Below are 104,114 nucleotides of genomic sequence, written 5' to 3'. Positions count from 1 at the left end.
GCTTCGACGTAAAGGACTGATCCATGAGCACCTTTCCTTCGACCGAGACCGTGGTGAAGACCGCGGGCACCTACGGCCGAGACCTCCTGGAGCGCGTCCTCACGACGTTCCTCCAGGCGGGCATCGCGGGCATCGTCGTCACACAGCCGCTCGACGGCTCGATGTGGTACGCCGCGGGGGCCGGCGGAGTCGGTGCGGTCCTCGCGCTGGCGAAGGGCCTCGTCGCGCGGTGGCGGGACGTGACGAACTCGGCGTCGCTGGCCAAGGGGGTTTGATGGCGACGCCGGACGCCGGCGTCTACATCAGCTCTGCGCAGATGTATCAGGAGATGAGATCCCTGCACGACGCTGTGACCCGTATGGACTCGAAGATCGATGGTCTGGCCTCCCAAGGGCAGACGATCACGGATCACGAGTCCCGTATCCGGGCCTTGGAACGAGGCCGCTGGCCCCTGCCGACGATTGCAGCGCTCGCCGGAACGATCGGCGCTGGTACGGGGTTGTTCGCTCTGTTGGCTCGCTGAATCGGTTGTGCCCCCTCTCGGCCCTTCGGGGCCGGGAGGGGGCCTTTCGTCATGCCCAATTGCGCGCAATCATCAATCACGCGCCCATCTTGGCAATCGGCGGCAATCCTCCAGCGAAGTCGCTCGACGCGTCGCATCCTGGATCTCCAACCACCGTAGATGGAGGGCACCGTGACGCTCAGGTTCCTTGGAACGACCAGCGAGGAAGGCGACTGCCCCACCCTGTACGAGGTCGAAGGCACAGACGAGATCCTCGTACAGGGCAAGCGCGAGACCGACCCCCAGCACCTCGTCCAACTGCGGGACGTCAAGGAGTCGGAGACCTTCGTCCGCGTGCCGCGTAGCCTGCTCAGCCGCTACGCCCCGAGGGAGCAGGCCTCGCAGCTTCAACCGTTCTCCTCGATCTCTCACCTGTTCCGAGAGTTCCGCCACACGGCCTGGCGGTTGGAGACGCGCAGCGGCTACGCGTCCGACCTCAGTAGCGCCAACTGGCCGCGGTTCGAGAACGGGGAGCCGTTCGGCTTCAACCCTGACAGCCCGTGGCATGCCAACGTCCGCGCACAGACAGAGGCGGGCAGGCGGTTCGAGCGCGTGCGGCTCGTCGATGAGCCGCCGACCGACGGGCAGCGATTCCTCCTCGCGACGGGTCTCGGCAACGTCGCTGCGGGGGAAGACATCCGTCACCTCACGCGCACACAGGCGCAGGAACTGCGGCTGCCGGACTACGACTTCTGGCTGTTCGACTCCCGGATCATCGCCCGATTCGCTTTCGACGAGGACAACGCGACGCTCGGCGTGTACGTCACGGAGGACCCGGCCGAGGTCCTCGCCGCCTGCCAGGCTCGGGATGCCGCCTGGCACTACGCCGTGCGTACCGAAGAGTTCCAGCGAGGGGTACGTTCCACCGTGTGACGACCGACTACCAGACCGCCAGAGAGGCCCTCGGCGCGCGGCTGCGTGAGCTGCGCGTCGAGGCCGGCATAGAGGGCAAGGATTTGGCGGCTCTGCTCGGCTGGCAGCCGTCGAAGGTCTCACGGTTGCAGACCGGCAAGCAGAGCCCGACCCTCGCGGATGTGACGGCGTGGGCCGAGGGCGTCGGTCGTCCGGAGGTGGCGGCCGAGCTGCGCGGCCGAGTGTCTGGGATGGAGCAGAAGTACCGGTCGTGGCGGCGGACACTCTCGGCGGGGCACCAGGCCCGGCAGGAGATCGCAATCTCGGAGACCGCAGCCACTCGGGAGATCCGTGCCCTGGACGTGGCCCGGGTCCCGGGGCTGTTGCAGACGGCCGAGTACGCGCGGTACGTCTTCAAGGGCGCCGCAGAGTTCAGGGAGAGCCCTCGGGACACAGAGGATGCGGTGCGTTCTCGCGTCCGGCGGCAGGAAGCCTTGTACGAGCCGGGCCGGCGCTTCCGGTTCCTCGTGTGGGAGGCGGCTCTGTACGTGCAGACGTGCCCGCCCGATGTGCTGGCCGGGCAACTGGACCGGCTGTCCTCGGTGATCGGCTTGGACACGGTGGAGCTCGGGGTCCTCCCTCTGTCGGCGCCACTGCGGCGCGCTCCGTCGCACAGCTTCTGGATCTACGACCGCCGCCTCGTGATCGTCGAGACGATCAGCACGGAGATGTGGCTCGACGACTCGGACTCCATCGCCTTGTACGAGCGGGCGTGGGAATGGCTCTCAGAGTCTGCCGCCTACGACACCCGGGCCCGCCATCTGATCGCCCGGGCAAGGGCCGCTCTCGACCTCACGTGAGCAATCCGTGGCAAGCCGTGGAGCCACGTGCGCAATCGCGCGCAATCGATCACTGAGGGCGCAATCGTGTTGCCTAGCGTGCTGGTCATGGCCACACAGCCCGCCCTCTCGCTCAGGCAGGCAGGACAGGAATGGCTCCTCTCCTGCGCCGAACACCCCGCCCTCGCGCAGGAAGCGTGGGACGCGGACGACCTCGCATCGATCCCGACCGGTACTCACTGGCGGGTCGCCGAGGCGCCGCTCGCCGGGTCGATGGACGCGGTGAAGCGCATCGGCCACCACTGCGTCGGACCGGTCCTCGCGGACGTCACCCAGTCGACGGCCTGGTGGCTCCTGCCGCCCGATCTCGAAGACGAGCTCGACGACGTCCCCCAGCTGACCGTGTACCCGGTCGGCTGGGCGCTGAGGTGCCCGCCTGCGCTGTTCCCGGTACGAGGCCGCGTGTGGATGGAGCGCCCCGACGGGTCCGGCCGGTTGACCGATCCCACCCTGCTCGGCGCGGCGTTCGGCCCGGGCGGGTTTCGACCCTATGCGGAGGCATTCGGATGACGACGACCAAAGAGACCGACGTTCACACCATCGACGAGGAGGACGCGCCATCGCTCGGGGCACTGCTGCTGGCTTCGGCCGCCAACCCGCGTGACAAGGCTGCCGTGCGCGCGCTCGTCGATGAGGAAATCATCCTGAGGCGGGAACGCGTCCGTATGGCGCTGGTCGTGAAGACCCCTAAGGGTCGGATGGGCTGCGACTGGGAGCGGTTCGGGAAGCGCCTGTACACCCTGGGTCTCGACGAGGGGGAGCGTGCGTTCCTCGACCTCGTGCTGTCGATCGCAGGCCCGCACCAGACGAGTCTCGCCCGGGTGCTGGAGATCGACGACCGGCGCCTTGCGATCGTCCTGCGGGCGGTGGTCCAGCTGTCCGGCTGCGACACCCTCGCGGTGGGCACGCGCACCTGAAAGCTCTCGCCGTCGGCCCGTCCGCAGCTGGCAGCGAGAAGGGTGGCCGCCCTAGCCCACGAGTGGGGCGGCCACCCGTCACCTCACGAGGTCGGCGAGGGGCACGCCGATGGCGGAGGCGATCGCCAACAGGGTGTCGAGCGTCGGGTTGCCATCGCCGGCCTCAATGTCCTGGTAGTAGCTGCGGTTCATCGGGATGGCGAGGAAGACGACCTCTTGGGTGAGGTTTTGGGACATTCGCGCGTCTCGGATTGCCCTGCCGATGCGCTGCCGGTCGTGGAGCCATGGGTCTTCGGTCAGGTCGCTGGACACTCGACAAACGCTCTGACCTGCGCGATTATTAGTCAGCCTGGTGTCACCAGGCTTTATGTGATCATGGATATGTCACCGCAAGCGTGAGCGATCGCCGGACTCGTCTGTGTGGTCCCCGCCGTGCCGCGTTGAAGCCGCGGTGCCCGCCTAAGCAAGCTGGGGGCCCATGCTCCAGGCACATGCCACCCCCCAGCTCGAACGCCCGCTCCGGTTCGACCGGTTGCGGGCAGGATGATGCGCGTGGTGTACCTGTGTCCGCCGCGATGTGTCATCCATCGCTCTGACTTGGTCAGAGCAAGCCGCCCCACCCCCTTGCCGGGGTGGGGCGGTCTACGTTTGCCTCAGACGACCCCCGCCGATCCTTTCGGCGGGGGTCGTCGCCCGCAGGCCGGGCCTCCCCGCCCGGACACCGCAGGTGACGACGAGCCTGTGTCTGGCGCGCATTGGGGAGCTGCGCCGTCCTCGTCCTGCTGGGAACTCTAAGTGGCTTGTATGGGCAGTTCAGTCACCCATTCGAGTGATCGGAAGTGCAAGATCGCTGGGGGTTGTGGACTTTTTGTGGACTCTGATCACGCGGACGGCCCCTCGGAGATCACTCCGGGGGGCCGTTTTAAGCCGTTGACCTGCTACTTAGGCCTGGTGGGCGCGGACGGTTTCGAACCGCCGACATCCGCCTTGTAAGTGCAGACTCAGGGCTTGCGGGGTGCCTGGTGGGGGTGGGTGCAGTGCGTTGACCTGCGGGGGGACTTGACGGTCCGGGACCCCTGGCGCCCGTTCAGGTCGGTTGACGTCGCTTCAATGCTTGTGATCCACTCCCATCCCGCTCCCATCCGGCACGCCCATCGATGCAGGCCACACCCCAGATTGAGCACGCCCCCGGTCGCCGAAGCGACCGAGGGGCGCTCAGTGCCGGGTCCTGCGAGGGGGGCCACCCGACCAGGAGCCCGGCACGTAATGGGTGCGGGGGGTCTCATCAAGTTCAACGGATGAAGCGTGTAGGTGTCACTCACCCGTTCGGGTGAACGAATGTTCGATCGGGCCACGCTATCCCAGCCCTGCGGCATATGTCTCGAAGCCGCAGGGCTGGAGATCAATATTGACCGACCGGCGACCACTTGGGTACTGACACAAGATCGCCAACATCGAAGCGTGTGGGGAGTGCCAGCCCGCCGCAATCCCAGACCCGACTGGGTCAACGACCGACGAGTGGCCCTAGGTCACCGCATCGCCGACCTGAGACGACAGGCAGAGCTCTCACAGGAACAGCTCGCACACCTCGCCGGTATGGAGCGCCGCTCCATCCAGCGCTACGAGAACGCCCGAAGGGACCCGCAGTTCTCGGATCTTCTGCTCATCGCCCATGCCTTGCATGTGCATGTGACAGACCTCTTCCATGGGTGAAACCTGGAGCGGGGCGGGGTCTGGGCCGCGCAACTGAACATGAGTCAACAGGGGAACGGGCCGGAGCGAAAGCATGCCCGCTGCATATATCTGCGCGGGTCCAGTGTGCCCTGTGTGAATTTCTCGCCCTCCGTCGAGGCTCTGGCCATCGAACCAGCGGTAACGAAGGCGACCCTCAGCCCGGATACCGGCGCCCCGCTCGCAGACCTCGTACGGTGACGAGCGGCCGCCCCACTCGTGGCAGGGCGGCCGCTCCTTCCCGCACCGGCTCGGGGGAACGAAACACCGGCACCGGGAGCCTCAATGGCGTATCGACGGGCCGCCGGTCCCCGCATACTGCAGCTTCCGGGCCTCCGTATGCGCGGCCTCCAACACGGCCCCCACCGGGCACTCGCCGGTGCGCCCGGCCCGGCACAGCGTGCAGCCGACGCCGTGGTCGAGGAACTCTCCCAGCGTGGCCCAGAAGCGGGTGACGGCCTCAGTGCGCGGGCGTGGGTGGGGTCGCAGTATCAGCAGGCTCATCGGCTGTGCTCCAGGACCAGGCGGCGCAGCACACGAGCGGTGTCGCAGACGGCGGTGTCGGAGGGGGCATCAACGTCGTCGACGCACTGCTCGCACGTGCCCGCGTGCTGGGCCGCGGCATCTGTGATCTGCCCGCCCACGCACGGGTGGCATGCCCGCGGGAACATGCTGATCGCCCCGTCCAGCAGCCGGATACGCCGCTCCCCGAGATCCACCGCCGTAGCCGTACTGACCGGGGTGTTGCACCACACGCAGGCCGTACCACGCACCTGCTCCTCGGAAAGGTCCGCGAGGCCGGGCAAGGGGAGTAACGCGAGCGGGTTCTCCGTGCTGCTCGGTGCCATACCCAACGCCTCCGCGGTCGTGGTGATCCGTCTCACACCCGCGACGCTACGGAGCAGCAGCACCCCCTCAACAGTCATGCCCCGTAGCCGTTCACGAACCCCCAACACGCGGACAGCTACGGAACGTATCCCCTACGCCACGCCGAAGAACTGCGCCAACTCCCGCTGCTGACCAGTCAGGCGGCGACGGCCCGACACCCGAAGCGACTGCTCGAACGTCCCAGCCGCCATCCGCTGATGCCGCAGCCACTCAGGCGCCTGAGCATGCATCTCCGCAAGCACCGCCGTCGCCTCATCCCCCTGACGCAACGCCACATGAGCCTGCGCCACATCCAGCCGGTGCCGGTTCCACGTGTTCGCCGTCGCCGTAGCACCCGAGCCGGACAGCCGCTCCGACAGGCCAAGCACCCGCCTGGGCTGCCCGGCCACCACCTGGTTCTCCACCGCCTGGAACGCGACCGTCGACCAGTCGAAGCGACCCCACCCGTACGGGTACGCGGCCACCCCACCGCCGAGCGCAGCCCCCGCGGTCCGGGCCAGGCGCAGCATCTCCCGCGCCTCACGCGGCTTGTTGTTGCGGGCGGCAGCCGACGAGGCGCGGATCAGCAGACGGCCCCACACCCCCAGCTCCCCGCGTGACGCCCGAGAGATCCGCGGCTCGACATCGTCGGCGGTCGCGAGCGCGATCCGCTCCGCCTCGTCGAGGCGCCCCTGCCGCATCAGCAGCCAGCCCTGAAGGTAGACGGCGGCACTCGCCCGTTCCCGGTCGCCGGCCGCCGCAGCATCCAGCAGCGCATCCCGAAGGGCGGCGTGCGCAAGGTCGTACGCGCGGACCTGCGTGAGGTACCGGCCGGCGGTCTGGAGAACATCCGACCGGAGTTGCAGTGCCTCGGTGTGGTGGGGGCCGTGGTCGTAGTGGTCGACGGCGAAGCGGGCTGAGGTGACGAGAGCGGGCAGGAACTGGGAGATGCGCCCGTAGTCGTCGCCGTAGTAGGAGGTGGCCAATGCCTTCGCGGTGGTGCGAAGGTTCTTCAGGTCGGGCTCGGGCTCGACCATGTCGCCCGAAAGGAGACGCCCGCCCACGGTCATGGGTGGGGTGATGGCCTGCCGGAGCGGCATCAGGTCGACCTTGTCCGTGTCGCCTCGGGTGGTGGCGTGCGGGGCGCCCGGCTCGAACAGGGCGGAGGTCTTCACGCGGAGGGCGCGAGCGAGTGCGTGGTACGTGTCGAGCTGGCCTTTCCCGCCGCGCTCCAGTTTCTTCACGACTGCGAGGCTGAGGGCTGCACGGTCGGCGAGTTGTTCTTGGGTGAGTCCTCGTGCGAGCCGGTAGTCCTTGATGCGGCTACCGGGGAGGTCTCCTGTTGTGTCGGTGGGGTGGGGCATACTGGTCTCCGTTCCTGACTCGTCATCTGGAACGGTACGCCGTCCGGCCGGTGGGTGTGCTTGGGAAGACCCTTACGGATTGCGGTCCGTGGGGGTCTTTTCCGTGCGGGGCCCATGAGTGATGCGGGGTCCTGCTCGATAGACTCAGAGCATGTCCCCCTCCTCTTCGCCTTGCGGCAGCGTGCGGTCTGCTGCCGTCGTGAACGAGGAAATCCGTGCGCTGTGGGGAGACCGCGGAGACCCGCGCGTGCAGCTCGTCGGCGAGGCGCGGGAGCGGCTGGACCGGCTGTACGCGGAGTGGGCTGCGGCGGTACGGGCCGAGCTCAGCGAAGCGGCCTGACCTACGGCAGCCACTCCTCCTCGCGCCGCCACCCATCCCCCGACGACACCACCATGATCGGCGCCGGAGTGGTGAAACGGTGCCCGCACGGATCAACGTCCATCTCGAACCGCTCGTCGTACAGCGACGACATCACGTTCTCCGCCGGACCGCCGCACTCGGGGCAGCCGGGCAGCGGCACCAACTCGCCGCCGTCAGGCTGGAGGTGGAGGTCCTCTGCGCGGATGTATTCGTCGCGCTTCTCGAACGCGGCGTGCAACGCGATGACCCGGTCGGCGTCGAGGACGATACGGTCGCTGCTCACAGTGCGAGCGTACGCGCCCGGACATAAGAAAACGGCCCCCGCCGCCTGCTCCGAAGAGCAGACGACGGGGGCAGCTCACACTCCAGTTCGGTTGTACTCCTCCACCAAAGGATGCGGCGGATCCGGCTCAATCCCCGCCTGATGCATCTGCCGCGCCCACCGATCCGCCGTCCACGCAAACGCCCGCACCACCGCCTCCAACCGCGACTGCCGATCGCGCAACTTCCCGTTCTCCTCGTCCACCCGGTTCACCGTCGCCTGCAACACCGCAAACTCCTGAGCCTTCGCCGCAGGAGCCGCCTGAATCGCAGCCGCAGCCTTACCACCCCGGTACGTAAACCACCCCGTCGTGACCGTCCCCAGCACCGCAACCACAGCCCCAGCCACACCCAGCCAACCGTTCACCCGGGTCTCCCCTCAACCACCCGGCCATGCAGATCAAGTGACCCGTCCTCCGGCGGCACACGAGACGCACACCAGATCACCCCGCAGTGACTCGTGATGTACCAACCGAAAATCCACAGCCCACGCGCATAGCCGTCCACCAGCCCCGCCCACCCATACGCGAACGCCCACAAGGCGGGCGGCACCGACGCGGCCACAAAACCCCACCGGTCCCGGCCGAACCGCAGCCACGCCGACGCGAACGCCGTCGACCCCGCCGCGATCCACACCAGCGCCCAGCAGTGCAACGGCGCGAACTGGGTCAGCAGGCGAAGCCCGTCGGTGGCGGGCGGTTCGACGATGAGGCCGACCCCCCAGCAGACTTTGCCGACGCCCATGAAGACGAGGAAGCTGCCGCGGCGGCCGGGGTGCCCGCTGAACCAGCGGGCCACCCGCCCGCGCACCTAGGCCGCCTTGACGACGCTGGACTGCTCCAGCTTCATCGCGGCGATCGGAGCCGTCACCTGCGGACGGATCACGAACAGAGCCAGACCGCCCTCGATGACGAGCATCCACAGGGCCTGCGTCTCCGCGTTCATGTCCAGCCCGAACCCGAGGAACAGGGCGAGGCCGCCGTGGCCGAGGTTCACGAGCGCGGCGAACGCGGCACCGGTCTTGAGGATGAACGCCTCGGCGACCGCGACGATGCAGGCCAGGAACGCCATGATGAGGGCCTGCTGTTCGGCGTTGACGTCGAGGCCGTAGGCGGAGCTGAGCTTGAGGGTGAGAGCGAGGAACGCGAGGATTGTCGCGGGCTCTCTGCCGAAGATGCGCATGATGATTCCGTTCTTCCTGAGGGGTCAGACGTTGGGGACCTGGAGCTTGTCCCAGGAGGTTTTGCCGGGCGGCCACTTGGCATCCGCACCCGAGTAGCCGAGCGACCGCTGGAACGCCTCATACGCGCGCACGTCGGCCTGGCCGAGCGTCGGGCCCGGGCCGACCGTGTAGTACTCGTCGAAGCCCTTCGCGACCAGCCGCTTGCCCATCTGCGTGAACACCGCGCTCCTCTTGCCGAGCGCGGGCTGCGTCCCGGCCATGAAGAAGCTGACACCCGGGAACGGCTCGAACTTCGGCGGCGGGGTGGTTGCGCCAGGCTTCGGCTCGGTGCCGCCCGGCCGAGGGGCGCCCTTCTGCACCCACGCATACAGCGGGCCGCCCGGGCAGGCGGTGGCGTACCCGTCGCGGTGCCCCTTGATCTCCGACCCGGCGCCGTTCGCGCGCAGCAGGTCGATACCGTCCCGGATCGCCCCGAGCATCGCCGCGTTCGGCTCCGTCAGCCCCTTCGAGCCGAGCAGCCCGAGGATCGCGTAATGGCCCACGTTCAGCGCCGCGTTGCCGTTCGCCCCCGTACGCCGGCCGATACCGCGGCCCTCCAACAGGTACCCGTGGGGGCAGGCAGCGTAGTTGTAGGCGACGTCGGAGTAGTTCTCCTTCGTGTTGGCCAGGTGTGCCTTGCGTATCGCCTTCCACAGGGCGAGGCATGAGTTGTGGTCGGTGAGCAGGCTGGTGCTGACGGTGGTGCCCTCGTAGTGGACCTTCACGCCCTTCGCGGTCGCCTGCTTCGGGGCGGCCGACGTGGGCCAGCCGAGCGTGGCTCTGGTGACGAGCTTCATCACACACGCTCCGGCTGCGCGTCGAGGGCGGCCCGGACCATGCAGTCCTTCGCCTCCAGCAGCTTCCGCAGCCCGGCCGTCAGCTCCGGCCCGTCCGGCAGCGCCTGGATCATCACGTCGGCCAGCTCCTGGAACGGGCGCGACACCTCCTGCAAATGCGCGGGCAGGTGCGCGTAGCTGAAGTACTTCGCGACATGCGAGGTACCGGGGTGCCGTCCGCTGTACGGATCACTCATGGTCAAGTCCTCTCAGTAGTCCCAGGTCATGCCAGCGAACTGGGCATGCTCGACAGCCCAGGGCTCGGTGTGGTCGTGCCACACCTCGACGCCGACCGGTTCGTTGGCCTCGCCGGAGAACAGCCAGCTGGTGGTTTCCCAGCTGCGGCCTGGGGTTGCGATGTGGTCGGCGGCTCCGGTGTCGTCGCGGTCGCCGTGCGGGTCGCGGATGAAGCGGCTCATGAACTGCCGCTGCCGGGTGTCGCCGTCCGGTATGGCGATGGCCGCCCATCGGATGTTGCGGGACCAGATGTAGTCCCCTCCGAACGGCGGCATGATCAGGGAGAGGGCGCGCTGCATTCCGCGGTCGTTGCGGATGGTCTTCTCGAAGGTGAGCAGCGTCCACGTGTTCGGCGGGACCAGTTGCGGCGCGTTGCCGCGGTAGAGCTTGCACTGCGTCGCCATCACGCCCCTCCCGCAGGGATCTCGTGGAAGGTCTGCGCATAGTTGTCCGGGGCATACACAGAGCCGGACCGCGCACCCGGCCGGGACCTGATCACGTAGTGGTGCAGCGGAACCCGGACCTGCTCCCCGTCACCGGACAGGAACACCATCTCCGTGCCGTCATCGGAGGTGAGCGTGCAGCTCAGGAACTCTTCAGCGACGTGCGCGCCGTTGGTCCCGTCGTACTGGACCGACTCCCTGTTATCGACAACGAGTGCCATGTGTGCTCCCTTATGCGCCCTGGTAGGTGAACGTTCCGCGGATCGCGTAGCCGGACGCCCACGTCGTCGATCCGGCGCCCGCAGACCACGGGCCGAGGCTGTCGACCAGGCCCTTTCCGCCGCCGACCGCCCCGTCCGCGGTCGTGTTGAGGCCGTCCGGTGCGCCCGCTGAAAGCTCCAGCTCGAAGACGCCCGTGGTCGTCATGCGCACACGCGCGGTGTGTCGCTTGTCTGTGGACTTGAGGAGTTCCGCAGTCCCGATCGACGTCTGGATGGAGGCGCCTGTCACGGGGAGGGAGAACCGCCAGTTGTCGGACGAGGTCGGCGCGGCACCGAAGTTCGTCGTCGACCCGAAGATGATTTCGAAGCGGCCCACCACCAGATCCCCGGTCCGGCAGTACGAACAGTCCAACGTGGCGTTACCGAACGACGGCGTGTTCAATCCGGTCGACGTCGTCCACACCGGGGTCCACGCAGCCCACTGCGGTGTGATCGCCCCGAGCCGCGCGGCCGTGATCCTCATCCCGGCGCGCCATGTCTCAACAGCCACGAGTCCTCCTTACAGCGGCGGGTACGCCGGGTACGCCAGCCGCAGGTCCGCGCCGGCCGAATGGGTTTTCGTGACCCCGTTGATGGAGCGGATCACTGTGAACGTCTGCGGGGACAGCAGCTCGAAGTTGTCCCACGACACGATCAAGTTCGCGTTGGTGTTCGCGGTCTGCCGCACCGACCGGCAGCCCACATTCGAGCCGGAGACCAGCGCGCCCTCCGACACTTCGATCTGCCAGTCCGGCGCTAGCCCAGCCACCGGCCACACCCGCGCCTTGTGATCCGAGCCGATCGCCTGGAACTGCAGCCGGAAGAAGGCGAACGCCGAGTGGGTGAGCCTGGTCGTGTACGAGCCGAGCTCCGACTCCACGCCGGCCGCCCGCTTACGGATGGACAGTGTGATGACCTGCGCCGTGCTGATGGACAGTTGCGCCATGTAGCAGTTGTCGCCGTCCACCGCCCGCGCCACCAGCGACACAAGCTGCGGGCCGCCCGTCGCCAGAGCCGCCGTTGCAATATCCGCCTGCAGCAGCGCATCCGTGCCGGAGATCGCCGTCAGATCCAGGCGGGCCACATCCACAGCGGTGAGCCGGTGAGCTCCCTCAGTACCCGTCGTGTAGTGATCGGCAGCGACACCGCCCGTGTTGACCCACGCGCTACCCCTCGTGGGAGTGCCCCACGTGGACGCGCTAGCGGTACGGGTGAACGTATCCAGGGCGGCGGACTCGACACCGATGACCCGCTGCACCTCGCCGCCGACACGGATGTCGAAGGGGAACTCCTCCGGGCTGCCGCCTTCCGGGCGGATCATGGCGTGGGTCACCCACAGCACGTCGGTGGACGGAGGGAAATCGGGCACGGTGGGTGCAGGGTTCGCTGTCACCGCGCCCACCGGCGCCGTCGCCGTGACCTCGAAGTATGTCCACTCGTGCTTGATGACGTGCTCATCATTCGACGACGTGGCCAAGTAGCCCGCCCCGTCGAACCAGTTGATGTTCAACGCCACCGTCCGAGAGGTGGCGCAGCGCAGCCAGCCCGACAGCGTGTACTGCTGGCCTACCGTGACCGGGACTTGGTCGCCGCCCGCGTTGGGGTACTGCTCCACCCCGTCCGGGGTGATCTCCAGCGCCCACTTGCCGATGAACTTCGGGTTGCCTGGGATCGGCACGCGCTCGATCGTCGACCCGAACCCGGACCAGCCTGTCGTGTCCGTCTCGAAGCTGGTGTTGGAGTTGAGCGGTGCCGGGGCCGTCACCCACACCGGGCCCTCGGTCACCATCACATCGACGGGCGTCTCCGTCGACGTGAGATCCTCCGCCAACTCTGAGCCGTCCGTATCCGCCCGGTCATAGATCCCGTCACCCTCGAACGCCACCGAGTACGGTCCGGCCGGCGTGCAGTTGAACGCGAGCGACCACGACGTCTGGTCGAAGACTTCCGTGTAGCCCTGCACCATCAGGTCGAGGGTGTCCGGCGGCAGCCAGACCGGCGGGTTCGTGATCTGCATCCGGGAGCCGATGTCGACGGACGCCGCATCATCAATCAGCTCGGGGGCCGCGGCCAGGTTCACCGACACCACCGGGAAGCGGAGTTCGTCCCACGTCCCGAGGTGGAGTTTCCAGCCCGCATGGAACGGCGGCTGAGTGTCGTCGTACAGGGACAGTGTGTGCGACGTGTCGTACAACCCCACGCCGCTTGGTGGCGCCTGCGTCGACAGCGGTCCCTCGTCGAGGGTCAGCCGCGCGGAGCTGCCGCCGGAGCGTTGCACGGTGACGTCGTTGGTGAGGCTCTGATCGTCCTCTTCCGGGTCCAACGGGGTGACGAGACCCTTGCCGGTGTAGTCGAGGACCAAGTCGGGGAGCTGGTTGTACAGCGACCGGCGCTGCACGTAGCGCAGGCCGAGGAGGTCACGCTGCTCGCACAGGATGCCCTCGTCGACGCCCTCCGCCTGCCGCAGCAGATCGAGGATCGCGGCCCGGGTCTGGACGCCCATGCGTTCGTCGCCGATGCGGGTGGCGTACGAGTGGAAGCCCTCCTCGAAGCCGAGACGGTGGATTCTGCTGGCGGCGATCTCGCCGTCCCAGCCGATCAGCGGACCCAGCGTGCTACCGAACGCCGTGCTCGCGTTGGCCACCGCCAGATGCCCGACAGCCGTCCCGTTCATCGCGCCGTCTTCGCCCAACCTGATCTGTGTGACCGTGCCGAACGTGTAGCCGCTCAGGGTCGCCCCGGTCGACACCCCGGACGCCGAGTCCAGGGTGCTGTCGTCCAAGTCCAGGCTGAACACGTCCCATTCGATGTCGGCGCCGGACTGGGTGAGCTCGATACCAAGGCTCTTCTTCTCCTCGTTGACGGCGAACGCGACGGGGCCCGGGTTGAGGACGGTTGTCCCGTCGGCGTCGTAGGCCTCCAGCTCCAGGCCGCCGGACGTTGTCACATACAGGGACCATGTGCGGGCCGTGCCCGTCGTGGTGAAGGAGATCAGCCGCTGCGTGGACACCACCCCGGCAGCGGGCACCGCGACGAAGAACCGCATGAACATGGCCGTCGTCGCGCTGTACGACGGCATGTTGACCCGCAGCGATCCCGTACCGATCTCCGGCAGGGGCGCCGATGCCACCCAGTCTGAGTAGGCGGCCGGCGTCACTGTGCCCGTGATCCGCAGCCCCGGATGGCCGGAGATCGCGGAGGCGAGTTCGGTTGCTTCTGCCTCGTCCTCCATCGGCCAGTAGCCGACGATGCTGGTCCGTGACGGGGCGGTGAACTCTCTGACCACGGGGGACTTGGCGGGGACCGCGCCCTTGCCGAGGCGCCGGAGCAGCCCGGATGCTTCGACCTCGGCGACGACGTCGAAGCCGCCGGTCTCCCACCGGGACGGCCAGGAGGTGATCTCTCCGACGAAGCGGATTTTCCTGCTGCTGATTTCCGTCTGGCCCGCGACGGTCCAGGTGCGTCCCGCGTCATCGGCGAAGCTCGTGGTCCCCGACGCCTGCTCGCTGAAGCGCGGGTCGGCCACAACCGTGCCCACATCGCCGATCCCGGTGCGGATCTCGGCGGCGTGGACGTAGCCGATCGCCTCGGTGTACACCGTGGACGTCGAGTCGGCGATGCGTACCGGTGCCGACCCGGAGAAGATGCTCGTGGCGCCTGCGCCGGTGACGGTCTCGCCGAGCTTCGCCCACACGCCGTCGATGGAGTCCGACGTGAAGAACTCGACGTCGTAGCCGCCGAACCCGTTGTTCACATCCAGCGTCGCCCGCACGGCGAGCCGCCCGGACGCCGGGACCGGGAGGGGCTCGGTGGATTCCTGGGTGATCTGCGTGGAACCGTCTGTCGACCACTCCAACATCAGGTTGCCTTCGTGGACGTACAGGCTCCACGACCGTTGCCCCAATGCCGACTTGCCGATCAGCTCGGTGCGGCTGGATACGACGAACCCGCCCTCGATGATCGAGTAGTCGGCCAGCACCCAGTTCGCGAGCGTCCCGTCGAAGCGGACATCAAGATCCCCGGTGATGTCCAGGACGCCGGTGTCGGGGGTGGAGATGAAGTCGCCCGTCGCGCCCGGCACCAGAGCTGCGACCGACCCCGACAGGACCGAGATCCGGACCGGGGTATTGCGCCCGATCTGCCCGTAGTACGGCGACTCAGGGCGCCGTGGCGTGTACTTGCCGCCCGTGTTGGTCAGCGCGAAGCTGCAGCGGCCGAAGTCGACTTGCTGCCCCCATTCGGAGCGGCCGCGCGTGATGCGGACCCGCTGCTCGCGGCGCACGTCGGAGGTGATGTCCGTCCACGTGGCGCCGTCCAGGCTGATGTCGACCTGGATCGGGAGGATCGTCTCGGGGAACGCCATCAGTCCACGCCTCCGAACGATGCCCGCAGCCCGCCGCGCTTGCTCACTTCGCCCCGGAATGGGTCAAAGATCTGCTGCGCGACAACCCGGCCGTCCAGAGTGATCGTCTGGTGTACGACCACCGGCTGCATCCCACCCGCCACGGCGTCGGACCTCTTGGCGGCCATCGTCCCGCCGCGCGGCGCGTTGAGCATCGACGCCCACGCAGGCTGCACGGAGCGGTTCTTCTCGATGCCCACCGCGAAGCCCTCCGCGGTGTAGTCGCCGACCTCCTCCATCACCGTCGACGGCGACTTGATACCGAGCGCCTTCTTGATCGCCTTCTCCATGCTCTTGGCGATCTTCATCATCTGCTTCTCGATCGAGTCCTGCTTCTTCTGCAGACCCGACACCAAACCCTCGGCCGCCTTGATGCCCGCCCCGTACATGGCGTCGGCGGTGGTCTTGCCTGCCGCGGTGGCGTACGAACCGATCTGCTTCTGCAGCTCGTTCAGCTTCTTGATCTCGCTGGAGCCGCCGCCCAGGATCGCGGCCGCGGTCTCCATGCCCCCGCCGTCGATACCGGCCTCGCCGATCTGCGCGATCAGATCCCCGGACAGGCCCTTCTTCTTCAGGCTGGTGAGCATCCCGGAGAACTGCTTCGCGTGGCCCGCGCTGCCCTGCATCTGCGACATCAGGGTGTTGATGGTGACCTGGCCCTCGGCGCCCGCACCCTTGGTGATGTTCGCGCCGGAGAGGATCCCCGACTTCACCGAACTCGACAGCGACGCCGCCGAGTCCTTCAGCTTGTCGAGCTTGTCCTTGGCCTTCTCCAAGCTCTTGTTGACCGACTCAAGATTCCGCTGGTACCTGAACAGCGGGTTGCCGCTGCCGTCCGCGCCGATCGCGCGCAGCGCCTTCGCTTCCGCACCCCCGTGGCTGGAGCGCTTGATCAGGCTGGACATCTGATTCATCGTGCTGACCAAGGCGCTGACGCTGTCAGCCTGGGTCGCGCCCTTGATGAACTCGTTGTTCTTGAAGCCCGCGTTCCGGCCGAAGTAGGACAGCGAAGTGAACCCGGACAGATCCTTCCTGGCGTCCCGCTCCGACTTCGACACCGAGCCGCCCTTGGCGAAGCGGGGCAGCCGACCCTCGTTGATCGCCTCCAGCAGCGCGCGGTTCTGGCGGGAGGCCTTCGCGTTGACGATGAACTCATCGTTGGACGCCATGATCGGCACCGAGTCTGAAGTGTCCGTACCCGGCCCCCGCACCACGCCACCGGTCGCCATCCGGCCCGCGGACAGGCCCGCAATGTTCTTGCCCTTGTACGAGTAGTACGTGGTCACGTAGGTGCTGGCGGTCCTGCCGTTCAGCCGGGCCAGCGCCGACGACACGGCGCCGATACTCCCGAGGGACTGCCCGTTCGCGGTGAACACCTGCGTGCGGCCGTCGGGGAGCCGCTTGGTCTTCAGACCCACCGCTTCCAGCGCAGCGATCGCCGCACCGTTCAGCGCGTCGACCTTGATGGACTTCGAGCCCGGCGTCTTCTCGATCGCCGACTGCACATCGTGCAGCCCGGAGATCGCCTCTTCCTTCTCCGCCTTGATGAGCGTCTTGACCTCGGACGGCACCCCGAGCAGCGTGTTGACGTACTCCGTCGCCGCCTGCTTGTTTCCCCCGAAGGCTTCCGTCGCAAGCAGCATCATCTCGCCGCGGAGCTTCTCCGACTTGCCAGTCATCGAGGCGAGAGAGTCACCAGCCGCGATCCCCGACGAGAGCAACTCGTCCTGCGCCGCAGCGGCCGCCGACATCGCGTCACGGTTCGCGCGGCCCGCCTCGGTGTCGGCGTTCAGGGTGGCGCCGTGCTCCTTGAACGATTCCGTCAGACCGTCCAGCGCTCCCTCGAACTGGGTCTGCGCGTCGTGCGCGCTGCGGTTGACGTCGTTCAACGCGAGGATGCTCGCGCGCAGACCGTCCGCGGACTTCTGCTGCGCTTCCAGCTTCGCCGACGTATCCAGTGACGCCTGCCCGAAGATGCCCATCGACTGGGCTGTGAGCTCCTGCTCCGCCTTCAGCCCGGCCACCGCCGACTGGTATTCGGGGAAGGCGCTCTTGAAGTCCTTCAGCGACATGCCCGAGTCGAGCGCCGCCTTCTTGAACGTCTCGAACTGGTCGGCGGCCTGGTCCCCGTAGCCGGCCTTCGCCATGGAAGCGAAGGCCTCGTCGAAGCTCTTGAAGTCGTCCTTCGTCGCGCCGAGCGACTCGGACCCGCGCACCAGGTCATCGATCTTCGTCACGGCCGTGTCAGCGAACGCGCCCAACCCGGTGAACGCGAGGAAGGGCTTCGCCTTCTCCATGCCGTCCGACTCGGACTTCAGCTTGCCGAGCTTGTCGACGAACCCGTCCATGTCGCCGAACGTGTTCTTCAGCTCGCCCGACCACCTGCCTGACGCCGACAACTCCTTCAACGAGTCCGTCAGTTTGTCGACATCCGGGGGCGCGCCCCGAGCCTTCTTCGCCAGCTCGTTGATACCCAGCGCCACCGCACCCAGGACGCCGAGCGAACCGCCGACCTTCTGCAACGTCGACATCCGCTGCGTCACGCCCGCAATCGCCGGACCCACCCCGCCGAACTGGGCGGAACGCACGAACCCCGACAGATTCGCCGCGGCCCGAGACGATGTCACCGCAGCCACCGCGGCGCCGGCCATCGATACCGCCTTCAGCCCGACCGCGGTCTGCATCAGCACGGTCACCAGCTCCGGCGGCAGCGCAGCCACCAGACCGGCCGCCGCGTTCACCAGCGTCAGCATGCCCGGGCCCGCGTCCGCGGCTCCCTCGGCGAGGGTGGTCACCGCATCACCGACCGACGACAAGGTCTCCCGGAGCGCGGGCCCGTTCTGCTCGGCGTAGTCCATGAACGCCTTGATGGGGCCGTCCGCCTCGCCCGAGGCGAGAGCGTCCGAGAAGTTGATGATGCCGGTGACGGCTTTCGCCAACGACTCGTTCGCGAACGCCGACACCTTCTCCGACAGAGCATCGAACCCAGGGGACGCCACCGCGCCGCCCGCAACGTTCACCAGCCGGTTCAGCTGATCCGCCGCACCGGTGGCCATCGGCGTCAGCTGCGGGATCACCTGCCGCATCACAGCGAAGGACTTCTCGACCGGCTTCATCGTGAAGCCGGAGATCTCATCGGACCAGGCCTGGAAGTCACCCGTCAGCATCTGGAAGCCGACGGCGGCCTTCGCGGTGCCATACGGCATCGCCGCCAGCGACTGCGCCGTAGCAAGCTGTGCGTCGGCCGCCTGCTTCGAGCCGCGCCCCGACTTGACGACCGCGTCTTCGTACTTCTTCTGCGCCGAGACAGCCTCCGACAGGCTGGAGATCTGCCCGGCCACCGCGGCACCGAACACGCCCACAGCCAGGGCCGCCCCGCCGGCCTTCGCCGCGATCGGAGCGAACGACGCAGCCAGCGGTGCAGCGGCGGCGGCGAGAGGGATGATCGACCCTTTGAGTGCGGACATTGATGTCTTCGCGCCGTCGGTCGATCTGGAGACGCGGTTCATCGCCCCGGACATGGCGTTGCCCTCGGCGACGAACCGGCCCCGCATGTCCCGCAGTTGCCCGCTGGTGTCGCGAATCGCGCGGACGGCTTGGCCGTTGTTCGCTGTGATGACGATGGTTACGTCGTCTCCAGCCACGGGGTGTCACCTCCTTCCGCAGGTTCGGGTTCGTTGGGTGTGCCGAGGGCTTCGATGGCGAGCAGCCGCAGCAGGAGGGTGTCCTCTTGCATGAGGGTGGTGAGGGTGTAGCCGGGGAACCGTTCGAGGAGGCCGAGGATGCGGCGGGCTTGAGTTAGCTGGCTTGGCTCTCGGACAAGGGAGCCATCGGAATTACGGGCGCCGGGGAGCTCTCGCCAGAGGTGGAGCTGTCGGGCAAAGGGTCGGACTTGTGGACCCCCGTGAGCGCCTGGATCCACGCACTGTTGAGCGCCTTGATCAGACGCGTGTCGCGTCCGCGGGACTCACCGACGGGGATCGGCTGGTCCTGCTGGTCGGTGAGGTTCCAGCTGATGAGCGCCTTGTGGAAATGCTCGAAGGTCTCGTCGTCGCCCCAGCCTTCGTTGCCGTACCAGCCGAGGCCTGCCGCGTACGTGGCGAAGTCGAGGCTGCGGAGGGTGGCTTCGAGGCCGTGGTAGCGGTGGCCTACTTCGAAGCGGAGGGTGATGGTGCTTTCGGGCTCGCGGAATCCCACGGCCGCACCTCCAATCGTGTTGGGGGGGATGGTCAGGACCAGGCCGGGACGATGCCGGAAGCGAGTTGGAAGGGCACCGACCACGTGAACTCGCCGGACTGTGCACGCGTCATCGCGTAGTCCGTGAGGATGCACTCGGCTGCCAGCGTCTGGCCCGAGATGGTGGTGGTGATCGTCCGCTCGACCGAGGTAGAGGGGACAGTCTTGAGCACGTCGTGCGCCAGGTTTGATCCGTCGTCGAAGCCTCCGGCGGCGGTGCCGGAGTAGTCGGCGAGGAGGAGCAGCCGGGCCATCGCCGATTCGGCGAGGCTGGTGATGTCCTGGACGCCGCGCGGCATGGTCCAGTCCAGGTTGAAGGTGCTGCTGCGGATGTCTCGCGCGTTACCGCCCGAATCGTCCACGCTGAACGCCGACCACCCGAGTCCGGATTCGATCGCCATGTCCGTATTCCTTCCTAGTTACGCCGCGCTCTCCGGCGGTGTGGTTCAGCCCTTGTCCCGCTCGTCGAGCAGCAGCCCCATGTGCTGCTGCACGTGCTCCACCCAGTCGGCTGGGTTCTTATGCACCCGCACCTCGCCGACCTTCGCCCGGTAGTCGCCGCCCCGAACGAGGTACAGCTCCGGCATGGTCTGGTGATCGGCGAAGCAGCGTTGCCCGGACTCGAAGCGGAACGCAGTCAGCCCGGCCGCGGTCTTCTGCTCCTTGAAGGTCCGCCGAGATCCGCGGATGAACGCCGCCTGCGCCTTGCCCAGATGCGTGGACTCGTCGATGACGGACTCCCAGCCAGACCGCCACTGCGGACAGCCCACCCGCTCGCACACCGACTTCACCCGCTTGTCCGGGCGGGACTGCACACTCCACGTCCGGTACGCCTCCACCGGCATACGCGGATCCTGAGGCCGGAACGGGGCGCCCATCAGAACGTCACCGCCGTCACGTTGACGCAGACCGCAGCCGCGAACACCAGCGACGTGAAGCCGCCTGTCGTCACCGTCACCGCCCGCACATACCGTTTGATCTCCGTCCCCGCAGCGATCTCAATCCGCTGCACCGTCGGCCCGCTGGTGATCTGCGTGAACCCGCCGCCCGTGATGTCCGCGAACGCGTCATCGACCCCGTTGTCGGAGGAGTGCTGCAGCTTCACCGTCACGTCCGTGCCCGCGAAGCTGAACACCTGCAGATACGCCTGCGCCCCATGCGAGGTGTGCGAGGAGACGTAGGCGTCGCCGTTGACCGTCCACGTCCGCGGTGTCGCGTCCGTCACCGTGCCCGTTGCCGCTGCCGCGGCCGGAGCAGCCACCGAGGAGCCTGCGATCCCCGACAGGACCTGCGCCCGGAACACCTTCCCCGCCAGCCGGTTGACCGTGCCGAGGGTCTGCCCGCCCAGCTCCAGCACTGCGGTCGACGCGAAGATCGACGTGACCGCACCGACAGCCTGCGGGGTGCCGAGCGCAGTCCACGCCACCCCGTCGTCCGAGGTGTAGAAGGTGACCGTCGCGTCGGTGCCGCCGACGTCCGCGTCGAGCGTCGCCCGCACCCACGTCGTGGCGCCGGCCGCGAGCGCGCCGAGGTTGGCCGAGGAGGTCTCCGTCTTCTCGACGGTCCCGTCCTCGCTCCAGCGGAAGATCAGCGCGCCCGCCGTGGTCACCGCCAGCGCGTAGCTGCGCTGGTTGCCGGTGGCCGTGTACTTGGCGATCAGCGTCGACTCGGCCGCCGGAGTCCAGTCGTTCAACGCCACCCGCACCCGCAGGTCGATGTCGCCCGTGATGTCGAGCGCTGCGGCGTCGGGGGTCGAGACGTAGTCGCCGGACGCCCCGGGCAGGAGGACGAAGTCTTCGCCGTCGTACCCGAACTCGGCGGCAGTGCCGGACGTCGCCGCGGTGTCGGTGCGCTTCCCCGCGGTGAGGAGGTCGCACCACTCCAGGCCGAACGCGTTGCCCTGCGCATTGACCGCGATGGTGAGGGAGCCATCCTGAGGGCGGGTGAAGTCGTAGTTGATCTGCTTCCCGACAAGGCACGCCACGGGGTCGCCGATCGCCGCACCCGTCGCCCACATCAGCTGCCGGTCCGCCACCGGCAGCGCGCCGAGCCGCTCATGCGCCTGGCCGGCCGCCTTGTTGAAGAACGCACCCCAGGAGATCCGCCCGTCGCGGAGGAGGCCTTTGCGTCGGTAGGCGGACATGTTGATGGCGGTGGTGTCCTGGGTTCCGACGAGGCCGCCGCCGATGTCGTCGGCGCTCCCGGTGTCGCCGGAGAGGTCGTAGCCGCCGTAGTAGAAGGCCTGGCCGAGTCCGTCTGTGATTGCCATCTATGCCACCTGCGTCCACACGGAGTTGATCACGGTCGGGATGGACAGCGTCGCCATCCGGTAGGTCGTCGACCCGATGTCGAGGTAGCCGTAGCGGGCGCGCATGCGGTCTCCGAACTGGCCGAGGAGGTCGATGTTGCGGACGCTGCCGCCGAGGGTGAAGTCGCCCGTGTACGCGTTCATCAGGGCGTCCACCGCGCCGGTGAGCAGCAGGTCGATGTCGTCCATGGGCTCGGTGTCGGCGGGCAGGTAGAGACGCCCGTTGAAGGTGACGTACACGCCCGTCGTGTTGAGGCCCGAGTTGCCGGGCAGCGGTTCGATGCCGCCGACCCACACCGCGTAGGTGAGGCCGGAGCCGGGTGCGGACAGGGGTTCGTGGGAGAGGACCTGCCCGAAGTGGCCGAGGGCCTGCGCATGCGAGGTGAGCACGGCGCGGGGGGCAGCAATGTCCAGGGGCATGGCCGCTCACATCCTTCTCGTGTAGCGGGCCATGACGCTGCGTGCGATCCCCGGCGCCCGGGTCTGGATCAGGGCCCGCGCGCGGGAGAACGCCCGGTAGCCGCGGAATCGCGTCACCGGATAGTTCCGGCTGCCGGTCCCCTCCAGCCACGGCCCGTAGATGACGCCGTGGTCGGTGACCTCGTAGCCGCCGCGCGAGGAACGCTCCACCCCGACACGGGTTTCGTAGTAGGGGGTGCGCTTTCGGATCGACGTAGCGAGGTGGCCGAGGACCATGTTCTCCGCCTCGGTCGCCACCCGGTAGTTGGCCTGGTCGGTGCCGTCGTGCAGTGCACGCTGGGCTCGTCCGTCGACCATGGGGCCGCGGGAGTTGACGTTGACTCGGATATCGAAGCCAGGCATCACACGCTCCGAATCCGGGCTTTGCGGCCGTGGCTGACGTACACGCGCTTCCGCAGATCCCCGAGGCCCCGCCCGGACGCTTCCCGCTCGCCCTCACCTGAGCCTGCGGTCCGCGCGTAGCCGGAACGCCCCTGCAACAGGTCCGTGAGCGCCTCCGCCACACACAACTGCCGCACCGGGCCGGGCGGATCCCACCGGAACACGGCCGCCGCGGTGAGGTGCTCGGCGGCCGTCGTACCGAGCGCGCCGCGCGCCACCGTCAGAGTCCGCGGCGCGTAGATGGCCGCGCCCACACTGTGAGCGGCGATCGTCGACCCATCCCACGCCCGGGTCACCACCAGCGTGTTGCCCGCGATGTCGTCGACCCGCATGCGCTCGCCGTCGATGAGGACCGTCTCCCCAGCAGCGAACGCGGCACCGGACTGCACGGTCACGGTGACCGAGTTGTTGACGTTTGTCAGCCCCGCCCCGCCGAGGGTCTGCCCAGTGTCGAGCTGCGCCCGGCCGGTGACGATCATCCGCTCGGTGTCGACGCGCAGCAGCGAGCCGATACCGACGGCAGCCGAGGTGCCAGCGCTGACATCGACGCCCGTCTCGGACGCGTCCAGCGCCTCGGCCGTGACGCCGGCCGGAGTCTCGTCGTTGCGGTAGCCGAACAGGCCGGTGACGACGATGTCCTGTTGGTAGGTGTCGCCGCCGCCGAACGAAGCGCTCGACGACAGGTCGATTTCGAGGCGCGTGTACGGGGGCTCGTCGAGGTCGTCGGCGCGCCGCAGCAGGTAGTCGGATGCCGCAATCGCCGTGCCGCCGGAGGTGAGGGCGGTGACGGAGATGAGTTCGTTCTGGTCGAGGCGCAGGACCCACGGTGTGGCTCCGGCGCGGGGAGGCCAGTCGAACTTGCGGGTGTCCAGCTCGGGGTAGAAGCGCCGGTGCGTCAGCCCCTCCACCGCCTCGGTCGCATCGGCGAGCGCGCGGTCGATCCGGGCATTGGACCGGGCAGTCTCCTTCACATCAAGCTCGGCCTTGATCTCCTCGCGCGTCGCGTAGAACGGGACCGTCATCTCTCATCACCTCCTCTCGCCATGCGGGTTGAGTAGTTGGTCAGGCTCCGTCAGACGCCGACGTAGCTTCCGTCTGGTCGCCATCCGTCGAAGCGGCAGAAGAGCTTGCCGTCCGGGCCTTCTTCGAGCGGATGCCCGTCGTTCGGGCACGCGATGTGAGGGGCTGCTTGCTCGGCTCGGTACCGCTCGACTGCGTCTCGGGTGATGTCTCGGAGCTGCTCCCAGGAGATGACTCCTCACCTCCCTCCTTGTCTGCGGGCTCCGGCCACACGTCGGCGTCGCCCTCGTTGCCCCACGAGCCGCCTACGACCGACGCGCCCGCGATGGTGGGCCCGCCGTGGCGGGTGATCTTCGGCATTGCGGCGTCCTCCTCGTGATCCGTCGACTGGCAGTGCGGGCACGCCAGGAGACCCACCGCAAAGCGGGTGGTGCACTCCTGGCATCGCCTCAGCGCCATGTCAGCCCGCCACCAGCGTGGCGCCGTCGGTGAGCGGCACCCACGTCGCGTACCAGGTGACGGCGCCGTCAGGGTTGGTGCCGGTGGTGACCTGCTCGATGTCCCCGGTGGAGACGACGACACCGGACAGGGCCTTGCCGTCCAGCGACAGGTCCGGGGCGGTGTCGGTCTGGTCGAGGACGCCGAGGATCGAACCGACTGCGGTGTCCGTGGTGCCGACGTCCGTCGCGGTCACGATGTCCGCCGTGGTCCCGGTGGTGGGGTTGGTCTGCAGCTTCACCGTGTTGGCGACGGTGATCGCGGTGGTGACCTTGCCCCACAGGGCCGTGATCAGCACCTCGCCGCCGGCGATGGTGAAGATGGTCCGCGTGTCCGCGGCGAAAGCACCCGACGCACTGGAGACCGGTGAGCTGCCGAGGACCAGCGACCGAAGGGCCGTGCCCGAAGGGGGAGATGCGCTCATGATTCAGCCCCTCTCAGACCAGAGCCGGAAGGTTCTCGGGCGCGCGCCCGACCTTCAGGTCGTGGAGGATCGCGACGACGGTGCCGGTCGAGGTGGACGCCACCTTGACGTGCGTGTGGCCGTCGGGCAGTTCTGACTCGTCGATGGTGAACACCGAGCAGTCGTGGCCGGCCGTGCCGTTGTTGACGACGGTCGACGCGGCTGCCTGCTCCACCAGCGACCACGCGCCGCCGGTGCCGGTGCTGTCGTAGAAGTGATCGACGGTGGCCAGTGCCGCCGCGCCGGTACCGCCTGCGCTGGCCGCCGAGGTGACGGTGTAGGTGTCACCGGCGCCGAGGAAGCAGACGAAGCTGACCGCGCCTGCGTCCCTGAGGGGGACGTACACGTCGTCGGCTACTGCGACGACGTTGAAGACCCTTCCGAGTCCATCCATGATGTGCCTTCCTTACGGGGGGTTAATGCCGTTTCGGGTTGGCCCCGGCAGGGGCGTTACTGCCTGCCGGGGCTGGCGGATCAGGCTCGGGTCTCGATCTTCACGAACGGGGAGAGGGTGTTGGAGCCCTTGCGGGGGGTGATCGCGGACTTGATCCACGGGGTGCCGTCGACGCGCTCGATGACACGCATCGCGGTCTTGTCGTTGCCGAACTTGAACTCGGTCGACGTCGCCGACTGCATGGCCTGCCGGTCACCGATCAGGTAGTAGCCGAAGTCGACGAGGTTGATGTCGCCCGCGGTGCCGACGGAGGAGACCTTCTCGGTCCACACGACGGGACGGCCGAGGATCGTGACCGGGGGTGCGCCGGCGCCGTCGCCGTTGCCGATCCACACGGCGCTGCCGCCGGTGCCGACAGAGAGGGCCATGGTGGCGATCTCGGGGAAGGTGTCGATGTGGGCGACCCAGACCGCGCGGCCGAGGGAGGCCGGGAGCATACGGCTGTAGGCCTTGACGATGTTCTCCCACAGGATGGTGCCCGCGGTCTGGGAGGCCTGCTTGGTCACGGACACGGCGGCGGGGGCGTTGAGGAAGCCGAGGGGCTGGCCGACGCCGTTGCCGTCGATGAACGCGACGTCCTCGAACCAGGCGAGGGCCTCGGGGTACGACTCGTTCATGAACTGTTCGAGGCTGATGATGCTGTCCTGGAACAGCTCGTTCGGGATCTCGCTGTAGAGGGTGAGCTTCTTCGCGATCAGGTCGATGCGGCCGAACGTCGGGGCGCTGTCGGTGAGCGCGCCGCCCTCTTCGGTCCAGTAGCCGACGATCCCGCCGTGGACGCTCGACGCGTTCGACGTGTTGTCGATCATCGGGTACGGGACGCTGAGGCTCTCCATCGGCACGACCCGCGCACGCGAGCGGACGACGGCCATCTCCAGCGCCACGCGCAGGAGTTCGGAGCGCAGGAACTCCGGGATCAAAAATCCACCGTCGGACGGCACCGAACTGCCGAACGCGTTCTGGATCTTCTTGATGTCCGAGCGGGCACTCAGGGACTCCTGCGTGTTCGCGCCCGTCCACGTCTGGGCCAGGTACTCGCCCCAGCCCGTGAACTGCTTGTCGAGCGCAGCACCCGGAGCCTTCGGGTTGTAGTGCTTCGACCGGGCAACAGGCGGCGCGGTGGGGTCGAGGTTGAGCCGGTTGATGCCGTTGAGGAGCTTGTCGTCGCGGAGGATGTCCGCGAACTGCCGCTGCGTCTCCTCCTTGATCTGCGCCTCGATGTTGGGGTCGTGCTTCTGCTGCCCCTTGGCGTAGTCGAGGATGAACCCTTCCAGGGTCTCCTTGTCCTTGACGATGTCCTTCAGCGTCGCGGTGTCGCCGAGCGCGTCGGCGAGTTCGTCGGCGTCGCGCGGGATCGTGGGTGTTGCCACTGGTGCCTCCTTCAGGCTGCCGTCGCCGCGCTGGACGCCGACGTTGTTTCGGTCAGGTGGGCCATGAGGCCAGACCACGGGTCCGGCTGGGTGAGGTGGGCCATGACGCCAGCCCAGTCGTCTTCGGGCACGGTCTCGGGGACCGGCTCGATGCGGGGCTCCTCGACGACCGCGACGGGCTCCGGGGCTGCGGGCTCGACGGGCGGAGGCGCGAAGGCGGCGCGGAGCCGGGCCACGGTCTCCTCGTCGAGGAGAGACTCGATGTCGATCGTGAACCGCGGCGGGTGGTCTGCGTCGACCAGAGGAGCGCCATCGACGATGCCGCCCTTCGCGTATGGCGACGCGATCTCCAGGCCGTCCTGCTTCGGGCCCTGGTAGCCGTATGCGGTGAGGTCGAATGCCTTCCGCATCTCCGGCTCCGGCTCGTCCTCCTTGGGCTCGGTCACCGGCTCGCCGCTCGTGGGGGCCTTCGTCGCCTCATCCGCCAGGCCCGCCTCTACGGCGTCCTCGGGCAGGTACCAGGTCTCCGCACGCATCCGCTCCCGCCACCCCTCGCGGGTGCCGCCCGCGCGGGCCGCGTACGCGTCGGCGATGTTGTCGGAGATGAGGTCGAGGAGTTCGCCCATTTCCTCCATGTCGGAGGCATCGCCCATGCACAGCCCGGACGCGTCGTGGATCATCAGCATCGTGTTCGGGGACATCTCGATGCGGTCCCCGGCCATGGCGATGACGGACGCGATGCTCGCGGCGATCCCGTCGACCTGGACGATTACGTTCGCCGAGTGGGAGCGCAGCGCGTTGGCGATGGCGATGCCCTCGAACACCGACCCGCCAGGGCTGTTGACCCTCACCCGCAGGTTCGGGGAGGTGACCCCGCGCAGGTCGGCGATGAACTGGTCCGCGGTCGCCCCGAACCAGCCGCCGATCTCGTCGTACAGCATCACCTCGGCCTCATCCGGGTCCGCGGCGTTGGTGATGCGGTACCAGGGCTGGGCTTCGATGCCGTGCTGGGCGCGCAGCTTGTCGGCCTGCTCGCGCTGGTTCGCGGCGAAGACGGCAGCCTTGCCGGGCATCACGATGTTCACGGCGCCTCCTCAGCGGGCGGAGTCCAGCCGAGCCGGACCAGGAGATCCTTCGTCGCGTCCGGCAGCCACGCCTTGACCTCGGCCTCTGTGGACAGGTCCTCGACGAGGATGTCGAGCCGGGCCGACGCAACGTGCGCGCTTTCGATGTTCAGCGACAGGCCCTTCAGAGCTGAAGCGACGTCATGGCCGCCGAGCTCAACGGCCCACCCGGCTTCCCTGTCGGGCCTGCTGATCCGCAGCTTGCGCGGCTGGTCGGCGCTCACTCGTCGTCTCCCGTCTTCCGCCGCTTTACGACCTTGCAGCGGCAGTCGTTGCCGTGCTCGGCCCCCACGCACTTCACGTAGCCCCGGCCCCCGGGGTAGTCCTTGTACGCGGCGGCCCGGTTCCGGTAGACCGTGCCGTCGTTGTCGGCGCACGGCTGGCATGTGTTCTCATCGATGTGCGCGACGGCTTCCCAGCGCATCGCCGCCTCGACGTCCTCGCCGGTCAGTCCGGCGATCGCCTCGGTCCACGCGTCGGCCGGTTCGCCTTCAACCGGCTCACCCTCGGCCGGCGGCTCCCCGTCCGGCGCGGGCCCGGGAGCCTTAGTCGGCGGGAACGCAGGCGCAGGCTTCGACGGGGCCGGAACCCCCAACGGCAGGTTCGCGCCGGCCCGGTTGAGGATCTCCCGCGCTTCATCCCATGTGATGCATACGTCGACGCCCAGATAGATCGACTGGATCATGTCGCCGAGCTCGCGCGGACTGATCGACCCGTCGCCGCCGACCGCAGGCGAGGCGTCCATCTCCGGCAGGCCGACCGCCGAAAGGATTCCGTCGGGCGCCCACATGCCGGTCTCCGCGAGCGCCTTCGCCGCGTTCGCCCGCGCGGTCAGCTGCAGCGCCTCGACCTCCGGGTCCGGGGCAGTCGGCGGCTCGTAGTCGAACTCCAGCCCCTGCGCGGTCGCCCCGTACATCGGGAGCAGCTCGAAGTTCAAGGCGCCCTTGATGCGCTCCAGGCGGGGCACCGTCTGCTGCTCCGCGAACCACGACTTCGCCGCCAACGCGCTCGCACGGTTGATGTCCTCGAAGTCGCCGATGGCCGTCTTGCTGATGCGGTACGCCTCACGCACCGCGTCCCGGGTCGCGCCCCGCAGTTCCACGAACTGCATGTCGCGCTGGCTGATGGTGCGGTCGGCCCACTTCGCCCCGTGCTCGATGATCGCCACGCGGTGCGCATTGTTGACGCCCTTGTGCTGCTCAGCCCACCGGTCCCGCATCTCGTTGAACTCGTTGTCCTGCAGATGCACCGGGACCTCGATGATCCCGCCGGGCTGCGCGCTGTTGAGGAAGAACGCGCGCGCCCACTCCGCCGCATACCTGGAGGTGTCCAGGTCGGGCAGGATCGACAGCACCGGCGACAGGCCGCGGTACGGGTCCAACGGGTTCGGCCGGCGCAGCTGGATGACCTCGTCCAGGCCGAGGGGGATCTGCTCGCCGTCAGGGCTGGTGTAGACGTAGCCCTGCAGGAACTTGTCGCGGTCGGGGACCGGGGCCATGCGGTCGGGCCGGACGGGCCACATCTCCAGCGGCAGCTTGATGCCGGGGACGCGGGCGATGACCCACCAGGCCTCGCCGGTGAGGTCGAAGTGCTGCTGCTGCGCCTCGACGAACTCCTGCCGTGGCATGAACGGGTTGGGCTTGTTCCACAGGTCGAGGGCCGCGTGCGAGGTGACCTCTACGCGGTCTTCTTTGCGGCCGGACTTGGCCTTGCGCCACAGCTTCCACTCGACGAGGGCGGTCGCGTTCGAGGTGCAGTCGACGATCGCGAAGAGCGTCCCGGTTGCGGACATGGCCCGCATCTGGCCTTCGGCGCTGCGGTTGCTGCCGAAGAGGCCGCGTCCGTAGGACTGCGAGCGGGAGGCGAAGGGGACGGGGGTGGCCGTGGTTGCGCGGTTGAGGATCGCGCCGAGGAGGGTTCTGGCCACCTACCCCTCCGTTCACGTGCCGTAGAACCGCCAGTTCAGGACGAGGCAGCCGACGCCGAGCGCGGCCACTCCGGCCGCCACGTTGAAGAACAGAGTGGCGGAACCCGACAACAGAATAACCCCAGACGTGTCAAGCACAACCGGCATAGCCCTATTCAATCTCTGCATCCACCTGCGCACAGGCACCTTCTTCACGTTCATAGCCGTCCCGTCGAGGTCGGAGCGTCTTTGTATGAGTCCCACAAGCTAGTCAGTTCAGCCAGCGCACACTGGGCCGCGCACCCAGATCCTTCTCGGCGACCATGTACCGCATCGTGTCCATGCCGTGGTCGTCCTTCTTCAGCGGCTCTTCCTTCAGCCCGCCGGCGTTCCCCGGCTTCACCGCCCACACGTAGCCCGCCACCTCCTCCGTCGAGCAGGCAGGGAGCGACGCTGCCTCCAGCTCCGGGTCCCGCTCCACGAGCGCGCCGCGGGCGATGAACAGGCGCGGCTTGCCGTCCGGCTGCACCTTCAGCCGCGACTGCACCGCCTGGATGCCGTCGGACACTGTCTTCTTCGCCGCGGATGTCGACAGGCCCAAGTGCCGCTCCAGCGTGGCCCGGTCCTCTGCGTCGTGGTCGCAGATGATCGCGCGCGGCACCTGCCCGCGCGGCTGCCCGGACGGGTAGAACAGCACCTCCTTGATCTGCTTGGCGTGGTCCTCGACGAGGCGCCGGGTGAAGTAGATCTCGTTCGCCAGATACAGGCGGCCGTCCGGGTCCTCCCACCAGTCCTGGTAGACGAACGGATTCGTGTACCCGAAGTCGACCGCCCCCCAGCGGGTCCAGGCGGCGGTGTGCGGCACCTTGTCGACCAGGTGGACGACGTCGTCCCACGCCTCGTAGATCTGCCCCTCCGCGGCCGCCCACTTCCCGTCCTTGAGCCGCAGCCGCCGGACGCCGGTGAGGTTGTCGAGCTTGTTGAAGTAGTCGACGCCCTTCGGGGTGAGGGTGCCGTCGGCGTTCACGTAGGCCGGGTTGTCCTTGTGGCGGGAGACGAGCATCTTCGCGGTGCCGTCCTCGGTGCGCTGCTTCAGCCAGTGCGTCGGATGCGACGGGTTGCAGGCGGCGATCTGCTGCTGCCAGGACAGGACACCGTTACGGAGGCGGGTGCTGATGGACTCCCAGTCGGTCTTCGTGAGCTCGGTGGCCTCGTCGACGAACACGAGATCGTACTCCGAAGACATGATCTTCTCGGGCTTGTCGAGGCCACCGACGACGATCACGGAGCCGTTGGAGTACCGGTAGCAGGCAGCCTCGCGGGCCGAGCCGCCGTACCAGGAGACGATGCCACGGGCGAGCGCATCCTCGGCGACCTTCTTCTCGTACGTGACGAGGGTGGTCGAGGTGAGGGACACGCCGGTCTTACGGGCGATGAGGCAACGGATGCCGGGGTTGTGAAGCGCGGCGAGGTGGACGCGGAAGAGGCAGGCGAGGGACTTGCCTGTACCTGCCGGCCCGGCGATGACGACCTCGGAGCTGCGCTCCTTGAACAACTCGCGGGCGGCGCCGCGGGGTTCGTATCGGACGACAGCGCCGGGGGCGGCCGTCGTCACGTGAGGTCTTCCGGATCGACGCCCACGACCTCGTAGCGGACACCGCCCGACACGTTCACCTTCGTCGGCTGGTCCAGCCCGGTCAGCTTCCGGAACGACTCCAGCGTGGCCCGGGCTTCGCGGAGCGCGGCGAGCTTGGGCCCGGAGTCGATGAGGGGCTTCTCCTCGCCGGTCTCCGGGTCGAGCATGGTGATGACCTTGCCGTGGGAGACGACGACGTGGTCGCGCTCCGAGACCTCGACGGCTTCCTCAAAGAGGGTCTCCAGGCGCTCCATGTGGAGGGCGAGGAGCTTCTCGGCCGGCCCTTGGACGATTTCGCGGAGGGCGCGGCGGACGCCTTGGCGGGCGTTGGTCTTGTCGCTGTAGCCGAGTTCGTTGGCGATGGCTTGGAAGGTCCAGCCTTCGGCGCGGAGGTCTGCTGCTTGGGCGTCGCGTCGTGCGGTTTCGGGTGTGCGGATGTATTGGCCTCGTCCGTCGCGACTGCGGTCGGGGCGGGCGTTGGGGTCGGTCATGGTGCCCGCCTCTCGCGTGTTACCTGCTGCTTGTGGTCTGATGGTAACGGCGGCGTGCAACTGGTGGACGGTGTGTACGCAGCGAAGGCCCGTCCTGGCTGGGCGTCCAGGGCGGGCCTTCGTCATGCGTGGGGTCAGGCGGAGAGAGTTCCGGCGATCCGGTCTGCCTCCTCCTGGAGAGTGGGCAGTACGTCGGTGATGGCTTCACTGGTGACGTCATCGCCGAGCCAGTCGCGGACTTCTTCGAGGGTCGCGATCACCATCGCGGATGCCACGAGGGCACCGGCCCAGACGTCGACGGTTGCCGTGCCGTCGTCCTCGTCGACTGCGATGTACAGGACCGGCTTTTCGTGGGGAGCGTCGAGGAGCTTCTGAACGTCGGCGTTCGTGACGTTGGCGGCGTGGGTCATGGGTTCCCTTTCCATGGGTGGCTGTTGTCTGGTCTACCGGATGGTGGGGGGTGCCCGCCGGGGTTCAGGCCGCGAGCAAGAGCCGCGCGGCGAGCTGGTGGTAGCAGCGCGAGCCCTTGACCCCGGCGGGGCAGGAGCAGGCGGTGGGGGCGGTCTTGTAGGTCTCGGTGCCGTCGGTGCTGACGGCGATGAACACGAGGTTGCGGAGGGGGAGGATCGCGCCGTCTTCGATCAACTCGCGGGCCGACTGGATCTGGTGGGGCTTGTAGTCGGTGAGGTCGACGGGGGCGTTGCGGATGTGGCGGGCGCAGGTGGGGCCGTAGCCGGTGGCCATGCTCTTGGCGCTGGTGAGGGTGCGGCCGCAGCGGAGGCAGTTGGTGTGGTGGTGGGTGGTGGCTGCGGCGTTCATGTGGTTCCCCCTCGTTCGCTTCCTTGTGGCCACAAAGCTACGCGTCTTGTGGCCACAAGGCAAGAGGTTTGGTTCACTCGTTTGTGGCCACAATCTCGGATACTCTGGTCCCATGGAACCCACCACCGAGACCGACACCGAATACGACCCCCAGCGGAAGTTCCGCGCCCCCGACGACGAATGGGTCCCGTTCGAAGCGGCCACCCGCGCCATGCACCCAGAGGGTCGCAGCCCACGCGGCCGGGTCATCCGCGAGTTCATCCGCTGGTACATGCGGCGTCCCGGCGCCAAGCTCCCCGAGCGCCCTGCGGTCGGGCCGTGGTCGCGGAGCAGCGTCGCGTGTGGCGCGCCCAACTACGACGACCGGTGCGAGCTGCCTACCGGGCACGAGGGCCGCCACAAGGACGGCAATATGAGCTGGCCGCAGGGCGTGAAGCGCCCGGTCAACCCGGCACGCGGTGAGGAGCAGACCGCATGAGCGAGTTCACCGACAGCACCATCAGCCGCTACCTCGACCAGCAGCCCGGAATGCGCGACGCACTCCTCACAGACCCCATGCAGCACATGCAGGCCGAGGCGCTACGGCAGACGCTGAACATGGTCGAGCGTGCGCTGATCGACGAGGGGATGCCGGACGACGTCCGACGCCGGGTGGTGAACCGGGTCGTCTGGGGTGAGCCCGAGGGACGCGTCGACGTGCACGCAAGGATGCGCGACTCGGAGAAGCTGCGCCGTGAGCGCGACCTGCTGCTCACCACGTTCGACCCATCAGAGTTCGGGCGCCCGGACAACCCGGTGTTCAACGAACTGGCAGAGGGCTCCCCCGTCCGGGACGACCTGTCCCCCGAGGAGCGTCCGGTGAGCAGCGAGGAGACGAGCACATGAGCGAATCGCCAGCCATCCCCGACCCGCCAGACGACGACAAGGTCGGCCTCTTCTACCGGGCGTCGAACGGCTGGGACTACGCCAACCTCGCCATCCCGCCCGAGGACACGATCACCGACCCGCGCGAGCGGGAGATGTGCCGGACGCTGCTCGTGCGGGCGCTGGCTCTGCTGGACGCGGGACCGGTACGCCCGGGCGAGGAGCCGACGTGAGCGACGTCGACTGCCCGCACTGCCACGCCACGTTCGACACCATGGACGTCCGCGTCATCGTCGGCCGCCCCGACGGGAACGCGGTCGCGATCAAGCACACGAAGGACTGCGTCGACTACCCCGGAGACGCCGCGCGCTCAGACGAGGAGCCGACCACGTGACCTACAACTTCCGCGCCCGCGAGCGCGCCCGCCAACAGCAACGCGACGCCGACGACCGCCGCATGCGCCGCATGTTCTGGACGGGCCTCACCGTCGCCGCGATCGCGTGCTGCATCGTCGCGCTGCTCGTGGGCCCGGACTCGTGGCTCGGGTGGGCGGCGGTCATCGTGACGGCCCCGGCCGCAGCCGCTGGCGTCGCGGTCGCGTTCATGGCGCAGGACCGGATGGCAGCGCGCCGCTGACCCTCCGCATGACGAAGGCCCCGCCGGGAAACCAGCGGGGCCACTCCATGCCCACCGTCAGCCGATGCTCCCGTTGATCGACCCGTCATCCGAGTAATCCAACAGGTCCCGATCCTCCTTCGACATGTCATCGAACGTCTTCTGCATGATCCACCCCATGTGGAGGGTGTCGTAATCCTCCTGCGACAGCGGCTCACACGCGTCAGGCCGGTTCGTCTTCGTCGCCGACGAGGTGAGGGCTTTCTCGCAGGCGGCGACATGCTCGTCGTAGGTGGTGCGCGCAAACGCCCACACCGTCGCACCAACACCGGCGGCGACGACGAGAGCGATGACGATGAGCACAGGCCGGTTGCGTCTCCGCGCCGGCGGCGGGGCGGGCGGCGTGCTGTCGGGCTGGGGCGGGTACGGCTGATCCATGGTTCCCCCCGGAACGTAGATGAGGCCCCGGAGCGTAACGCCCGCCACCGACAACGGGGCGGGAACAGGCGAAAGCCCCACCGGCGGGGGTAGAACCGGCAGGGCCTTCAGGGGGGGCTTTCAGTGTGGCAGGCGCGTCAACTCGACCTCAGTCGACGGGCACCCATTGGGTGACGGTGACCTCCTCCTCCTCAACCTCGACGCCCTCGACGGTGTCGCCGTACCAGCCGTAGTTGGGCGGGCCGTCGCCTCCGACCTCGAAGTCACCGACGTCGAGACGGCCTTCGTAGCCGACGGCATAGGTCTTGCCGTCGTCAGGGGCACGGAAGATCACCCGGCGTTGCGCCGAGTACTTCAGCGTCGTGACGAACTCGTCGGCGATGAGATGGTCGGAGTACATGAGGTCGTCGTGGGTGTCGGGCGGAATCCCGAGCGCGGCGAGTTCGGCGGGGGTGAAGTGTCGGGTTGGCATGGGTTCAGTTTCCCTGCTTCGGTGTGCCGGGGACGGGCTTCTTGGCCTTCGGGTAGTAGCCGCCGCGGCGTGCCGAGTATTCGGTCACCTGCTTCTCACCTTCCGGGACTCGGTTGGGGTCGCGGGTCGGCCAGTTCTTGGGCAGCGCCATGATGGTGCTCCTGTCTCGTGAATGCGGGATGGGGAACCGGGGCGTGGCCGCGCTCTCTTGGCGGATGGAGCGGCCCGCCCCGGGGTCTAGGTGCGCGCTCGGCGCAGTACGTGCCAGCGGCTGGGGTGCCCCTCGTCCTTGATGATCGACATCCCCTCTCGGGCCCCCTCCTCGCCGCTGTTGTTGCTGTTGTTGTTGCTGGTCAACACCCTTTCCGGGGCGCCGTCCTGCGTAGGAGAGGGGAGGGCCGGGAAGTGGCTGCTCTTCACGCCCGGGGACACGGCCACCGGGCGCCCCTTCATCCGCACCCCGTCCGAGATGGTGATGCGGGCCTCCCTCAGCCCCTCCCGGACGGCCTCGTTGGAGGCGTCCAGAGCCTCAGCGAGAGCACTGACATGGGCGTGCGGGGCACCGATCGCATGGAGGGCCTGAGTGAGCTCCAGCGGGGTGGGGAGCGGGGGCTCCTCGGGCGAGGCCAGGCCGGCCGCCGGGAAGACCGTGGGGTCGGGTGCGCGGAGGCCGAGGGCGATCGCGGTGAGCACCCATCCGGCGGCCGCGGTGTAGACGATGTTCGTGGTCCAGGGGAGCCCCTTCGTGACGCCCGCGACCATGATGATGATGATCAGTTTGAGGGTGACTCCCCCGGCGATCCACGCAGCGATAGCGCGGCAGATGACCGTGGACCCAACCCAGACGGCAACCCAGACGCGCATCTCAGCCGCCGATCATCATCAGGATCGCGGCGCCCAACTCGGACGGGATCGCCCACACTGTGCCGTCCCCGGCGGCCGGCCACACGATCCCTGCGATCAAGCCGAGGATCGCTCCGCGTAGCGGGCTCATCTTCCAGCACAGCATCAGGAAGAGCAGGATCAGCGCGACCGCGCCGAGGCCCACGTTGCCGAAGGGGCCCGAGCCGGTGCCGACACCGAGCCCGGTCAGCCCTTGGCTGGTGATCTGCTCGGGGTTCGCCCAGATCGATCCTGCTGCGGAGAACGCGGTGGAGGCGACGAATCCGCAGATCAGCGCCGGGTTGTCCTTCAGCCGGACTCGCCCTTCGCCTTTCACACCGAGGACGAGGAGGACGGTCAGGGCGAGTGAGATGCCTCCGGCGCCGAGCGCTCCGAGGGCTGCGCCTTCGGCTGCTGCGAGGTACATCGGGGGTCTCCTAGATGAGGGCGTTGGGCGCGTGCAGCGCGGTGGCGAGGAGTGCGGTCGACATGGGGATGCGGCACACCCACGCCATGTGCGGGCGCAGCCGGGACGGCAGGAACCGGCCGAAGCGCTCGGTGGCGAACTCGGCGCCGAACCAGCCGAACCCGGCCAGACACAGACCGGTGGCCGGGGCCCCGGGGCCGAGGGTGTCGAGGAACGCCGCCATGGAGTGGTAGAGGCCGAACGTGTAGCCGACGCCCGCGCCGGCGCCGTGGACGAGGAACCAGCGGCGGGCGCGGGCGCGGCGTTCCTGGGTTCGGGTGTCGACGGGTTCGGGTGTGGCGGGCGGAGTGAAGGTGATGTTCCAGCCCGGGGGCATGGGGGGTGTCGGCTCCGGGTCCGTCGGCTCGTCGGCGGGGGGCTTGCCGACGGACCACCAGCGCGGCTGCTCGTCCGGGTCCGGGGCGGTCATGGTGGTCCTTCGCAGGTCGTGGGAGTGGCCGAAGGGGCGGGCGTTGAGGGCGCGGAGGAACGCGCGGATGCGCAGCTCGTCGCCGCCCTGGCCGGTCATGAGGCAGTGCGCTCGATGCGGGTCCGTGTCCGGCGGATGGTGTCGGCTGACACGTCCTGTCCGTGGATCTTCCGGACGTAGGACATGACCGCGTCCTTGTCCGTGATCCCGGATGCGAGGGCTGTCCGGATGCTGTCCGCGACGGTCTGTCCGGGCGGGGCGATCGGCCGGACTCGGCGGACAGGAGGACGCGTTGACCTGCTGTCCGCCATGTCCGGACGGTTGTCCGTGTCCGGGCCGAGGATGGTCCGGACGGTGTCCGTGTCCGTGTCGATCCGGGCGGCGGACAGGTGCTCGACGATGTCCTCGGCGGACGCGTCCGGGAAGGTGGTCGCGGCGGCGAGGACAGCGGAGCGGACAGTGCTGTCCATCCGCTTGTCCCGTCCGGCCGTGGTGTCCGGAGCGGTGATCCGGTGTCCGGTCTGGACGGGGTCGAGCAGTTCGAGGCGGACACCCACGGCCGCGCGCAGCGTCGTCCAGGACCGGCCCGGGTACATGATCCAGCCGAGGAACGGGATGTGCGGAAGGCGCTCGGCGATGAGGCCGCGGTCGGCTCGCTGCTCGTCGCGGATGTCCCGGCGGTGGAGTTCGAAGAGGAGCTCCACGCCGGCCGACAACGATGCGAACCCGGCGGCGGCGGGGAGTCCGCCGAGTTGCTGGCCGTGGTGCCAGTTGAGGATTCCGGCGACGGTGACGAACATCAGGATCGCGAGGCGGGACAGGCCGGCGGGGGTGCCGCGTTCGACGGCGCGTCTGGCGTAGGTGGCGCAGATGAGTCCGGCTGCGTCGAACATCACGGAGAGGGCGATGGCGAGGAGCCAGGGCATGCCCCATTGGTGGAGTTGTCCGGAGAGGGACCAGGCGGCGGCTGCGAGGAGCATGCCGAGGACGAGGCCCCAGGCGAGGCGGATGGGTTGGGAGAGTCGGCGGCCGTTGCCGGTGGTCTTCACGGTGGGCTCCGGTGTCGTGAAGTGGGACCGCCCTCCCGCGGGGGGATTGTCGCGGGAGGGCGGCCGATCGGGGTGGTTACCAGGGCCAGCGGGCGCCGTTGCCGCGGTCGAGTTCGGCGCGGTGGCGGGTTCCTCGTCCGGCGGTCTTGCGGTCCTGCTAGGCCTGTTTGCGTGCGGCCTTGTCCCGTTCGGCGGTCGAGGGGTTCGACGCGTAGGGGTTGGCGGCCTTCAGCTTCCGGTTGAGGAGGAAGCCCATCAGCGGGCGCCTGCCGTTCCGCTGCCGTTGCAGGTGTCACAGGTCTTCCAGTTTTGGCGGACGATGCCGTTGCTGCTGGTGTCGACGGTGCGGCCTCCGTCGCCGTTGCATCCGGTGCAGGTGCGGGGGGTGGGCTGTTGGGGCGGGCGATCGGTACGGTGTCTCACAGTCATTTCTCCTGGTTGCTCAGGGGATCTGGCTGGCCCGGCAGGAGGGTGAGATCTCCTGCCGGGCCGTTTCTCATTGGTGAGCAGCGTGGGCTGCCTGATGCCGAGCGTACGGGATATCCCGTACAGTGGCAACGCAGCCCGCCCAGGGAAGGGACGGGGCATGGAGAAGGAGGTGCAGCGCGTGCTGGACGCTCTCGCAGGTCTCTCCGAGATCGACGACCCGAAGACGCGCGCGCTCGCTGTCGCGAGGGTGCTGAAGGAGTGGCCGGAGCACAGCAAAGCGCTGCGGGAGGTTCGGCGGCAGGCCGTGTTGGAGCTGCTGGAGCCTGAGGACGCCTCCGTCCGGAAGATCGCCAAGGAGTTGGGCGTGTCGCCGACGACCATTCAGGACCTGACGGCGGGCTACTCGCGGTCGGGGAAGGACCGCGCGAAGACTGCGGCAGCGGAGGAGTCAGGCGATGGATGAGCTGGTGCGGTGGCTCGGCGAGCAGCTCGACGAGGACAAGCGGCTCGCGCTCGGTGCGACATGGCACGAGGACGCGGGCAGATGGACAGCCGAGGCCTCGCCGTACGGCGTGGAGCGACGGCAGCAACGCGGTCAAGGTCCGCGCTGGCTTATCGGCGACTCGATGGACGACGGCGTCATCACCGATGTCGATCCTCAGGCGTCGGAGACTGAGGGTGTGGCGCGGCATATTGCGGAGTGGGATCCGGCTCGGGTGCTGCGGGAGATCGACGCCAAGCGGCAGGTCGTGGATCGGTACGCGTGGCTGCGCGAGCACGGCGACACGGGCGGCACCGCGTGGGTCCTCAAGCTGCTCGCGCTGCCCTACGCGGACCGGCCCGGCTACCTGGAGTCGTGGCGCCCGTAGCCGCTCATGACAAAGCCCTCCCGGTAGCAGTTCGGGAGGGCTTCGTCGTGTAGCAGTGCTGCTCCTACCGCGCCCGCAAGAACGGTGGACAGCAGGATGAGCGTAACGGCCGGGTGTGACAACGCGGCGGCGCCCGCTCCGTCCAGGTCAGGAGAGCGGGCGCTGCCCGGTGTGGGTGGGGTCCCGTTCCAGCCACACCAGGCACGCGCAGGATGGCACGGAGGGTCAGGCTGGTGGGCCGGCCTGCCAGTTGGGGCCGCGTAGTGCGGCCGGCACTTCCATGCCCATGCGGATCAGCGACTCGGCCATGCCGTCGACGAGCGCGTTCGGGATGAGGAACCCGCGCCCGCCATCGGGCCGCTCGGGCTGTGACGGCGTCTCGGGCTGGTCGAGGGTGGCGAGGATCTCGTCGGTGATGCCGTGGGCGTGGGCGAGATCGAGGAGTTCGGGACAGTCGTTGAGGTTGTCGACGACGGAGAGTTCGTTGTAGCCGGAGCGTCCGCAGCCTTCGCAGCAGGGCGCCCAGGTTTCGGAGGGGTCGAGGCGGTGGCGGTTGAGGATGCGGCGGTCGGCCTCGCAGCGGCGCAGCACGGCGGCCGGGTCGTTGGCCACGATGTGCTGCGCCATGGCCAGGCCGTCGTAGGAGCCGTTCCACCGGCGGCCGATCTTCCGCTTCAGGCTGGGGTGCGGCTCGTCGACGATGAGGATCCGGCCGTCGGTGTGTTCGTCGCCGTCTCGGAACGACCAGGCCGGTGCGGGCGGGTGGCAGCCGCAGAGTTCGGCAGCCACGCGTGCGAGGCGTTCGCGTTCGTTGATCTGTTGGGTGATCCAGCCGTGCAGGTCAGGCACTGGTCCCCTCCTCGCTCCACTGGGGATCGCGGATCGCATGCACCAGCACCGCAGAGCCGAACTGCTCCGGCAGCCGGAACTTCGCCCGCGGGTACGTGCGGTACCGCTCCAGACTGAACGTGCACACAGCGTCCGTGCCACGCCTTTCCGGGTCGGGCTCGTAGCGGACGGGCCGGCGGGCTACGAGGCGTCGGGCGTACCAGCGGTGGGCGTGGCGCTTCTTCCACATCTGCCAGGTGGAGGTGGGGATCTCGTAGGTGACGTGCTGGCGGGCGGTGAACGTCTCGGGTGGCAGTTCGTCGGCGAGGATCTTCGCCTGGAAGCGGACGGCGAACTGGCCGAAGAACGATTGCTGCACGGCCACGTCGACATCAAGGAGGAAGTCTTCGTCGACGGTGAACTGCTGCGCGTACCGCTTGAACCTGAGAGCGACGGCTTCGGTGTCCGCGGTCGGGTCAAACACTGGGCTGCTCCTTCACGGTGATGTCGAGCTCGTCCCGCAGCCTACGCAGCCGCTCCCACGGCCAGCAGCGGAAACCGCGCTCTGCCGTCACACCCCGGACCGCCTCGTCGTCGGACTGATAGGCCGCAGCAAGTAGGCGCAGCCACTCAACATCAACCCACTCGGTTCTGCTGTGGGTGCCGCACCGGTAGGCGCCTTCGCGGGCCGGGTAGGTGGACGGGCAGCCGAGCTCGATGAGGGCGCCGGAGTGGCGGGCGATGAGCAGGTCGCAGTTTGCGTGGTTGTCGGTGTCGTCGCGTACGGCGGCTTCGGCTTCTTCGGGTCTGTTGTGGCCGAGACCGGTGACGGTGAGGGCTGGGTCGTGGCTGAGGCAGAGGATGTGGTAGTTGCTGCTCACGGCTGGGGCTCCTCGTCTGCCGGGTGCGACTCGGTCACCGGGTGCGCGGTCTGATTGTTGCCGTGCACGGCTAGCCATCGCGCCCGGATTTCCTCCTCGTCGACCTCGCTCAACTTCGCGGTGGGTACTGGCCGCCAGTCCTCCACCAACTCCAGCAGCAGAGCCGCCGACCCAGCGTCGTAGCCGGTCACCCGGTACAGGACTTGGTCGGCGATGTTGACCATGTTGGGGCTCTGCAGGGTGGCGCCCCAGTCGTGGCCGGCGAGGACGTCGAGGGCCATGCGTGCGCGGGCTGGTGCGGTGTTGACGATGAGGCCGTAGCCGAGGTGGCGGGTGAGGACGATCTCGCCGGGGCCGGGGCACTGGTGCTTGCTGTGGTCGCGGATGTCGGGTTCGAGGCAGGTGGCGCAGACGCTCACGGCTGGTCCTGTCCGTTGAGGGCTTCGATGGTTGGGCACGGCCATGCCACGTGCCGGTCGTTGGTCGAGCACCAGGCGCACGCCTCGTACTCCTGGACGTGCAGGGCTCGCACCCGTTTGATGCGGGCGGACGCGGCGGCGTGCATCTCTGCGAGCTGGAGTTCGTCGAACGCGACGAGGAGCGCTTCGGCTGCGGGGGTGGGGCTGGCCATCAGTGCTGCTCCTCGCTGGGTTGTGGGTGGCGGGTCTTCTCGTGGACTTCCGCGGCGGCGACGAGGTGCGCGATCGAGGGTACGAAGTCGTCGGTCTGCCAGGTGGCGACGTCGCCGGTGCCGATGACGTTGTTGCTGCAGAGGTCGCAGGTGAGGGCGACGGTTGGGTGGCTGCCGGTTGGGTCGTCTCCGGTGACGCTGTACTCGCCGAGGTTGATCACGGTTGCTGCTCCTCGTCGTGTTCGTCGCGCATGTGGCCGGCCATCTGCTCGCGTGGGATGAGTGCCGGTGATCCTTCGCAGCGGGGGCACGGGTCACGCACGACGGGGGCGGGGTCGTCGCGCAGGGCCTGCCCGTTCTGCCGGATCACGTCGGCGAGGTCGGCGTGCGAGTACGGGTCGTCGTCGTCCATGAACCCCGCATCGCACAGAGCACGGCGGATCCCGTCCAGCTGATGCTCCTTCGCACGCCGTGCCTTGTGTGCGAGGCGCAGCTTCTGCTGCAGCTTGCCGACCATCTCTGGGGCGTCCGCTACGAACTTGGCCTTGGCTACGCGAACGAGGGCGGTGAGGGCTTCCTGGCCTTCGGGGCTGAGGTCGCTGGTGCCGCGAACGCGGATGGTTTCTCCGTCGATGTCGACGGGGCGGCAGGTGTCGGGTTCGGGCTGGTCGGTCATCGGTTCCTCCGTGCTCGGCGTGCGAGGGCGCGTCGTGTGGCCCGGTTGGGCGGTGCGGGGTCGGGTGCGTCGTCGTCGACCACGGTTTCGGTGGCGACGAGTTGCTGCTCCCAGGTGATGCCGGGTTTCCCTGCCCGCTCGGCGCGTGGGGTGGACGACGGGGCGGTCACGGCTGGTCATCCGTCGTGTCGTTGAGGCGGGCGCGCACCCACTCGGCGTCGGATTCGGCGACGTGCGCGCCAGCGCTGCGGGCGACGATGATCTGCATCGGTTGCCCGTCACCGTCCCGCTCGGTCCCGACGTAGGCGCCCCATGTCTGCCCGTGGTCGGGCGGGGTGTGGCCGTCAGGGCAGTGGGGGCAGCCATCCGCCATCTGGTAGCGCGGATTCTGTTCGACGGCGCGGAGCACGGTGAGCGGGTCGTCGGCGGCCTGCGGGTCGATGCGGTCGGCGGAGGCCCGGTAGTAGATGCGGGTGAGGCCGGACTTGTCGCCGGTGGCTGCGTCGTTGCGGAGCTGTTCGGCGAGGTAGTGGGCGTGCTGGCGCAGGATTTCCGTGGCTGCGTGTTCGGCTTTCTCTGGGGTGTGGGCGACGGAGAAGAGTGCGACGAGGGTCGTGTGGGGGTTCATGGCGGGCGTGTTCATGCGGCTTCCTCGTATCCGGGATCGTCTGTGCGGGCGCTGGAGCGTCTGGCGCGGGCGTGTGCGAGGATCCGGGCCTTTCGGCGCCCGCAGGCCCAGGAGGGCCGCTCCAGGCGCTTCCTGACGGCACGCCACACCCACGCGATGCCCGCCGCCACGGCCAGCAGTAGCGCCGACACGGCCATCCCGCCGATGACGATCCACGCGGCGTAAGCGCGGGCGAGGGTGAACGCGGTGTCTATCGCCTCGCCGAGCAGCTCCCCGTTCACGAGGTGTCCTCCGGCGTGTGCTCGGCCTCGACGGCGAACGTGGTGTCGGAGCGGACGAGGCGGTACGCGTGCTCGTGGCCGCCGTTGTCGACCTGGTGCTGGTAGTCCTCGCGGGCCTCGTCGAGGGTGTCGCGGTCGCCGAGCCAGCGGTGCCAGATGCCGCGCCGCTGGGTCTGGATCGTCCACGTGGTGCTCGGCGGGTACGGCGGCTCCGTGTCGTCGCTGATCGCCGGGTACATGTCGGTGATGGCGAGGCAACTGTCGACGACCTCAGCGAGGACGGCGCTGTCCTTCGGATGCTTCTCGCCCTGCGGGTGCATGCGGCCTCGCACGTAGCCCATGACGGCGGCGTCCCGGACGAGGGCGCGTTCCCGGTCGGTGAGCGAGGCGAGGAAGCCAGTGATGGCGTCGGCGCGTTGGGCGTCTCGCTTGGCGAGGTAGGCGAGGTAGGCGGCGGGGAGCTCGGCCATGTCAGGCCTCCTCGTCGGGCTGCTGGTTGATCAGGACGTCCGCGCCGCAGTCCGGGTACGTGCAGATCCCGCCGTCCGGGAGGTCCTCGGAGGTGACCGGGTGGAAGTCGCCGCAGAGGATTGCCGCCCACTCGGGGGCGTGGGTGATGCAGCGCAGGAGTCGGCCGCCGTTGGACTGGTACGCCACAACGTCGGGGTCGGGAGTTGCGGCCTCCTCGTCGGGCTTCGCCACAGCAGCGGGCGTCTCCTCGAAGGTGTGCAGTTCGTGCCCGACGGCCTTCTGGCACTGCTGGCCGTAGTCCTCGAACTCGGCGGCAGGGCACTGCTCGGGCGGCCGGTTCGGGTTCATGAAGCAGGTGTCCGGGTCGACGCCCTCGCAGTTCGGGCACGAGTGCGGCTCCTGCGTGGGCTGTGGCGTCTCGTCGGCCATGCGACGCAGCTTCTCCAGTGCGGCCCGGTCCTCTTCGGTGAACCCGTCACGGAGGGACATCTCCTCGGCGGCCTGATCGAGAGCGAAGGCGAGGAACTGCCGATCGGTGTCGGACAGCACGGCGGCGGTCAGGGCCTGGACGCGGACATCGAGCGCCTCGGCGCGATCACGCATCTCCACCCAGTCCCTGCGGAGGCGGTCCACGTCGCGGCACGACGACTCCAACTCGGCGATGCGGACATGCAGTCCGGCCTGCTCGGCATCCGCGACGGCCAGCAGAGCGGTGACGGCGAACTCCTCGGCGGCCTTCGGGTCGTTCACCTCGTCGAGCAGGCCCCAGCGGCGCAGCACCTGCCCGTACTGCTGCTCCCGCGCGGCCCGGTCTGTGGCAGGCGCAGGCCCGGCAGACTCCGGGTCGTGCAGCCGCGCCTCCTCCGCCAGCCACTCAGGCCAGCCGTCCAGGCCCTCGTCGTAGTGCTGCCCATACGGCTCGCTGTGCGGGACCGCCTGCCCGTCCACGTGGATCCGCCCAACCACGTAGGCGTGCACACGGCCGAGCTGACTGTCAGGCGCGGACCGGTAGGTCAGCATGATCTCGAAGGGCCGGAGGGTGCCGCGCCCGTACTGGTACGGCAGATCGGGCAGTCCGCGGGCGGCGTAGCGGACGGAGTGGGCGAGCGGGATGCGGTCGACGGCGGTCGGGTCGGTGGTCACGGTGTGGCTCCTTGATCGGGGAGAATCGGGCGGCCCGGCAGCCCCGCGGCTCCAACGCGGGGCTGCCGGTTCGTGCGCGGTCACGGGGTGGTGGCGCAGCCCGCGCAGTCGTCGACGTGCCCCGGGTCGGCCGCAACGTCGGCGACCACATGCGTCTCCTCGTCGCCGGTGACGCACTCCAGGAGGCTGTGCAGCCGGTCCCCGGCGGTGGAGACCTTGCTGGCCCAGATCTGGCCGAGGTCGTCGCGGACGGCTTCAGCCTCTTCGGCGGTGAGGGTGACGCGGACGGTGTCGTCGGTTCGGGCGATCTGCATGTGCTGCTCCTGGGTGTGTGCGGGCCGGACGGAACCGGATAGCGGGCGGGTCGGGTCAGCGGCAGCAGCCCGCGTCGCAGTGCGCGGACCAGATCTCGTGCTTCGGGGCATTGGGTTCGTCCGCGACCGCGTGTGTCTCCTCGGCGGGCGGCCACGTTCCGGCGGTGATCTGGTCGTGGCGGGTGGCGAGCAGCCCGCGCAGGACGCTGGCCTTCTTCGCGTACCGGTCGCGGGTGGCTTCGGCTTCGCGGATGGCGGCTTCGATGGCTTCGGGTGCGGCGTGGGTCATGAACCGCGGGGCGATGTAGGTCACGGCGGTGTTTCCTCCAGTAGGTGTGTGGGGCGGACGCTCAGACGGAGGCGGCGGCAGGCGCGACGGTCCTGCCGGGCCGTGTCCTGGATCACGTGGACCGCGATCGCGACAGCCTCTGACCGGCACGGCGTTTCGGCGCGGTCCCTCGCTGGAAGTCATCGCGCGCCAGGCACAGGATGTGGATCAGGTCCAGCAGGAACTGGGCGTCGTGGGACGGTCCGGGGTCCAGGTCGGACAGGAGTCCGTGGATTTCGTCCTCGTCGACCTCGATGTGGATGTGTCGATGTTCGGGCCGGTAGTCGGCGAAGGCTCGGTGCATGTGGGGCTCCTGGGGTGGTTGGCGTGCCCCGGGCCGGATTTGAACCGGCACTTGATCCGCTTTTAAGGCGGGTGCGTCTGCCGTTGCGCGACCGGGGCGGGTTGGGGTCAGTCCGCGGCGACGGGCAGAGGGATCTGTCCGGCTTGGGCGCTGCGTGCGAGTTCCGCGTAGGCGACGGCCTCGGTGTGCATGGCGGTGACCCGTGTGACGAGGTCACCGAGTTGGTCGGCGATCTCCTCGTTGGTGGGGGGTGTGGGCCGGGCTTTGCTGCCGCTGCGGACGTTGAACAGCGGCTGTGCAAGGCGGTTGCGGGCGCGCGCCTGCCACTTCTCGATCATGTTGGCGGTGGCGACGAGGTCGGGGTGTGCGTCGGGGCTGCCCTGGATTTCTGCGACGAGGTGGTTGAGGTTGACCGCGAGGAGTGCGTAGGCGCTGTGGGAGCGGTCGTGCATGGCGGAGAGGTTGCCGGCCATCTCGTGGTAGGTGGCGCAGTGCTGGCAGTCGGTCACGGGGTGGCCCTTTCGATGAGGGTGGTGGTCTGGGTGTATCCGGCCGGGGAGTTGGGGTGGGCGGCCTGGTCGGTGGCGAACCATTGGTGGATGTTTTTGCCGCGGGTGATCCAGCGGCCTTTGAGTTCGAAGCCGGGGAGGTCTGGGTGTGGGCGGTGGACGATGCCTTCGTAGACGGATTCGCCTGGGGTGGGGCTGGTGCAGACGATGCGGATGTGGTCGCCGTGTTGGGGGTCGTAGGGGTCGTTGGTCACTGGTCTTCTCCGTGGTCGTGGTGTGTGGTGGTGGTGTGGCGGGGTGGTGGGGGTCGCGGGGTAGTGATCGGCGGCGGGGTTAGGCGGATTGGGCTTCTCCGCGGCGTATGAGTCGGAGGTGCCGGCGTTTCGTCGAGAGGCTGGGGTCGTCTTCCCAGTGCCAGGTGCGGAGGGCTGCGAGGAGGTCGGCACGGTGCTTCGCTTGTTCGGCTGGGGTCCATGGGGGGCGTGGTCCGGGTGGTGGGGGCGGCTTGGGGCGTGTGGGCCATTGCTCGGCGAGGAGTCGCTCGTACGCGCTCACGGTGTGGATTCCGCGCGCTGGGTGGCCGCTTCGATGCCGTCGCACGCCTGGCGGAGCCGTTCGGCTTCTGCGTCCTGGCGGGCTGCGATGCGGGCGTTCGTCGCGCAGATCTTCGCCATCGTCTCGGCGTCTGCGTTGATCGACGGGTCGTCTTCTTCGAGTTGCTTCTCGACGCCCCAGCAGCGGACGCAGAGGAGTGGCTGCTTGTCCCGCGTGCACCAGCGGCAGGTGAACATTCCGGCGCCGAGGTGGCCGTGGTCGGGTTCGAAGAGGAACAGCGGGCGGGTCTGCTTGCAGTGGTCGCAGCGGGCTTCGATCGGCTGGGTGGTCATGTGGGCTCCTTGGCGGTCTGTTGGTCGGTCCAGGTGGTGATGCGTGCGTCGTGGCTGGGGATGGGGAGTCGTCGTCCGCGGGGGCTGGTGCAGCGTTGGCCGGGTGGGGCGTTGCACCAGGGGCAGCGGATGGACCACTCGGGGTGGTCGGTCACGGCTCGACGATCTCGGCGTCGGGGATGGCGGGTTCGCGTGCGAGGTGCTGTGCGGCCCTGTCGCGGATGCGCTGCTCCTGTGCGGCGCGTTCGGTGGCCGTCGTCTCCGGGACGCCCTGTGCGGCCCTGAGGCGGGCGCTGTGGGGCTTCTGGCGGGGCTTACCCATGGGCTGCTTCTCGGAGGCGCCGGGTGTCTTGCACGGGCGTCCGATGGCGGCGTGGCAGGCGGGGCATTCGATGCCGAGGGGCCCGGCGCGGCGGACGGTGTCGGCGAGGTGTTCTTCGTCGGTGTCCGGGACCGGGCGGCCAACCTGGTAGCCGCGGGCTTCCAGCTCGTTCACGAACTGCTTCGACGGTCCGCCTTCGAGGGCGAGCCGGCCGGACGGGGCTGTGACTCGGCCGGAGGCGATGGCCTGGACTTGGCCGCGGTATCGGGCCATGAACTCTTCGACGGTCTCGTCACCGATCGGCTCGTACTGAAAGTTGACCAGCCGCGCGGAGCGGATCTTGGAACGCAGTGTGCGGACGTGGTGCGGAAGGATCCACAGCCGGTCGCCGGGGTTCTGCGGCGGCGTCGAGTAGTAGGCGGCGACGGCGTCGCGGGCGTCTTGGTCGAAGGGCACGTCGCGGAGGGCTGCGGCCCAGGACTGGGCGGCGGCGACGGAGGGCTGCCGATTGTCGAATCCGGAGCAGTGGGCGAGGAGGGCGGCGGCTTCGGTGGAGTTCATGCGGTGTCTCCTTCCTGGGCGAGTTGTTCGGCGATGGCCATCCAGCCGGCGACCTTCGCGTCCGTGCCCGTGAGGGGCTGCTGCTGGCCGGGGAGGGCGATGACGTTGCCGGGAAGCCGCGGGGCAGCGTTCATGGCCTCGTTGACCACGCTGGGCAGGGTGTTGGGGTGGAGACCCTTGGTCATCCAGAGGGCGATGCCGCGACGGACGTCGTTGGGCTCGATGCCTTCCGCGAGCATCTGCTTGACGTGCTTGGCGACTTGGCCGATGACTGACTTGGGTGGGCGCTTGGTGACGCGCTCCAGGTATTCGCCGATGATCGTCTGAGCGGTGATGGGCTGCTCTTGATCGGCTTCTGCCGATTCGACGTAGTCGACATCGAGGACGTCGGTCTCGGGCTCGTCGGCGGCGGACGCGTAACTTCCTTTCCCTTCCCTGTTCCTTTCCTTTCCTTTCCTTTCCTGTGGTGAGTCCTCAGTGAGTTGTGCGTGAGTGTTCAGTGAGTCGCCGTTGTCCCTGGTCACAGGGTCGGGAGGGGTCGGTTCGCCCTGTTCAGGGGCCGGAAGCTTGCTCGGCGTCGGACGGTTGATCCTTTGGTGCTCATCCCAGCCCGCGACGGCCAGGTAGCGCTTCCGATTGAGGATGTAACGAGTAATCAGTGAGGACTCAGTGAGGAGCTTCAGGTCGAGTTCGATGTCCGAGGCGGTGCGGTCGTCGAGGGGCCAGACCGCGGCCTTGATGAGGCGCGGGTCGTCGACGCACCGGCCGGCGTCATCGACGTGCGTCCACAGGCCGATGAACGTCAGCCGTGCCGTCAAGGGGAGGTCGGCAACGGTGAGGCTGGTGAAGAACTCCGGCTTGATGGTGCGGATTCTGGCCACGCTTGGTGCTCCTCGGTTGGAAGTGCGAGAGGGGCGGGGCCGCCGCGGTGGACGGCCCCGCGGTGCTGCTACTTGGGCATGGGCATGGGCGCGTCGGACGGCTGCTGGATCCGCGACAGCGTCCGGTCCTGACGCACGGCGTTCCACGCGCGGATCAGGTACGCCATGTACCGGTAGTCCGGGATGGCGCGGCGGTCGGCACGCTCGCTCATGACGCGGTTGCGGAGGGTCAGCACCGGGTGCCCGGCAGGGAGTTCGGCGCCGTCACCGAGGCGCGCGAAGAACCACACGGCCTCGTCCACGTCGACGCGGGACAGGAGGTGGTGGCTGGTGCCGATCGCCGACTTGGGGATGTAACGGAACGTCTGGTGGACGCGGACGGAGATCTCGACGGAGCGGTAGATCTCCGGGTGTTTGGCCAGCAGGGCCGCGCACTCGGCGGTGGTGGGGGTGTAGTTGCGGGCGAACTTGTGGTCGCCCTCGTCCCACATCCATACGCGCTTGAGGATGGCGGCGAGGACGGTGGCGTTGGTCTCGCCGCGGAGGTGGAAGGCGTCGGCGGTGGTGCGCTTGGCGCCGGCGTCCATGGTCTCTTGGGTCTCGTTGGCGAGGCCGGTGACGACCATGAGGGGGATGGCGACGTCGGCTTCGATGACGGCGAGGAGCCGGTGCTGGCCGTCGAGGAGTGTGCCGTCGGCGGCGAACTTGATGGCTTCGCCGTTGAGGCGCCACTGTCCGGCCTTCATGTCGCGGGAGTAGTCGCTGACGGCGCGGGCGCGGATGTTGCGGTTGCGGGTGTTCTGCCTGAGCCACTTGGCGGCGAGGCCGGGGGTGACGGCCATGATTTCGACCTGGGGGATGTCGGTTGCGGGTACGCTGAGCTGTGTCATTACTGCTCCTGTTCGAGGGAGTTGGCGACGTCGCGCAGGGCGTCGCTGATCTTGTTGAGGCTCGTCGCCCACCAGCGGCGGGCCTCTTCGGTTGTGTGGGCCTGGTCGAGGCGCATGGCCTGGACGAGGTGGGCGGTGTGGTCCAGCGCGCCGAGGAGTTCGGGGAGCTGGTGGTGGGTGGTCTCCCGGTTTTTGGGGAACCGGTCGTCTTGGGTGAGGCGGGCCAGCCGCTCGGCGGCCTTCGTGAGGTCGCGGCCGGCGTCGGCGAATGCCTCGGGGAGCGGGCGGCGTTTGGCCGCACGGCTGAGCTGCTCTTGGACTTGCGGGGGGATGGGCTCGCTGACTGCGCGGACGTGGGGTGCGCCGAGAGACGAAGCGTCGAGGAGGTTGTCGAACTCCTCGGTGACGAGTTCGGCGTCGACCACCTCGTCCGTGCCGGGCTCGTCCCAGAAGTTCTCGTCAGAGGCCGGAGCGGGGCGGGAGAACGGGAAGGTGCGGCCGTCGCTCGTCTCGACCCGGTCAGGCAATGCGGACTGGTCCGCATTGCTCAGGTCCTTGCGGACGGTCTTGTCGTCCACGCCGAGGAGTTCGGCAGTGCCGCGCTTGCTGACGCCGTTCCGTACGAGCATGAGCGCCATCTCGCGGCGCTCGTCCGGCGTGAACTGGAGGGCGGCTACGTCGAACTCGGCCCGCAGGTACTGGCCAGGCGTGTCGTAGCCGAGAGCGGTGTGTCCGCCGCTGGCGATGACCTGCTCGACGAGTCCGACTGCCGCCTCGGCGAGGGCGCTGGCGTGGTCTACGCGCTGCTTGGCCTGGTCGGTCAGCGTGCGTGCTTCATCCGCTGTCATCGACATGACGAGGTCGCTCACAGAGGGCCTCCAATCGAAGCGCTGTGCATATGCAAGACCCTACCCTTGTGCATATGCAAGGTCAACGTGATAGCTAGACGGGATGCATATGCAGCGCGTACGGTGAGCGCATGGTCAGTCGCGCAAAGGACACCCACACCACGAATCGCGTCGTCCGTATCGACGACGAGGACTGGGCTGCCTACGAGAAGGCGTGTGCCGCAAAGGGGCTGACCCGGTCGGCGGACATCCGCGTGCACATCAAGCGCGTAGTCGCGACGTGGCGCCGCGAGCAGCGGGCCGAAGCTGCCGAGTCCTGACATCGCTCCTCCTCTCTGTCCCGGGGCCCCGCACCGTGTGGTGCGGGGCTTCGTGCTGTCGATCAGGTCCGAGACCAGGTGACGGTGCCCTGCTCGACGTAGCCCTTCGCGCGGCTCTCGCCGGTCGGCTCCTGGGTGTCCTCGTCGCGAACGGCGAGGTAGTTGGTCCAGAAGCTGACGCGGGCGCGGGCCGCGCCGATGGATCCGTACGGCCCTTCGTGCTCGGTGCGCTTGCTGCCGTCGCGGTTGGTGAACTCGATGACGGCGCGGAAGACGGTGGCGTCGGCGGCCATGCCGATCGAGCGGGCCATCAGCGGGCCGCCCGGAAGCTCGTCACGCGGAGTCCGCCGCGTTTCCGCAGCGTCACCCCGGCCTCGACCAACAGGGTGCGGGCGAGCCCGTACGACCGGCCGATCTGCCGTGCGACGGACTGGATCGTGCAGCCCTGCATGTACAGCTCGGCGGCTCGGGTGCGGGTTTTGATGCGGGTTTCGCCGGTGAGGTGGGTGCCGGACATCGGCGTCCTTTCGTCTGGTGGTTGGGGTCCCGGGCCCGCGCGCGTCCCGGGGGGACAGAACGGCGCGGGCCCGGGTGGCGGCCGGTGCGTTGGGGCGCTGGCCGGCCGCCGGTCTGGTGGTTTCAGCGGACGGGCACGGTCCCGGCGATCTCGTTCGCGATGTCCGTGGCGAGCTGGTCGCGTTCGTCCTGCGGCATGTCGGCCGCGTATGCGATGTGGATGCGGGCCTGCAACGGGCCGTCGTTCCAGCCGACATCGATGACGCGGGCACCCGGCTGCAGGCCGTCCTCGCCGATGTCGACGGCCCACCGGGACACGTCGGCGGCCTTGCCGAGCAGGTCGTCGATGGCGCGCTGCGCCTTGTCGAAGTCGTCCTCGTCCAGTTGGTCCCACTGGAAGTCCCCGCGGCTGGGGATCTTGTGGCCTTCCATCTGCTCGCTGATGCCGGAGAAGTCGGGGTCCTCGGTAGCGGCCTTGTGTTGGCGGGCGGCCTCGGCGAGGAGGTCGGCGACGGTGTACGGCTGGTCGGTCACGGTGTTCTCCTTGAGGTCGGCCCCGCCTCAATTCGCCTGAGGCGGGGCGCTGTTGTCGGACAGGTCAGGCGAGGTGTTCGTTCTCGTACGCCTCCGCCGCTTCCGCGGCCTGGGCTGCGAGGGCGTCCTCCGCGCAGGACTTGTGCGCTGGGGACCGCTTCGAGTCGCGGAGGTTCGTCGGCCGCTGGCAGTACCGGCAGGGCTTCTCGGTCCACGACCAGTGCTTGGCGTCACGCCAGTCGAGAAGCGGCGGCGGGTCCCGACCCGCGGGCTCGCCGCTCATGCGCGGGCCTTGGCGCGCCGGCGGGTCTGCTCGGCTTGGGCCCTGACCTCGTCGGTGGTGAGGTTGCGGCGTGCGGCCTGGCGGAGGATGCCGCGCCGTTCCGCCTCGGACATGCCGCCGAGGACACCGGTCGGTTCGCGGGTTTCCAGCGCCCACTCCCCGCACGCCTGGATGACGGGACAGGACCGGCAGATGTTCTTGGCGTACTCGATCTCCGCGGGGACCGTGCCCGGGAACATGGCGTCCGGCTCGTCGCCGCAGGGGCCTTGCTTCACCCACTGGCCTGCGGATTCGAGGGTGTCGGGGGCGTAGTTGGTGCGGCTCACGACGCCTCCCCGAAGATCGCCCGGTACAACTGCCGCGTGTGGTCCCGCATCGGCCGGTCCTCTACATGGCCGCCCGCCACACACCCCGGCGCGTCGCACGCCGGGGTAGCGAGACCGACCGGCTCACGGCCGTGGTGCAGGCGGAACGCCACCCGGTACGCGGACTGCATGCGGCCCTCGAAGCGGACGGCCGGGGTCTGATGCGCGACCGGACCGGTCCACCGGACATGCCCGTCGCCTGTCTCCTCGACGTGCGCCCGGAAGACGTCTTCCAGCGAGGCCGACCGGGGGCGTGCGCGTTCCCGCCGGGGAAGGGACGGGTCCCGCCGCTCCTGCTTGTCGAGGGTCTTGCACCGGCCGCAGTACGCCCGGCCGTCGGTCTCGAACTTGCCGTGCTCGGCCTGGTCGTGTCCGTACGAGCAGTGCGACGGCTGGTCGCCGGCGCGGAGTTGGCGGCGGGCATGGAGACGTCCGGCTTCGTCGTTGACGTGGCCGGGTGCGACGCAGTGCTTCTGCCCGCAGTCGGCGATGGCGTAGCCCTGCGGCGGACGCCCGTGGTGGATCTCGAAGGCGATCGCAGTGGGGCTGAGGCACTGGTCCTTGTAGCGCATGACGGGTGTCCCTGCGGCGCCGACGCGTTCGCCGGTCCATTCCATGTGGCCGCCGTCGAGGGGCCGGGCGAACAGCCGCCACTTGTCCTCGATGGTGCGGGTCTGTTCGGTGGGCACGAAGGCGGGGAGGCCGAGTTCGTCGCGGATGCGGCGGACTCGGGCCTTGTCGACGCGGAGGTCGCGCATGATGCGGCTGTTGCTGTGGCCGTCGCGGAGCATGGCGATGATGTCCGCGCGGGTCGCGTTGGGGTGGGTGGGCATCAGGTGTTCTCCTCTCGCTTTTCGTGGCCGACCTGCTGGGCTTCCTCGACGAGCTCGGCCGGCGGCGGCCCGAGCTCCTCGAAGAGGTGCGCCAACTGGGCGTGATACGCGTCGAGATGCGTGTCGAGGTCTTCGAGGAGACGGAGGCTGTCGGGCCCGGTGTAAACCCACTCGCCGTCCGCGGGCGGCGCAGGCGGGACGGGCGCCGGGGAGGGCTCGCCGTGGCCGAGCACGACCCAGGCGCAGCGGGCAACGACCACGGCGCCGCAGCCCCACAACAGCCACCAGGCGCTCACCGGGCCACCGCCTCAGGGCAGAGCGGCCAGACGTGGATGACGCAGCCCGGCACCGACAGCACGTCGTCCGCGCCCGTCTCCGCGTACCACTTGCCGAGCCGCACGTACTCGACGACCCGGGCATCGTCCTTCCACACGACGCCGGTCAAGGCGTCCTCGGTGGAGCGGGCCAGCTTCGACAAGTCCGGTGTACCGGCCGGCCGGGTCGGCGCCGCATCGCGCAGGAGGTGGGCGTTGCGGCCGGTGCGGTAGTGCCCTTTGGGCCGGTCGAAGGTGAACGTCATGGCGACGGCGAGGGGGCCGTCGAGGACCGTCCAGTCGGTGAGGGTTTCGGTGATGGCGAGGGCGGCGTGCTTGACGTCCTGCCGCCAGGGCTTGACCTTCTTCGACGACTCGATCATGACGCCGCGGCCTACGTGGCGCTTCGATCCCTGGGGGGCGGGGAGGCCGTGGACGGTGATGGTGATGGCGGGCCGGAGCCCGGCCGCCGGAGCGGCCAGGACCTCAGCTTCAAACAGAGTGCTCACAGGACATCCCCCAATACCGGCGACACCGAATGCAGGCAGTGCCCGCACCACCAGCCGTCCTTGTTGCGAATGCAGGGCTCCGCGGTCCCGCACTCCGGGCAGTCGAGCCACTGCTGCGCCACCACCGCGGCGTGCGGGGGCTCCGGCCACGGGCCGAGCCATACGTCGAGGGACTTCTCGTCGAGCACGGACCGGAACCGCGGGGCCGGGCGGGCAGCCGGGGAGCGGTGTCTGCCGTCCGGCATCGGCCACGCCCGCACCGCGGCGAACAGGGCGGCGAGGGACACGATGAGGACGATCCCGCCCACAGTGATCGGCTCGTTCACGTCGCGTCCTCCTCCACCGGCATAGGCAGAACCCGACGCCAGTCGTAGGCCGCACCAGACAGACCGACCGCGTCGTCGAGACGGGACTGCAACCGGTCGACGTCCTTCTCCAGCCGCTGGACGTGCGCCTCGGCGTGCGCCGCCCGGGCTTCGAGGAGGGTGATGTCTCCGAGCTCGCCGAGCCCCTGGTCGTGTGCCGAGTCGAGGCGGCGGGAGAGTTCACGGTTCCGGCCAGCGAGGCGCTGGTTCGCGGCGGCGGCCTCGGCGAGTTTCCGTGCATGCCGGGCCGCGGCCTGCTCGGCGTGCTGTAGGGCCGTTGCGCGGACTGCGTCGAGTTCACGGTCCATGCGGGCGCGGGTGATGAAAGGCCAGTTCACAGGTCGGCTCCTTCCAGGCGGCCAAGCTCCAGGCAGATGTCGACACGGCTGGCGGCGAGCGCTTCACGCAGCGCTTCAGCGAACGACTTGACGTCGTGGATGACGGTCGACGGATGGCCGGACGCCACCAAGTGCAGGGCCACGACGTCCTTCATGCGGGACAGCTCGCCGGACTGCTGCTCCAGCGCGGAGCCGGTGACCTTGGCGTCCTCTTTGAACGAGTCGCGTTCGGCGATCAGCCGGTCGATGTGGGCGGCTTGGCGGGCGTTGCGTTCTTCGAGCCTGCGACGGGACACGATCACGACGCCTCCCCACGCTGCTGCGGGATGAGCGGCCACGAGCCGTCGATGACCTTGTTCGGGTCACCGCCCTCCTCGGGCGTCGCCTTCTCCCTAAACCACCACTGCGTGCCCGCCGCCTGCTTCGCCCGCCACTGTTTCTGTGCCGCGAACAGCTGCTGCGGCAGCAGACGGTCCAGCTCGGGGAACCGCTCGAACTGCACCTCGGCGATCCCGAGCGCGGCGATCGCGTCGGCCTTCGCCTCATGCCAGTCCTCGATGACCACGCCGTACCGTCCGGCCGTGGGCTGCAGCTTCCGCAGCCCCTTGCCCTGGGGCCGCTCGCCGAATTTCTTGTCCAGCACGAGCGGATCGACCAGGGTCACCGGGTCCCCGGCGATGCGGTCGTACACGGTGGGCAGCCCGTGCCGGAGCAGTTCGTAGTGGAGCATCGACCAGTCGAAGGACTGGTTGTAGGCGACGACCGGCAGGAACCGGGTGAGCGCCGCGGCCAGATGGCCGGCGAGTTCGTCGAGGGCGGCCTTGGGTTCCCGGCCTTCTGCCTGCACCTTGGCGTCGTCGATCCCGTGGACTTTCGTAGTCGCGGGCGGGATGGGGACGCCCGGGTTGATGAGGTAGGGGAAGACCAAGTCGTCGGTGCCGGGGGTGCGGACGACGAACGCGGCGCTGAGGATGCGGTCGTTGACGGGGTCGGTGCCCGTGGTTTCCGTGTCCCACGTGGTCCGGCGGGTTTCGGCGAAGGCGCTCACTGGGCACCCCCGGCAGCGCGCTCCTTGCCGATCCGCACGACCATCGCGCCGACCTGCTCCTCGTCACCGACCTCGTTCGTGACCAGCGCACCCAACTGCCGCGTCGAGCCGAGCTCATGGTGGATCTGCCGCAGCCGTCCGGCGCTCGTGTTCGGGTTGCAGATCTCGTCGAGGTACGTGACCGCCGGCCGGATCGGGGCCTCGCCCCGCTCGACGTGCGAGGCGTCCGGGTCCTTGTCGTGCGTCGGTGTGAGACCGCCCGTCAGCAGCAGCACCCGCAGCGCCACTGACTGCGCCTTCGCGGTGCCCTTGTCCGCCGAGTCGAGGGCCTCGCCCTGCGTCTGGAGTGCGAGCGTGTCGCCCTTCGGGCCGACGATCAGCCACGAGACGCGCACGGTGCACTCGCGCATCTTGTTGCCCTTGGACGTGGTGGTGTCGCGGTACTCCGCGTCGACCCGCGCGGGCAGGACGTTGACGCCGTGCTTCAGCGTGACCGGGCCGAAGGTGTTGACCACCGTGTCGACGCCGCGGAAGTTGAAGCGGGTGCCGCCGCCGTTGTATTGCTCGGCCTTGGCGATGGCGCGGACTTCCTTGCGGACGCGGAGCCAGGCGAGGTGGACCGGGATCATCTCCGGGTCGCCGTCGCCGGGCTCGTATCCGGCCATCGGGTCCGCGGCCGGGATGTAGTCCTCGCCGGGCGGCGTGTCGTCGTCGGGCCGGTCGTGTGCCTCGGCTGGCAGAGTGCGGCCCGCGGCCGCGGCTGCGTTCTCGCGCAGACCCATGTCAGATGCCCCCCTTGTACTGCTTGGCGATGTCGATGCGTTCGGTCGGGTTCGGGGCCACGCATGCGGCGTAGGCGTCCGGGTAGCGCTCGGCCATCAGCTCGAAGTCGACCTTCGGTGCGGCCTGGCTGGGTTCCAGGGAGTAGGCGCGCTCGCCGCCGATGAGGGCGGACTGCGCCGAGCCGAGGGCGGCGATCATGCGGGCCTTCGCTGCGGCCTTCGCCTTCTTCGCTGCGGCCTCGGCGCGCTGGTGGGTGCCGTAGTCGAGGAGTGCGTCGAGGGCGTCGTCATGCCGGTCGACGTCCACCGCGCCGGAGCGGGTGGGGTGGAGGCGCCGGAACAGGCGGGTCAAGGCGTCGCCGTCACCAGTCGGCGCGGGCGGCACTGCGGCCTGGACGTGCTCGTTCCAGAAGTAGTCGACGGCGGTGGTGATGTCGGCCATCACGTCCGCGTATGCGTCGGCTCGGATGGTGCCCTGGTGGTACTCGTTGCCGCCGATCAGCACGGCGTAGTGCATGTGCTCGTAGCCGTTGACGATGATCTGCCACAGCACCTGAGCGGTGACGTCGTCCGGTGCCCCGGCATGCCACTGCGCGGACTTGAACGCGGAGCGGGTCTTCACTTCGAGGGCGCAGGGTGTCTGCTCGTCCTCGGACAGCGGGCACTCGGTGACACGCCGGTCGAGGGTGGTCATCCAGTGCGGGTGGTCGACGTGCGCGACCAGGCCGATGCGGCGGATGACGGAGCGGTTCTGCATGGCCCAACGGCGGGCGACGGGCTCCTCGTTGACGGTGCCCCAGTAGGCGGCTTCGCCTGCGTCGTCGACGTCGTGGCCGGTCTTGTCGTAGTAGACCTTCAGGGGCGGGGTGTAGTCGACGAGGCCGAGGATGGCGGGGACGTCGGAGGAGCCGATTCCGGAGCGGCGGGCGGTGAGCCAGTCGGCGCGGTCGGCGGTGGCGGGGAGGATGAGCCGGCCGGTCGGCGTGACCCGGCGGCCGGCGGCCGGGGCGCTGATGGCCCCGGCCTGCGCGGTCGTGCTCAAGAGCTGCCGTCCTTCCGGGCGGCGAGGGTGTAGAACCGCACGCCCTTCTCGTCGTGCTGGGTGAGGGCGCCGGAGTCGCGGAGGACCGCGAGGTCATGGCGTGCGGCACGGGTACCGAGGCCGGTGAGGCCTTGGGTCTCGTACCAGCGGACGACGTCGCCGGACTTCCACCGGCCGCCGTCGAAGGCGATCTCGTGGAGGAGGCGGGCCCGCCGGTTCGTGTCGGTGACACCGAGGGCAGGCAGGGGGCAGGCGGGCGTGCCGATGGCGTCGGCGATCTGGTGGATTTCGAAGTCGTCCTCGCCGTACGCGCACTCGCTCCACTCGCCGTGGAAGTGGCGCCAGCCGAGGGCTGTGCGTTCGCCGTCTGCGGGGTGGGTGGTGATGGCGTCGCAGCGGAAGCGCCAGTCGGTGGTGTCGCCGGGCTCGGTGTAGGTTCGGCCTACCTGGAAGAAGTCGGGGGTGGCCGTCGGCGCCGCAACACTGGCCTTCTCCCCGGCGATCTGGCGCAGGTCACGGATGACCTCGTTCACCGTGCGGCTGTCGCCGTAGAGCGTGGCCCGTGAGGCGAGCCGGTCCGCGAACTTCTGCAGCTCCTCGTCGCGGTAGGCGTGGGCCAGCCGGTACGCCTCGATCGCGTCGAGGCGGAGCGACAGCGCGACGTGCAGTGCCATGGCCGCCCTCATGCGGCACCGTCCTGGCGCTGCTCCGGGAGGGGGTTCGCCTTCAAGTGACGGCGCGTCGCCGCATGCGACGGATGCTTGATCAACGAAGCACCCTGCGACGCCTGCGGGTTGAAGCGGGACGTCACCCGCTCCACCTCCGCCAGCTCCGCCAGCAGACGACGCACGTCCGGGATCTGCACCTCGACCTGCGCGGTGTCCATCGACGCGACGTCCTCGACCTCTTCCAACGCCGCATCCAACTCGCCTTCACGGGCCACGCCCTGCACCACGGCGGCGAGTTCGTCGAGTGCGTCGAGGACCTGGTCGCGGGTGTCGGGGTCGCCCCATCCGGCGACGAGCGCCATGAGGGTGTCGGTGCGGATGGCATCGACTCGGAGCACACCGTGGAGGTGGTTGGCGCCGAGGCTGAACGACATGCCCGGCTTCGTGGAGTGGTTCACAGCGCGCCCTTCTTCGGAGCGGACGAGGGGGTGGTGGGAGTGAGGCGACGCAACAGCCACTCGACGAGAGCGAGACGCCCCCGGGTGATGACCAGCGAGACCTGCAACGCGGTCCGCCGCAGCCACACGGGCAGCGCACGCCGCACCACACGCGGCACGAAATGCCGCACCGGAATCAGCAGCAGCACCACACACGCCCCGAAGACGAACAAGCCACCCGCGATGACGAGGGAACGCAGCACACTCAGACCAGCGAGACCATCGATCAGGAACTGAGGCATCAGGCACCGCCCGACTCGGGCCCGTCGATCAGCACGTCCCGACCGCACTCCACGCCCGTCATCCGGCCGTACGAGCAGAACCCGCCATCCGGCAGATCCTCGGACGTCACCGGCGTCACCCAGGCAACGCCCGGCCCGTGCTCACGGCACAGCAGCGTCCGGTGGTTGCTCGGGTCGCGGTAGGCGACGACCCGGTCCGCCTCGTTCTCGCGTAGGGCCGGAACCAGCGTGCCGCCTGTCTCGGGCAGGTCGTGGCCCAGCCGATACGAGTGATGCAGCGGCGAATCGTGCGGGTCCTCAACCGCCGCACGCTGCCCGGCCAACAGGCCCCGCAGCTTGGCCACCTGTGGAGACACGTCGTCCTCACGCGCCGCCTGCGACGGGGTGATCTGTACGCGGGCCCGCTCCTCGTCGGCCGCCTGCCGGAACGTCTCGGCGTTCGCCGGGTTGGAGGTCGTATCGGCGATGAGCCGGAACGCGGCCTCCTTGACCGTCAGCCCACGGGCCACCGTCTGCGGCTCATCCCCGCGGTCCGCGTCCAGGGAGAACGGGGCCTGCTCGATCTCCCGCAGCCGCCCCTCCAACTGCGCCGCATACGACGCCGAATCCCGCAGCATGCCCTCCAACTCGGAGGCACGAGCCCGCAGACGAGCGTTCTCCGCCTCGACATCCAGCAGCCTGCGCAGCACCAACCCCGCACGCTCACCCATCCACGCGGTGAGGTTCAGACAGTGGAAGTCCTCACTCTTCGGGTGCTCGTGCTCGCGGCAGTCCCGCACCGCCTCACCGAACGCGTTCAGCAGCTTCGCGTTGGCGCGCTTCACGTCACCGATGAGCTCGGCGAGCGCCATCCCCTGCACCGCCGTCAGCGGCAGCGGCCCGGGCCCGAACGGCACCGGCACCGCGCCATCGCGCGCCACCACAGCAGCCGTCTTCTCCCGCTCCTCCGCCGCACTCACGCCGCCACCGCCGCACGGATGAAGTCCATGACCTGCTCACCCATCGGCACCGGCACCGACACCCGGACATCGACACGGCCGCCACCCCGACGCGGCATCGTCCGCGTCAGCAGCGTCCACAGCTCCAGGCCGTCAGCGGCCGAGCTGATGTGGATACGACCGCCCAACTCCGTCAGCCACAGGCCCAGGTCGTCCAGGTCGGCAACCGTCACGAACACGGCGTTCGCGCGGGGGATCATCGTCGGCGCGGGAAGCGGCAGGAAGTCGAGCATCGACTCGACCGCTTGCCGGTTGTCACTGGTCTGCTCGAACTCGCTGGACGGTGGGGCGGTAATCTCCGTCTCCACGGGGACCTTCCTTCACTGGTTGATGGGGTCGCCGAGTCGTGGGGCTGCTCGGGCCGGGAAGTCAGAGCGGCCCTTCGGCGCGTTCAGGAGTGCGGCAGTTGAGCTGCCGCCTCAGCGCTGTCGGCGCGGGCGCGGCCGGTGCGGAACGCCGGCGACGATGTCCCGGATGTTCTGCGCGCTCCACCGGCGGAAGCGACCCACGGGGGTGTTCTGGATGGTGTCGGCGGAGGCGGCCCGCTTGAGGAACCGCGCGGAGACGTTCACGTACGGAGCCGCCTCCTCGGCCGTGTAGAGCCGGTCGTCGGACAAGGGGAGGAGTTCGGCCATGGGGGGCGGGCCGCTCTCAGTGATGGTCATTTGGTGTCCTCGCTGGTGAGGTCGGTGACGGGGACGTCGTAGAGGTCCGCCAGCACGGTGAGGGTCGTGAGGGATGCCCCGCGGCGTCCGCTTTCGAGCCGGGAGAGATAGCCCCTGTTGAGGCCGGTTCGTCGTTCGAGTTCGCGCAGGCCCCAGCGGTTGGCTCGTCTCAGCGCTTGAAGTGCGGTGCGGTTGGGCTTCATCGGTGCTTACGTTAGACATTCGTTTGACATTGCGCAAGCATTGAGACGCACTCGGGTGACTTCAGTTGGCATTGGATTGACTGCGCGGGCGCGAAACGGCGCGAAACGGCGCACTAGGCAACCAGCGGGGCGACAGGGGCGGCGTTAAGCGCAGGTCAAAAGGCGAGAACCCGTACGGCGCGGTTGCCTATCGGTGGTGCATCATGAGCCCATGAATCGCGACTGGGAGAGGCTCGGCAACGCCATCAAGGCGCTGCGCGAGGAGCTGGGCATGCCCACCCAGCAGGCCCTCGCCGACGCCGCAGGCGTCACCAGGCAGAGCGTGCAGTCTCTGGAGTCCGGCAAGCAGCGCACCCGCATGCCCCCGACGATCAAGGACATTGAGAAGGCCCTCGGAAGAGACGCCGGCTGGGCCGCAAAGATCCTCACAGGGGAGGCCGCCCCCGGAAACGGGACCACCCCCCGGCTCGCCGACGGCATGCCCGCGCGCATCGTGCAAGAGCTGCTGGCCGGACAGGTCGTCGACACCGAGGTCGTCGAACTCAACATCCCCGGACTACCGTTCAAGTTCCTCGGCATCCTCAAGCGGGACGCGCCGACGCCGGACGCGACACCCGAGGAGATGCAGCGGGTTCTACGGGAGTGGAGCCGCGTGCAGCGAGCGATGCGGCAGATCACTGACGACCAGTCCGGTTCGGGCGATCAGTACTAGTTTCGTTTCCCCTTCACATGCCCTGCCCCTACCGGCCACTTGTGTGTCATGGTTGCCCAACCTGTGAGGGGGGCCGCCACTACAGGTGTTCAGGGGTGAAGACGTGAGAGTGCGCGTCATCAGAGTGGGAGCGATCCCTTTCGGCCTGTCTGTGCTGGTCGATCAACAGCCCGGCAGTCTGGTTGTGTGGCTGCTGGAGAGCGAATGGTCGGAGGCACTGGCCCGGCTCGTTGAGCAGTCCCTGGCAACCCTGTGGCCTGCGCGCGGAGGTTTCGCGATCGGGCTGCAGCCGGATCTGCACGCAGTCTGACCAGTTCACTGATCTGCGCCTGCGCGTTGCCCTGGGGAGGGCACGGTATGTGCAGGCGCGGTCAACGGCTTCAAGGGGGTGGGTTTCTTGGCGTACGGCGAGAAACGAGGAAACGGGAAGCGCCCATGGCGCGCCCGGTACAAACGGCCCGACGGCACCACGGGAAGCGAGCCAGGGTTCCGCACGAAACGCGCGGCAGAAGAGTGGGGCGACGACCAGGAGGCCGCGATCCGGGCCGGCCGCTGGCAGGATCCCGAGAAGGCGCGCACGCCGTTCGGTGAGTTCGTGCCGCTGTGGATGGACGCGCAGAAGGTGGCCCCGGCGACGGTGACGAGGCGTCGACGTCTGCTCACCCGGCATCTGTTGCCTGCGTTCGAACGCACGGCGCTGTGTGAGATCAACCTGTTCATGGCGCAGGCGTGGGCGAACAAGCAGACATGCGCGCCATCGACGGTCAGCTCCTGCCTGACGCTGCTGAGCATGGTCCTCACCGGTGCCGCGGACGCCGGGTACCTGCTGGCGAACCCGATGTACGGACGTCGCCGCAGGACGGGCAGCAGCGGGCCGGAGCATGACGTCAACCAGCAGCATGGTGCCGTGGACCATGCGGAGGACGGCGACGAGGAGACGGTGTGGGCTCAGCCGGACCAGGTGTTCCAGCTGTACCAGCGTCTGGGCGGCGTGGCCGGGCTGATGGTGGTCACCACCGCGTACACGGGCCTGCGGTGGGGTGAGCTGGCCGGGCTGCACCGGAGCAATGCACTGCTGAAACGTCCCGACAAGATCGACCGTCAGCCGTTCGAGCGGACCGTGCTGCGGATCGACCCGAAGGTCGGGGCCCTGCACGAGGTGGAGTTCGAGCTCGACGAGGCGGGCCTGGTGGCGTGGCATGCGGCGGAGGACCAGCGGCTGGCCAAGTGCCGCGAGAAGGAGTGGAAGGCGAAGCGCCGCAAGGAGCCCAGGAGTGTGGTGAAGCTGTACCTCGGGCCGCCGAAGAACAAGACGAGCGCGCGCGAGGTGGACCTGCCGCGGTTCCTCGCTGCCTTGTGGGAGAAGCACCTCGCGGAGTGGCCGTACGACTACGTGTTCGCGACCCCGGCGGGGAAGTGGTGGCGTCGCGGGAACTTCTCCCGGGACATGCGGCCGGCGGCCGACGGTCGGAAGGCGATCGAGCGGAAGCGGGGGTTCGCGGGCCGGGAGGAGTGGGAGCCGATTGTGCCGGGGCTGACGATGCGGGGGCTGCGGCATACGCACGACACGTGGATGAAGGACGACAAGATCGACCGGGCGTTGAGGTTCGCGACGATGGGGTGGGCGGTGTCGGGCGACATCGAGGGCGTGTATGAGCATGTGACGCCGGAGATGCGGAAGGAGCGTATGGATGCTCTGGATGCGCGGTGGCGGCGTGGGAGGCGGGTGGCGTTGCGGGCGGTGAGCTGAGGGCCGTTTTCAAGATCGGCTCCCATCTGGCTCCCAGTGGATCAGCAGAACGCCCCGCACCGATCATGGTGCGGGGCGTTTTGCCTGGTCATCCGGGTGGGCGCGGACGGTTTCGAACCGCCGACATCCGCCTTGTAAGGGCGGCGCTCTACCACTGAGCTACGCGCCCAGGACGAGTCGACAGCCTACATTGCCCGAGGCGGTGCCCCGCAAACCCGTTACCGAGGCGGAAGCCGGTCACGGAGCCGGCGCCCCTCCTCCCATGCGGGGGTTTACCCCACCCCCGATCCGGGAGCGGCCCGGATCCCCCGGTGAGCCCCGGCTCCGTACGGTCGAAGTATGTCCGGGCCACATCGTGGGGCCGAGGGCGTTCGAATCTGGGGGAGTCCCGTCATGAGTGGTTTTCAGCGTCCTTCGAGCAAGCCGTCTTCGAGCAGTGGTGTCGGGCCTGTGGGCGGCGGCCGGGCCGTGGGCGGTAGGCGGCGGACTCTGGTCGCCTTCGGTGCGGGGGCCGTCGCCGTCGGCGTGTTCGCCACCGGGTGTGGGGCCAGTGCGGGGGACGACAAGGACCCGGAGAAGCGGTCCTTCGCGTTCAGTGGGCGGACGCTGACCGTCGATTCCGACGACTCGGCGCTCGAACTGGTCGCCGCGGACGTCGACAAGGTCCAGGTGACGCGCTGGTTCGAGGGGCGGGTCGCGATCGGTGGGGATCCCAAGGTGACCTGGGCGATGAAGGACGGCACGCTCAAGCTCCGTATGCACTGCTCGGGTGTGGTCGCCGACTGCTCGGCCAAGCACCGCATCGAGGTGCCGCGTGACGTGGCGGTCGTCGTGAGGGGCGACGACGGCAGCGTGAAGGCCGACGGTTTCGAGGACTCGCTGAACATCCACACGAAGGACGGCTCCGTACGGGTCGAGGACGTGGCCGGGGCGCTCACTCTGCGTACCGACGACGGCTCGGTCAGGGCGAGCGGCATCGACTCCAAGCGCGTGAACGTGAACACCAAGGACGGGTCGGTTCGGCTCGACCTCACCGCCGTACCGGACAAGGTCTCGACACGCAGCGACGACGGTTCCGTCACCATCACGCTGCCGGACGCCACGTACCGTGTCACCACCGGCACCGACGACGGCGGAGTGGATGTGTCGGTGCCCCGCAACGAGCGCAGCTCTCATGTGGTGTCCGCCCACACGAAGGACGGGAAAGTCACGGTCCGTACGGCGAACTAACCGGCCCGTGTGTTCGTCCCTACCTGGTGGGAGAATGACACCGGGCCAGGACGGATGACAGCACGGGAGAGGGAAGTGACGGCGACACCTTCGCAGCCGTACACACCGTTTGTGCCATGCGCACAGCAAGTTCCCCGCCCCCGTGCCGGGTTCGGGCCCACGGGGGCGCGCGGTGCTGGCCGCGACCTGCTGGCCCTGGTGCTTCTTCCGCTCCCGCTGCTCGCGCTCACGCTGCCCGCCGCGTTCGCCGGCGGCGGCACCCGGCGATGGTTCGGCGGGCGCTCCGAGAGCCAGCGGGCCGAGGCCCAGGCGGCGAAGGACGCCGCGGCGGCCGCGTTCTACGAGCTCGACACCGCGCAGCGCGATCTGCGGATCTCGATCGAGACGATCACGGCCGTCGACGACTCCCCCGCAGCCCGCCGCGCGGTCTCCGACTTCGACGCGCTCGGCCGCCGCATCGACGAGGCCAGTCGTACGTACATCGGCGCGGTCGACGCCCATGACCTCGACCGCGACGACCTTGAGGCCTCCGTCGCCGCCCACGCGCGTACCGAGCTGACGAAGGCCAAGGACGAGCTGGCCCGGGTCAAGCAGGAGCTGGACCGTTTCGAGCAGGGGCTCGGCCCGCTCCTCGGCAAGGCGGAGACGCAGCTGGCCCGCCTCGCCCCGGCCGTCGAGCGCGCCCGCCAGTCCCTGCTCGCCGCGTCGAACGCACTGGATGCCGTACGGGGAACAGAGCTCAAGGCCGACGACCTCGCGGCCCGGCTCGCCGCCCTCGCCCCGGAGCTGACCAAGCTGAACCAGGGCGCGGGGCAGCACGGCGTACCGGAGACGCTGGAGCGCGCCGACCGGGTCGCCCGGGACGCCGAGGCGGTCCGCGCGGAGGCCGAGCGGCTGCCGGAGCGGGCCGCGGAGATCGACCGGCGCCTCGTCTCGCTGCGGACCCGCGCGCAGGCGCTCACCACGCGGTCCGGGCAGGTGGAGCCCGTGCTGAGCGAGCTGCGGCGGCGGTTCTCGGCCTCGTGCTGGCAGGACCTGCAGCATGTGCCCGACCAGTCCGCGGAGACCGTCCGGCAGGCCGAGCGGAAGCTCGCGGAGGCGCGCACAGCCCGGGACGAGCAGCGGTGGGCGGACGCCACCTCGCTGCTGTCCACGGTCCGGGCGCTGCTGAACACGACCGACGAGGCCGTGTCCGCGGCCGGGGACCGGTTGCGGCGGCTGAACGAGGTGTCGAAGGACCCGCAGCGGGAGATCGACCGTACGCGGTTCGCCATCCGGGACGCGCAGCGGTTGGCCATGTCGGGGCGCAATACGCCCGACCCCCGGCACGCGCGGCCGCTCGACGAATCGGTGGCCCGGCTGGAGCGGGCGATAGGGACGTTGGAGGGGCGCCACCCCGACTACTGGCATTTCCTGACCGAGCTGGAGGGTGTGCGGAGGACCGTGGGCCGGGTGGTTTCGCAGATTCGCGAGGAGCGTGGGGGCGGAGCGTGAGCGCTCCGCGCGGGGGCGGGTGAAATACGTGCGGGGCCGCGGGGGTGACGCATGGCGTGCAGGCCGTGGACGATGTGCGGGCTCGTGGGCTGACGCATCGCATGCGGGCCGTGGGCTACGCGCGGGGCCCTGAGGGCTGGGCACGCCTGGGCACGCGGTTCCCCGCGCCCCTGTGGGGCGGCGCTCCCGCTTACCCGGCGCCTTCCAGACCTGCTCCAAGTGTGGCGATCCGGCCGTCCGAGGCGGATGCTGAGGATAGGTATGGCCTCCGCTCGCACCCGAGGAGGCGGATATGGCCACGCACGTACTTCGTACGGCGCCGAGGCGGCGGATCAGGCTCGACGAGCATCTGCCGGTGGATCACCGTCTCAGCAAGTTCTACCGGGTCGGCGCGGGGCTGATGGGTCTTGTGCTGCTCGCCTTCGGCATCCTGGGGCTGATCGACAAGGTCGGCTTCTTCGACACCGGCGGGGACACGGTCGCGGGGCTGAACACCAACGGCGCGCTGAGCGTGCTCTCGATCTGCGTCGGACTGCTGCTCTTCGTGGGCATGGTGATCGGCGGCAACGTCGCCTCGACGCTCAACATGATCCTCGGTGTCCTGTTCATCCTCAGCGGCTTCGTGAACCTCGCCCTTCTCGACACGGGCCTCAACTTCCTCGCCTTCCGCATCCAGAACGTGCTGTTCAGCTTTGTGGTCGGCGTGATGCTGATGTTCTTCGGGATGTACGGACGTGTCGGCTCGGCCCTGCCGCACGACAACCCGTACTGGCGCTCCCGCCACCCCGAGCAGGCCGCCCGCGAACAGCGACTGCGGGCCGGCGTCGGCATCCGGGCGGGGGCCCTGCCCGGAGCCAAGGGCCACGCCGCCCTCTCGGAGAGCCGAACCACTCCACCGGGAAGTGAGCTCCCTTCCGCCTCCGGCGAGCCCACTCCCGTCGGAGGCAGGCCCGCATCCCCGGGAGCCGAAGGCGGACCCATGGGAGACGGGCGGAGCACCCGCTAACCTGTGCCCATGCCTCGCTACGAGTACCGCTGCCGGACCTGCGGAGACACCTTCGAGAAGAGCCGTCCGATGGCCGAGTCGTCCGCGCCCGCGGCCTGCCCGGCCGGCCACGACGACACGGTGAAGCTGCTGTCGACGGTCGCGGTCGGTGGCTCGGCCTCGGCGCCCGCACCCCGCCCCAGCGCCGGTGGCGGAGGCGGTTGCTGCGGCGGGGGCTGCTGCGGCTGACCCCGCCCGGGACCGCGCGGATCCCTGAGGACGACCGCACGTATCCCTGCCGTCGTCCACCGCACGGATCCCTGCGGTCGTCCACCACAAGAACCAGGCCCCCTGCGATCGTCCTCAGGCTCTCTTCAGCTTCGGTTTTCTAGCGTGGGGGCATGACAGCCATCGCAGCCGCCGCGCCGGACAGCAGTGCTCCGCAGTGGATCAACAGCCTCATGGACACACTCGGGGCACCGGGGGCGGGCATCGCCATCGCCTTGGAGAACCTCTTTCCGCCCCTGCCGAGCGAGGTCATCCTGCCGCTCGCGGGGTTCGCGGCGAGCACCGGGCAGATGAACCTGTTCGCGGCGCTGCTGTGGACGACGGCCGGCTCCGTCATGGGCGCGCTCGCGCTGTACGGCGTGGGGGCGCTGCTCGGCCGCGACCGTACGGTGGCGATCGCGGCCCGGCTGCCGCTGGTGAAGGTCTCGGACATCGAGAAGACGGAGGCGTGGTTCTCCCGCCACGGCACCAAGGCCGTGTTCTTCGGCCGGATGATCCCGGTCTTCCGCAGCCTGATCTCCGTGCCCGCGGGCGTCGAGCGCATGCGCCTGTCCGTCTTCCTCGGCCTGACCACGCTGGGCAGCGCGATCTGGAACACCGTCTTCGTCCTCGCCGGCTATCTGCTCGGCGAGAACTGGTCGGAGGTCACCGGCTATGTGTCAACGTACTCGAAGGTCGTGCTGGTAGGGGCGGTGCTCGCGGTGCTTCTCTTCGCGGGCGTACGGCTGTTCAGGCCGGGCCCGGGCGGGCGGCGCCGCGCGGAGGAGGAGGCCGAGGAGAAGGAGAAGGCAACCGCCTGAGCCGTCCAGCACAGCCACCGCTCAGGCGATCCGCTCGGACCACCTCTGCCGAAGCCCGACGGTCAACCGCCTCCACCACCTGCCCCTACCAGCAGCTCTACCGGACCTCCCGGAGAAACTCCCGCAGGATCCGCTCGCCCGCGGCGACCCCCCGTTCCGGAAGGGCGGTGATCCCGGGGGCCGTCCACCCGACGTCGGCCAGTTCGCCGTGTCCGGGGCGCCAGCCGCGGTCCGCGGCCAGGAGGAGGTCGGCGTCGAGGAGGGAGTCCCCGGCCGCGAGGGTGAGGGTCGCTCCCGTGCGGCGGGCGACCTCCCGCATGGCGGCGCTCTTGGTGAGCGGCTTCGGTACGGCGTAGATCTTGCGGCCCTGGAGGGAGACCGTCCAGCCGCGGTTCTCCGCCCAGACGGCCAGTTCCTTCACCCAGTCCTCGGGGAGCAGTTCGCGCTCGACGACGAGGTATACGAAGAGGTCCTCGGCGAGGCGGTGCTTGCGTACCCAGGCCGGGTCGGCGGTGGCCTCCATGTGCTCGCGCACCTCGTCGAGCGGGGCGCACTCGCGGGCGAGGCGTTCGGTCACCGAGGCATGCCAGTCGAGGTCCGTCGCACCGTCGACGAGCAGGTGGCCGCCGTTGGCGCAGATCGCGTACTTCGGGGCGGGGCCCGGGAGTTGGATGCGCTGGTACTGCTTGCGGGTGCGGGTGGTGGTCGGTACGAAGTCGGCCACGTCACCGAGTTCGGCGAGGAGTCCGGCCGCGGTCTCGGTCATGTAGGACAGCGGCTTGCTCTCGTGCACCTCGACGCTGAGCAGCCGGGGCGCCCGCGCGTCCGGCATGGTCAGGGCCAGTGCTGCCGAGGAGTAGATGAGCGTGCGGTCGAGATCGCTGGCGACCAGCACCTTGGGTGAAGAGGTGGGCAGCGAACCGGAGTTGGCCGTCGGGGCGGTGTTCGTCATCAGACCGACACCGCCCTGCCGTCGGCACCGGTCGCTCCGCGGGTGTACTTCGGGTGGATCAACCCGACGCAGGTGTACGGGAGTTCGGCCACCTCCTCGACGGGTACGCCCCGCTGCTCGGCGAGCAGGCGTACATGGTCGAGGTCGGCGCCCGCGCCGGCCCGGGCGAGGATCTTCCAGGGGACGCGGCGCAGCAGGACGCGGGTCGCCTCGCCGACACCGGGCTTGACGAGGTTCACGTCGTGGATGCCGTACTCCTCGCTGATCCGCTCGACTGCCGCCCAGCCCTCCCAGGTCGGGCTGCGGTCGGTGGCGAGCAGCTCCTTGACCCGGTCGTCCACCGCGTCGCCGACCTCGTCGAAGCGGGCGGAGACGGCGTCCAGGAATTCGACGGAGACGTCCACGTCGGCGAGTTCGCGGTAGAACTTCGCGCCGTGGTAGTCGTGCTCCCCGACCAGGTCGGCACGGAGGACCGTACGCGAAATGAGGCCGGAGACCGTGGAGTTGAGGCAGGCGGAGGGGATGAGGAAGTCCTCGCGGGTGCCGTAGGTGCGCACGCAGGAGCCGGGGTCGGCGAGGACCGCTATCTCCGGGTCGAAGCCGGTGATGCCGTCGGATGCCTCGAACTCCTCGACGGCCTGGGCGAGTTCGCGGGTGATGGCGCCCTTGCCGGTCCAGCCGTCCACGAACACGATGTCCGCCGGGTCGTGGTGGGCGGCCAGCCAGCGCAGCGCGTTGGCGTCGATGCCGCGGCCGCGCACGATGGAGACGGCGTAGTGCGGGAGTTCCAGGCCGTGCCGGTGCTGGGCCCAGCGGCGCATCAGGACGCCGACAGGGGTACCGGCGCGGGCGAGCGACACGAGGACGGGGCGCGGGGACCGCTCCGCGAGCACGGTCTCCGTGACGACGCCGACGGCCTGGGCGATGCGGGTGGCCGAGACGGCGAGCGCGTTGTGGAACAGCTCCTGGTACGCGTCGCTCGGCTGGTACTCCACCGGGAGCGACTCCGCGTAGTGGGCGCCGCCGCTCTGGATGGCCTCCTCGCGCTCCTCGGTCGGCGCCTCCAGTTTCGTGTCCGAGAGATCCTGCAGCAGCCAGCCGACCTCGTCAGGTGCGTACGAGGAGAAGTCGGGGCCACGGAGGGGCTCGGGCAGCATGGATGGCCTTTCGGTGGGCGACGCGGTGGACGGCCGTGCTGGTGCGTACGAGGGGACGACGGCGAGCAGCACGCTCGGCGTGTGCGCGGACAGCCGCGCCAGCAGGCCGTCGGGAGCGTGCAGCTCGGGCGTGTCGGCGGCGGAGTCGACCACGGCGACGACGGCGTCGAAACCGGCGCCCGCGACGTTGTAGGCGTAGCGCTCGCCGGGGCCGTCGGCGGGGTCGTCGTGGGCGGGGAAGACCAGCCGGGTACGGATCGCATAGCCGGGGTCGTCGACGGCGAGCACCGGGGAGCGGGTGGTCGTGGAGTAGCGGACCTCGGCGTCGGTCAGCTTCTCCAGGGCGACGCCGAGCCGCAGCGGCGCGTACATCAGTTCCTCGAAGCCGAGGACGAGGACGCGGCGGGCGTCGGACGGGAGCGCTTCGGCGATACGGGCCGCCATGGCGGGCAGGGCGCCCTCCAGGCGTACGCGGTGCTCGGGGGTGAAGCCGTGCCGCCCGCCGTCGGGTGTCCCCGCGGGCCATCCCAGCTCGACACGGAGGACCGGCCGGGCGGGCTCCCCCTGGGCCTCTTGCGCTTCCTGCGCCTCCGGAGCGGACGCCTCCGCCTCGGACTCGTACCGCGCGACCAGCGCCTGGCCCTTCTCCAGGACCCCCTCGGGGAGCCGTACGGTGCCGGAGGCGGCCGTCACGAGGTCCACGCGGGCGCCGATCTCGCGGGCGAAGTCGTCCAGGCGTCCGAGGTCCGCGGCCGAGCGCATGTCGACCAGGGCGACTATGACGTACCGGTCGCGCGGATAGCGTTCGTGCAGGTCACGAATGGTGTTGAGGACCGTGTTGCCGGTGGAGAACTCGTCGTCGACGAGGACCAGCGGGCCGTCGCCGGCCAGCAGGTCGGGGTTCTCCGGGAGCAGCAGGTGCGAGGTGGCGTGCGAGTGGGACTCCTCGAAGCCGCCCGCCCGTGCGACGCCGTCGACGGGGCGCCGTGTCGAGTGGAGACAGGGCGCGAGGCCCACGCCGTCCGCGACGGAGTGTCCGAGCCCGGTGGCCGTCTCGGCGTACCCGAGGACGACGGCCCGGCGTGCCTCGTCCTCGCCGAGCAGGTCGCGCACGCGGAGGCCGAGCGCGAATCCGTACCCGTACACGACGGCGGGCGACTGGGGTATGTGCTTGCCGAGCACGTGCGACACGAGCAGATGGGCCCGCTTGGGGTTGCGCCGCAGCGCGAGCCCGAGCAGCTCGCCGAGCCCCTGGTCCCCGACGAGTTCGACGCCGAGCCGCTCGGCGACCCAGCATCCGGACCAGATCTCACCGTCGGCTCCGCCCGGCGTCCCGGACGGGCTCGCGGCGCCCGGGCCCGCGCCGGCCCCGGCCTTGGTCCCGGGGCGGAATCCGGTCGCCGACCAGACCCCTGCCCCGCCCCCGTCGTTCACAGCGTTGTTCATGGATTCCTTGGGTGTCGGCCAGTGTCGGTGAGCGTAAGTGGGTGCGATGAGGGCGTGCTGGGGGGCGTCAGCCGGGGATTCCCGCGGCGAGCAGTTCCACGAAGCCGATGTCCTCGTTCGCGACGCCGAAGACCTCGGCCCGCTGGAGGGTGCGCTCCGCCCAGGCGCGGTGCGGCTTCACTTCGTTCATCTTGTTCGTGTACGCGGACCGCAGCACGCCCCCGCCGCCCCGCTCGGGCCGCAGGATGTCCTGGGCGTCGCTGAACTCCTCGTGGCTGACGACGGACAGCGCGTGCACGGGCAGGACGTGCGAGGGGTGGATGCAGGTCTTGCCCTGCAGTCCGTTGGCCCGGTCGAGGGAGATCTCCCTCAGCAGACCATCCATGTCGTGCTCGATCAGCAGGGCGCGCAGGTCCTCGGCCTCCGGGGTGAAGGGGCTGCGCCGCAGCTGGGGCTTGAACATGCGCTCCTGGACCCTGAAGTACTCCCACACGGGCCCGGTCACCGTGAATCCGGTGCCGTCGGCCCTGCCGAGCACGTTCACCACGTCCGCGATCACGGACGCGACGATCTGCACGTCGTACGCGGTCATGTCGGGCGCCCTGCGCAGTCCGTACGCGGAGCAGAAGTCGGTGACGCCGAGCCGCAGCGCGAGCACCCGGTCGCGGTACTTGTCGACGGCCCGGAAGATCCCGGCGAGGGTCTCCGCCCGCGACTCGCGGTACAGCAGATCGGGCGATTCCAGGACCGGCATCGCGAACAGTCGTCGTCCGCTGGCGACCTCGGCCGCGGTGAGCGCCTCCAGGAACGGGATCCCCCGCTCCTCGGTGAACTTCGGCAGTACGAATCCGGACAACAGACGGACGGATTCGCCGAGCCGCCGGACCAGGTCGGGGATCTGCTCGGGCGCTCTGACCCGGACGAACAGCAGCGGAAGCTCGGTCTCCGGGCAGCGTTCGGCCAGGTCGGCGAATTGCCGGACCAGGTTCGCCTCGGCCTCCGGAACCTCCGCGTCGTCGATCGAGTCCTCCAGGCACAGCACCATCGAGACGACACCGCGCCCGGTCTGCTTCACGATGTCGTCGGCCAGCTTCGGCCTGGTGGCAGGGCTGTAGAGGGTGGCTCCGAGAGCCACGGCCAGCATTCTGGCCGGGGAGTCCGCGGTGAACACGCACGGCTCCTGGTGGAAGAGGCGCTCCCGCACCTCAGGGGCGATGTGCCCGAAATGACGCATGAGTCTCCCCCGGGGCGGCTAGGCGGCCTGACGATATGTGGCCGGTAATAGTACGTAGAGATCCATGTCAAGGGTTCCCACCGGGCATGAAATTCAGGTAACGCAGGCAAACACCATTGTGTCTCCCGTCCGCGGATCGGGCCGGTCGGGAAGTCACCCCCGCGTTGTCGTGACCAGGACCGAGAAGGCAGGATGACCGCATGACGCACGCGATGCTGAAGGGGTCGAACGTCCCGCTGGACGCCACTGCGGTGCGCGCCGTGCTGCGCTGGACGCCGGGACGGGGTGTCCCGGACGTGGATGCCTCCGCGCTGCTCCTCGGCCTCGACGGTCGTGTGCGGTCCGACGAGGACTTCGTTTTCTACAACCAGCCCCGGCACCCCTCGGGCAAGGTCTGGCGACTCGGCAAGAAGCGCGTGAACGAGGGTCTCGCCGAGGGACTCACCGACACGATTCAGTCGGATCTCGTCGGCGTTGACAATGGAGTGGGACGAATTCTCCTTGTCGCTTCCGCCGACGGCGTCACCTTCGACCGGGTCAGCGCCCTGCGGATCCTGCTGTACGACGCCGTGCTCGGGGACGCCGAGCCGGTGGCGTACTTCGACATCAAGCCACAGACCGGCGAGGAGACCGCGCTGGTCTGCGGCGAACTGTACCGGCGCGGCGAGGGCTGGAAGTTCCGGGCGCTCGGCGAGGGCTATACGAACGGCCTGCAGGGGCTGGCGTCGGACTACGGCATCTCGGTGGACGAGTCCGAGGGCGGGGACCAGTCTGCGTCCGCCCTGCCCGGCCCGCCCGCCGGTGCGCAGCCGCTGCCGCCGGAGCAGCACACGCAGCTGCCCCCGATGCCCCAGCAGCCGTCGTACGGCTATCCACCGGCCGCCGCGGGTCCGGAGCCCACCCGGCAGCAGCCGCCCGCCGTGCAGCCCGCGTACGGCTACCCACAGCCCACCAGCCAGCCCGCCTACGGCTACCCGCAGACGGCCCCGTCCCAGCCCGTCCCGGCAACGGCCCAGTCCGGCTACGGCTACCCCCAGCCGGTGGCACCTCTCCCCGACCCGGACTTCAGGCTGCCCCCGCAGGGCCCCCAGTTCATCGGCCGATAGGGGGCGCCCCAAGGCCCCCGCAGGGGCGCGGGGCGTGACATCGTGCGGCTCCGCCGTGTGGGCGCGGCAAGCCACACACGACCCGCGGCCGCCACCGAACCGGACACCCCTGGTTCCGAGGCGCCCCCGCCGAGCCCGGCGGCGGCGCGTGGTCAGCGGTCGGCTTTCGTCTTGTAGCCGCGGCCCCACTGGAGTCCCCAGCCGTAGAGCCGGTCGAGCTCGGCCTGGAAGCCGTACACGAACTTCACCTCGCGACGCACCACCAGTTCGTTCTTGATGTTCTCGATCATGACCACCGCGCAGGACCTTGCCTGGGAGTGCCGCTCGTCGAGGCCGATCTCGATCCGGGGGCCGTTGCTCGGGAAGAGCGTCACGATCGCGTGCGTACGGTCGAAGGCGGGGGTCTGGTCGTAGATGTAGACGAAGACCAGGAGCCGCTTTATCTGCTCGCGGTGGTCGAGGTTGACGAAGATCGTCTCGCCGGAGCCGGAGCCGAAGCGGTCGTCACCGCTGAGTTTCACGTACGGCGCGCCGTTGAGCTCGCCCAGGAAGCCGCCCAGTGGCTGGACGACTCCCTTGGTGCCGTCCGCGAGCTCGTACATGCAGCCCAGGTCGAGGTCGACGTTGACCATGCTCTGGGTGTGCGCCTGCACCACGTCCGGCTTGAACGCCTTGAAGGGGTGGCGCAGCAGGCTGTCCCGCTGGGACCCGCCTATGTCGGAGGTGCGCATCCGCCAGGACAGGTTGATGCGGAGGTTGCCGGTGGCCGCGCCCTGTTTGGTGAGCGAGATGGTCTGGTTCCGTTTGGTCAGTTCGATGGCGTTGGTCGCCGCGCTGCCCGAGTCGAACTCCGTCGACCGTCCGCGCCACAAGCCTTCCCAGAAGCTCATTCCCGCCCCCACGCTTCCCTGTTCACCTCGATGAATGCGCCGGGGCGGCCGCGAGGAATCCCTCGACGGCCGCCCCTCACAGAGCGTTCCTCACTCGGAGCTGTGTCACACCCCGGACGAGATCTCAGCCTTGTCGTCCGAGGCCTCAGCTTTTCCCTCGGCGGCCGCGATCGCTCGGTTGCGGCGCACGGAGGACCAGAAGGACCAGGCGATCAGGACGACACCGATGAGGCCGGTGACGATCTCGTTGACCTCGAAGCGGATCGTGATGAGCAGGATGCCGGCGAGGGCGCCGATCGCGTAGTGCGCGCCGTGCTCCAGGTAGACGTAGTCGTCGAGGGTGCCCTGGCGGACCAGGTAGACCGTGAGCGACCGGACGTACATGGCGCCGATGCCGAGGCCGAGGGCCATCAGGATGATGTCGTTCGTGATGGCGAAGGCGCCGATGACGCCGTCGAAGGAGAACGACGCGTCCAGGACCTCGAGGTACAGGAACATGAAGAAGGCGGCCTTGCCGACGAGCGCCCCCGCGGAGACCTTCTTGCCCTCGCGCTGGGCCTCCTCCTCGGCCTCGTGCTCGCGCTCCTCCGCTTCCTCGAGACGGTTCTCGAAGAAGCCGGAGAGTCCACCGACGACCAGGTAGGTGATGAGTCCGGCGACGCCGGAGAGCAGCACCGTCTCCGCCTTGTCGGCGGATCCGGCGTGCAGGTGTGCCTTCGGGGCGAGGTACAGCGCGGTGATCAGCAGGATGATGAGCGCGATGCAGGCCGAGAGCATGTCGACCTTGCCGAGCTTGGCGAGCGGGCGCTCCAGCCAGCCGAGCCACTTGATGTCACGGTCCTCGAAGATGAAGTCGAGGAAGATCATCAGCAGGAACATGCCGCCGAAGGCCGCGATCGACGGGTGGGCGTCGGTGACCAGTTCCTGGTAGCGGTCGGCGTCGTTCAGTGCCAGGTCGACCGCCTCGATGGGGCCGAGCGAGGCACTGATCGCGACGATCACGACGGGGAAGACGAGCCGCATGCCGAAGACGGCGATCAGGATGCCGATGGTGAGGAAGATCTTCTGCCAGAAGGCACTCATCTTCTTCAGGATTCCGGCGTTGACCACAGCGTTGTCGAAGGACAGCGAGATCTCGAGGATGGACAGGATCAGCACGATCCCGAACGCGGTCCATCCGTCGATCAGCACCGCTGCGACCAAGCCGAGCGCGGTGACCGCGAACGACCAGCCGAAGGTTTTCAGAACCACTGGCTACCCAATCGTGAGTATGGGGGGCTACCCCCGGACGAAGTCCGGAGGGGGTTTCCCCCCGCCGTACCCGGCTTTACGAAACATTGACCACAAAGTCTAGAGGGACGACCCATCGGACGAGAGGGCCGGGCCACCCCACCCGGAGAGTCGCAGGTCCAGAGGGTTCGGACGCCAGTGACGCGCCTTCGGCCCCGCCCGCCACACTGCTTTCGGTGCACGGCGGGCGACGGCCTCCCCTTCGGTCACCGGGGGCACCTTCCCCGGACCCGGCGGCCCTACGAGACGTTGACCCCGAAGTCCAGGGCGATGCCCCGCAGTCCGGACGCGTACCCCTGTCCCACCGCGCGGAACTTCCACTCCGCGCCGTAGCGGTAGACCTCGCCGAAGATCATCGCGGTCTCCGTGGAGGCGTCCTCGGAGAGGTCGTAGCGGGCGAGCTCCTGGCCGTCGGCCTGGTTGACGACCCGGATGAAGGCGTTGCTGACCTGACCGAAGGTCTGGCCGCGGTTGTCGGCGTCGTGGATCGAGACCGGGAAGACGATCTTGTCGACGTTGGCGGGCACCTTGGAGAGGTCGATCAGGAGGGATTCGTCGTCGCCGTCACCCTCACCCGTGAGGTTGTCCCCGGTGTGCTCGACCGAGCCGTCGGGGCTCTTGAGCTGGTTGTAGAAGATGAACCACTCGTCACCGAGCACCCGACCCGAGTTGCACAGCAGCGCGCTGGCATCGAGGTCGAAGTCTGCTCCGGTGGTCGAGCGTGCGTCCCAGCCGAGCCCGATCATCACCTGTGTGAGGTTCGGTGCGGCCTTGGAGAGGGAGACATTGCCCCCCTTGGCGAGCGTGACGCCCATGATCCTTGTCCTCCCCGGTCAAGCCATTGGGTTGTCGAGCACGTCCGGCGCCGCACTAGGAGTGTGCGACGCCGGACGGAAAAAAGGTGAAGCGGTTGAAGCTGCCCGGGGCCGGACGACGGCCCCGGGGTGGCTCAGACGTTGACGCCGAAGTCCTGCGCGATGCCGCGCAGACCTGAGGCATACCCCTGACCGATGGCGCGGAACTTCCACTCCGCACCGTGGCGGTACAGCTCGCCGAAGACCATCGCGGTCTCCGTGGAGGCGTCCTCGGAAAGGTCGTACCGGGCGATCTCCGCCTCGCCCGCCTGGTTCACGACGCGGATGAACGCGTTGCGCACCTGGCCGAACGACTGCTGGCGGTTCTCGGCGTCGTAGATCGAGACCGGGAAGACGATCTTCTCGATGTCGGCCGGTACGCCGGCGAGGTTGACCTTGATCTGCTCGTCGTCGCCCTCGCCCTCGCCGGTGGTGTTGTCACCGGTGTGCTCGACCGAGCCGTCGGGGCTCTTCAGGTTGTTGAAGAACACGAAGTTGGCGTCACTGCTGACCTTGCCCTCCGCGTTCGTCAGGATGGCGCTGGCGTCCAGGTCGAAGTCGGTACCGGTGGTGGTGCGGATGTCCCACCCCAGACCGATGATGACCGCGGTCAGTCCCGGGGCCTCCTTCGACAGCGATACGTTGCCGCCCTTGCTGAGGCTGACTCCCACGAGTCCTCCCATTGGTGTCCAGGGGCGGTGCGCCCCGTAGTGCGTCGGTATCGGATCAACGTGTCGATCCTAGTGAGGGGTTCCCCACCGCCGCAGGCCCTGGGCGTGAAGAATCCCGGAGTGTCGGCATCACAGGCCGGTCACGGAGCAGGGATCACGCCGGGATCACGCCGGGATCACAGGCTGTCGAGCGCCGTCACGTACTCGTTCAGGTCACGGGCGTCCGGCAGGGCGTTGACGACGGTCCAGCGGACGATGCCCTCCTTGTCGATGACGAAGGTGCCGCGCACCGCGCAGCCCTTGTCCTCGGCGAAGACCCCGTACGCGCGCGAGACCTCGCCGTGCGGCCAGAAATCGGACAGCAGCGGGTAGTCCAGGCCCTCCTGCTCGGCGAAGACGCGCAGGGTGTGGATGGAGTCGTTGGAGACGGCGAGCAGCTGGGTGTCGCGGTCGGAGAACTTCGGCAGGTTGTCGCGCAGGGCGCACAGTTCGCCCGTGCAGACGCCGGTGAAGGCGAAGGGGTAGAAGAGCAGCACGACGTTCTTCGCGCCGCGGAAGTCCGAGAGCTTCACGGTGGCGCCGTGGTTGTCCTTCAGCTCGAAGTCCGGGGCCTTGTCGCCGACCTCGATCGTCATGGTGCTGCATCCCTTCGGTGGGGTCCGTGGGGCCGTTCGGGTCCCCCACCCTACGCAGAGACCCCTTTTCGCCCCCGCCGCCCCTACCCGTTCCCGTCCCCTGGGGCTCCGCCCCAGACCCCGCTCCTCAAACGCCGGAGGGCTGAAATGCCTCAGGAGCTCGAGATACCTCGGGCCGAGATACCCAGGGGCGCGGGGAACTGCGCAACGAGCCACAGCGGACCCGCACCCGCACCCGCACCCGCCAACGAAAAACGGGGGCCCAGGGGTGCCAACCCCTGAACCCCCGCCCAACTCAGCGGAGCGTCACCGCTTTGACTTGGCCGCCTTCGGCGTAGCCAGCCGGGTCCCGCTCCAGTCCTTCCCCACGCTGATGCTCTTGGTCTGGGACAGACCCGCGGTCGTCGCGGCTTCCGCGATGTCGCTGGGCTCCACATACCCGTCTCGGCCGGTCTTCGGCGTCAGCAGCAGGACGGCGCCGCCCTCTTCGACGTACGTGGTGGCATCCACCAGCGCGTCCGTCAGGTCGCCGTCGTCGTCACGGAACCAGAGCACTACGGCGTCGGCGACGTCGTCGTACTCCTCGTCCATGAGCTCGCTGCCGATGACTTCTTCAATGGCCTCGCGGAGCTCCTGGTCGACGTCGTCGTCGAAGCCGATCTCCTGGACCACCTGCTCGGGCTGGAATCCCAGCCTGGTGGCCAGGCTCGTCCGCTCCTCCGCGTGGTCCGCGGTCGCGCTCACGGGTTGCCTCCTGATCATGTTCGGTAATGGGGTCTCCCCCTGCTCGGGCGAAGCCTGGAGCTTGGGGAAGTTCAAGCCACGCGCGTGCGCGAAGCATTGGCCGTAGTCCACACGGGCGGGGCGGATCGCGCAAGTACCCGGCCGTCGGGACCGCCGAAACGGTGACGATCCCGACCGTGTCGCCGCAACTCCAGGCAGGGAATCCTGGCCATTGGTGACGCACACCACACCAATCTGCCCCATTTGTGGATTTACGAACCCTACGAGGGTACGGGACTCGAAAGGCTTTGCGGTACGCGTCACTGGTCGGGCGTATCGTTGCGATTTGCCGGGCCCGCCCTTGGGGGGACGGGGCGAACGTCTCGGTTACCTCTCGGTAGAGATGACGTTTCCGCCCCCGAGGTACACGATGGGGAACGGTGCAGAGACCCAGGTAACCAGAGAGACCCCCCAAGAAAAAACCGGGAAAAACCGAGAAAAAGCGGCCCCCTGAGAGCGAAGGAACAGCGTGGCTTCCGGACCCGATCGCAACCCGATCATCATTGGCGGCCTTCCGAGTCAGGTCCCTGACTTCGATCCAGAAGAGACCCAGGAGTGGCTCGACTCCCTCGACGCCGCCGTCGACCAGCGGGGCCGGGAGCGGGCCCGCTATCTCATGCTGCGGCTGATCGAACGGGCCCGCGAGAAGCGCGTGGCCGTGCCGGAGATGCGCAGCACGGACTACGTCAACACCATCGCCACCAAGGACGAGCCGTTCTTCCCCGGCAACGAGGAGATCGAGCGCAAGATCCTCAACGCGACCCGCTGGAACGCGGCCGTGATGGTGTCCAGGGCGCAGCGCCCCGGAATCGGCGTCGGCGGCCACATCGCCACCTTCGCGTCCTCCGCCTCCCTCTACGACGTGGGCTTCAACCACTTCTTCCGCGGCAAGGACGAGGGCGACGGCGGCGACCAGATCTTCTTCCAGGGGCACGCCTCCCCCGGCATCTACGCCCGCGCGTTCATGCTGGACCGGCTGAGCGAGCAGCAGCTCGACGCCTTCCGCCAGGAGAAGTCCAAGGCGCCGAACGGCCTGTCGTCGTACCCGCACCCGCGGTCGATGCCGGACTTCTGGGAGTTCCCGACGGTCTCGATGGGCCTCGGTCCGCTCGGCGCGATCTTCCAGGCGCGAATGAACCGCTACATGGAGGCGCGCGGTATCGCGGACACCTCCAAGTCCCACGTTTGGGCGTTTCTCGGTGACGGCGAGATGGACGAGCCCGAGTCGCTCGGCCAGCTGTCCATCGCCGCGCGCGAGGGCCTGGACAACCTCACCTTCGTCGTCAACTGCAATCTGCAGCGACTCGACGGTCCGGTGCGCGGCAACGGAAAGATCATCCAGGAGCTGGAGTCGCAGTTCCGCGGCGCCGGCTGGAACGTCATCAAGCTGGTCTGGGACCGCAGTTGGGACCCGCTGCTCGCGCAGGACCGCGACGGCGTGCTCGTCAACCAGCTGAACACCACGCCCGACGGACAGTTCCAGACGTACGCCACCGAGACGGGTGCGTACATTCGCGACCACTTCTTCGGTCACGACCACCGGCTGCGGGCGATGGTCGAGAACATGACCGACGACCAGATCCTGCACCTGGGCCGCGGCGGTCACGACCACAAGAAGGTCTACGCGGCGTACGCGGCGGCCAAGGCGCACTCCGGCCAGCCGACCGTGATCCTCGCGCAGACGGTCAAGGGCTGGACGCTCGGCCCGAACTTCGAGGGCCGCAACGCCACGCACCAGATGAAGAAGCTGACAGTCGCCGACCTCAAGGGTTTCCGCGACCGGCTGCACCTGCCGATCTCCGACAAGGAGCTGGAGTCCGGCGCGCCGCCGTACTACCACCCGGGCCGGAACTCGGAGGAGATCCAGTACATGCACGACCGCCGCAAGGGGCTCGGCGGGTACGTCCCGACGCGCGTCGTGCGGTCGAAGCCGCTCGCGCTGCCCGAGGACAAGACGTACGCGAGTGTGAAGAAGGGTTCGGGTCAGCAGTCGATCGCCACCACCATGGCGTTCGTACGGCTGCTCAAGGACCTCATGCGGGACAAGGAGATCGGCAAGCGGTTCGTACTGATCGCGCCCGACGAGTACCGCACCTTCGGCATGGACTCGTTCTTCCCGAGCGCGAAGATCTACAACCCGCTCGGCCAGCAGTACGAGGCCGTGGACCGCGACCTGCTCCTCGCGTACAAGGAGTCGCCGACCGGGCAGATGCTGCACGACGGCATCTCCGAGGCGGGCTGCACGGCCTCGCTGATCGCGGCCGGCTCGGCGTACGCGACGCACGGCGAACCGCTGATCCCGGTGTACGTCTTCTACTCGATGTTCGGATTCCAGCGCACCGGCGACCAGTTCTGGCAGATGGCCGACCAGTTGTCGCGCGGCTTCGTACTGGGCGCGACCGCCGGTCGTACGACTCTGACCGGTGAGGGTCTGCAGCACGCGGACGGGCACTCGCAGTTGCTCGCCTCGACGAACCCGGGCTGTGTCGCGTACGACCCGGCCTACGGGTTCGAGATCGCGCACATCGTGCAGGACGGGCTGCGGCGGATGTACGGCTCGTCCGACGAGCACCCGCACGGCGAGGACGTCTTCTACTACCTCACCGTCTACAACGAGCCGATCCAGCACCCCGCCGAGCCGGAGGGCGTGGACGTCGACGGCATCCTGAAGGGCATCCACCGCTTCGCGGAAGGGACTTCGGGCGCCATCCCGGCACAGATCATGGCGTCCGGTGTCGCCGTGCCGTGGGCCGTCGAGGCCCAGCGGATCCTCGCCGAGGAGTGGAACGTACGGGCCGACGTCTGGTCGGCGACCTCCTGGAACGAGTTGCGGCGCGAGGCCGTCGAGGTGGAGCGGCACAATCTGCTGCACCCCGAGGAGGAGCAGCGGGTTCCCTATGTGACGCGGAAGCTGTCCGGGGCACAGGGGCCGTTCGTGGCCGTCTCCGACTGGATGCGGTCGGTTCCGGACCAGATCGCCCGCTGGGTGCCGGGGACCTACCAGTCGCTGGGTGCCGACGGGTTCGGCTTCGCCGACACCCGGGGGGCCGCTCGTCGGTTCTTCCACATCGACGCGCAGTCGATCGTGGTGGGGGTGCTGACGGAGCTCGCGCGTGAGGGCAAGGTCGACCGGTCCGTACTGAAGCAGGCGATCGACCGGTATCAGTTGTTGGATGCGGCTGCCGCGGATCCGGGTGCCGCGGGTGGGGATGCGTAGCGCTCGGCGCCGGGTTCGGTTGTCGGGTGCGGGTGCGTGGGGGTTGTCGCGCAGTTCCCCGCGCCCCTGAAGGGGCGCTCCTGACCGGAGGCGTCTAGCACAGTGCGGTGGGGGTGGTGGGCCTTGGGTCCGCCGCCCCTTCGCGTTTTCTACTATGCGCGCATGAAGCAGCAATCGGCGCAGGACCGTTGGGAGCAGCGTACGCAGCGGCCCTTGTTGGGGCTCGCGGTGGCGTTTGCCGTCGCCTATGCCGTGCCGATCGTGTGGCCCGAGGCCGACCGGGAGGTGACCTCCTGGTGCACGAGGGTGGAGTGGGCGGTCTGGGGGTTGTTCGCCCTGGACTATCTTGTACGGCTCGTTCTCACCGACCGGCGGCGGGAGTTCGTCCGTACGCACTGGCTCGATCTGTGCGCGGTGCTGTTGCCGCTCATCCAGCCGATACGGCTGCTGCGGCTCGTCTCCACGTTGCTGCTCGTCGGGCAGCGGGCCCGGATGGCGCCGCAGATACGGCTGACCACGTATGTCGTGGGTGCGGTGGTGGCGTTGCTGATGTTCGGCTCGCTCGCCGTGCTGTCCGTCGAACGGGAGTCGCCCGAGGGCAACATCAGGACGCTGGGTGACGCGGTGTGGTGGTCGTTCACCACGATGACGACCGTGGGGTACGGCGATCATGCTCCGACCACCGGGCTCGGGCGGATGATAGCGGTCGGGCTGATGCTGTCCGGGATCGCTCTTCTCGGTGTCGTGACCGCCAATATCGCCGCGTGGTTCATCTCGCGGTTCGAGTCGGACGATGTGGAGGAGCGGCGGCAGACCGCGGCGATCGAGACGCTGGCGGAGGAGGTACGCGCGCTGCGGGCGCAGGTCGCCGCGTTGTCCGAGTCGGCGTCTGCCGCTGGGCCGCCGTCCGTGTCGGGGAGGATTCCGCATCAGGCTGCCGCCGCGGAGGAGCAGTTGAGCTGAGCGCTCTGCGGTTGTTCGTCGGCAGCAGGCCGACGAACAACCGCAGCACGGTCCTTCACTGTCCGGCTAGAACATCCCGTTGCCGGGGCCTGCCGTTCCGGCCATCCATGCGATCGCCAGGATCGTGTCGATCGCGCCGAGTACGAGCGCGACCAGCGCCGGCAGTGGGCGGGCGCCGTTCCAGCGGCGTCCCATGGCCAGCCATCCGCAGACGATCGCCAGTGGGCCGAGGATGATCCCCAGCACGAAGAAACCGGCGACCGCGCAGATGACTCCGATGATTCCGAGCGTCGCGCGGTCCGGCCCGCTCCGTGACCCCGTACGGCGACGTGAGCGAGGGTGCTTGCGCGTGGTGTGACCGAAGCCCGCCATCATCAACTCCCTGGACCTCTGAGCCGGCCGCATGCCGGCCGGTTCGGGCTCGGAAGCCGGGTACCCCGGTCCCTTCGGTTCAGACCCGTACTTTTCTCCCCCGGCTTCCGTGGCGCGCTGCCCCCCTCCGGCAGCACGCCACGGCCTCACCGAACTGCCCGTTTCGTACGGATCAGTTGAGAGCACTCTGACCTGCGACGCGACCGATATGAAAGTCATACGGAACGGCGTCACCCTGATAGGCGAAAGCCCCGCCGAGTGAACTCGGCGGGGCCGGGCGCGAGATGGCGGAGAAGGGCGGGCGGACTAGATGTGTCCGACTCCCGCGCCCGCTTCCGCGTTGGCACCCCGCTTGGTGAGGAAGGCGACGAAGATGGCCACGACGGCGACGCCGGCCGCGACGAGGCTCGCCAGGCTCATGCCGGAGATGAACGTGTCGTGCGCGACGCCCGTGATCTTCTCGGCGAGCTCGGGCGGCGTGCCCGGTGCCACCGGCGCGGCGCCGACCTGGACCGCCTCCTTGGCCTGGTCGAACTGGACCGGGGTGAGCTGCGGAAGGCCCGCGTCCGCCCAGTTGCCCGCGAGGTCGCCGTCGACCTTGGAGGCCATCACGGCACCCAGGACCGCCGTACCGAGGCTGCCGCCGATCTGCATCGCGGCCTGCTGGAGACCGCCGGCGACACCGGAGAGCTCCATCGGCGCGTTGCCCACGATTACCTCCGTGGCGCCGACCATGACCGGCGCGAGGCCGAGACCGAGGAGCGCGAACCAGATCGACATGAGCCCGCTGCTCGTGTCCGTCTCCAGCGTCGACACACCGAACATGGCGATGGCCGTGAGCGCCATGCCGCCCGCGAGCGGGATGCGCGGTCCCGTCTTGGTGATCATCGCGCCGGCCAGGGGCGAGCCGACGATCATCATGCCGGTGAGCGGCAGCAGGTGCAGACCCGCGTCGATCGGGCTCATCCCGTGCACGTTCTGCAGGTAGAAGGTGACGAAGAACAGGCCGCCCATGAAGGCGATCGCCATGAGCACCATCAGGACCACACCGGCCGACAGCGCCACGGAGCGGAAGAGCCCGAGCGGGATGAGCGGCTCGCTCACCCGGTTCTCCCAGAACGCGAACAGCCCGAAGCCGAGCACCGAGATGGCCAGGAACGACCACGTCATGGCGTCGCCCCAGCCCCACTCCGGGGCCTTGATGAGCGCCCAGACCAGGCAGAACATGGCGCCGGACAGCAGGCCGATACCGGGGAGGTCGAACGAGCGCGGCGCGTTCTCCGCGCGGTGGTCGGTGAGGATCACCACGCCGAGTACGACCGCGATGATGCCGACCGGCACGTTGATGAAGAAGACGGACTGCCAGCTGACGTGCTCGACGAGCACACCTCCGAGGATCGGGCCGCCGGCGGTGGAGGCGCCGATGACCATGCCCCAGATGCCGATCGCCATGTTCAGCTTCTCGGCCGGGAAGGTGGCGCGCAGCAGACCGAGCGCGGCCGGCATCAGCAGTGCGCCGAACAGGCCCTGGAGCACTCGGAAGACGACCACGAAGGCGATGCTGTCGGAGAGGCCGATGGCGCCCGAGGCCGCCGCGAAGCCGACCACGCCTATCAGGAAGGTCTGCCGGTGGCCGAACCGGTCACCGAGCTTGCCCGCCGTGATCAGCGTGACGGCGAGCGCGAGGAAGTAACCGTTGGTGATCCACTGGACGTCCGCGAAGCTGGCGTTCAGGTCCTTCTGGATGGCCGGGTTGGCGATGGCCACGATGGTGCCGTCCAGGGCCACCATCATCACGCCCACGGCCACGGTGAACAGGGTGTACCAAGGGTGGCCGCGCAGCCCCTTGCCCGGGGTCGGACCGGAGGCGGCGGGCGGGGCCTTGTCGGCCGGGCCGGTCGTGTCGACGGTGGTCTGACTAGTCATGCATCGAGGCTAATGACAGCCACTGACAGTTGACAAACCAATTCACAAGTCGGTAACTGTCACGTCACTCGCGGATAGGCTGAGCTGGGCAGAACGGACACCTGCGGCGCGCCGGAGGGACGAAACAGACGCAGACGCAGAAGAGACGCAGACGCGGAAGACGGGAAGAGGTTCCATGGACACGGCGTCACGGCCGGGGCTGCGCGAGCTCAAGAAGCAGCGCACCCGGGACGCCCTGGTGCGGGCCTCCCTGGAACTGTTCACGACACAGGGGTACGAGCGGACGACCGTCGACGAGATCGTCGAGGCCGTCGACGTCTCGCAGCGCACGTTCTTCCGGTACTTCGCGGGCAAGGAGGACGCCGCCTTCGCCGTCCAGGAGATGGCCGAGTCGCATTTCGTCGCGGCGGTGCGCGGGCGCCCTGCCCACGAGGCCCCGTTGGACGCGCTGCGCCAGGCCGTCCTGGCCAGCTGGGACACCATCGGCGAGGCCATCGAGGCAGTCATCCCCCTCGAACTGCACATGCGGGCCTTCCAGTTGATCGAGTCGACACCCGCACTGCTCGCCGCCCATCTGCGCCGCCAGGAGGGGCTGGAGGAAGAACTCGCGCGAGTGATCGCAGAGCGTGAGGGCCTCGACGTGGACACCGATCCGCGACCGCGCCTGGTCATGGCCGTTTTCGGCGGGGTGATGCGGCTGACGGGCCGGCTCTGGGGTGCGGGCGAGGACTTCAGCGTGGCGGCGATGCGTGAGCTGACCGCCTCGTATCTCGACCAGGTGGGGCCCGCGTTGGCGGAGAACTGGCATACGGGCGGCGGGAACGACCGTACGGACACCCAGTGACGACAGTCGCACACAGGGTCGAACTCCGCCGTCGGCAGGGCGAGTCACGCACCTACACAGGGTGACCGGACGACTCAATATGCGCCCGGTTTTACCCAATTACCCCTCCTGAAACGTGATCCGCCTCACTCGGTTAACGCGAGACACTCTCGTTCTCCTAGTGTGTCCTTTCAGTGACTTCCTTCGACTCCACCCCCCAACTGAACGTCTGGCGCATGTTGCTCGCGCTGGCCGTGGTGTTCGTGATGCTCGGGACCACCGGCTGGACAGCCGTGCGCAACCACCGGGGCGCGACCACACCGCTCGCGGCGTCGCTGTCCGCCTGGGAACGCGGTCACATAGGCGGACATCGCCTGCCCGACCCGGACGACACGACGCCCGCCCGGCTGGCCCACTTCTTCGCCTCGCTCGACGCGCGGCAGCGGTCCCGGCTCGCCGCCCGCTATCCGCTGGCGGTCGGCAACATGAACGGGGCGCCGGTACAGCTCCGCTACCGCGCCAACCACATCGCCCTCGACCAGGCACGCAAGGTCGAGCTCAAACGCATGCACGACGACCGGCTCTCACCGACCGGACAGCACGAGGCCGGCCGCCGGATGCATCGGTATGTGGACCTGATGAGCGGCGAGCGACGCATCCTCGCCTTCGACCCGATGGGCTCGGGCCGGGTCGCGGAGGTCTTCGGCGACCTGGACGGGGCCGAGCGGGTCTCGGTCGTGGTGCCCGGCGTCGACACCAACCTCCTGACCTTCCAGCGCACCAACCGGACGTACTCGGCGCCCGTCGGCATGGCGAAGTCGCTCCACAGCGCCGAGCGGGCCGCGAGCCCCCAGACTCGTACGGCCGTCATCGCCTGGGCCGACTACACGGCACCCAGCGGGCTCGGCATGGACGCGGCCACCGGGATTCGCGCCGAGGAGGGCGCGGTCCGGCTCAACGCCCTGGTCCGGGCGCTGCCCGGACGCTCCGGCGTGGCCCTGTACTGCCACAGCTACGGCTCCGTGGTCTGCGGCGTCGCCGCGCACTCGCTGCCCTCCCGGGTCTCCGACATCGCGGTGGCGGGCAGCCCCGGTATGCGGGTCGAGAGGGCCGCGCAGCTGCGCACCTCCGCCCGGGTGTGGGCCGTACGGGACTCCGACGACTGGATCGAGGACGTACCGCATCTGGAGGTCGGCGGGCTCGGCCACGGGGCCGATCCGATGTCCGCGGACTTCGGCGCGCGGGTGCTGTCGGCCCGGGGCGCCCAGGGACACACGGGCTATTTCGTGCCCGGCACCGACAGCCTGCGGAACTTCGCCGAGATCGGGATTGGCGCGTACCGCGCGGTGCGCTGCGCCCGAGAGGATGACGTGTGCCGGGAGGGTTTGTCCGACACGGCTGAAGTCGGACGCGCGTAGAGAACGAAGAAAGTGCGGTCCGCCCAGGGAGGGGACTACGAAGCGCATGCCGCATACGATGGCCCGCATGGGTGACGTACTGGCCGGATTTCATGCCGCCTGGGAGTTCGAGTCCGACTCCGTGCTCATCCGCTTCGAACGGGGGATCCGCACGCCGAAGCTGTTCCAGGCGCTCGGTGAGCGCCGCATCCCGCTCGACGCGATCGCGGCGGTGACGCTGACGCCCGGCAAGCGCGGGACGGTCGTCCTGCGCGCCGAGCCGAGACCGGGAGCGGATCCGCTCATGGAGGCGGCGGCGGGACAACTGAAGGATGCGTGCGACCCCTATCGGCTTGTTCTGCCCGCCGAGCGGGAGACGCTCGCCGAGTACTACGCGGACGAACTGCGGGCGATGCTCGCGACCAACGACCCGGGGCCTGCCGAGCGCTATCTGGTGCGGCCGCCCGAGACGCCGCTCCAGTTCAAGGCGTACGACGGGAAGGCGTCCTTCGACGGGAAGTCCGTGCACTTCCGGTGGTTCTGGACGGGGGCGTCCTCCGCCAAGTGGAAGGCCGGCGACCAGAGTTTCGCCGTGTCCGACCTGTGCGGTGTCGAGTGGCGCTCGCCCGAGGTCTTCGAGGGGCATCTGCGGCTGCTGCGCCGTGACGCGGTGGTTTCGCAGCCGGCTCAGGCGGATCAGGATCCGGCCGCCGTTGTTTTCGGGCTGGGATACGGGCCGGTTCACGAGTCGTTGCCGTTCGCGGCGTCGGTGCTCGCGGCGGTTCGGACGGGTGGGCCTTCGGCCCCCCTGCCCGAGAACCCGGGGGCCGGGACCGGGACCGCGGCCGGGGCGCGGCGGGATCCGGCCGACATCGCTGACCGGATCCGGCATCTCGGCGAGCTTCATGAGGCTGGGCTCGTCACGGATGAGGAGTTCTCCATGAAGAAGGCCGAGTTGCTGGCCGAGCTGTGAGGGGGGCGGGCCTGCGGGGCGGTTGTCGGCTGCGGACCCGTCGTGGCTGGTCGCGCAGTTCCCCGCGCCCCTGAAGGGGCGCTCGTGGAGCCGCAGATTTCGCGGAACCGCCCGCCCCGGACAAGCCTCGTGGACCCCGCGCCTCACGGACCCCGCGGCCCTCGCGCGGCCCGCTCTACTCCCGGCCCGCCGATACGAACGTCATGTCCGCGTAGCGGTTGCCTGATACCTGGGAGGCGATCCCGTCCAGTACTCCCAGGTCGTCCTCGCTCAGGGCGATGCGGGTTGCCGCCGTGTTCTCCTCGATTCGGGTGCGCCTGCGGGTGCCCGGGATGGGGACGACCGGGAGGTCGTGGACGGACGCCTGCTGGTGGACCCAGGCCAGGGCGATCTGGCCGACGGAGGCGTCGTGGGCCTTCGCCACCGCCCGGATCGGCTCCAGGAGGGCCGCGTTCGCCGCCGCGTTGTCGCCGGTGAAGCGGGGCTGCTGGCGGCGGAAGTCGCCCGCGGTGAGCTCCGTTTCGGCGTTCGTGAAGGAGCCGGTGAGGAAGCCCCGGCCGAGCGGGGAGTACGGGACCAGCGTCACGCCCAGTTCGCGGGCCGCCGGGACCACGCCCGCCTCGATGTCCCTGCTGAACAGCGACCACTCCGACTGGACGGCCGCGATCGGGTGCACCGTCTGCGCGGCACGGAGTTCGCCGCCCGTGACCTCGCTGAGGCCGAGCTGCTTGACCTTGCCCTCGCGGACCAGCTCGGCCATGGCGCCGACGGTCTCCTCGATGGGGACGTTCACATCACGGCGGTGCATGTAGTAGAGGTCGATCACATCGACGCCCAGCCGCTTGAGGCTCGCCTCCACGGCCTGCCGGATGTACGGCGCGTCGTTGCGGATGATCCGCTTCGTCGGCTCGTCCGGCGGGATCGTCAGGGCGAACTTGGTCGCGATGACGACCTCGTCGCGGTGCGCCCTGAAGAACGGCGACAGGAACTCCTCGTTGTCGCCCTGGCCGTACGCGTCCGCCGTGTCGTAGAGCGTCACGCCCAGTTCCAGCGCACGCTCCAGCGTGGCGCGGGCCTCCTCGGCGTCCGTCGGGCCGTACGCGAAGCTCATGCCCATGCAGCCGAGGCCCTGCACCCCGACCTCGGGGCCGCCCATGCCGAGCTGTGCCTTCGCGATCCTGCTGTCCGTCATCGGGACCTCTCCGACGCCAGGGCCCGCCCGGCGTCCGCATAGAAATTGATCTTCCGGTCGAGCACCGCGAGGGTGTCCTGGAGCTCGGCGATCCGCGCCCGGACGTCCCGGCGGGTGGCTTCGAGCAGCTCGAAGCGGTCGGCGTACGTGTGATCGCCCTCGCGCACCATCTCCGCGTACCGCACCATCCCGGCGACCGGCATCCCGGTCAGCCGCAGCTTGCCGACGAGGTCGAGCCAGTCGAGGTCGCGGTTGCTGTAGCGGCGCTGGCCGGTGTGCGAGCGGTCGATGTGGGGCATCAGCCCGATCCGCTCGTACCAGCGGAGGGTGTGCGCCGTCAGGCCGGTGAAGGCGACGACCTCGCTGATCGTGTACTGGTCCTGGCCGTCCGGACGCCGGGCCGCGTGCGGCGGGCCGGCACAGGTGTCGTTCCTGGTGTCCGTGGTCTCCATCACCGTCATGGCCTCAACGCTAAAACCTTGGAGTGCACTCCAAGCAAGCGGATTCCGATGAAATTCCGACGACATCGGCCGGGGTCCGTGGCTACCGTGCCGATCATGAGTCTTGTACGTCGCGCCGTACCCGAGGACGCCGAGGAACTCCTTCGACTGCGCCAGGTGATGATCGACTCCATGGCCGGGGCGGACACGTCCACCGACTGGCATGCCGAGTCCCTGACCACCGTACGGGGGCGGCTGTCCGATCCCGACGGGGGTTTCGCCGCGTTCGTCGTCGATCACCCCGAGCGGGTGGGGGCGTTGGGGGCGCTTGTCGCGGGGACGGTGGAGTACCGGATCGGGCGGGCCGGGAATCCGCACGGGCGGGTCGGATACGTCTTCAGTGTCGCGAGCGACCCCGAGGTGCGGCGGCGGGGGTATGCGCGGGCCTGTATGGAGGCGCTGGTGGCGTGGTTCCGGGAGCAGGGAGTCGGGCAGATCGATCTGACCGCGTCGGCGGATGCTGCGCCGCTGTACGCGTCCATGGGGTTCGTCCGTACGCCTGATCCGTTGATGCGGCTGAGGTTCTGACCGGTGGGCGGCTGCGGGTTCGTCGTGGTCGTAGGCTCTTGCTCATGTCTTTGGAGAGTCTTGCGCTGATCGAAGAGTGGCCCGTTCCTACCGCTGCCGCGGCCGTCGTGCGGGCGGACGGCACCGTGCTCGGGGCGCACGGGCCCACCTCGCAGCGGTTCGCGCTGGCCTCCGTGACGAAGCCCCTCGCCGCCTACGCCGCCCTTGTCGCGTACGAGGAAGGGGCCGTCGAGCTGGACGAGCCCGCCGGGCCCGAGGGGTCGACCGTGCGGCATCTGCTCGCGCACACCAGTGGGCTGGCTTTCGACGAGCACCGGGTGACGGCGGCGCCGGGGCTGCGGCGGCTGTACTCCAACGCCGGGTTCGAGCAGTTGGGGGATCACATCGCGAAGGCGACGGAGATTCCCTTCGGTGAGTATCTGAAGCAGGCGGTCCTCGAACCGCTGGGGATGACGTCGACGACCCTCGACGGCTCGCCCGCGAAGGACGGTGTCTCGACCGTCGACGATCTCGTGCGGTTCGCCGCCGAGGTGCAGGCGCCGCGGCTGCTCGACCCGCGGACCGTCGCGGAGGCGATGACCGTGCAGTACCCGGGGACGAAGGGCGTCCTGCCGGGGTACGGGCACCAGAACCCCAACGACTGGGGCCTCGGCTTCGAGATCAGGGACTCCAAGTCGCCCCACTGGACGGGGAGTTCGTCCTCGCCGCGGACCTTCGGGCACTTCGGGCAGTCGGGTACGTTCCTGTGGATCGACCCCGAGGCGGGGGTGGCCTGCGTGGCGCTGACGGACCGGGCGTTCGGACCGTGGGCCGTCGAGGTGTGGCCCGCCTTCACGGACGCGGTGCTGGCCGACCTGTAGGGCGCGTACGCGCCTCCTACGCCATCTCCCAGAACAGCAGCTCCGCCCCGTCCCGGGCGACCGCCTCCAGGTCCTTCGCGTCCGTGATCCGGGCCGCGTCGCCGGGGCTCAACACCCAGCTGTCCAGCAGGACTTCGCCGCGTACGACATGTGCGTACACGAACGGCGCGTCCGGGACGGCGGTGCGCTCCCCCGGCGCCAGGCGGCGTACATGGAGCATCGCGGCCGCCTCCGGGACGGCGTACGGGGTGGAGTCTGCGATGCCGTGGACGACCTCGTACGCGGGGTCGCCACCCGGCTCAAGGGGGGCGAGCCACATCTGGACGAAGGTCAGCGGCAGCTCGCCGTCGTTGCGTTCGACGTGGCGGACCCCGCCCGCCGAGCTGAGGCGCTGCACGTCACCGGGGCGTACCACCGATTCGTGGCCGACCGTGTCGCGGTGGGTCAGCTCGCCCTCGACGACCCAGGTGACGATCTCGGTGTGGCTGTGCGGGTGCTCGTCGAAGCCGGCGCCGGGTGCGAGGCGCTCCTCGTTGCAGGCGATGACCGCGCCGAAGCGGAGGTTGTCCGGGTCGTAGTGCGGGCCGAAGGAGAAGGCGTGCAGGGACTCGATCCCGGCCGCCGGGTCGCCTCCGCGGTAGCGCTCGTCGGCGCGCCGTACGTCCATCACGGACCCACCGTAGACCCGTCGGACGAGCCGTCCGAGACCCTCCGCCGCATACTCCCGTCCTGATAAGGCAGTCTTGTCCCGTGCCCGAACCCGAATCCAGCAACACCGAACGCGCCGCCCGCGCCGCCCATGCGCACGCCGCGACCCTGAAGCGGCTGGAGAAGTCGTCCGGCAGTCTCGCGGCCCAGGCGATCGCGCGCATGGACGAGACGCTGCCGTGGTACCGGGCGATGTCCCCGGAGAACCGGTCGTGGATCGGCCTCGTCGCCCAGGCCGGTATCGCGGCGTTCAAGGAGTGGTTCCGGCATCCGGACGCTCCCCAGGCGATCTCCACGGACGTCTTCGGCACCGCGCCGCGCGAGCTGACCAGGGCGATCACCCTGCGCCAGACCGTCGAGATGGTGCGCACCACGATCGAGGTGATGGAGAGCGCCATCGACGAGGTGGCCGCTCCCGGCGACGAGTCCGTGCTCCGCGAGGCGCTGCTCGTGTACGCGCGGGAGATCGCCTTCGCGACCGCCCAGGTGTACGCGCAGGCCGCCGAGGCGCGCGGTGCCTGGGACGCCCGGCTGGAGTCCCTGGTCGTGAACGCCGTCCTCTCCGGGGAGGCCGACGAAGGCGCGGTGTCCCGTGCCGCGGCGCTCGGCTGGAACTCGCCCGAGCATGTGTGCGTGGTGCTGGGCACGGCGCCCGACGGTGACAGCGAGCTGACGGTCGAGGCCATCAGGCGGGCGGCCCGGCACGCCAAGCTCCAGGTGCTGACCGGGGTGCTCGGGGACCGGCTGGTCGTCATCGCGGGTGGCAGCGACAATCCGCTCGGTGTCGCCAAGTCCCTGATCGGGCCGTACGCCGCCGGCCCCGTGGTGGCCGGTCCCGTCGTGCCCGACCTGCTCGCCGCGACCCGCTCCGCGCAGGCTGCCGCCGCCGGCCTCAAGGCGTGTTTCGCCTGGCAGGACGCCCCGCGGCCGGTTCTGGCGGACGATCTGCTGCCGGAGCGCGCGATCGCCTCGGACCCCTCTGCCCGTGAACAGCTGGTGGAGGAGATCTACAGACCACTGGAGGAGGCCGGGTCCGCTCTCCTGGAGACGCTGAGCGTCTATCTCGAACAGGCGAGCAGTCTCGAAGGAGCGGCCCGGATGCTCTTCGTGCATCCCAACACCGTGCGCTACCGGCTTCGACGTGTGACTGACGTCACCGGCTGGTCGCCCTCGGATGTACGTTCGGCGTTCACGCTGCGGATCGCGCTGATCCTGGGGCGTCTGGCCGATGGAGATCCCCAGCTCTAGGCTTTTGTCGGGGCCCTACAATTCCCCCTCCTGTTCTTCGTCCCTGTCCCCACGGGCGGCCGTGCCCGTCCACAAGAGAGAGTGTGAGAGTGCTCGTACTCGTCGCTCCCGGCCAGGGCGCCCAGACGCCCGGCTTCCTGACTCCCTGGCTCGACCTCCCCGGTGTCCGCGGTGCCCTTGAGGCGTGGTCCGACGCCGTGGAGCTCGACCTGATCCGTTACGGCACCGAGGGGGACGCGGAGGAGATCCGTGACACCGCGGTGGCGCAGCCGCTCCTGGTCGCGGCCGGGCTGACCTCGGCGTACACGCTCTTCGACGACCCGGCCCAGCTGCCGCTCAAGGTCGGCGCCGTCGCCGGACACAGCGTCGGCGAGCTGACCGCCGCCGCGCTCGCCGGGGTACTCCCCGACGAGGACGCCGTCCGCCTCGTCCGCGTCCGCGGGCTGGCCATGGCGGAGGCGACCGCCGCCACCGCCACCGGAATGTCGGCGCTGCTCGGCGGCGACCCCGAAGTGACGATCCCGCACCTGGAGAAGCTCGGCCTGACCCCGGCGAACGTGAACGGTGGGGGCCAGATCGTGGCCGCCGGCACGCTGGAGGAGCTGGCCGCCCTGGAGGCCGACAAGCCCGAGGGCGTACGCCGCGTGGTGGCCCTCAAGGTCGCGGGCGCGTTCCACACGCACCACATGGCCCCGGCGGTCGACACCCTCGCCCGCGCCGCGGCCGAGCTGTCGCCCGCCGACCCGACGGTCACGTACGTGTCGAACAAGGACGGGCAGGCCGTCTCCGCCGGCTCGGAGGTCCTGGCCCGGCTGGTCGGCCAGGTCGCCAACCCGGTCCGCTGGGACCTGTGCATGGAGACCTTCAAGGAACTCGGCGTGACCGCGCTCCTGGAGGTGTGCCCCGGCGGCACCCTGACCGGTCTCGCCAAGCGCGCGCTGCCCGGCGTGAAGACGCTGGCGCTGAAGACACCCGACGACCTCGACGCGGCTCGCGAGCTCATCGCCGAGCACGCCTCCGCCTGAGCGCGTAAGGAGCCGACAGAGCATGTCGAAGATCAAGCCCAGCAAGGGCGCCCCGTACGCGCGCATCCTCGGTGTCGGCGGCTACCGCCCGGTCCGTGTCGTGCCGAACGAGGTGATCCTCGAAACGATCGACTCGTCCGACGAGTGGATCCGCTCGCGCTCCGGCATCGAGACCCGGCACTGGGCGAACGACGAGGAGACCGTCGCCGCCATGTCGATCGAGGCGTCCGGCAAGGCCATCGCCGACGCCGGGATCAGCGCCGAGCAGATCGGCGCCGTGGTCGTCTCGACCGTCTCGCACTTCAGCCAGACCCCGGCCGTCGCCACCGAGATCGCCGACAAGCTCGGCACGGCGAAGGCCGCGGCCTTCGACATCTCGGCGGGCTGCGCCGGCTTCGGCTACGGACTGACCCTCGCCAAGGGCATGGTCGTGGAGGGTTCCGCCGAGTACGTACTTGTCATCGGCGTCGAGCGGCTCTCCGACCTGACCGACCTGGAGGACCGCGCGACGGCCTTCCTGTTCGGTGACGGCGCGGGCGCGGTCGTCGTCGGCCCCTCCCAGGAGCCGCACATCGGCCCCACGGTCTGGGGTTCCGAGGGCGACAAGTCCCACACGATCAAGCAGACCATCCCCTGGGACCGTTTCCGCATCGGTGACGTGTCCGAGCTGCCCCTGGACTCCAAGGGCGAGATCAAGTTCCCCGCGATCACGCAGGAAGGCCAGGCGGTGTTCCGCTGGGCCGTGTTCGAGATGGCGAAGGTCGCCAAGGAGGCGCTGGACGCCGCCGGACTCACTGCGGACGACTTGGACGTCTTCATTCCCCACCAGGCCAACGAGCGGATCATCGACTCGATGGTGAAGACTCTCAAGCTGCCGGAACACGTCACGGTCGCCCGTGACGTGCGCACCACCGGTAACACCTCGGCCGCCTCGATCCCGCTCGCGATGGAGCGGCTCCTGGCGACCGGCGAGGCGAAGAGCGGCGACACCGCGCTCGTCATCGGCTTCGGGGCGGGTCTCGTGTACGCCGCGACGGTCGTTACCCTCCCCTAGGCACACCGCCCGGATCCTTCCGGGCGGGAGTACCGCCACACCCTCTGGATACACAAGAAGGAGCGCCTGACATGGCCGCCACTCAGGAAGAGATCGTCGCCGGTCTCGCCGACATCGTGAACGAGATCGCCGGCATCCCGGTCGAGGACGTCCAGCTGGAGAAGTCCTTCACCGACGACCTGGACGTCGACTCGCTGTCCATGGTCGAGGTCGTCGTCGCCGCCGAAGAGCGCTTCGACGTCAAGATCCCGGACGACGACGTCAAGAACCTCAAGACGGTCGGCGACGCGACCGAGTACATCCTCAAGCACCAGGGCTGAGCCCACCCTCACCCCCGGACGCTGCTAGCCCCGCCACCCGGCGGTGGCGCCGCTGAATCCTCGTATCCGTTGGAGAAAGAATTCCCGTGAGCCCGACCAATCGCACCGTGGTCGTCACCGGTATCGGCGCAACCACACCGCTGGGTGGCGACGCAGCCTCTACCTGGGAGGGCCTGGTCGCCGGACGTTCCGGCGTCGGCCCTCTGGAGCAGGACTGGGCCGCCGACCAGGCGGTCCGTATCGCGGCACAGATCGCCGTGGAGCCGGGCGAGGTCATTCCGCGCCCGCAGGCCCGCCGCCTCGACCGCTCGGCGCAGTTCGCGCTGATCGCGGCCAAGGAGGCCTGGGCGGACGCCGGCTTCGCCGGCAAGGCGGGCGAGACTGAGACATCAGCCGCTGCCGCGGCGGGAGCGGTCGACCCCGACCGTCTGGGCGCGGTCATCGCCTCCGGCATCGGTGGCGTCACGACCCTGCTCGACCAGTACGACGTGCTCAAGGAGAAGGGCGTACGCCGCGTCTCCCCGCACACCGTCCCCATGCTGATGCCGAACGGCCCCTCGGCCAACGTGGGTCTGCTCGTCGGCGCGCGCGCCGGTGTGCACACCCCGGTCTCCGCCTGCGCGTCGGGCGCCGAGGCCATCGGCTACGCCATCGAGATGATCCGCACCGGCCGCGCCGACGTCGTCGTCGCCGGTGGTACGGAGGCGGCGATCCACCCGCTGCCCATCGCCGCCTTCGGCAACATGATGGCGATGTCCAAGAACAACGACGACCCGCAGGGCGCCTCGCGCCCCTACGATCTCGGCCGGGACGGCTTCGTCCTCGGCGAGGGCGCGGGCGTCATCGTCCTGGAGTCGGCCGAGCACGCCGCCAAGCGCGGTGCCCGCGTGTACGCGGAGGCGGTCGGCCAGGGCATCTCGGCCGACAGCCACGACATCGTGCAGCCGGAGCCCGAGGGGCGGGGCATCGCCCACGCCCTGCAGAACCTGCTGGACAACACGGACCTGAACCCGGCGGAGATCGTGCACGTCAACGCGCACGCGACCTCCACGCCGGCCGGTGACGTGGCCGAGCTGAAGGCGCTGCGCAAGGTCTTCGGCGACGACACCGACCACTTCGCGGTCTCCGGTACGAAGTCCATGACCGGGCATCTGCTGGGCGGTGCGGGTGGTGTCGAGTCCGTCGCCACGGTGCTCGCGCTGTACAACCGGATCGCGCCGCCGACCATCAATGTCAACAACCTCGACCCCGAGGCCGAGGCCACCGCCGACATCGTTCGCGGTGAGGCGCGGAAGCTGCCCGTCGAGGGGCGGATCGCCGCGCTCAACGACTCGTTCGGGTTTGGTGGGCACAACGTGGTTCTGGCGTTCCGTACGGTCTGATTTCAGCCGTTTTTGTATTGATGGTGAGTGGTCCGGGCTCCTCGTGGAGGAACCCGGGCCACTTGTCGTTCGTCGGTGGTCGGCCGACCACGCGCCCCTTGCGGGCTCAGACCACCTGGTGGAGCCAGCGGACGGGAGCGCCCTCGCCTGCGTAGCGGAAGGGCTCCAGCTCGTCGTCCCAGGGCTTGCCGAGGAGCTTGGTGAGTTCGGACTCCAGTTGCGTCTCGCCCTGCTGGGAGCGGACCAGGGCGGCGCGCAGGCGGTCCTCGGGGATCAGGATGTCGCCGTGGATACCGGTCACGGCGTGGAAGATGCCCAGCTCAGGGGTGCAGCTGTAGCGCTCCCCCTCGGCGGTGGCGCACGGTTCGGCGGTGACCTCGAAGCGCAGCATCTGCCAGCCGCGCAGCGCCGAGGCGAGCTTGGAGGCCGTGCCGACCTCGCCCTTCCAGGAGAACTCGGATCTCCAGGTGCCGGGTGACGCGGGCTGCCGGATCCAGTCGAGGCTGACTCGCGTGCCGAGCACACCCGCGACTGCCCATTCGACGTGCGGGCACAGCGCACGCGGCGCGGAGTGCACGTAGAGAACTCCACGTGTCGTCACTGGGACCTCCGGACAGAGCGGGCATCTTGTACTTTGGCGGAACGTCAGTGGCTGGGCAGCCACGTGGCGAGGCTACCGTGCGGCGGCGCAAGGAGTGTGACGTACCGTCGGTCCCAGCGCCGTGAAACACCGAGGTTTCACCCGGCGGGACGCGTGGCGGGCACCCGGCCGGGGGTCCGGCCCGCGGCGCAGCCGCATACGGACTACGCGTCCCCCGGGAAAACACAGCCACCCAGGGAGACGCTGCTGGGCGGGCCGCCGTTGCGTAAGGAACGAGGGGAACTGGGGATGCGGAAGCGTGGTCACGGTTCACGAGGTGTCGCCGCGGCCGCGGTGGCGGCCCTGCTGGGTGTCGCGGGACTGGCCGGCTGCGACGCCAGCGGTGGGAACTCCCCCGGGCCCTCCGGCACCTCCGCACGGGCCGCGAAACCGTCCCCCAAACCCACGCCCGCCTGGGACAGCAGCCCGGGTTCGCTGGCCGCGGTCGGCGACTCCATCACCCGCGGCTTCGACGCCTGCTCGGTGCTGTCCGACTGCCCCGAGGCCTCCTGGGCGACCGGCACCGACACGAAGGTGAACAGCCTCGCGGTACGGCTCCTCGGCACTGCCGGTGCCGCCCAGCGCAGCTGGAACTACGCGCAGACCGGCTCCCGCATGGCCGACCTGCCCGGCCAGATGGCCCAGGCCGCGACCAAGAAGCCCGAGCTGGTCACGGTCATGGCCGGCGCGAACGACGCCTGCCGCTCGTCGGTGTCCGCGATGACCTCGGTGGCGGAGTTCCGTACCCAGTTCCAGGACGCGCTGACCACGCTGCGGGAGGCGCTGCCGAAGACGCAGGTCTACGTGTCCAGCGTGCCCGATCTGAAGCGGCTCTGGTCGGAGGGGCGGACCAACCAGCTGAGCAAGCAGATCTGGAAGCTCGGTATCTGCCCCTCGATGCTGGGTGACGCCGACGCGTTGGACTCGGCTGCGACCTTGCGGCGGGACACCGTGCAGGATCGAGTGGAGGCGTACAACTCGGTGTTGCGGGAAGTGTGCGCGAAGGACGATCGGTGCCGGTTCGACGGTGGGGCGGTGTTCGAGTACCGGTTCGGCACGAAGCAGTTGAGTCACTGGGACTGGTTCCATCCCAGCAAGAACGGGCAGGCGCGGCTGGCTGAGATGGCGTACGCGGCTGTGACCGCTCGGAAGTCGCCGTCTTGAACCTGCGGGCCCGGTGGGGCTGATCGCGCCGTTCCCCGCGCCCCTCAGGGGGCGATGGTTGCCCTCAGCCTGCAGTCGGTGAGCGAGTGCGACGCCTCGATCTCGAGTGGACCCTTCAGCGGGGTCCAGGCGTTGGTCTGCTCGTCCCAGGTCTCGAACGCTCGGGTGGGGAGTTCGATCGTGATCTCGGTGCTTTCGCCCGGGGGTGCCTCTACTGTCGCGAAGCCGGCCAGTCGGCGGGCCAGGTAGATCTGGACGGTCTCGCGGCCCTTGCGGGTGCCGGAGTTGGTGATGCGGACCGTGACCGTGGTGCCGGTCACCTCGATCTCGTCGTACGTCCAGTCCGTGTAGCCGAGGCCGTGGCCGAAGGGGTACGTCGGGGTGCGGCCCTCCTTCTCCCAGGCTCGGTAGCCGATGAACACGTCCTCGGTGTAGGGGAGTTCGCCGTCGGTGGGGGTGACCTGGGTGACCGGGGCGTCGGTGAAGGAGCCCCAGGTGGTGGGGAGGCGGCCGCCGGGCTCGTGGGTGCCGGTGAGGACGTCGGCGAGGGCGGCGCCGCCCTCCTGGCCCGGGAACCAGCTGAGGAGTACGGCGGACACGTCGTCGCGCCACGGGAGTTCCACCGGGGAGCCGGAGTTGACGACCACGACCGTGTCGGGGTTGGCGGCGGCGACCGCTCGGACCAACTCGTCCTGGCGGCCCGGGAGTCGGAGGTCCTTGCGGTCGAAGCCCTCGGACTCGACGCGTTCGGTGGTGGCGACCACGACGACCGCGGTGGCGGCCGCGCGGGCGGCCTCGACGGCTTCGGCGATCAGCTCGTCGGGGTCGCGCCGGGGCTCCTTGTGGGTGAGCGTGAAGGCGACGACCTTCATGGGGGCGTGCTCGGGGACCGAGACGACGTGGCGCAGTGAGACCTCGTAGGTGTCACCGGCGGTCAGGTCCACCGTGGCGTGCTCGACCGGAGCGCCGAAGAACGTCACGAACGGGTCGTCCTTCTCCACCCGTTGGACCTCGTCGAAGTACGTCGTGCCGTCGACCGTGAGCGTGAAGGCGCCGATTCCCTTGATTCCGAAGGTGTGCCGACCGCTCTCGCGCGGGGTGAAGGTGCCGGTCAGCTCGACGCTGTGGAGGTTGTCGTGGGTGACTCCGTCGGGCAGGTCGTTGCCCATCCACTGGAGGTGACCGCTCGGTGCGGAGCCCGTGCCGACGACGGTGCCGGCGGTGTCGCGGCAGACCGCGCGCAGTTCGAATCCCTTGTCGGCGGCGGCAGGTTCCTCGTTCGGGTCGGCGCCGACCGCGTACGTCAGCGTGCCCTCTGGCAGGGCGGCGGTGAGGCCGTCGAGCGGGGAGACGACGCGGGCGGGGAAGACGACCGCGGAGCCGCCGCCGAGGACGCGGGCGTCGCGTGCGGCGGCGCCGATGAGGGCGACCGACCGCCCCTCGGGGATCGGGAGGGCGCCTTCGTTGCGTACGAGCACGAAGGCGCGGCGGGCGATCTCGCGGGCCAGCGCCTCTCCGTCGGCGTCCGCCGGGAACTCGGTGACCACTGGTTCGGCGCCGTCCAGGATGCCCACGCGGGCGGCCAGGCGCAGGACGTTGCGTACCGCCTCGTCGACCTTGTTCTCCGCCACCTCTCCGGCGCGGACGGCGGCGGCGAGCTTCCCGCCGTACACGGTGGTCGGTCCTGGCATCGCGACGTCCAGGCCTCCCTCGACCGCGTCGACGGTGGAGCGGGCGGCCATCCAGTCGGAGACGTTGAAGCCGTCGAAGCCCCACTCGCCGCGCAGGACCTCGTTGACCAGGTAGCGGTGCTCGGTCATCGTCGTGCCGTTGACCGAGTTGTAGGCGGTCATGATGCCCCAGGGGTGCGCGTTCTCGACGATCGCCTCGAAGGGGGCCAAGTAGAGCTCGCGCAGGGCTCGTTCGGAGACCACGTTGTTCACGGTGAAGCGGTCGGTCTCGGCGTCGTTGGCGACGAAGTGCTTGACGGTGGTGCCGACGCCGCCCTCCTGGACACCGGTCACGTACCCGGTGCCGATCCGTCCGGTGAGATACGGGTCCTCGCTGTACGCCTCGAAGTGACGGCCGCCCAGCGGAGAGCGGTGCAGGTTGACCGTGGGGGCGAGCAGGACGTGGACGCCCTTGCGGCGGGCCTCCTGGGCGAGGAGGGCGCCGGCGCGGCGGGCCAGGGCGGGGTCCCAGGTGGCGGCGAGCGCGGTCGGGGACGGCAGGGCTATGGACGGGTCGTCGGCGGTCCAGCGCACGCCCCGTACCCCTATCGGACCGTCGGACATGACCAGCGACTTCAGGCCGATCTCCGGCAGGGCGGGCAGGGACCACATGTCCTGTCCGGCGAGCAGCCGCGTCTTCGCGTCCAGGTCGAGTTTCGCGAGCGCGGTCTCGACCACGGCCTCGCGCGCCTGGTCGGCCGGGGTGGACCGGGTTCCCTGGGTTCCCGCCATGGCGGTGCCTCCTCGTCGAAGTCCGTACCGTTCCTCCATCCTGCATGCGTGACCTGTAGATCGGTAGGTTTCGTTATCCGTACGTTACTTACAGCGATCCGGGGAATGTGCCCGTGTCGTACGGTGACGTCATGACGAGCAAGGCCCCCCGGTCGGCCAGGAGCGTGGAGCGGCGCGCGGAGATCCTCCGGGCGACGCTTGAGGTGATCGCCGAGCGCGGCTACCGGGGCGCGAGTCTGGCCGCCGTCGCCGAGCGGGTCGGGCTCACCCAGCAGGGGCTGCTGCACCACTTCCCCACCAAGGAGGCGCTGCTCGTCGCCGTGATGGCGGAGCGCGACCAGTGGGACGCGATGCCCGCCACCAGGCTGCGGCTCGATCTGCTGGACCAACTGGTCGAGTACAACGCGATGCGGCCCGGGATCGTGCAGACCTTCTCGGCGCTGCTCGGCGAGAGCGTCACGGAGGGGCACCCGGCCCGCGAGTTCTTCACCGAGCGGTACGAGGCGGTGCGCGCGAACATGACGCAGGTACTGCGGGCCGAGTACGGGGAGCGGCTGCCGAGCGGGCTCACGCCGGAGCGGGCCGCTCCCCTGCTCGTCGCGGTGATGGACGGGCTGCAGTACCAGTGGCTGCTCGCACCGGAGTCGGTGGACATGCCGGCGGCGTTCCGTGACTTCCTCACGCTGCTGGGCGAAGGCCCCGGCCCCGCTCCCGGCCCCGGGGTCAGCGGGGGCTGACGGCGGCGACGACCTCCACCTCGACGAGGGCCTCCGGCTTGAACAGGCGTGACACCTCGAAGGTCATGCTGGTGGGGGCGGTCCCGGTGAGGAACTCCCGTCGCACGGCGCCGTATTCGTGGAGCCTGCCGATGTCCGTCAGATACGTACGGATGTTGATGACGTCGGCGAGGGTGGCTCCGTGTGCCTTGAGCAGGGCGTCGATGGTCTCGAAGACCCCGCGGGACTGTTCGGCCAGTGTGTCTCCGTCGGCGATCTGTCCGGAGAGGTACAACATCACTCCCCCGCCGTCGAGTTCGACCCGGGCGACCTGGGAGTAGTAGGCGTTGGCGGGCTGTGGGGCGGAGGGCGGGCTGTCGAGCGATGTCTGCATCTTCACGTGTTCCTTCGGCGGTCCTTCTTGCACGTGTCCTCGACGCTAGGCGTGGGCGGGTGATGCGACAAGCGAATGTCTAGCATGGCCACCATGCAGATGCCGCATACCGAAAGTGATGCCGACGCCCTGGTCGGCGGGGCCGTGGGGGTGGGGACCAGCGGCCCGGACGACGTGCCGGACCTCTCGACCGTATGGCTGCGGGTGTTCCTTGAGGTGGCCCGGCACGGGTCGTTCACGGTGGCCGGGCGAGTGCTCGGCTGGACGCAGTCGGCGGTGTCGCGGCAGGTCGCCTCACTGGAGGCCGCGCTCGGCGGTGCCCCGCTCTTCGACCGGCTGCCGCGAGGGGTTCGGCTGACGGGGGCGGGGCGGGCGCTCGTACCGCACGCCGAGGCCGTCACCGACCGACTCCGCGACACGGCACGGGAGTTGGCGTCACTGCGCGAGGCATCGAGCGGGAGACTGCGGGTCGGCGCGTTCGCGACGGCCGACGTGTCGCTGGTGCCTCGCGCCATCGCCGCCTTCCGTGCCCGGCACCCAGGAGTCCGGCTCACCCGAGAGGAGGGGCTGACACCGGCCCTCCTCGACGCTCTCACCGCAGGCGACCTCGACCTCGCGGTCGTCTCCACGACGGGCCGCGCCCCGCTGGACGCCCACGAACTGCACCACCTCCTCGACGAGTCCCTGTACGTGGCGGTCCCCGCCGCCCACCCCCTCGCGGACCTTGCCTCCGTCGAGCTGTCCCAACTCGCCGACGAGGACTGGATATCCGGCAGCTCCCGCCCCGAGGGCACCCTCCTGGACATGGCTCTGCGGCACGGTTTCCGCCCGCGCGTGGCGCACGTCGTCGCCGAGTGGACGGCCAAGCAGGGGTACGTGGCCGCCGGGCTCGGGGTGACCCTGATCCCGGCGCTGGCCGCCGAGTCCGTACGCCCCGACATCGCTCTCCTCCCGATCCGCGACGAGGGGGCACCGGCCCGGGCGGTGTACGCGGCGACGGTCCGGGGCAGACACCCGGAGCCGTCCACGCCGGCGTTCCTGACCGCCCTGCGCGAGGCGGCGGCGAAGATCCCCTCGCCCCGCACCTGACTCGC

Annotated in this window: 142 protein-coding genes and 2 tRNA genes (1 of these 144 only partly in view); 41 read left to right on the top strand and 103 right to left on the bottom strand. The window is 69.2% G+C overall.

Annotated features, from left to right (window positions below; all coding sequences use genetic code 11):
* From ACZ5VQ_RS17540 to ACZ5VQ_RS17510, 7 genes are all read left to right on the top strand, one after another.
* Window positions 1–20, top strand: the end of a protein-coding gene (locus ACZ5VQ_RS17540) for an N-acetylmuramoyl-L-alanine amidase (RefSeq protein WP_469105643.1). Its footprint begins 808 nt before the window's first position; 20 of the gene's 828 nt are visible here — the last part of the coding sequence; its start codon lies off the left edge, out of view; the stop codon is at window positions 18–20.
* Window positions 21–23: 3 nt separating this feature from the next.
* Entirely contained in the window at window positions 24–275 is a 252-nt protein-coding gene (locus tag ACZ5VQ_RS17535) for a hypothetical protein (RefSeq protein WP_469105642.1), read from the top strand.
* On the top strand, window positions 275–523 hold the full coding sequence (locus ACZ5VQ_RS17530) for a hypothetical protein (protein WP_469105641.1): 249 nt from the start codon (window positions 275–277) through the stop codon (window positions 521–523). The genes ACZ5VQ_RS17535 and ACZ5VQ_RS17530 overlap by 1 nt, the downstream gene beginning before the upstream one ends.
* A 171-nt stretch (window positions 524–694) precedes the next feature.
* Window positions 695–1,435: a DUF6879 family protein gene (locus ACZ5VQ_RS17525; protein WP_469105640.1), complete on the top strand. Its 741-nt coding sequence runs from the start codon at window positions 695–697 to the stop codon at window positions 1,433–1,435.
* Window positions 1,432–2,274, top strand: a complete 843-nt coding sequence (locus ACZ5VQ_RS17520; protein ID WP_469105639.1) for a helix-turn-helix domain-containing protein — start codon at window positions 1,432–1,434, stop codon at window positions 2,272–2,274. The genes ACZ5VQ_RS17525 and ACZ5VQ_RS17520 overlap by 4 nt, the downstream gene beginning before the upstream one ends.
* An 87-nt stretch (window positions 2,275–2,361) precedes the next feature.
* The gene (locus tag ACZ5VQ_RS17515; RefSeq protein ID WP_469105638.1) at window positions 2,362–2,823 is read left to right on the top strand and encodes a hypothetical protein; all 462 of its coding nucleotides are present in this window, start codon (window positions 2,362–2,364) and stop codon (window positions 2,821–2,823) included.
* The gene (locus tag ACZ5VQ_RS17510; RefSeq protein WP_469105637.1) at window positions 2,820–3,230 is read left to right on the top strand and encodes a hypothetical protein; all 411 of its coding nucleotides are present in this window, start codon (window positions 2,820–2,822) and stop codon (window positions 3,228–3,230) included. Before ACZ5VQ_RS17515 ends, ACZ5VQ_RS17510 begins: the two co-directional genes overlap by 4 nt.
* A 78-nt stretch (window positions 3,231–3,308) precedes the next feature.
* On the opposite strand, the gene ACZ5VQ_RS17505 is transcribed toward ACZ5VQ_RS17510, so the two are convergent.
* Complete coding sequence (locus ACZ5VQ_RS17505; protein WP_469105636.1) at window positions 3,309–3,542, bottom strand: helix-turn-helix domain-containing protein; 234 nt, start codon at window positions 3,540–3,542, stop codon at window positions 3,309–3,311.
* A 1,149-nt stretch (window positions 3,543–4,691) separates the two neighbouring features.
* On the opposite strand from ACZ5VQ_RS17505, the gene ACZ5VQ_RS17500 reads away from it, so the two are divergent.
* Complete coding sequence (locus ACZ5VQ_RS17500; RefSeq protein ID WP_469105635.1) at window positions 4,692–4,943, top strand: helix-turn-helix transcriptional regulator; 252 nt, start codon at window positions 4,692–4,694, stop codon at window positions 4,941–4,943.
* Window positions 4,944–5,243: 300 nt separating this feature from the next.
* Here ACZ5VQ_RS17500 and ACZ5VQ_RS17495 read toward each other — a convergent pair whose 3' ends face one another.
* From ACZ5VQ_RS17495 to ACZ5VQ_RS17485, 3 genes are all read right to left on the bottom strand, one after another.
* Entirely contained in the window at window positions 5,244–5,465 is a 222-nt protein-coding gene (locus ACZ5VQ_RS17495; RefSeq protein WP_469105634.1) for a hypothetical protein, read from the bottom strand.
* The gene (locus ACZ5VQ_RS17490; protein WP_469105633.1) at window positions 5,462–5,845 is read right to left on the bottom strand and encodes a hypothetical protein; all 384 of its coding nucleotides are present in this window, start codon (window positions 5,843–5,845) and stop codon (window positions 5,462–5,464) included. The genes ACZ5VQ_RS17495 and ACZ5VQ_RS17490 overlap by 4 nt, the downstream gene beginning before the upstream one ends.
* Window positions 5,846–5,941: 96 nt before the next feature.
* Window positions 5,942–7,192: a helix-turn-helix domain-containing protein gene (locus ACZ5VQ_RS17485; RefSeq protein ID WP_469105632.1), complete on the bottom strand. Its 1,251-nt coding sequence runs from the start codon at window positions 7,190–7,192 to the stop codon at window positions 5,942–5,944.
* A 199-nt stretch (window positions 7,193–7,391) separates the two neighbouring features.
* On the opposite strand from ACZ5VQ_RS17485, the gene ACZ5VQ_RS17480 reads away from it, so the two are divergent.
* Entirely contained in the window at window positions 7,392–7,532 is a 141-nt protein-coding gene (locus tag ACZ5VQ_RS17480) for a hypothetical protein (protein WP_469105631.1), read from the top strand.
* A gap of 1 nt (window position 7,533) precedes the next feature.
* Here ACZ5VQ_RS17480 and ACZ5VQ_RS17475 read toward each other — a convergent pair whose 3' ends face one another.
* The 29 genes from ACZ5VQ_RS17475 to ACZ5VQ_RS17335 form a co-directional block, all read right to left on the bottom strand.
* Window positions 7,534–7,836, bottom strand: a complete 303-nt coding sequence (locus tag ACZ5VQ_RS17475; RefSeq protein WP_469105630.1) for a hypothetical protein — start codon at window positions 7,834–7,836, stop codon at window positions 7,534–7,536.
* Between the two features lie 75 nt (window positions 7,837–7,911).
* Complete coding sequence (locus ACZ5VQ_RS17470) at window positions 7,912–8,241, bottom strand: hypothetical protein (protein ID WP_469105629.1); 330 nt, start codon at window positions 8,239–8,241, stop codon at window positions 7,912–7,914.
* Complete coding sequence (locus ACZ5VQ_RS17465; RefSeq protein WP_469105628.1) at window positions 8,238–8,672, bottom strand: hypothetical protein; 435 nt, start codon at window positions 8,670–8,672, stop codon at window positions 8,238–8,240. Before ACZ5VQ_RS17465 ends, ACZ5VQ_RS17470 begins: the two co-directional genes overlap by 4 nt.
* Window positions 8,673–8,684: 12 nt before the next feature.
* A complete protein-coding gene (locus ACZ5VQ_RS17460; protein ID WP_469105627.1) occupies window positions 8,685–9,056 on the bottom strand; it encodes a hypothetical protein in 372 nt (123 codons plus the stop codon).
* Between the two features lie 24 nt (window positions 9,057–9,080).
* Window positions 9,081–9,893 (bottom strand): peptidoglycan-binding protein, encoded by an 813-nt coding sequence (locus tag ACZ5VQ_RS17455; protein ID WP_469105626.1) that lies wholly within the window; start codon window positions 9,891–9,893, stop codon window positions 9,081–9,083.
* Window positions 9,893–10,129, bottom strand: coding sequence for a hypothetical protein (locus tag ACZ5VQ_RS17450; RefSeq protein WP_469105625.1), 237 nt, complete (start codon window positions 10,127–10,129; stop codon window positions 9,893–9,895). The genes ACZ5VQ_RS17455 and ACZ5VQ_RS17450 overlap by 1 nt, the downstream gene beginning before the upstream one ends.
* A gap of 12 nt (window positions 10,130–10,141) precedes the next feature.
* Window positions 10,142–10,573, bottom strand: a complete 432-nt coding sequence (locus ACZ5VQ_RS17445; RefSeq protein ID WP_469105624.1) for a hypothetical protein — start codon at window positions 10,571–10,573, stop codon at window positions 10,142–10,144.
* The gene (locus ACZ5VQ_RS17440; protein WP_469105623.1) at window positions 10,573–10,833 is read right to left on the bottom strand and encodes a hypothetical protein; all 261 of its coding nucleotides are present in this window, start codon (window positions 10,831–10,833) and stop codon (window positions 10,573–10,575) included. Before ACZ5VQ_RS17440 ends, ACZ5VQ_RS17445 begins: the two co-directional genes overlap by 1 nt.
* Window positions 10,834–10,843: 10 nt before the next feature.
* The gene (locus ACZ5VQ_RS17435; RefSeq protein WP_469105622.1) at window positions 10,844–11,383 is read right to left on the bottom strand and encodes a hypothetical protein; all 540 of its coding nucleotides are present in this window, start codon (window positions 11,381–11,383) and stop codon (window positions 10,844–10,846) included.
* Between the two features lie 9 nt (window positions 11,384–11,392).
* The gene (locus tag ACZ5VQ_RS17430; RefSeq protein WP_469105621.1) at window positions 11,393–15,235 is read right to left on the bottom strand and encodes a hypothetical protein; all 3,843 of its coding nucleotides are present in this window, start codon (window positions 15,233–15,235) and stop codon (window positions 11,393–11,395) included.
* Window positions 15,235–18,918, bottom strand: coding sequence for a hypothetical protein (locus tag ACZ5VQ_RS17425; protein WP_469105620.1), 3,684 nt, complete (start codon window positions 18,916–18,918; stop codon window positions 15,235–15,237). Before ACZ5VQ_RS17425 ends, ACZ5VQ_RS17430 begins: the two co-directional genes overlap by 1 nt.
* Before the next feature lie 154 nt (window positions 18,919–19,072).
* Complete coding sequence (locus tag ACZ5VQ_RS17420) at window positions 19,073–19,471, bottom strand: hypothetical protein (RefSeq protein ID WP_469105619.1); 399 nt, start codon at window positions 19,469–19,471, stop codon at window positions 19,073–19,075.
* A 32-nt stretch (window positions 19,472–19,503) separates the two neighbouring features.
* On the bottom strand, window positions 19,504–19,911 hold the full coding sequence (locus tag ACZ5VQ_RS17415) for a hypothetical protein (RefSeq protein WP_469105618.1): 408 nt from the start codon (window positions 19,909–19,911) through the stop codon (window positions 19,504–19,506).
* Between the two features lie 45 nt (window positions 19,912–19,956).
* Window positions 19,957–20,355, bottom strand: a complete 399-nt coding sequence (locus ACZ5VQ_RS17410; protein WP_469105617.1) for a hypothetical protein — start codon at window positions 20,353–20,355, stop codon at window positions 19,957–19,959.
* 32 nt (window positions 20,356–20,387) lie between these two features.
* Window positions 20,388–21,779 carry a hypothetical protein gene (locus ACZ5VQ_RS17405; protein WP_469105616.1) on the bottom strand — a complete coding sequence of 464 codons (1,392 nt, stop codon included), beginning with the start codon at window positions 21,777–21,779 and terminating at the stop codon, window positions 20,388–20,390.
* Entirely contained in the window at window positions 21,780–22,238 is a 459-nt protein-coding gene (locus ACZ5VQ_RS17400) for a hypothetical protein (protein ID WP_469105615.1), read from the bottom strand.
* Window positions 22,239–22,244: 6 nt separating this feature from the next.
* On the bottom strand, window positions 22,245–22,640 hold the full coding sequence (locus ACZ5VQ_RS17395) for a hypothetical protein (RefSeq protein WP_469105614.1): 396 nt from the start codon (window positions 22,638–22,640) through the stop codon (window positions 22,245–22,247).
* The gene (locus ACZ5VQ_RS17390; protein ID WP_469105613.1) at window positions 22,640–23,701 is read right to left on the bottom strand and encodes a hypothetical protein; all 1,062 of its coding nucleotides are present in this window, start codon (window positions 23,699–23,701) and stop codon (window positions 22,640–22,642) included. The genes ACZ5VQ_RS17395 and ACZ5VQ_RS17390 overlap by 1 nt, the downstream gene beginning before the upstream one ends.
* Before the next feature lie 40 nt (window positions 23,702–23,741).
* On the bottom strand, window positions 23,742–24,059 hold the full coding sequence (locus tag ACZ5VQ_RS17385) for a hypothetical protein (protein WP_469105612.1): 318 nt from the start codon (window positions 24,057–24,059) through the stop codon (window positions 23,742–23,744).
* A 100-nt stretch (window positions 24,060–24,159) separates the two neighbouring features.
* Window positions 24,160–24,621, bottom strand: a complete 462-nt coding sequence (locus tag ACZ5VQ_RS17380) for a hypothetical protein (protein WP_469105611.1) — start codon at window positions 24,619–24,621, stop codon at window positions 24,160–24,162.
* A gap of 13 nt (window positions 24,622–24,634) precedes the next feature.
* The gene (locus ACZ5VQ_RS17375) at window positions 24,635–25,054 is read right to left on the bottom strand and encodes a hypothetical protein (protein ID WP_469105610.1); all 420 of its coding nucleotides are present in this window, start codon (window positions 25,052–25,054) and stop codon (window positions 24,635–24,637) included.
* Window positions 25,055–25,134: 80 nt separating this feature from the next.
* A complete protein-coding gene (locus ACZ5VQ_RS17370; protein ID WP_469105609.1) occupies window positions 25,135–26,484 on the bottom strand; it encodes a phage major capsid protein in 1,350 nt (449 codons plus the stop codon).
* Between the two features lie 11 nt (window positions 26,485–26,495).
* The gene (locus ACZ5VQ_RS17365) at window positions 26,496–27,569 is read right to left on the bottom strand and encodes a head maturation protease, ClpP-related (RefSeq protein ID WP_469105608.1); all 1,074 of its coding nucleotides are present in this window, start codon (window positions 27,567–27,569) and stop codon (window positions 26,496–26,498) included.
* A complete protein-coding gene (locus ACZ5VQ_RS17360; protein WP_469105607.1) occupies window positions 27,566–27,832 on the bottom strand; it encodes a hypothetical protein in 267 nt (88 codons plus the stop codon). Before ACZ5VQ_RS17360 ends, ACZ5VQ_RS17365 begins: the two co-directional genes overlap by 4 nt.
* On the bottom strand, window positions 27,829–29,535 hold the full coding sequence (locus ACZ5VQ_RS17355) for a phage portal protein (protein ID WP_469105606.1): 1,707 nt from the start codon (window positions 29,533–29,535) through the stop codon (window positions 27,829–27,831). Before ACZ5VQ_RS17355 ends, ACZ5VQ_RS17360 begins: the two co-directional genes overlap by 4 nt.
* Before the next feature lie 250 nt (window positions 29,536–29,785).
* The gene (locus ACZ5VQ_RS17350) at window positions 29,786–31,129 is read right to left on the bottom strand and encodes a phage terminase large subunit (RefSeq protein WP_469105605.1); all 1,344 of its coding nucleotides are present in this window, start codon (window positions 31,127–31,129) and stop codon (window positions 29,786–29,788) included.
* Window positions 31,126–31,641 carry a hypothetical protein gene (locus tag ACZ5VQ_RS17345; protein ID WP_469105604.1) on the bottom strand — a complete coding sequence of 172 codons (516 nt, stop codon included), beginning with the start codon at window positions 31,639–31,641 and terminating at the stop codon, window positions 31,126–31,128. Before ACZ5VQ_RS17345 ends, ACZ5VQ_RS17350 begins: the two co-directional genes overlap by 4 nt.
* A 134-nt stretch (window positions 31,642–31,775) precedes the next feature.
* Window positions 31,776–32,051 (bottom strand): hypothetical protein, encoded by a 276-nt coding sequence (locus ACZ5VQ_RS17340; RefSeq protein ID WP_469105603.1) that lies wholly within the window; start codon window positions 32,049–32,051, stop codon window positions 31,776–31,778.
* A gap of 64 nt (window positions 32,052–32,115) precedes the next feature.
* Entirely contained in the window at window positions 32,116–32,460 is a 345-nt protein-coding gene (locus tag ACZ5VQ_RS17335) for a DUF6011 domain-containing protein (RefSeq protein WP_469105602.1), read from the bottom strand.
* A 112-nt stretch (window positions 32,461–32,572) separates the two neighbouring features.
* On the opposite strand from ACZ5VQ_RS17335, the gene ACZ5VQ_RS17330 reads away from it, so the two are divergent.
* Genes ACZ5VQ_RS17330 through ACZ5VQ_RS17310 form a run of 5 tightly spaced genes read left to right on the top strand, consistent with a single transcriptional unit; the run spans window position 32,573 to window position 33,960 of the window.
* Window positions 32,573–32,938 (top strand): hypothetical protein, encoded by a 366-nt coding sequence (locus ACZ5VQ_RS17330; RefSeq protein WP_469105601.1) that lies wholly within the window; start codon window positions 32,573–32,575, stop codon window positions 32,936–32,938.
* A complete protein-coding gene (locus ACZ5VQ_RS17325) occupies window positions 32,935–33,345 on the top strand; it encodes a hypothetical protein (protein ID WP_469105600.1) in 411 nt (136 codons plus the stop codon). The genes ACZ5VQ_RS17330 and ACZ5VQ_RS17325 overlap by 4 nt, the downstream gene beginning before the upstream one ends.
* On the top strand, window positions 33,342–33,557 hold the full coding sequence (locus ACZ5VQ_RS17320; RefSeq protein WP_469105599.1) for a hypothetical protein: 216 nt from the start codon (window positions 33,342–33,344) through the stop codon (window positions 33,555–33,557). Before ACZ5VQ_RS17325 ends, ACZ5VQ_RS17320 begins: the two co-directional genes overlap by 4 nt.
* Complete coding sequence (locus ACZ5VQ_RS17315) at window positions 33,554–33,718, top strand: hypothetical protein (RefSeq protein ID WP_469105598.1); 165 nt, start codon at window positions 33,554–33,556, stop codon at window positions 33,716–33,718. Before ACZ5VQ_RS17320 ends, ACZ5VQ_RS17315 begins: the two co-directional genes overlap by 4 nt.
* Window positions 33,715–33,960, top strand: coding sequence for a hypothetical protein (locus tag ACZ5VQ_RS17310; protein ID WP_469105597.1), 246 nt, complete (start codon window positions 33,715–33,717; stop codon window positions 33,958–33,960). Before ACZ5VQ_RS17315 ends, ACZ5VQ_RS17310 begins: the two co-directional genes overlap by 4 nt.
* Window positions 33,961–34,017: 57 nt before the next feature.
* Here ACZ5VQ_RS17310 and ACZ5VQ_RS17305 read toward each other — a convergent pair whose 3' ends face one another.
* The 7 genes from ACZ5VQ_RS17305 to ACZ5VQ_RS17275 all read right to left on the bottom strand — a co-directional run bounded on the left by ACZ5VQ_RS17305 (window position 34,018) and on the right by ACZ5VQ_RS17275 (window position 37,676).
* Window positions 34,018–34,377: a hypothetical protein gene (locus ACZ5VQ_RS17305; protein WP_469105596.1), complete on the bottom strand. Its 360-nt coding sequence runs from the start codon at window positions 34,375–34,377 to the stop codon at window positions 34,018–34,020.
* A 148-nt stretch (window positions 34,378–34,525) separates the two neighbouring features.
* Entirely contained in the window at window positions 34,526–34,849 is a 324-nt protein-coding gene (locus ACZ5VQ_RS17300) for a hypothetical protein (protein WP_469105595.1), read from the bottom strand.
* Window positions 34,850–34,853: 4 nt separating this feature from the next.
* Window positions 34,854–35,000 carry a hypothetical protein gene (locus tag ACZ5VQ_RS17295; RefSeq protein ID WP_469105594.1) on the bottom strand — a complete coding sequence of 49 codons (147 nt, stop codon included), beginning with the start codon at window positions 34,998–35,000 and terminating at the stop codon, window positions 34,854–34,856.
* Between the two features lie 86 nt (window positions 35,001–35,086).
* The gene (locus ACZ5VQ_RS17290; RefSeq protein WP_469105593.1) at window positions 35,087–35,713 is read right to left on the bottom strand and encodes a hypothetical protein; all 627 of its coding nucleotides are present in this window, start codon (window positions 35,711–35,713) and stop codon (window positions 35,087–35,089) included.
* Window position 35,714: 1 nt separating this feature from the next.
* Window positions 35,715–36,158, bottom strand: coding sequence for a hypothetical protein (locus tag ACZ5VQ_RS17285; protein WP_469105592.1), 444 nt, complete (start codon window positions 36,156–36,158; stop codon window positions 35,715–35,717).
* A 10-nt stretch (window positions 36,159–36,168) separates the two neighbouring features.
* Entirely contained in the window at window positions 36,169–36,726 is a 558-nt protein-coding gene (locus ACZ5VQ_RS17280) for a hypothetical protein (RefSeq protein WP_469105591.1), read from the bottom strand.
* Window positions 36,723–37,676: a DUF2637 domain-containing protein gene (locus ACZ5VQ_RS17275; protein WP_469105590.1), complete on the bottom strand. Its 954-nt coding sequence runs from the start codon at window positions 37,674–37,676 to the stop codon at window positions 36,723–36,725. Before ACZ5VQ_RS17275 ends, ACZ5VQ_RS17280 begins: the two co-directional genes overlap by 4 nt.
* Before the next feature lie 586 nt (window positions 37,677–38,262).
* On the opposite strand from ACZ5VQ_RS17275, the gene ACZ5VQ_RS17270 reads away from it, so the two are divergent.
* Both ACZ5VQ_RS17270 and ACZ5VQ_RS17265 read left to right on the top strand, forming a co-directional pair.
* Window positions 38,263–38,568: a helix-turn-helix domain-containing protein gene (locus tag ACZ5VQ_RS17270; protein WP_469105589.1), complete on the top strand. Its 306-nt coding sequence runs from the start codon at window positions 38,263–38,265 to the stop codon at window positions 38,566–38,568.
* Window positions 38,561–38,974: a DUF6221 family protein gene (locus ACZ5VQ_RS17265; RefSeq protein ID WP_469105588.1), complete on the top strand. Its 414-nt coding sequence runs from the start codon at window positions 38,561–38,563 to the stop codon at window positions 38,972–38,974. Before ACZ5VQ_RS17270 ends, ACZ5VQ_RS17265 begins: the two co-directional genes overlap by 8 nt.
* Before the next feature lie 225 nt (window positions 38,975–39,199).
* Here the strand turns inward: ACZ5VQ_RS17265 and ACZ5VQ_RS17260 are convergent, their stop codons facing one another.
* The 24 genes from ACZ5VQ_RS17260 to ACZ5VQ_RS17145 all read right to left on the bottom strand — a co-directional run bounded on the left by ACZ5VQ_RS17260 (window position 39,200) and on the right by ACZ5VQ_RS17145 (window position 50,378).
* Window positions 39,200–39,823, bottom strand: a complete 624-nt coding sequence (locus ACZ5VQ_RS17260) for a DUF6221 family protein (protein WP_469105587.1) — start codon at window positions 39,821–39,823, stop codon at window positions 39,200–39,202.
* The gene (locus tag ACZ5VQ_RS17255) at window positions 39,816–40,286 is read right to left on the bottom strand and encodes a hypothetical protein (protein WP_469105586.1); all 471 of its coding nucleotides are present in this window, start codon (window positions 40,284–40,286) and stop codon (window positions 39,816–39,818) included. The genes ACZ5VQ_RS17260 and ACZ5VQ_RS17255 overlap by 8 nt, the downstream gene beginning before the upstream one ends.
* On the bottom strand, window positions 40,279–40,683 hold the full coding sequence (locus tag ACZ5VQ_RS17250) for a hypothetical protein (RefSeq protein WP_469105585.1): 405 nt from the start codon (window positions 40,681–40,683) through the stop codon (window positions 40,279–40,281). The genes ACZ5VQ_RS17255 and ACZ5VQ_RS17250 overlap by 8 nt, the downstream gene beginning before the upstream one ends.
* Window positions 40,680–41,102 carry a hypothetical protein gene (locus ACZ5VQ_RS17245; RefSeq protein ID WP_469105584.1) on the bottom strand — a complete coding sequence of 141 codons (423 nt, stop codon included), beginning with the start codon at window positions 41,100–41,102 and terminating at the stop codon, window positions 40,680–40,682. The genes ACZ5VQ_RS17250 and ACZ5VQ_RS17245 overlap by 4 nt, the downstream gene beginning before the upstream one ends.
* The gene (locus ACZ5VQ_RS17240) at window positions 41,099–41,314 is read right to left on the bottom strand and encodes a hypothetical protein (protein WP_469105583.1); all 216 of its coding nucleotides are present in this window, start codon (window positions 41,312–41,314) and stop codon (window positions 41,099–41,101) included. Before ACZ5VQ_RS17240 ends, ACZ5VQ_RS17245 begins: the two co-directional genes overlap by 4 nt.
* Window positions 41,314–41,535: a hypothetical protein gene (locus tag ACZ5VQ_RS17235; RefSeq protein WP_469105582.1), complete on the bottom strand. Its 222-nt coding sequence runs from the start codon at window positions 41,533–41,535 to the stop codon at window positions 41,314–41,316. The genes ACZ5VQ_RS17240 and ACZ5VQ_RS17235 overlap by 1 nt, the downstream gene beginning before the upstream one ends.
* Complete coding sequence (locus ACZ5VQ_RS17230) at window positions 41,532–41,990, bottom strand: thioredoxin domain-containing protein (protein WP_469105581.1); 459 nt, start codon at window positions 41,988–41,990, stop codon at window positions 41,532–41,534. The genes ACZ5VQ_RS17235 and ACZ5VQ_RS17230 overlap by 4 nt, the downstream gene beginning before the upstream one ends.
* The gene (locus ACZ5VQ_RS17225) at window positions 41,987–42,160 is read right to left on the bottom strand and encodes a hypothetical protein (RefSeq protein ID WP_469105580.1); all 174 of its coding nucleotides are present in this window, start codon (window positions 42,158–42,160) and stop codon (window positions 41,987–41,989) included. Before ACZ5VQ_RS17225 ends, ACZ5VQ_RS17230 begins: the two co-directional genes overlap by 4 nt.
* Window positions 42,157–42,633, bottom strand: coding sequence for a hypothetical protein (locus ACZ5VQ_RS17220; RefSeq protein WP_469105579.1), 477 nt, complete (start codon window positions 42,631–42,633; stop codon window positions 42,157–42,159). Before ACZ5VQ_RS17220 ends, ACZ5VQ_RS17225 begins: the two co-directional genes overlap by 4 nt.
* Entirely contained in the window at window positions 42,630–42,899 is a 270-nt protein-coding gene (locus ACZ5VQ_RS17215) for a hypothetical protein (RefSeq protein WP_469105578.1), read from the bottom strand. Before ACZ5VQ_RS17215 ends, ACZ5VQ_RS17220 begins: the two co-directional genes overlap by 4 nt.
* Entirely contained in the window at window positions 42,896–43,369 is a 474-nt protein-coding gene (locus ACZ5VQ_RS17210; protein ID WP_469105577.1) for a hypothetical protein, read from the bottom strand. Before ACZ5VQ_RS17210 ends, ACZ5VQ_RS17215 begins: the two co-directional genes overlap by 4 nt.
* A gap of 1 nt (window position 43,370) precedes the next feature.
* A complete protein-coding gene (locus ACZ5VQ_RS17205) occupies window positions 43,371–44,513 on the bottom strand; it encodes a hypothetical protein (RefSeq protein WP_469105576.1) in 1,143 nt (380 codons plus the stop codon).
* 80 nt (window positions 44,514–44,593) lie between these two features.
* Window positions 44,594–44,827, bottom strand: coding sequence for a hypothetical protein (locus ACZ5VQ_RS17200; RefSeq protein WP_469105575.1), 234 nt, complete (start codon window positions 44,825–44,827; stop codon window positions 44,594–44,596).
* A gap of 55 nt (window positions 44,828–44,882) precedes the next feature.
* Window positions 44,883–45,140, bottom strand: coding sequence for a hypothetical protein (locus tag ACZ5VQ_RS17195; protein ID WP_469105574.1), 258 nt, complete (start codon window positions 45,138–45,140; stop codon window positions 44,883–44,885).
* Between the two features lie 88 nt (window positions 45,141–45,228).
* The gene (locus ACZ5VQ_RS17190; RefSeq protein WP_469105573.1) at window positions 45,229–45,459 is read right to left on the bottom strand and encodes a hypothetical protein; all 231 of its coding nucleotides are present in this window, start codon (window positions 45,457–45,459) and stop codon (window positions 45,229–45,231) included.
* Window positions 45,460–45,483: 24 nt separating this feature from the next.
* A tRNA-Leu gene (locus ACZ5VQ_RS17185) sits at window positions 45,484–45,557 on the bottom strand.
* 9 nt (window positions 45,558–45,566) lie between these two features.
* Complete coding sequence (locus tag ACZ5VQ_RS17180; RefSeq protein ID WP_469105572.1) at window positions 45,567–45,968, bottom strand: hypothetical protein; 402 nt, start codon at window positions 45,966–45,968, stop codon at window positions 45,567–45,569.
* Complete coding sequence (locus tag ACZ5VQ_RS17175; protein ID WP_469105571.1) at window positions 45,965–46,222, bottom strand: hypothetical protein; 258 nt, start codon at window positions 46,220–46,222, stop codon at window positions 45,965–45,967. The genes ACZ5VQ_RS17180 and ACZ5VQ_RS17175 overlap by 4 nt, the downstream gene beginning before the upstream one ends.
* Window positions 46,223–46,519: 297 nt before the next feature.
* Window positions 46,520–46,855 carry a hypothetical protein gene (locus tag ACZ5VQ_RS17170; RefSeq protein ID WP_469105570.1) on the bottom strand — a complete coding sequence of 112 codons (336 nt, stop codon included), beginning with the start codon at window positions 46,853–46,855 and terminating at the stop codon, window positions 46,520–46,522.
* Window positions 46,852–47,010 (bottom strand): zinc finger domain-containing protein, encoded by a 159-nt coding sequence (locus ACZ5VQ_RS17165; protein WP_469105569.1) that lies wholly within the window; start codon window positions 47,008–47,010, stop codon window positions 46,852–46,854. Before ACZ5VQ_RS17165 ends, ACZ5VQ_RS17170 begins: the two co-directional genes overlap by 4 nt.
* Window positions 47,007–47,738: a zinc finger domain-containing protein gene (locus ACZ5VQ_RS17160; protein ID WP_469105568.1), complete on the bottom strand. Its 732-nt coding sequence runs from the start codon at window positions 47,736–47,738 to the stop codon at window positions 47,007–47,009. The genes ACZ5VQ_RS17165 and ACZ5VQ_RS17160 overlap by 4 nt, the downstream gene beginning before the upstream one ends.
* Window positions 47,735–48,619, bottom strand: coding sequence for a hypothetical protein (locus tag ACZ5VQ_RS17155; protein ID WP_469105567.1), 885 nt, complete (start codon window positions 48,617–48,619; stop codon window positions 47,735–47,737). The genes ACZ5VQ_RS17160 and ACZ5VQ_RS17155 overlap by 4 nt, the downstream gene beginning before the upstream one ends.
* Window positions 48,620–48,687: 68 nt before the next feature.
* Complete coding sequence (locus tag ACZ5VQ_RS17150) at window positions 48,688–49,509, bottom strand: hypothetical protein (RefSeq protein ID WP_469105566.1); 822 nt, start codon at window positions 49,507–49,509, stop codon at window positions 48,688–48,690.
* On the bottom strand, window positions 49,509–50,378 hold the full coding sequence (locus tag ACZ5VQ_RS17145) for a hypothetical protein (RefSeq protein ID WP_469105565.1): 870 nt from the start codon (window positions 50,376–50,378) through the stop codon (window positions 49,509–49,511). The genes ACZ5VQ_RS17150 and ACZ5VQ_RS17145 overlap by 1 nt, the downstream gene beginning before the upstream one ends.
* A 110-nt stretch (window positions 50,379–50,488) precedes the next feature.
* Between ACZ5VQ_RS17145 and ACZ5VQ_RS17140 the strand changes: the two genes are divergently transcribed.
* Complete coding sequence (locus ACZ5VQ_RS17140; protein WP_469105564.1) at window positions 50,489–50,677, top strand: hypothetical protein; 189 nt, start codon at window positions 50,489–50,491, stop codon at window positions 50,675–50,677.
* Between the two features lie 62 nt (window positions 50,678–50,739).
* Here the strand turns inward: ACZ5VQ_RS17140 and ACZ5VQ_RS17135 are convergent, their stop codons facing one another.
* The 21 genes from ACZ5VQ_RS17135 to ACZ5VQ_RS17035 all read right to left on the bottom strand — a co-directional run bounded on the left by ACZ5VQ_RS17135 (window position 50,740) and on the right by ACZ5VQ_RS17035 (window position 60,879).
* Window positions 50,740–50,988, bottom strand: a complete 249-nt coding sequence (locus tag ACZ5VQ_RS17135; RefSeq protein ID WP_469105563.1) for a hypothetical protein — start codon at window positions 50,986–50,988, stop codon at window positions 50,740–50,742.
* Window positions 50,988–51,194, bottom strand: a complete 207-nt coding sequence (locus tag ACZ5VQ_RS17130) for a helix-turn-helix domain-containing protein (protein WP_469105562.1) — start codon at window positions 51,192–51,194, stop codon at window positions 50,988–50,990. The genes ACZ5VQ_RS17135 and ACZ5VQ_RS17130 overlap by 1 nt, the downstream gene beginning before the upstream one ends.
* 122 nt (window positions 51,195–51,316) lie before the next feature.
* Window positions 51,317–51,727 (bottom strand): hypothetical protein, encoded by a 411-nt coding sequence (locus ACZ5VQ_RS17125; RefSeq protein WP_469105561.1) that lies wholly within the window; start codon window positions 51,725–51,727, stop codon window positions 51,317–51,319.
* Between the two features lie 64 nt (window positions 51,728–51,791).
* Window positions 51,792–52,010 carry a hypothetical protein gene (locus tag ACZ5VQ_RS17120; RefSeq protein ID WP_469105560.1) on the bottom strand — a complete coding sequence of 73 codons (219 nt, stop codon included), beginning with the start codon at window positions 52,008–52,010 and terminating at the stop codon, window positions 51,792–51,794.
* Window positions 52,007–52,336 (bottom strand): WhiB family transcriptional regulator, encoded by a 330-nt coding sequence (locus ACZ5VQ_RS17115; RefSeq protein WP_469105559.1) that lies wholly within the window; start codon window positions 52,334–52,336, stop codon window positions 52,007–52,009. Before ACZ5VQ_RS17115 ends, ACZ5VQ_RS17120 begins: the two co-directional genes overlap by 4 nt.
* Window positions 52,333–53,208: a hypothetical protein gene (locus tag ACZ5VQ_RS17110; RefSeq protein WP_469105558.1), complete on the bottom strand. Its 876-nt coding sequence runs from the start codon at window positions 53,206–53,208 to the stop codon at window positions 52,333–52,335. The genes ACZ5VQ_RS17115 and ACZ5VQ_RS17110 overlap by 4 nt, the downstream gene beginning before the upstream one ends.
* Window positions 53,208–53,504, bottom strand: coding sequence for a hypothetical protein (locus ACZ5VQ_RS17105; protein WP_469105557.1), 297 nt, complete (start codon window positions 53,502–53,504; stop codon window positions 53,208–53,210). Before ACZ5VQ_RS17105 ends, ACZ5VQ_RS17110 begins: the two co-directional genes overlap by 1 nt.
* Window positions 53,501–54,031: a RusA family crossover junction endodeoxyribonuclease gene (locus tag ACZ5VQ_RS17100; protein ID WP_469105556.1), complete on the bottom strand. Its 531-nt coding sequence runs from the start codon at window positions 54,029–54,031 to the stop codon at window positions 53,501–53,503. Before ACZ5VQ_RS17100 ends, ACZ5VQ_RS17105 begins: the two co-directional genes overlap by 4 nt.
* The gene (locus ACZ5VQ_RS17095) at window positions 54,028–54,357 is read right to left on the bottom strand and encodes a hypothetical protein (protein WP_469105555.1); all 330 of its coding nucleotides are present in this window, start codon (window positions 54,355–54,357) and stop codon (window positions 54,028–54,030) included. Before ACZ5VQ_RS17095 ends, ACZ5VQ_RS17100 begins: the two co-directional genes overlap by 4 nt.
* Window positions 54,354–54,734 (bottom strand): hypothetical protein, encoded by a 381-nt coding sequence (locus ACZ5VQ_RS17090; RefSeq protein WP_469105554.1) that lies wholly within the window; start codon window positions 54,732–54,734, stop codon window positions 54,354–54,356. The genes ACZ5VQ_RS17095 and ACZ5VQ_RS17090 overlap by 4 nt, the downstream gene beginning before the upstream one ends.
* Entirely contained in the window at window positions 54,731–55,036 is a 306-nt protein-coding gene (locus ACZ5VQ_RS17085) for a hypothetical protein (protein ID WP_469105553.1), read from the bottom strand. The genes ACZ5VQ_RS17090 and ACZ5VQ_RS17085 overlap by 4 nt, the downstream gene beginning before the upstream one ends.
* Window positions 55,033–55,782: an exonuclease domain-containing protein gene (locus tag ACZ5VQ_RS17080; RefSeq protein ID WP_469105552.1), complete on the bottom strand. Its 750-nt coding sequence runs from the start codon at window positions 55,780–55,782 to the stop codon at window positions 55,033–55,035. Before ACZ5VQ_RS17080 ends, ACZ5VQ_RS17085 begins: the two co-directional genes overlap by 4 nt.
* Window positions 55,779–56,564 (bottom strand): ERF family protein, encoded by a 786-nt coding sequence (locus tag ACZ5VQ_RS17075; RefSeq protein ID WP_469105551.1) that lies wholly within the window; start codon window positions 56,562–56,564, stop codon window positions 55,779–55,781. The genes ACZ5VQ_RS17080 and ACZ5VQ_RS17075 overlap by 4 nt, the downstream gene beginning before the upstream one ends.
* 1 nt (window position 56,565) lies before the next feature.
* Entirely contained in the window at window positions 56,566–57,606 is a 1,041-nt protein-coding gene (locus tag ACZ5VQ_RS17070; protein ID WP_469105550.1) for a YqaJ viral recombinase family nuclease, read from the bottom strand.
* Complete coding sequence (locus ACZ5VQ_RS17065) at window positions 57,603–58,280, bottom strand: hypothetical protein (RefSeq protein WP_469105549.1); 678 nt, start codon at window positions 58,278–58,280, stop codon at window positions 57,603–57,605. The genes ACZ5VQ_RS17070 and ACZ5VQ_RS17065 overlap by 4 nt, the downstream gene beginning before the upstream one ends.
* An 8-nt stretch (window positions 58,281–58,288) precedes the next feature.
* Window positions 58,289–58,732 (bottom strand): hypothetical protein, encoded by a 444-nt coding sequence (locus ACZ5VQ_RS17060; RefSeq protein ID WP_469105548.1) that lies wholly within the window; start codon window positions 58,730–58,732, stop codon window positions 58,289–58,291.
* Window positions 58,729–59,013: a hypothetical protein gene (locus ACZ5VQ_RS17055; protein WP_469105547.1), complete on the bottom strand. Its 285-nt coding sequence runs from the start codon at window positions 59,011–59,013 to the stop codon at window positions 58,729–58,731. The genes ACZ5VQ_RS17060 and ACZ5VQ_RS17055 overlap by 4 nt, the downstream gene beginning before the upstream one ends.
* Complete coding sequence (locus tag ACZ5VQ_RS17050) at window positions 59,013–59,972, bottom strand: hypothetical protein (protein WP_469105546.1); 960 nt, start codon at window positions 59,970–59,972, stop codon at window positions 59,013–59,015. The genes ACZ5VQ_RS17055 and ACZ5VQ_RS17050 overlap by 1 nt, the downstream gene beginning before the upstream one ends.
* Window positions 59,969–60,319 carry a hypothetical protein gene (locus tag ACZ5VQ_RS17045; RefSeq protein ID WP_469105545.1) on the bottom strand — a complete coding sequence of 117 codons (351 nt, stop codon included), beginning with the start codon at window positions 60,317–60,319 and terminating at the stop codon, window positions 59,969–59,971. The genes ACZ5VQ_RS17050 and ACZ5VQ_RS17045 overlap by 4 nt, the downstream gene beginning before the upstream one ends.
* A 111-nt stretch (window positions 60,320–60,430) precedes the next feature.
* Window positions 60,431–60,676: a hypothetical protein gene (locus ACZ5VQ_RS17040; RefSeq protein WP_469105544.1), complete on the bottom strand. Its 246-nt coding sequence runs from the start codon at window positions 60,674–60,676 to the stop codon at window positions 60,431–60,433.
* On the bottom strand, window positions 60,673–60,879 hold the full coding sequence (locus tag ACZ5VQ_RS17035; RefSeq protein WP_469105543.1) for a helix-turn-helix domain-containing protein: 207 nt from the start codon (window positions 60,877–60,879) through the stop codon (window positions 60,673–60,675). The genes ACZ5VQ_RS17040 and ACZ5VQ_RS17035 overlap by 4 nt, the downstream gene beginning before the upstream one ends.
* 211 nt (window positions 60,880–61,090) lie before the next feature.
* Between ACZ5VQ_RS17035 and ACZ5VQ_RS17030 the strand changes: the two genes are divergently transcribed.
* The 3 genes from ACZ5VQ_RS17030 to ACZ5VQ_RS17020 all read left to right on the top strand — a co-directional run bounded on the left by ACZ5VQ_RS17030 (window position 61,091) and on the right by ACZ5VQ_RS17020 (window position 63,341).
* Window positions 61,091–61,591 carry a helix-turn-helix domain-containing protein gene (locus ACZ5VQ_RS17030; protein ID WP_469105542.1) on the top strand — a complete coding sequence of 167 codons (501 nt, stop codon included), beginning with the start codon at window positions 61,091–61,093 and terminating at the stop codon, window positions 61,589–61,591.
* Between the two features lie 109 nt (window positions 61,592–61,700).
* Window positions 61,701–61,901: a hypothetical protein gene (locus ACZ5VQ_RS17025; protein WP_469105541.1), complete on the top strand. Its 201-nt coding sequence runs from the start codon at window positions 61,701–61,703 to the stop codon at window positions 61,899–61,901.
* 87 nt (window positions 61,902–61,988) lie between these two features.
* Window positions 61,989–63,341, top strand: a complete 1,353-nt coding sequence (locus ACZ5VQ_RS17020; protein WP_469105540.1) for a hypothetical protein — start codon at window positions 61,989–61,991, stop codon at window positions 63,339–63,341.
* A gap of 97 nt (window positions 63,342–63,438) precedes the next feature.
* Here the strand turns inward: ACZ5VQ_RS17020 and ACZ5VQ_RS17015 are convergent.
* Window positions 63,439–63,510, bottom strand: a tRNA-Val gene (locus ACZ5VQ_RS17015).
* A gap of 224 nt (window positions 63,511–63,734) precedes the next feature.
* Here ACZ5VQ_RS17015 and ACZ5VQ_RS17010 point away from each other — a divergent pair.
* The 5 genes from ACZ5VQ_RS17010 to ACZ5VQ_RS16990 all read left to right on the top strand — a co-directional run bounded on the left by ACZ5VQ_RS17010 (window position 63,735) and on the right by ACZ5VQ_RS16990 (window position 68,138).
* Window positions 63,735–64,571, top strand: coding sequence for a DUF4097 family beta strand repeat-containing protein (locus ACZ5VQ_RS17010; RefSeq protein ID WP_469105539.1), 837 nt, complete (start codon window positions 63,735–63,737; stop codon window positions 64,569–64,571).
* A gap of 75 nt (window positions 64,572–64,646) precedes the next feature.
* The gene (locus tag ACZ5VQ_RS17005) at window positions 64,647–66,065 is read left to right on the top strand and encodes a hypothetical protein (RefSeq protein ID WP_362074826.1); all 1,419 of its coding nucleotides are present in this window, start codon (window positions 64,647–64,649) and stop codon (window positions 66,063–66,065) included.
* A 292-nt stretch (window positions 66,066–66,357) separates the two neighbouring features.
* A complete protein-coding gene (locus tag ACZ5VQ_RS17000) occupies window positions 66,358–67,071 on the top strand; it encodes a DUF4383 domain-containing protein (protein WP_469105538.1) in 714 nt (237 codons plus the stop codon).
* Between the two features lie 9 nt (window positions 67,072–67,080).
* On the top strand, window positions 67,081–67,299 hold the full coding sequence (locus tag ACZ5VQ_RS16995; protein ID WP_266740207.1) for an FmdB family zinc ribbon protein: 219 nt from the start codon (window positions 67,081–67,083) through the stop codon (window positions 67,297–67,299).
* Window positions 67,300–67,451: 152 nt separating this feature from the next.
* On the top strand, window positions 67,452–68,138 hold the full coding sequence (locus tag ACZ5VQ_RS16990; RefSeq protein ID WP_469105537.1) for a DedA family protein: 687 nt from the start codon (window positions 67,452–67,454) through the stop codon (window positions 68,136–68,138).
* 97 nt (window positions 68,139–68,235) lie between these two features.
* Here the strand turns inward: ACZ5VQ_RS16990 and ACZ5VQ_RS16985 are convergent, their stop codons facing one another.
* The 3 genes from ACZ5VQ_RS16985 to ACZ5VQ_RS16975 all read right to left on the bottom strand — a co-directional run bounded on the left by ACZ5VQ_RS16985 (window position 68,236) and on the right by ACZ5VQ_RS16975 (window position 72,927).
* Window positions 68,236–69,090: an HAD family hydrolase gene (locus ACZ5VQ_RS16985; protein WP_469105536.1), complete on the bottom strand. Its 855-nt coding sequence runs from the start codon at window positions 69,088–69,090 to the stop codon at window positions 68,236–68,238.
* Complete coding sequence (locus ACZ5VQ_RS16980; protein ID WP_469105535.1) at window positions 69,090–71,693, bottom strand: phosphoribosyltransferase; 2,604 nt, start codon at window positions 71,691–71,693, stop codon at window positions 69,090–69,092. The genes ACZ5VQ_RS16985 and ACZ5VQ_RS16980 overlap by 1 nt, the downstream gene beginning before the upstream one ends.
* A gap of 67 nt (window positions 71,694–71,760) precedes the next feature.
* On the bottom strand, window positions 71,761–72,927 hold the full coding sequence (locus tag ACZ5VQ_RS16975; RefSeq protein WP_469105534.1) for an HpcH/HpaI aldolase/citrate lyase family protein: 1,167 nt from the start codon (window positions 72,925–72,927) through the stop codon (window positions 71,761–71,763).
* A gap of 200 nt (window positions 72,928–73,127) precedes the next feature.
* On the opposite strand from ACZ5VQ_RS16975, the gene ACZ5VQ_RS16970 reads away from it, so the two are divergent.
* A complete protein-coding gene (locus ACZ5VQ_RS16970) occupies window positions 73,128–74,033 on the top strand; it encodes a TerD family protein (protein WP_469105533.1) in 906 nt (301 codons plus the stop codon).
* A gap of 152 nt (window positions 74,034–74,185) precedes the next feature.
* Here ACZ5VQ_RS16970 and ACZ5VQ_RS16965 read toward each other — a convergent pair whose 3' ends face one another.
* From ACZ5VQ_RS16965 to ACZ5VQ_RS16940, 6 genes are all read right to left on the bottom strand, one after another.
* Window positions 74,186–74,923 (bottom strand): TerD family protein, encoded by a 738-nt coding sequence (locus ACZ5VQ_RS16965; protein WP_362074806.1) that lies wholly within the window; start codon window positions 74,921–74,923, stop codon window positions 74,186–74,188.
* 105 nt (window positions 74,924–75,028) lie between these two features.
* The gene (locus ACZ5VQ_RS16960) at window positions 75,029–76,174 is read right to left on the bottom strand and encodes a DUF475 domain-containing protein (protein WP_143631616.1); all 1,146 of its coding nucleotides are present in this window, start codon (window positions 76,172–76,174) and stop codon (window positions 75,029–75,031) included.
* Window positions 76,175–76,452: 278 nt separating this feature from the next.
* Entirely contained in the window at window positions 76,453–77,028 is a 576-nt protein-coding gene (locus tag ACZ5VQ_RS16955) for a TerD family protein (protein ID WP_055617906.1), read from the bottom strand.
* A gap of 134 nt (window positions 77,029–77,162) precedes the next feature.
* Window positions 77,163–77,738 carry a TerD family protein gene (locus ACZ5VQ_RS16950; protein WP_055617911.1) on the bottom strand — a complete coding sequence of 192 codons (576 nt, stop codon included), beginning with the start codon at window positions 77,736–77,738 and terminating at the stop codon, window positions 77,163–77,165.
* Between the two features lie 176 nt (window positions 77,739–77,914).
* Window positions 77,915–78,373 (bottom strand): peroxiredoxin, encoded by a 459-nt coding sequence (locus ACZ5VQ_RS16945; RefSeq protein WP_469105532.1) that lies wholly within the window; start codon window positions 78,371–78,373, stop codon window positions 77,915–77,917.
* 306 nt (window positions 78,374–78,679) lie between these two features.
* The gene (locus tag ACZ5VQ_RS16940; protein WP_055611766.1) at window positions 78,680–79,117 is read right to left on the bottom strand and encodes a DUF3052 domain-containing protein; all 438 of its coding nucleotides are present in this window, start codon (window positions 79,115–79,117) and stop codon (window positions 78,680–78,682) included.
* Window positions 79,118–79,625: 508 nt separating this feature from the next.
* Here ACZ5VQ_RS16940 and aceE point away from each other — a divergent pair.
* Entirely contained in the window at window positions 79,626–82,373 is a 2,748-nt protein-coding gene (gene aceE, locus ACZ5VQ_RS16935; RefSeq protein ID WP_469105531.1) for a pyruvate dehydrogenase (acetyl-transferring), homodimeric type, read from the top strand.
* Window positions 82,374–82,535: 162 nt separating this feature from the next.
* Entirely contained in the window at window positions 82,536–83,336 is an 801-nt protein-coding gene (locus tag ACZ5VQ_RS16930; protein WP_469105530.1) for a potassium channel family protein, read from the top strand.
* Between the two features lie 66 nt (window positions 83,337–83,402).
* Here the strand turns inward: ACZ5VQ_RS16930 and ACZ5VQ_RS16925 are convergent, their stop codons facing one another.
* Entirely contained in the window at window positions 83,403–83,711 is a 309-nt protein-coding gene (locus tag ACZ5VQ_RS16925) for a small hydrophobic protein (protein WP_469105806.1), read from the bottom strand.
* 303 nt (window positions 83,712–84,014) lie between these two features.
* The gene (locus ACZ5VQ_RS16920) at window positions 84,015–85,634 is read right to left on the bottom strand and encodes an MFS transporter (protein WP_469105529.1); all 1,620 of its coding nucleotides are present in this window, start codon (window positions 85,632–85,634) and stop codon (window positions 84,015–84,017) included.
* 175 nt (window positions 85,635–85,809) lie between these two features.
* On the opposite strand from ACZ5VQ_RS16920, the gene ACZ5VQ_RS16915 reads away from it, so the two are divergent.
* From ACZ5VQ_RS16915 to ACZ5VQ_RS16905, 3 genes are all read left to right on the top strand, one after another.
* Window positions 85,810–86,478, top strand: a complete 669-nt coding sequence (locus ACZ5VQ_RS16915) for a TetR family transcriptional regulator (RefSeq protein WP_469105528.1) — start codon at window positions 85,810–85,812, stop codon at window positions 86,476–86,478.
* A gap of 173 nt (window positions 86,479–86,651) precedes the next feature.
* Window positions 86,652–87,875, top strand: coding sequence for an alpha/beta hydrolase (locus ACZ5VQ_RS16910; RefSeq protein WP_469105527.1), 1,224 nt, complete (start codon window positions 86,652–86,654; stop codon window positions 87,873–87,875).
* Between the two features lie 58 nt (window positions 87,876–87,933).
* Window positions 87,934–88,827: a DUF4429 domain-containing protein gene (locus ACZ5VQ_RS16905; RefSeq protein WP_469105805.1), complete on the top strand. Its 894-nt coding sequence runs from the start codon at window positions 87,934–87,936 to the stop codon at window positions 88,825–88,827.
* 175 nt (window positions 88,828–89,002) lie between these two features.
* On the opposite strand, the gene ACZ5VQ_RS16900 is transcribed toward ACZ5VQ_RS16905, so the two are convergent.
* Together ACZ5VQ_RS16900 and ACZ5VQ_RS16895 are read right to left on the bottom strand one after the other, a co-directional pair.
* On the bottom strand, window positions 89,003–90,019 hold the full coding sequence (locus tag ACZ5VQ_RS16900) for an aldo/keto reductase (protein WP_469105526.1): 1,017 nt from the start codon (window positions 90,017–90,019) through the stop codon (window positions 89,003–89,005).
* Entirely contained in the window at window positions 90,016–90,480 is a 465-nt protein-coding gene (locus ACZ5VQ_RS16895) for a MerR family transcriptional regulator (RefSeq protein WP_200398424.1), read from the bottom strand. The genes ACZ5VQ_RS16900 and ACZ5VQ_RS16895 overlap by 4 nt, the downstream gene beginning before the upstream one ends.
* Before the next feature lie 96 nt (window positions 90,481–90,576).
* Here ACZ5VQ_RS16895 and ACZ5VQ_RS16890 point away from each other — a divergent pair, with 96 nt between their 5' ends.
* The gene (locus tag ACZ5VQ_RS16890) at window positions 90,577–91,047 is read left to right on the top strand and encodes a GNAT family N-acetyltransferase (protein ID WP_469105525.1); all 471 of its coding nucleotides are present in this window, start codon (window positions 90,577–90,579) and stop codon (window positions 91,045–91,047) included.
* A gap of 44 nt (window positions 91,048–91,091) precedes the next feature.
* Window positions 91,092–91,907 (top strand): serine hydrolase domain-containing protein, encoded by an 816-nt coding sequence (locus ACZ5VQ_RS16885; RefSeq protein ID WP_469105524.1) that lies wholly within the window; start codon window positions 91,092–91,094, stop codon window positions 91,905–91,907.
* Window positions 91,908–91,923: 16 nt separating this feature from the next.
* Here the strand turns inward: ACZ5VQ_RS16885 and ACZ5VQ_RS16880 are convergent, their stop codons facing one another.
* Window positions 91,924–92,574 (bottom strand): pirin family protein, encoded by a 651-nt coding sequence (locus tag ACZ5VQ_RS16880; protein WP_362075209.1) that lies wholly within the window; start codon window positions 92,572–92,574, stop codon window positions 91,924–91,926.
* An 83-nt stretch (window positions 92,575–92,657) separates the two neighbouring features.
* Between ACZ5VQ_RS16880 and fasR the strand changes: the two genes are divergently transcribed.
* The 5 genes from fasR to ACZ5VQ_RS16855 all read left to right on the top strand — a co-directional run bounded on the left by fasR (window position 92,658) and on the right by ACZ5VQ_RS16855 (window position 97,644).
* The gene (gene fasR / locus ACZ5VQ_RS16875; protein ID WP_189838055.1) at window positions 92,658–93,863 is read left to right on the top strand and encodes a fatty acid biosynthesis transcriptional regulator FasR; all 1,206 of its coding nucleotides are present in this window, start codon (window positions 92,658–92,660) and stop codon (window positions 93,861–93,863) included.
* Window positions 93,864–93,952: 89 nt separating this feature from the next.
* Window positions 93,953–94,888 (top strand): ACP S-malonyltransferase, encoded by a 936-nt coding sequence (locus ACZ5VQ_RS16870; RefSeq protein WP_469105523.1) that lies wholly within the window; start codon window positions 93,953–93,955, stop codon window positions 94,886–94,888.
* 22 nt (window positions 94,889–94,910) lie between these two features.
* A complete protein-coding gene (locus ACZ5VQ_RS16865) occupies window positions 94,911–95,942 on the top strand; it encodes a ketoacyl-ACP synthase III (RefSeq protein ID WP_189838053.1) in 1,032 nt (343 codons plus the stop codon).
* Between the two features lie 71 nt (window positions 95,943–96,013).
* Window positions 96,014–96,262: an acyl carrier protein gene (locus tag ACZ5VQ_RS16860; RefSeq protein ID WP_055611752.1), complete on the top strand. Its 249-nt coding sequence runs from the start codon at window positions 96,014–96,016 to the stop codon at window positions 96,260–96,262.
* Between the two features lie 86 nt (window positions 96,263–96,348).
* On the top strand, window positions 96,349–97,644 hold the full coding sequence (locus ACZ5VQ_RS16855) for a beta-ketoacyl-[acyl-carrier-protein] synthase family protein (protein ID WP_469105522.1): 1,296 nt from the start codon (window positions 96,349–96,351) through the stop codon (window positions 97,642–97,644).
* Window positions 97,645–97,750: 106 nt separating this feature from the next.
* Here ACZ5VQ_RS16855 and ACZ5VQ_RS16850 read toward each other — a convergent pair whose 3' ends face one another.
* The gene (locus ACZ5VQ_RS16850) at window positions 97,751–98,245 is read right to left on the bottom strand and encodes a DUF3145 domain-containing protein (protein WP_055611750.1); all 495 of its coding nucleotides are present in this window, start codon (window positions 98,243–98,245) and stop codon (window positions 97,751–97,753) included.
* A gap of 288 nt (window positions 98,246–98,533) precedes the next feature.
* Here ACZ5VQ_RS16850 and ACZ5VQ_RS16845 point away from each other — a divergent pair, with 288 nt between their 5' ends.
* Window positions 98,534–99,448, top strand: coding sequence for an SGNH/GDSL hydrolase family protein (locus tag ACZ5VQ_RS16845; protein WP_469105521.1), 915 nt, complete (start codon window positions 98,534–98,536; stop codon window positions 99,446–99,448).
* A gap of 44 nt (window positions 99,449–99,492) precedes the next feature.
* On the opposite strand, the gene ACZ5VQ_RS16840 is transcribed toward ACZ5VQ_RS16845, so the two are convergent.
* On the bottom strand, window positions 99,493–101,910 hold the full coding sequence (locus tag ACZ5VQ_RS16840; protein WP_469105520.1) for a glycoside hydrolase family 3 protein: 2,418 nt from the start codon (window positions 101,908–101,910) through the stop codon (window positions 99,493–99,495).
* A 113-nt stretch (window positions 101,911–102,023) separates the two neighbouring features.
* Between ACZ5VQ_RS16840 and ACZ5VQ_RS16835 the strand changes: the two genes are divergently transcribed.
* Window positions 102,024–102,647 carry a TetR/AcrR family transcriptional regulator gene (locus ACZ5VQ_RS16835; RefSeq protein WP_469105519.1) on the top strand — a complete coding sequence of 208 codons (624 nt, stop codon included), beginning with the start codon at window positions 102,024–102,026 and terminating at the stop codon, window positions 102,645–102,647.
* Here the strand turns inward: ACZ5VQ_RS16835 and ACZ5VQ_RS16830 are convergent.
* Window positions 102,634–103,020: a RidA family protein gene (locus ACZ5VQ_RS16830; protein WP_469105518.1), complete on the bottom strand. Its 387-nt coding sequence runs from the start codon at window positions 103,018–103,020 to the stop codon at window positions 102,634–102,636. The genes ACZ5VQ_RS16835 and ACZ5VQ_RS16830 overlap by 14 nt on opposite strands.
* A gap of 84 nt (window positions 103,021–103,104) precedes the next feature.
* Here ACZ5VQ_RS16830 and ACZ5VQ_RS16825 point away from each other — a divergent pair, with 84 nt between their 5' ends.
* Entirely contained in the window at window positions 103,105–104,109 is a 1,005-nt protein-coding gene (locus ACZ5VQ_RS16825; protein WP_469105517.1) for a LysR family transcriptional regulator, read from the top strand.
* Window positions 104,110–104,114: the final 5 nt, after the last annotated feature.

The organism is Streptomyces sp. NPDC033178, assembly GCF_055577685.1.
Note: the sequence above shows the minus strand (reverse complement) of the source record. Positions and strands in the feature narration are given on the sequence as shown.

What these genes read in the sequence shown, in the direction of transcription:
- ACZ5VQ_RS17535 (WP_469105642.1), top strand. Translation starts at nt 24, where the DNA reads ATGAGCACCTTTCCTTCGACCGAGACCGTGGTGAAGACCGCGGGCACC.
- ACZ5VQ_RS17120 (WP_469105560.1), bottom strand. Translation starts at nt 52,010, where the DNA reads ATGAGCGGCGAGCCCGCGGGTCGGGACCCGCCGCCGCTTCTCGACTGG.
- ACZ5VQ_RS17440 (WP_469105623.1), bottom strand. Translation starts at nt 10,833, where the DNA reads ATGGCACTCGTTGTCGATAACAGGGAGTCGGTCCAGTACGACGGGACC.
- ACZ5VQ_RS17040 (WP_469105544.1), bottom strand. Translation starts at nt 60,676, where the DNA reads ATGACCATCACTGAGAGCGGCCCGCCCCCCATGGCCGAACTCCTCCCC.
- ACZ5VQ_RS17395 (WP_469105614.1), bottom strand. Translation starts at nt 22,640, where the DNA reads ATGCCTGGCTTCGATATCCGAGTCAACGTCAACTCCCGCGGCCCCATG.
- ACZ5VQ_RS17140 (WP_469105564.1), top strand. Translation starts at nt 50,489, where the DNA reads ATGGTCAGTCGCGCAAAGGACACCCACACCACGAATCGCGTCGTCCGT.
- ACZ5VQ_RS16985 (WP_469105536.1), bottom strand. Translation starts at nt 69,090, where the DNA reads ATGACGAACACCGCCCCGACGGCCAACTCCGGTTCGCTGCCCACCTCT.
- ACZ5VQ_RS17415 (WP_469105618.1), bottom strand. Translation starts at nt 19,911, where the DNA reads ATGGCGATCGAATCCGGACTCGGGTGGTCGGCGTTCAGCGTGGACGAT.
- ACZ5VQ_RS17510 (WP_469105637.1), top strand. Translation starts at nt 2,820, where the DNA reads ATGACGACGACCAAAGAGACCGACGTTCACACCATCGACGAGGAGGAC.
- ACZ5VQ_RS16980 (WP_469105535.1), bottom strand. Translation starts at nt 71,693, where the DNA reads ATGAACAACGCTGTGAACGACGGGGGCGGGGCAGGGGTCTGGTCGGCG.
- ACZ5VQ_RS16840 (WP_469105520.1), bottom strand. Translation starts at nt 101,910, where the DNA reads ATGGCGGGAACCCAGGGAACCCGGTCCACCCCGGCCGACCAGGCGCGC.
- ACZ5VQ_RS17220 (WP_469105579.1), bottom strand. Translation starts at nt 42,633, where the DNA reads ATGAACACGCCCGCCATGAACCCCCACACGACCCTCGTCGCACTCTTC.
- ACZ5VQ_RS17405 (WP_469105616.1), bottom strand. Translation starts at nt 21,779, where the DNA reads ATGGCAATCACAGACGGACTCGGCCAGGCCTTCTACTACGGCGGCTAC.
- ACZ5VQ_RS16895 (WP_200398424.1), bottom strand. Translation starts at nt 90,480, where the DNA reads ATGACGGTGATGGAGACCACGGACACCAGGAACGACACCTGTGCCGGC.
- ACZ5VQ_RS17295 (WP_469105594.1), bottom strand. Translation starts at nt 35,000, where the DNA reads ATGGCGCTGCCCAAGAACTGGCCGACCCGCGACCCCAACCGAGTCCCG.
- ACZ5VQ_RS17430 (WP_469105621.1), bottom strand. Translation starts at nt 15,235, where the DNA reads ATGGCGTTCCCCGAGACGATCCTCCCGATCCAGGTCGACATCAGCCTG.
- ACZ5VQ_RS17375 (WP_469105610.1), bottom strand. Translation starts at nt 25,054, where the DNA reads ATGGATGGACTCGGAAGGGTCTTCAACGTCGTCGCAGTAGCCGACGAC.
- ACZ5VQ_RS16915 (WP_469105528.1), top strand. Translation starts at nt 85,810, where the DNA reads ATGGACACGGCGTCACGGCCGGGGCTGCGCGAGCTCAAGAAGCAGCGC.
- ACZ5VQ_RS17000 (WP_469105538.1), top strand. Translation starts at nt 66,358, where the DNA reads ATGGCCACGCACGTACTTCGTACGGCGCCGAGGCGGCGGATCAGGCTC.
- ACZ5VQ_RS16995 (WP_266740207.1), top strand. Translation starts at nt 67,081, where the DNA reads ATGCCTCGCTACGAGTACCGCTGCCGGACCTGCGGAGACACCTTCGAG.
- ACZ5VQ_RS17455 (WP_469105626.1), bottom strand. Translation starts at nt 9,893, where the DNA reads ATGAAGCTCGTCACCAGAGCCACGCTCGGCTGGCCCACGTCGGCCGCC.
- ACZ5VQ_RS17190 (WP_469105573.1), bottom strand. Translation starts at nt 45,459, where the DNA reads ATGCACCGAGCCTTCGCCGACTACCGGCCCGAACATCGACACATCCAC.
- ACZ5VQ_RS17340 (WP_469105603.1), bottom strand. Translation starts at nt 32,051, where the DNA reads ATGACCCACGCCGCCAACGTCACGAACGCCGACGTTCAGAAGCTCCTC.
- ACZ5VQ_RS17200 (WP_469105575.1), bottom strand. Translation starts at nt 44,827, where the DNA reads ATGCAGATCGCCCGAACCGACGACACCGTCCGCGTCACCCTCACCGCC.
- ACZ5VQ_RS17385 (WP_469105612.1), bottom strand. Translation starts at nt 24,059, where the DNA reads ATGCCGAAGATCACCCGCCACGGCGGGCCCACCATCGCGGGCGCGTCG.
- ACZ5VQ_RS16900 (WP_469105526.1), bottom strand. Translation starts at nt 90,019, where the DNA reads ATGACGGACAGCAGGATCGCGAAGGCACAGCTCGGCATGGGCGGCCCC.
- ACZ5VQ_RS17400 (WP_469105615.1), bottom strand. Translation starts at nt 22,238, where the DNA reads ATGCCCCTGGACATTGCTGCCCCCCGCGCCGTGCTCACCTCGCATGCG.
- ACZ5VQ_RS17030 (WP_469105542.1), top strand. Translation starts at nt 61,091, where the DNA reads ATGAATCGCGACTGGGAGAGGCTCGGCAACGCCATCAAGGCGCTGCGC.
- ACZ5VQ_RS17135 (WP_469105563.1), bottom strand. Translation starts at nt 50,988, where the DNA reads ATGGCCCGCTCGATCGGCATGGCCGCCGACGCCACCGTCTTCCGCGCC.
- ACZ5VQ_RS16925 (WP_469105806.1), bottom strand. Translation starts at nt 83,711, where the DNA reads ATGATGGCGGGCTTCGGTCACACCACGCGCAAGCACCCTCGCTCACGT.
- ACZ5VQ_RS17160 (WP_469105568.1), bottom strand. Translation starts at nt 47,738, where the DNA reads ATGAACTCCACCGAAGCCGCCGCCCTCCTCGCCCACTGCTCCGGATTC.
- ACZ5VQ_RS16930 (WP_469105530.1), top strand. Translation starts at nt 82,536, where the DNA reads ATGAAGCAGCAATCGGCGCAGGACCGTTGGGAGCAGCGTACGCAGCGG.
- ACZ5VQ_RS16955 (WP_055617906.1), bottom strand. Translation starts at nt 77,028, where the DNA reads ATGGGCGTCACGCTCGCCAAGGGGGGCAATGTCTCCCTCTCCAAGGCC.
- ACZ5VQ_RS17460 (WP_469105627.1), bottom strand. Translation starts at nt 9,056, where the DNA reads ATGCGCATCTTCGGCAGAGAGCCCGCGACAATCCTCGCGTTCCTCGCT.
- ACZ5VQ_RS17265 (WP_469105588.1), top strand. Translation starts at nt 38,561, where the DNA reads ATGGATGAGCTGGTGCGGTGGCTCGGCGAGCAGCTCGACGAGGACAAG.
- ACZ5VQ_RS17055 (WP_469105547.1), bottom strand. Translation starts at nt 59,013, where the DNA reads ATGCCTCAGTTCCTGATCGATGGTCTCGCTGGTCTGAGTGTGCTGCGT.
- ACZ5VQ_RS17150 (WP_469105566.1), bottom strand. Translation starts at nt 49,509, where the DNA reads ATGACACAGCTCAGCGTACCCGCAACCGACATCCCCCAGGTCGAAATC.
- ACZ5VQ_RS16965 (WP_362074806.1), bottom strand. Translation starts at nt 74,923, where the DNA reads ATGAGCTTCTGGGAAGGCTTGTGGCGCGGACGGTCGACGGAGTTCGAC.
- ACZ5VQ_RS17450 (WP_469105625.1), bottom strand. Translation starts at nt 10,129, where the DNA reads ATGAGTGATCCGTACAGCGGACGGCACCCCGGTACCTCGCATGTCGCG.
- ACZ5VQ_RS17530 (WP_469105641.1), top strand. Translation starts at nt 275, where the DNA reads ATGGCGACGCCGGACGCCGGCGTCTACATCAGCTCTGCGCAGATGTAT.
- ACZ5VQ_RS17330 (WP_469105601.1), top strand. Translation starts at nt 32,573, where the DNA reads ATGGAACCCACCACCGAGACCGACACCGAATACGACCCCCAGCGGAAG.
- ACZ5VQ_RS16845 (WP_469105521.1), top strand. Translation starts at nt 98,534, where the DNA reads ATGCGGAAGCGTGGTCACGGTTCACGAGGTGTCGCCGCGGCCGCGGTG.
- ACZ5VQ_RS17515 (WP_469105638.1), top strand. Translation starts at nt 2,362, where the DNA reads ATGGCCACACAGCCCGCCCTCTCGCTCAGGCAGGCAGGACAGGAATGG.
- ACZ5VQ_RS16975 (WP_469105534.1), bottom strand. Translation starts at nt 72,927, where the DNA reads ATGCGTCATTTCGGGCACATCGCCCCTGAGGTGCGGGAGCGCCTCTTC.
- ACZ5VQ_RS17230 (WP_469105581.1), bottom strand. Translation starts at nt 41,990, where the DNA reads ATGACCGACCAGCCCGAACCCGACACCTGCCGCCCCGTCGACATCGAC.
- ACZ5VQ_RS16860 (WP_055611752.1), top strand. Translation starts at nt 96,014, where the DNA reads ATGGCCGCCACTCAGGAAGAGATCGTCGCCGGTCTCGCCGACATCGTG.
- ACZ5VQ_RS17380 (WP_469105611.1), bottom strand. Translation starts at nt 24,621, where the DNA reads ATGAGCGCATCTCCCCCTTCGGGCACGGCCCTTCGGTCGCTGGTCCTC.
- ACZ5VQ_RS17390 (WP_469105613.1), bottom strand. Translation starts at nt 23,701, where the DNA reads ATGACGGTCCCGTTCTACGCGACGCGCGAGGAGATCAAGGCCGAGCTT.
- ACZ5VQ_RS17485 (WP_469105632.1), bottom strand. Translation starts at nt 7,192, where the DNA reads ATGCCCCACCCCACCGACACAACAGGAGACCTCCCCGGTAGCCGCATC.
- ACZ5VQ_RS16990 (WP_469105537.1), top strand. Translation starts at nt 67,452, where the DNA reads ATGACAGCCATCGCAGCCGCCGCGCCGGACAGCAGTGCTCCGCAGTGG.
- ACZ5VQ_RS17110 (WP_469105558.1), bottom strand. Translation starts at nt 53,208, where the DNA reads ATGCCCACCCACCCCAACGCGACCCGCGCGGACATCATCGCCATGCTC.
- ACZ5VQ_RS17210 (WP_469105577.1), bottom strand. Translation starts at nt 43,369, where the DNA reads ATGGCCGAGCTCCCCGCCGCCTACCTCGCCTACCTCGCCAAGCGAGAC.
- ACZ5VQ_RS17290 (WP_469105593.1), bottom strand. Translation starts at nt 35,713, where the DNA reads ATGCGCGTCTGGGTTGCCGTCTGGGTTGGGTCCACGGTCATCTGCCGC.
- ACZ5VQ_RS17065 (WP_469105549.1), bottom strand. Translation starts at nt 58,280, where the DNA reads ATGGCACTGCACGTCGCGCTGTCGCTCCGCCTCGACGCGATCGAGGCG.
- ACZ5VQ_RS16825 (WP_469105517.1), top strand. Translation starts at nt 103,105, where the DNA reads ATGGCCACCATGCAGATGCCGCATACCGAAAGTGATGCCGACGCCCTG.
- ACZ5VQ_RS17280 (WP_469105591.1), bottom strand. Translation starts at nt 36,726, where the DNA reads ATGACCGGCCAGGGCGGCGACGAGCTGCGCATCCGCGCGTTCCTCCGC.
- ACZ5VQ_RS17325 (WP_469105600.1), top strand. Translation starts at nt 32,935, where the DNA reads ATGAGCGAGTTCACCGACAGCACCATCAGCCGCTACCTCGACCAGCAG.
- ACZ5VQ_RS17305 (WP_469105596.1), bottom strand. Translation starts at nt 34,377, where the DNA reads ATGGATCAGCCGTACCCGCCCCAGCCCGACAGCACGCCGCCCGCCCCG.
- ACZ5VQ_RS16890 (WP_469105525.1), top strand. Translation starts at nt 90,577, where the DNA reads ATGAGTCTTGTACGTCGCGCCGTACCCGAGGACGCCGAGGAACTCCTT.
- ACZ5VQ_RS17335 (WP_469105602.1), bottom strand. Translation starts at nt 32,460, where the DNA reads ATGAACGCCGCAGCCACCACCCACCACCACACCAACTGCCTCCGCTGC.
- ACZ5VQ_RS16880 (WP_362075209.1), bottom strand. Translation starts at nt 92,574, where the DNA reads ATGGACGTACGGCGCGCCGACGAGCGCTACCGCGGAGGCGACCCGGCG.
- ACZ5VQ_RS17285 (WP_469105592.1), bottom strand. Translation starts at nt 36,158, where the DNA reads ATGTACCTCGCAGCAGCCGAAGGCGCAGCCCTCGGAGCGCTCGGCGCC.
- ACZ5VQ_RS17300 (WP_469105595.1), bottom strand. Translation starts at nt 34,849, where the DNA reads ATGCCAACCCGACACTTCACCCCCGCCGAACTCGCCGCGCTCGGGATT.
- ACZ5VQ_RS17170 (WP_469105570.1), bottom strand. Translation starts at nt 46,855, where the DNA reads ATGACCACCCAGCCGATCGAAGCCCGCTGCGACCACTGCAAGCAGACC.
- ACZ5VQ_RS16905 (WP_469105805.1), top strand. Translation starts at nt 87,934, where the DNA reads ATGGCCCGCATGGGTGACGTACTGGCCGGATTTCATGCCGCCTGGGAG.
- ACZ5VQ_RS16830 (WP_469105518.1), bottom strand. Translation starts at nt 103,020, where the DNA reads ATGCAGACATCGCTCGACAGCCCGCCCTCCGCCCCACAGCCCGCCAAC.
- ACZ5VQ_RS17320 (WP_469105599.1), top strand. Translation starts at nt 33,342, where the DNA reads ATGAGCGAATCGCCAGCCATCCCCGACCCGCCAGACGACGACAAGGTC.
- ACZ5VQ_RS17075 (WP_469105551.1), bottom strand. Translation starts at nt 56,564, where the DNA reads ATGGGTCTGCGCGAGAACGCAGCCGCGGCCGCGGGCCGCACTCTGCCA.
- ACZ5VQ_RS16885 (WP_469105524.1), top strand. Translation starts at nt 91,092, where the DNA reads ATGTCTTTGGAGAGTCTTGCGCTGATCGAAGAGTGGCCCGTTCCTACC.
- ACZ5VQ_RS16945 (WP_469105532.1), bottom strand. Translation starts at nt 78,373, where the DNA reads ATGACGATCGAGGTCGGCGACAAGGCCCCGGACTTCGAGCTGAAGGAC.
- ACZ5VQ_RS17445 (WP_469105624.1), bottom strand. Translation starts at nt 10,573, where the DNA reads ATGGCGACGCAGTGCAAGCTCTACCGCGGCAACGCGCCGCAACTGGTC.
- ACZ5VQ_RS17035 (WP_469105543.1), bottom strand. Translation starts at nt 60,879, where the DNA reads ATGAAGCCCAACCGCACCGCACTTCAAGCGCTGAGACGAGCCAACCGC.
- ACZ5VQ_RS16920 (WP_469105529.1), bottom strand. Translation starts at nt 85,634, where the DNA reads ATGACTAGTCAGACCACCGTCGACACGACCGGCCCGGCCGACAAGGCC.
- ACZ5VQ_RS17495 (WP_469105634.1), bottom strand. Translation starts at nt 5,465, where the DNA reads ATGAGCCTGCTGATACTGCGACCCCACCCACGCCCGCGCACTGAGGCC.
- ACZ5VQ_RS17410 (WP_469105617.1), bottom strand. Translation starts at nt 20,355, where the DNA reads ATGCCGGTGGAGGCGTACCGGACGTGGAGTGTGCAGTCCCGCCCGGAC.
- ACZ5VQ_RS17130 (WP_469105562.1), bottom strand. Translation starts at nt 51,194, where the DNA reads ATGTCCGGCACCCACCTCACCGGCGAAACCCGCATCAAAACCCGCACC.
- ACZ5VQ_RS16970 (WP_469105533.1), top strand. Translation starts at nt 73,128, where the DNA reads ATGACGCACGCGATGCTGAAGGGGTCGAACGTCCCGCTGGACGCCACT.
- ACZ5VQ_RS17270 (WP_469105589.1), top strand. Translation starts at nt 38,263, where the DNA reads ATGGAGAAGGAGGTGCAGCGCGTGCTGGACGCTCTCGCAGGTCTCTCC.
- ACZ5VQ_RS16865 (WP_189838053.1), top strand. Translation starts at nt 94,911, where the DNA reads ATGTCGAAGATCAAGCCCAGCAAGGGCGCCCCGTACGCGCGCATCCTC.
- ACZ5VQ_RS17345 (WP_469105604.1), bottom strand. Translation starts at nt 31,641, where the DNA reads ATGACCGACCCCAACGCCCGCCCCGACCGCAGTCGCGACGGACGAGGC.
- ACZ5VQ_RS17240 (WP_469105583.1), bottom strand. Translation starts at nt 41,314, where the DNA reads ATGGCCAGCCCCACCCCCGCAGCCGAAGCGCTCCTCGTCGCGTTCGAC.
- ACZ5VQ_RS17010 (WP_469105539.1), top strand. Translation starts at nt 63,735, where the DNA reads ATGAGTGGTTTTCAGCGTCCTTCGAGCAAGCCGTCTTCGAGCAGTGGT.